This is a genomic window from Mesorhizobium sp. BHbdii (genome assembly GCF_053848045.1).
This window is the reverse complement of the sequence record NZ_JBSPKX010000002.1, coordinates 504444-615168: the sequence shown is the minus strand read 5'-3', so window position 1 is coordinate 615168 and position 110725 is coordinate 504444. Positions and strand designations below refer to the sequence as shown.

General features: G+C 63.0%; 111 protein-coding genes, 1 tRNA gene and 4 pseudogenes (1 of these 116 running past the window's edge). 53 read left to right on the top strand and 63 right to left on the bottom strand.

Going from position 1 to position 110725, the window contains the following annotated elements:
- Window positions 1-1234: the 5' portion of a tRNA uridine-5-carboxymethylaminomethyl(34) synthesis GTPase MnmE gene (gene mnmE, locus ACWTU8_RS15745; RefSeq protein WP_455848872.1), read on the bottom strand. The gene continues 101 nt to the left of window position 1, outside the view; 1234 of the gene's 1335 nt are visible here — the first part of the coding sequence; the start codon lies at window positions 1232-1234; its stop codon lies beyond the left edge, outside the window.
- Window positions 1235-1297: 63 nt separating this feature from the next.
- Between mnmE and ACWTU8_RS15740 the strand changes: the two genes are divergently transcribed.
- Window positions 1298-3316 (top strand): thioredoxin domain-containing protein, encoded by a 2019-nt coding sequence (locus ACWTU8_RS15740; protein ID WP_455848871.1) that lies wholly within the window; start codon window positions 1298-1300, stop codon window positions 3314-3316.
- A 25-nt stretch (window positions 3317-3341) separates the two neighbouring features.
- On the opposite strand, the gene rho is transcribed toward ACWTU8_RS15740, so the two are convergent.
- The 3 genes from rho to hemE all read right to left on the bottom strand — a co-directional run bounded on the left by rho (window position 3342) and on the right by hemE (window position 6438).
- Window positions 3342-4607, bottom strand: a complete 1266-nt coding sequence (gene rho, locus ACWTU8_RS15735) for a transcription termination factor Rho (RefSeq protein WP_027153631.1) — start codon at window positions 4605-4607, stop codon at window positions 3342-3344.
- A 263-nt stretch (window positions 4608-4870) separates the two neighbouring features.
- The gene (gene hemJ, locus ACWTU8_RS15730; RefSeq protein ID WP_029348031.1) at window positions 4871-5413 is read right to left on the bottom strand and encodes a protoporphyrinogen oxidase HemJ; all 543 of its coding nucleotides are present in this window, start codon (window positions 5411-5413) and stop codon (window positions 4871-4873) included.
- Window positions 5410-6438, bottom strand: coding sequence for a uroporphyrinogen decarboxylase (gene hemE, locus ACWTU8_RS15725; protein ID WP_455848870.1), 1029 nt, complete (start codon window positions 6436-6438; stop codon window positions 5410-5412). Before hemE ends, hemJ begins: the two co-directional genes overlap by 4 nt.
- 403 nt (window positions 6439-6841) lie before the next feature.
- On the opposite strand from hemE, the gene ACWTU8_RS15720 reads away from it, so the two are divergent.
- The 5 genes from ACWTU8_RS15720 to dnaQ all read left to right on the top strand — a co-directional run bounded on the left by ACWTU8_RS15720 (window position 6842) and on the right by dnaQ (window position 10692).
- Window positions 6842-7663 carry a pyruvate, water dikinase regulatory protein gene (locus ACWTU8_RS15720; RefSeq protein WP_455848869.1) on the top strand — a complete coding sequence of 274 codons (822 nt, stop codon included), beginning with the start codon at window positions 6842-6844 and terminating at the stop codon, window positions 7661-7663.
- 169 nt (window positions 7664-7832) lie between these two features.
- Window positions 7833-8432 (top strand): Maf-like protein, encoded by a 600-nt coding sequence (locus ACWTU8_RS15715; protein ID WP_029348037.1) that lies wholly within the window; start codon window positions 7833-7835, stop codon window positions 8430-8432.
- On the top strand, window positions 8425-9273 hold the full coding sequence (locus ACWTU8_RS15710; RefSeq protein WP_287331231.1) for a shikimate dehydrogenase: 849 nt from the start codon (window positions 8425-8427) through the stop codon (window positions 9271-9273). Before ACWTU8_RS15715 ends, ACWTU8_RS15710 begins: the two co-directional genes overlap by 8 nt.
- Window positions 9274-9284: 11 nt before the next feature.
- Complete coding sequence (gene coaE, locus ACWTU8_RS15705; RefSeq protein ID WP_455848868.1) at window positions 9285-9887, top strand: dephospho-CoA kinase; 603 nt, start codon at window positions 9285-9287, stop codon at window positions 9885-9887.
- An 85-nt stretch (window positions 9888-9972) separates the two neighbouring features.
- Window positions 9973-10692, top strand: a complete 720-nt coding sequence (dnaQ, locus tag ACWTU8_RS15700) for a DNA polymerase III subunit epsilon (RefSeq protein WP_455848867.1) — start codon at window positions 9973-9975, stop codon at window positions 10690-10692.
- Between the two features lie 198 nt (window positions 10693-10890).
- Here dnaQ and secB read toward each other — a convergent pair whose 3' ends face one another.
- Together secB and ACWTU8_RS15690 are read right to left on the bottom strand one after the other, a co-directional pair.
- Window positions 10891-11391, bottom strand: a complete 501-nt coding sequence (gene secB, locus ACWTU8_RS15695) for a protein-export chaperone SecB (protein WP_029348040.1) — start codon at window positions 11389-11391, stop codon at window positions 10891-10893.
- 170 nt (window positions 11392-11561) lie between these two features.
- Entirely contained in the window at window positions 11562-12062 is a 501-nt protein-coding gene (locus ACWTU8_RS15690) for an FxsA family protein (protein WP_455849075.1), read from the bottom strand.
- 199 nt (window positions 12063-12261) lie between these two features.
- Between ACWTU8_RS15690 and ACWTU8_RS15685 the strand changes: the two genes are divergently transcribed.
- Genes ACWTU8_RS15685 through ACWTU8_RS15670 form a run of 4 tightly spaced genes read left to right on the top strand, consistent with a single transcriptional unit; the run spans window position 12262 to window position 15032 of the window.
- A complete protein-coding gene (locus tag ACWTU8_RS15685) occupies window positions 12262-12963 on the top strand; it encodes a Tim44/TimA family putative adaptor protein (protein ID WP_065006492.1) in 702 nt (233 codons plus the stop codon).
- Window positions 12964-12986: 23 nt separating this feature from the next.
- Window positions 12987-14108: a murein transglycosylase A gene (mltA, locus tag ACWTU8_RS15680; RefSeq protein WP_455848866.1), complete on the top strand. Its 1122-nt coding sequence runs from the start codon at window positions 12987-12989 to the stop codon at window positions 14106-14108.
- Window positions 14105-14635 (top strand): Smr/MutS family protein, encoded by a 531-nt coding sequence (locus ACWTU8_RS15675; RefSeq protein ID WP_029348044.1) that lies wholly within the window; start codon window positions 14105-14107, stop codon window positions 14633-14635. The genes mltA and ACWTU8_RS15675 overlap by 4 nt, the downstream gene beginning before the upstream one ends.
- A gap of 28 nt (window positions 14636-14663) precedes the next feature.
- A complete protein-coding gene (locus ACWTU8_RS15670; RefSeq protein ID WP_455848865.1) occupies window positions 14664-15032 on the top strand; it encodes a helix-turn-helix domain-containing protein in 369 nt (122 codons plus the stop codon).
- 7 nt (window positions 15033-15039) lie between these two features.
- Here the strand turns inward: ACWTU8_RS15670 and ACWTU8_RS15665 are convergent, their stop codons facing one another.
- The 3 genes from ACWTU8_RS15665 to ACWTU8_RS15655 all read right to left on the bottom strand — a co-directional run bounded on the left by ACWTU8_RS15665 (window position 15040) and on the right by ACWTU8_RS15655 (window position 17695).
- A complete protein-coding gene (locus tag ACWTU8_RS15665) occupies window positions 15040-15654 on the bottom strand; it encodes a transglutaminase-like cysteine peptidase (RefSeq protein WP_127314014.1) in 615 nt (204 codons plus the stop codon).
- A gap of 172 nt (window positions 15655-15826) precedes the next feature.
- The gene (locus tag ACWTU8_RS15660) at window positions 15827-17104 is read right to left on the bottom strand and encodes a polyhydroxyalkanoate depolymerase (protein ID WP_455848864.1); all 1278 of its coding nucleotides are present in this window, start codon (window positions 17102-17104) and stop codon (window positions 15827-15829) included.
- 231 nt (window positions 17105-17335) lie between these two features.
- Window positions 17336-17695, bottom strand: a complete 360-nt coding sequence (locus tag ACWTU8_RS15655) for a septal ring lytic transglycosylase RlpA family protein (RefSeq protein ID WP_455848863.1) — start codon at window positions 17693-17695, stop codon at window positions 17336-17338.
- Window positions 17696-17979: 284 nt separating this feature from the next.
- Here ACWTU8_RS15655 and ACWTU8_RS15650 point away from each other — a divergent pair, with 284 nt between their 5' ends.
- The 10 genes from ACWTU8_RS15650 (at window position 17980) to ACWTU8_RS15605 (ending at window position 30114) form a co-directional block, all read left to right on the top strand.
- Entirely contained in the window at window positions 17980-18165 is a 186-nt protein-coding gene (locus ACWTU8_RS15650; RefSeq protein ID WP_455848862.1) for a hypothetical protein, read from the top strand.
- 445 nt (window positions 18166-18610) lie between these two features.
- Complete coding sequence (locus tag ACWTU8_RS15645) at window positions 18611-19063, top strand: RrF2 family transcriptional regulator (RefSeq protein ID WP_455848861.1); 453 nt, start codon at window positions 18611-18613, stop codon at window positions 19061-19063.
- Between the two features lie 37 nt (window positions 19064-19100).
- Window positions 19101-20450: an FAD/NAD(P)-binding protein gene (locus ACWTU8_RS15640; RefSeq protein WP_455848860.1), complete on the top strand. Its 1350-nt coding sequence runs from the start codon at window positions 19101-19103 to the stop codon at window positions 20448-20450.
- Between the two features lie 204 nt (window positions 20451-20654).
- Complete coding sequence (locus ACWTU8_RS15635) at window positions 20655-22130, top strand: pyridoxal-phosphate dependent enzyme (protein ID WP_455848859.1); 1476 nt, start codon at window positions 20655-20657, stop codon at window positions 22128-22130.
- A complete protein-coding gene (locus ACWTU8_RS15630) occupies window positions 22127-23308 on the top strand; it encodes a cystathionine gamma-synthase (RefSeq protein WP_455848858.1) in 1182 nt (393 codons plus the stop codon). Before ACWTU8_RS15635 ends, ACWTU8_RS15630 begins: the two co-directional genes overlap by 4 nt.
- Window positions 23309-23628: 320 nt before the next feature.
- Window positions 23629-24603, top strand: a complete 975-nt coding sequence (locus tag ACWTU8_RS15625; RefSeq protein ID WP_455848857.1) for a GlxA family transcriptional regulator — start codon at window positions 23629-23631, stop codon at window positions 24601-24603.
- Window positions 24604-24746: 143 nt separating this feature from the next.
- The gene (locus tag ACWTU8_RS15620; protein ID WP_065006482.1) at window positions 24747-26051 is read left to right on the top strand and encodes a M24 family metallopeptidase; all 1305 of its coding nucleotides are present in this window, start codon (window positions 24747-24749) and stop codon (window positions 26049-26051) included.
- A 355-nt stretch (window positions 26052-26406) separates the two neighbouring features.
- Entirely contained in the window at window positions 26407-27087 is a 681-nt protein-coding gene (locus ACWTU8_RS15615; protein WP_287331090.1) for an isochorismatase family protein, read from the top strand.
- A gap of 27 nt (window positions 27088-27114) precedes the next feature.
- Window positions 27115-28107, top strand: a complete 993-nt coding sequence (locus ACWTU8_RS15610) for an alpha/beta hydrolase (protein ID WP_455848856.1) — start codon at window positions 27115-27117, stop codon at window positions 28105-28107.
- A 363-nt stretch (window positions 28108-28470) separates the two neighbouring features.
- Window positions 28471-30114 (top strand): ABC transporter substrate-binding protein, encoded by a 1644-nt coding sequence (locus ACWTU8_RS15605; protein ID WP_455848855.1) that lies wholly within the window; start codon window positions 28471-28473, stop codon window positions 30112-30114.
- Window positions 30115-30398: 284 nt separating this feature from the next.
- Here the strand turns inward: ACWTU8_RS15605 and ACWTU8_RS15600 are convergent, their stop codons facing one another.
- Both ACWTU8_RS15600 and ACWTU8_RS15595 read right to left on the bottom strand, forming a co-directional pair.
- Window positions 30399-31886 carry a pyridoxal phosphate-dependent decarboxylase family protein gene (locus ACWTU8_RS15600; RefSeq protein ID WP_455848854.1) on the bottom strand — a complete coding sequence of 496 codons (1488 nt, stop codon included), beginning with the start codon at window positions 31884-31886 and terminating at the stop codon, window positions 30399-30401.
- Between the two features lie 25 nt (window positions 31887-31911).
- Window positions 31912-32997, bottom strand: a complete 1086-nt coding sequence (locus tag ACWTU8_RS15595) for a PLP-dependent cysteine synthase family protein (protein ID WP_455848853.1) — start codon at window positions 32995-32997, stop codon at window positions 31912-31914.
- A 226-nt stretch (window positions 32998-33223) separates the two neighbouring features.
- Here ACWTU8_RS15595 and ACWTU8_RS15590 point away from each other — a divergent pair, with 226 nt between their 5' ends.
- Window positions 33224-35284: a transcriptional regulator gene (locus ACWTU8_RS15590; RefSeq protein WP_455848852.1), complete on the top strand. Its 2061-nt coding sequence runs from the start codon at window positions 33224-33226 to the stop codon at window positions 35282-35284.
- Between the two features lie 98 nt (window positions 35285-35382).
- On the opposite strand, the gene ACWTU8_RS15585 is transcribed toward ACWTU8_RS15590, so the two are convergent.
- From ACWTU8_RS15585 to ACWTU8_RS15570, 4 genes are all read right to left on the bottom strand, one after another.
- On the bottom strand, window positions 35383-35622 hold the full coding sequence (locus ACWTU8_RS15585; RefSeq protein WP_127208630.1) for a hypothetical protein: 240 nt from the start codon (window positions 35620-35622) through the stop codon (window positions 35383-35385).
- A gap of 203 nt (window positions 35623-35825) precedes the next feature.
- Window positions 35826-36044 carry a hypothetical protein gene (locus ACWTU8_RS15580; RefSeq protein ID WP_455848851.1) on the bottom strand — a complete coding sequence of 73 codons (219 nt, stop codon included), beginning with the start codon at window positions 36042-36044 and terminating at the stop codon, window positions 35826-35828.
- A gap of 152 nt (window positions 36045-36196) precedes the next feature.
- Window positions 36197-36670 (bottom strand): L,D-transpeptidase, encoded by a 474-nt coding sequence (locus ACWTU8_RS15575; RefSeq protein ID WP_455849074.1) that lies wholly within the window; start codon window positions 36668-36670, stop codon window positions 36197-36199.
- A gap of 687 nt (window positions 36671-37357) precedes the next feature.
- Window positions 37358-37882, bottom strand: a complete 525-nt coding sequence (locus ACWTU8_RS15570; RefSeq protein WP_455848850.1) for a Zn-binding domain-containing protein — start codon at window positions 37880-37882, stop codon at window positions 37358-37360.
- A gap of 137 nt (window positions 37883-38019) precedes the next feature.
- Between ACWTU8_RS15570 and ACWTU8_RS15565 the strand changes: the two genes are divergently transcribed.
- Window positions 38020-38418, top strand: coding sequence for a hypothetical protein (locus ACWTU8_RS15565; RefSeq protein ID WP_455848849.1), 399 nt, complete (start codon window positions 38020-38022; stop codon window positions 38416-38418).
- Between the two features lie 640 nt (window positions 38419-39058).
- On the opposite strand, the gene ACWTU8_RS15560 is transcribed toward ACWTU8_RS15565, so the two are convergent.
- Together ACWTU8_RS15560 and ACWTU8_RS15555 are read right to left on the bottom strand one after the other, a co-directional pair.
- On the bottom strand, window positions 39059-39733 hold the full coding sequence (locus ACWTU8_RS15560) for a peroxiredoxin-like family protein (protein WP_455849073.1): 675 nt from the start codon (window positions 39731-39733) through the stop codon (window positions 39059-39061).
- A gap of 373 nt (window positions 39734-40106) precedes the next feature.
- Window positions 40107-40334: a GcrA family cell cycle regulator gene (locus ACWTU8_RS15555; protein ID WP_455848848.1), complete on the bottom strand. Its 228-nt coding sequence runs from the start codon at window positions 40332-40334 to the stop codon at window positions 40107-40109.
- A gap of 863 nt (window positions 40335-41197) precedes the next feature.
- Here ACWTU8_RS15555 and ACWTU8_RS15550 point away from each other — a divergent pair.
- The gene (locus ACWTU8_RS15550; protein WP_455848847.1) at window positions 41198-41539 is read left to right on the top strand and encodes a hypothetical protein; all 342 of its coding nucleotides are present in this window, start codon (window positions 41198-41200) and stop codon (window positions 41537-41539) included.
- A 144-nt stretch (window positions 41540-41683) separates the two neighbouring features.
- On the opposite strand, the gene ACWTU8_RS15545 is transcribed toward ACWTU8_RS15550, so the two are convergent.
- Both ACWTU8_RS15545 and ACWTU8_RS15540 read right to left on the bottom strand, forming a co-directional pair.
- The gene (locus tag ACWTU8_RS15545; protein ID WP_455848846.1) at window positions 41684-42094 is read right to left on the bottom strand and encodes an ATP-dependent nuclease; all 411 of its coding nucleotides are present in this window, start codon (window positions 42092-42094) and stop codon (window positions 41684-41686) included.
- Window positions 42095-42472: 378 nt separating this feature from the next.
- A complete protein-coding gene (locus tag ACWTU8_RS15540) occupies window positions 42473-42583 on the bottom strand; it encodes an AAA family ATPase (protein ID WP_455849072.1) in 111 nt (36 codons plus the stop codon).
- 1045 nt (window positions 42584-43628) lie between these two features.
- Between ACWTU8_RS15540 and ACWTU8_RS15535 the strand changes: the two genes are divergently transcribed.
- Complete coding sequence (locus ACWTU8_RS15535) at window positions 43629-44276, top strand: peroxiredoxin-like family protein (protein ID WP_455848845.1); 648 nt, start codon at window positions 43629-43631, stop codon at window positions 44274-44276.
- Between the two features lie 835 nt (window positions 44277-45111).
- Here the strand turns inward: ACWTU8_RS15535 and ACWTU8_RS15530 are convergent.
- The 7 genes from ACWTU8_RS15530 to ACWTU8_RS15500 form a co-directional block, all read right to left on the bottom strand.
- Window positions 45112-45816, bottom strand: coding sequence for a GntR family transcriptional regulator (locus ACWTU8_RS15530; protein WP_455849071.1), 705 nt, complete (start codon window positions 45814-45816; stop codon window positions 45112-45114).
- A 102-nt stretch (window positions 45817-45918) separates the two neighbouring features.
- Window positions 45919-46659, bottom strand: a complete 741-nt coding sequence (locus tag ACWTU8_RS15525; protein WP_455848844.1) for an aspartate/glutamate racemase family protein — start codon at window positions 46657-46659, stop codon at window positions 45919-45921.
- 8 nt (window positions 46660-46667) lie between these two features.
- On the bottom strand, window positions 46668-47390 hold the full coding sequence (locus tag ACWTU8_RS15520; protein WP_455848843.1) for an ABC transporter ATP-binding protein: 723 nt from the start codon (window positions 47388-47390) through the stop codon (window positions 46668-46670).
- Window positions 47391-47392: 2 nt separating this feature from the next.
- The gene (locus tag ACWTU8_RS15515) at window positions 47393-48172 is read right to left on the bottom strand and encodes an ABC transporter ATP-binding protein (protein WP_455848842.1); all 780 of its coding nucleotides are present in this window, start codon (window positions 48170-48172) and stop codon (window positions 47393-47395) included.
- Window positions 48173-48176: 4 nt separating this feature from the next.
- Window positions 48177-49151: a branched-chain amino acid ABC transporter permease gene (locus ACWTU8_RS15510; protein ID WP_455848841.1), complete on the bottom strand. Its 975-nt coding sequence runs from the start codon at window positions 49149-49151 to the stop codon at window positions 48177-48179.
- Between the two features lie 5 nt (window positions 49152-49156).
- A complete protein-coding gene (locus ACWTU8_RS15505; RefSeq protein WP_123145977.1) occupies window positions 49157-50023 on the bottom strand; it encodes a branched-chain amino acid ABC transporter permease in 867 nt (288 codons plus the stop codon).
- Between the two features lie 76 nt (window positions 50024-50099).
- Window positions 50100-51302: an ABC transporter substrate-binding protein gene (locus ACWTU8_RS15500; RefSeq protein ID WP_455848840.1), complete on the bottom strand. Its 1203-nt coding sequence runs from the start codon at window positions 51300-51302 to the stop codon at window positions 50100-50102.
- Window positions 51303-51472: 170 nt separating this feature from the next.
- Between ACWTU8_RS15500 and ACWTU8_RS15495 the strand changes: the two genes are divergently transcribed.
- Window positions 51473-51790: a DUF4143 domain-containing protein gene (locus ACWTU8_RS15495; protein ID WP_455848839.1), complete on the top strand. Its 318-nt coding sequence runs from the start codon at window positions 51473-51475 to the stop codon at window positions 51788-51790.
- A gap of 75 nt (window positions 51791-51865) precedes the next feature.
- Here ACWTU8_RS15495 and ACWTU8_RS15490 read toward each other — a convergent pair whose 3' ends face one another.
- The 11 genes from ACWTU8_RS15490 to ACWTU8_RS15440 form a co-directional block, all read right to left on the bottom strand.
- Entirely contained in the window at window positions 51866-52186 is a 321-nt protein-coding gene (locus ACWTU8_RS15490) for a hypothetical protein (protein ID WP_455848838.1), read from the bottom strand.
- 621 nt (window positions 52187-52807) lie between these two features.
- Window positions 52808-54316, bottom strand: a complete 1509-nt coding sequence (locus tag ACWTU8_RS15485; RefSeq protein WP_455849070.1) for a DUF6538 domain-containing protein — start codon at window positions 54314-54316, stop codon at window positions 52808-52810.
- A 118-nt stretch (window positions 54317-54434) separates the two neighbouring features.
- Window positions 54435-54519 (bottom strand) — tRNA-Leu (locus ACWTU8_RS15480).
- A 67-nt stretch (window positions 54520-54586) separates the two neighbouring features.
- Window positions 54587-55207 (bottom strand): 2,3-bisphosphoglycerate-dependent phosphoglycerate mutase, encoded by a 621-nt coding sequence (locus tag ACWTU8_RS15475; RefSeq protein ID WP_127208631.1) that lies wholly within the window; start codon window positions 55205-55207, stop codon window positions 54587-54589.
- Window positions 55208-55239: 32 nt separating this feature from the next.
- Window positions 55240-56082 (bottom strand): 4-hydroxy-tetrahydrodipicolinate reductase, encoded by an 843-nt coding sequence (gene dapB / locus ACWTU8_RS15470; RefSeq protein WP_455848837.1) that lies wholly within the window; start codon window positions 56080-56082, stop codon window positions 55240-55242.
- Window positions 56079-57932 carry an ABC transporter ATP-binding protein gene (locus tag ACWTU8_RS15465; RefSeq protein ID WP_455848836.1) on the bottom strand — a complete coding sequence of 618 codons (1854 nt, stop codon included), beginning with the start codon at window positions 57930-57932 and terminating at the stop codon, window positions 56079-56081. The genes dapB and ACWTU8_RS15465 overlap by 4 nt, the downstream gene beginning before the upstream one ends.
- A gap of 127 nt (window positions 57933-58059) precedes the next feature.
- On the bottom strand, window positions 58060-59076 hold the full coding sequence (locus tag ACWTU8_RS15460; RefSeq protein WP_455848835.1) for a glucokinase: 1017 nt from the start codon (window positions 59074-59076) through the stop codon (window positions 58060-58062).
- A 351-nt stretch (window positions 59077-59427) separates the two neighbouring features.
- The gene (mepA, locus tag ACWTU8_RS15455) at window positions 59428-60519 is read right to left on the bottom strand and encodes a penicillin-insensitive murein endopeptidase (protein ID WP_455848834.1); all 1092 of its coding nucleotides are present in this window, start codon (window positions 60517-60519) and stop codon (window positions 59428-59430) included.
- A gap of 59 nt (window positions 60520-60578) precedes the next feature.
- On the bottom strand, window positions 60579-61484 hold the full coding sequence (locus tag ACWTU8_RS15450; protein WP_455848833.1) for an SDR family oxidoreductase: 906 nt from the start codon (window positions 61482-61484) through the stop codon (window positions 60579-60581).
- On the bottom strand, window positions 61481-62641 hold the full coding sequence (gene queG, locus ACWTU8_RS15445; protein ID WP_455848832.1) for a tRNA epoxyqueuosine(34) reductase QueG: 1161 nt from the start codon (window positions 62639-62641) through the stop codon (window positions 61481-61483). The genes ACWTU8_RS15450 and queG overlap by 4 nt, the downstream gene beginning before the upstream one ends.
- The gene (locus tag ACWTU8_RS15440) at window positions 62622-63314 is read right to left on the bottom strand and encodes a glutathione S-transferase family protein (RefSeq protein ID WP_029347960.1); all 693 of its coding nucleotides are present in this window, start codon (window positions 63312-63314) and stop codon (window positions 62622-62624) included. The genes queG and ACWTU8_RS15440 overlap by 20 nt, the downstream gene beginning before the upstream one ends.
- 163 nt (window positions 63315-63477) lie before the next feature.
- Here ACWTU8_RS15440 and ACWTU8_RS15435 point away from each other — a divergent pair, with 163 nt between their 5' ends.
- A complete protein-coding gene (locus tag ACWTU8_RS15435; RefSeq protein WP_455848831.1) occupies window positions 63478-64284 on the top strand; it encodes an undecaprenyl-diphosphate phosphatase in 807 nt (268 codons plus the stop codon).
- Window positions 64285-64463: 179 nt separating this feature from the next.
- Complete coding sequence (locus ACWTU8_RS15430) at window positions 64464-65291, top strand: class I SAM-dependent methyltransferase (RefSeq protein ID WP_455848830.1); 828 nt, start codon at window positions 64464-64466, stop codon at window positions 65289-65291.
- Between the two features lie 105 nt (window positions 65292-65396).
- Here the strand turns inward: ACWTU8_RS15430 and ACWTU8_RS15425 are convergent, their stop codons facing one another.
- Window positions 65397-65774, bottom strand: a complete 378-nt coding sequence (locus ACWTU8_RS15425; RefSeq protein ID WP_455848829.1) for a YraN family protein — start codon at window positions 65772-65774, stop codon at window positions 65397-65399.
- The gene (rsmI, locus tag ACWTU8_RS15420) at window positions 65767-66714 is read right to left on the bottom strand and encodes a 16S rRNA (cytidine(1402)-2'-O)-methyltransferase (protein WP_455848828.1); all 948 of its coding nucleotides are present in this window, start codon (window positions 66712-66714) and stop codon (window positions 65767-65769) included. Before rsmI ends, ACWTU8_RS15425 begins: the two co-directional genes overlap by 8 nt.
- A gap of 166 nt (window positions 66715-66880) precedes the next feature.
- Here rsmI and ACWTU8_RS15415 point away from each other — a divergent pair, with 166 nt between their 5' ends.
- Together ACWTU8_RS15415 and ACWTU8_RS15410 are read left to right on the top strand one after the other, a co-directional pair.
- On the top strand, window positions 66881-67078 hold the full coding sequence (locus tag ACWTU8_RS15415) for a hypothetical protein (RefSeq protein ID WP_287160223.1): 198 nt from the start codon (window positions 66881-66883) through the stop codon (window positions 67076-67078).
- 7 nt (window positions 67079-67085) lie between these two features.
- Window positions 67086-67274, top strand: coding sequence for a hypothetical protein (locus tag ACWTU8_RS15410; protein WP_095517666.1), 189 nt, complete (start codon window positions 67086-67088; stop codon window positions 67272-67274).
- A 69-nt stretch (window positions 67275-67343) separates the two neighbouring features.
- Here ACWTU8_RS15410 and ACWTU8_RS15405 read toward each other — a convergent pair.
- Window positions 67344-67592 (bottom strand): annotated as a pseudogene (locus ACWTU8_RS15405) (low molecular weight protein tyrosine phosphatase family protein); the annotation flags it as partial.
- A gap of 56 nt (window positions 67593-67648) precedes the next feature.
- Here ACWTU8_RS15405 and ACWTU8_RS15400 point away from each other — a divergent pair.
- Window positions 67649-68554: an FHA domain-containing protein gene (locus ACWTU8_RS15400; protein WP_455848827.1), complete on the top strand. Its 906-nt coding sequence runs from the start codon at window positions 67649-67651 to the stop codon at window positions 68552-68554.
- 52 nt (window positions 68555-68606) lie between these two features.
- On the opposite strand, the gene hemW is transcribed toward ACWTU8_RS15400, so the two are convergent.
- From hemW to rph, 4 genes are read right to left on the bottom strand one after another with little or no spacing between them, the layout of a single operon-like run.
- On the bottom strand, window positions 68607-69770 hold the full coding sequence (gene hemW / locus ACWTU8_RS15395) for a radical SAM family heme chaperone HemW (RefSeq protein WP_455848826.1): 1164 nt from the start codon (window positions 69768-69770) through the stop codon (window positions 68607-68609).
- Window positions 69767-70429: an RdgB/HAM1 family non-canonical purine NTP pyrophosphatase gene (gene rdgB, locus ACWTU8_RS15390; RefSeq protein WP_455848825.1), complete on the bottom strand. Its 663-nt coding sequence runs from the start codon at window positions 70427-70429 to the stop codon at window positions 69767-69769. The genes hemW and rdgB overlap by 4 nt, the downstream gene beginning before the upstream one ends.
- Window positions 70429-70839, bottom strand: a complete 411-nt coding sequence (locus ACWTU8_RS15385; RefSeq protein WP_455848824.1) for a VOC family protein — start codon at window positions 70837-70839, stop codon at window positions 70429-70431. Before ACWTU8_RS15385 ends, rdgB begins: the two co-directional genes overlap by 1 nt.
- 7 nt (window positions 70840-70846) lie before the next feature.
- Window positions 70847-71563, bottom strand: coding sequence for a ribonuclease PH (rph, locus tag ACWTU8_RS15380; protein WP_029347945.1), 717 nt, complete (start codon window positions 71561-71563; stop codon window positions 70847-70849).
- Between the two features lie 134 nt (window positions 71564-71697).
- On the opposite strand from rph, the gene hrcA reads away from it, so the two are divergent.
- The 5 genes from hrcA to ACWTU8_RS15355 all read left to right on the top strand — a co-directional run bounded on the left by hrcA (window position 71698) and on the right by ACWTU8_RS15355 (window position 75928).
- Window positions 71698-72828: a heat-inducible transcriptional repressor HrcA gene (gene hrcA / locus ACWTU8_RS15375; protein ID WP_455848823.1), complete on the top strand. Its 1131-nt coding sequence runs from the start codon at window positions 71698-71700 to the stop codon at window positions 72826-72828.
- Between the two features lie 80 nt (window positions 72829-72908).
- Complete coding sequence (locus tag ACWTU8_RS15370; RefSeq protein WP_029347942.1) at window positions 72909-73106, top strand: hypothetical protein; 198 nt, start codon at window positions 72909-72911, stop codon at window positions 73104-73106.
- Window positions 73107-73320: 214 nt separating this feature from the next.
- Window positions 73321-73938 (top strand): LysE family translocator, encoded by a 618-nt coding sequence (locus ACWTU8_RS15365; RefSeq protein ID WP_455848822.1) that lies wholly within the window; start codon window positions 73321-73323, stop codon window positions 73936-73938.
- Between the two features lie 173 nt (window positions 73939-74111).
- On the top strand, window positions 74112-75092 hold the full coding sequence (cysK, locus tag ACWTU8_RS15360; RefSeq protein ID WP_455848821.1) for a cysteine synthase A: 981 nt from the start codon (window positions 74112-74114) through the stop codon (window positions 75090-75092).
- Between the two features lie 209 nt (window positions 75093-75301).
- Window positions 75302-75928 carry a glutathione S-transferase family protein gene (locus ACWTU8_RS15355; protein ID WP_455848820.1) on the top strand — a complete coding sequence of 209 codons (627 nt, stop codon included), beginning with the start codon at window positions 75302-75304 and terminating at the stop codon, window positions 75926-75928.
- A gap of 15 nt (window positions 75929-75943) precedes the next feature.
- On the opposite strand, the gene ACWTU8_RS15350 is transcribed toward ACWTU8_RS15355, so the two are convergent.
- Both ACWTU8_RS15350 and ACWTU8_RS15345 read right to left on the bottom strand, forming a co-directional pair.
- The gene (locus tag ACWTU8_RS15350) at window positions 75944-77200 is read right to left on the bottom strand and encodes an RNA polymerase sigma factor (RefSeq protein WP_455848819.1); all 1257 of its coding nucleotides are present in this window, start codon (window positions 77198-77200) and stop codon (window positions 75944-75946) included.
- 7 nt (window positions 77201-77207) lie between these two features.
- Entirely contained in the window at window positions 77208-77576 is a 369-nt protein-coding gene (locus ACWTU8_RS15345) for a YciI family protein (RefSeq protein WP_029347934.1), read from the bottom strand.
- Between the two features lie 241 nt (window positions 77577-77817).
- Here ACWTU8_RS15345 and ACWTU8_RS15340 point away from each other — a divergent pair, with 241 nt between their 5' ends.
- The 3 genes from ACWTU8_RS15340 (at window position 77818) to ACWTU8_RS15330 (ending at window position 81436) form a co-directional block, all read left to right on the top strand.
- Window positions 77818-78777 (top strand): TAXI family TRAP transporter solute-binding subunit, encoded by a 960-nt coding sequence (locus tag ACWTU8_RS15340; RefSeq protein ID WP_455848818.1) that lies wholly within the window; start codon window positions 77818-77820, stop codon window positions 78775-78777.
- A 194-nt stretch (window positions 78778-78971) separates the two neighbouring features.
- Entirely contained in the window at window positions 78972-81062 is a 2091-nt protein-coding gene (locus tag ACWTU8_RS15335; RefSeq protein ID WP_029347930.1) for a TRAP transporter permease, read from the top strand.
- The gene (locus tag ACWTU8_RS15330; protein WP_455848817.1) at window positions 81059-81436 is read left to right on the top strand and encodes a DUF1850 domain-containing protein; all 378 of its coding nucleotides are present in this window, start codon (window positions 81059-81061) and stop codon (window positions 81434-81436) included. Before ACWTU8_RS15335 ends, ACWTU8_RS15330 begins: the two co-directional genes overlap by 4 nt.
- A 74-nt stretch (window positions 81437-81510) precedes the next feature.
- Here the strand turns inward: ACWTU8_RS15330 and ACWTU8_RS15325 are convergent, their stop codons facing one another.
- Window positions 81511-81954, bottom strand: coding sequence for a thiol-disulfide oxidoreductase DCC family protein (locus ACWTU8_RS15325; RefSeq protein ID WP_065006453.1), 444 nt, complete (start codon window positions 81952-81954; stop codon window positions 81511-81513).
- A 212-nt stretch (window positions 81955-82166) separates the two neighbouring features.
- Window positions 82167-82313, bottom strand: a complete 147-nt coding sequence (locus tag ACWTU8_RS15320; RefSeq protein ID WP_023801394.1) for a hypothetical protein — start codon at window positions 82311-82313, stop codon at window positions 82167-82169.
- Between the two features lie 406 nt (window positions 82314-82719).
- Here ACWTU8_RS15320 and ACWTU8_RS15315 point away from each other — a divergent pair, with 406 nt between their 5' ends.
- Window positions 82720-83226 (top strand): YciE/YciF ferroxidase family protein, encoded by a 507-nt coding sequence (locus ACWTU8_RS15315; RefSeq protein ID WP_455848816.1) that lies wholly within the window; start codon window positions 82720-82722, stop codon window positions 83224-83226.
- 45 nt (window positions 83227-83271) lie between these two features.
- Window positions 83272-84303: pseudogene (gene ligD / locus ACWTU8_RS15310) on the top strand (DNA ligase D); the annotation flags it as partial.
- A gap of 7 nt (window positions 84304-84310) precedes the next feature.
- Here ligD and ACWTU8_RS15305 read toward each other — a convergent pair.
- A complete protein-coding gene (locus ACWTU8_RS15305) occupies window positions 84311-84985 on the bottom strand; it encodes an ArsR/SmtB family transcription factor (protein WP_455848815.1) in 675 nt (224 codons plus the stop codon).
- Between the two features lie 68 nt (window positions 84986-85053).
- Between ACWTU8_RS15305 and ACWTU8_RS15300 the strand changes: the two genes are divergently transcribed.
- The 3 genes from ACWTU8_RS15300 (at window position 85054) to ACWTU8_RS15290 (ending at window position 86104) form a co-directional block, all read left to right on the top strand.
- A complete protein-coding gene (locus ACWTU8_RS15300; protein WP_127208062.1) occupies window positions 85054-85281 on the top strand; it encodes a DUF1127 domain-containing protein in 228 nt (75 codons plus the stop codon).
- Window positions 85282-85376: 95 nt separating this feature from the next.
- Window positions 85377-85763 carry an NIPSNAP family protein gene (locus ACWTU8_RS15295; RefSeq protein ID WP_455848814.1) on the top strand — a complete coding sequence of 129 codons (387 nt, stop codon included), beginning with the start codon at window positions 85377-85379 and terminating at the stop codon, window positions 85761-85763.
- Entirely contained in the window at window positions 85760-86104 is a 345-nt protein-coding gene (locus ACWTU8_RS15290; protein WP_455848813.1) for an antibiotic biosynthesis monooxygenase family protein, read from the top strand. The genes ACWTU8_RS15295 and ACWTU8_RS15290 overlap by 4 nt, the downstream gene beginning before the upstream one ends.
- Window positions 86105-86110: 6 nt before the next feature.
- Here the strand turns inward: ACWTU8_RS15290 and mbfA are convergent, their stop codons facing one another.
- Entirely contained in the window at window positions 86111-87094 is a 984-nt protein-coding gene (gene mbfA, locus ACWTU8_RS15285) for an iron exporter MbfA (protein WP_455848812.1), read from the bottom strand.
- Window positions 87095-87271: 177 nt separating this feature from the next.
- Between mbfA and ACWTU8_RS15280 the strand changes: the two genes are divergently transcribed.
- The gene (locus ACWTU8_RS15280) at window positions 87272-87595 is read left to right on the top strand and encodes a hypothetical protein (protein ID WP_029347916.1); all 324 of its coding nucleotides are present in this window, start codon (window positions 87272-87274) and stop codon (window positions 87593-87595) included.
- A 304-nt stretch (window positions 87596-87899) separates the two neighbouring features.
- On the opposite strand, the gene ACWTU8_RS15275 is transcribed toward ACWTU8_RS15280, so the two are convergent.
- Together ACWTU8_RS15275 and ACWTU8_RS15270 are read right to left on the bottom strand one after the other, a co-directional pair.
- Window positions 87900-89249 carry an MBL fold metallo-hydrolase gene (locus ACWTU8_RS15275; RefSeq protein WP_455848811.1) on the bottom strand — a complete coding sequence of 450 codons (1350 nt, stop codon included), beginning with the start codon at window positions 89247-89249 and terminating at the stop codon, window positions 87900-87902.
- Window positions 89246-91330: a S8 family serine peptidase gene (locus ACWTU8_RS15270; protein ID WP_455848810.1), complete on the bottom strand. Its 2085-nt coding sequence runs from the start codon at window positions 91328-91330 to the stop codon at window positions 89246-89248. Before ACWTU8_RS15270 ends, ACWTU8_RS15275 begins: the two co-directional genes overlap by 4 nt.
- A 518-nt stretch (window positions 91331-91848) precedes the next feature.
- On the opposite strand from ACWTU8_RS15270, the gene ACWTU8_RS15265 reads away from it, so the two are divergent.
- Window positions 91849-92826, top strand: a complete 978-nt coding sequence (locus ACWTU8_RS15265) for a threonine ammonia-lyase (protein WP_455848809.1) — start codon at window positions 91849-91851, stop codon at window positions 92824-92826.
- A gap of 87 nt (window positions 92827-92913) precedes the next feature.
- Entirely contained in the window at window positions 92914-93552 is a 639-nt protein-coding gene (locus tag ACWTU8_RS15260) for a glutathione S-transferase family protein (RefSeq protein WP_455848808.1), read from the top strand.
- Between the two features lie 120 nt (window positions 93553-93672).
- Here ACWTU8_RS15260 and ACWTU8_RS15255 read toward each other — a convergent pair whose 3' ends face one another.
- Genes ACWTU8_RS15255 through ACWTU8_RS15240 form a run of 4 tightly spaced genes read right to left on the bottom strand, consistent with a single transcriptional unit; the run spans window position 93673 to window position 97383 of the window.
- Window positions 93673-94809, bottom strand: coding sequence for an ABC transporter permease (locus ACWTU8_RS15255; protein ID WP_065006548.1), 1137 nt, complete (start codon window positions 94807-94809; stop codon window positions 93673-93675).
- 8 nt (window positions 94810-94817) lie between these two features.
- Complete coding sequence (locus ACWTU8_RS15250) at window positions 94818-95738, bottom strand: ATP-binding cassette domain-containing protein (RefSeq protein WP_455848807.1); 921 nt, start codon at window positions 95736-95738, stop codon at window positions 94818-94820.
- Window positions 95735-96688, bottom strand: coding sequence for an HlyD family secretion protein (locus ACWTU8_RS15245; RefSeq protein WP_455848806.1), 954 nt, complete (start codon window positions 96686-96688; stop codon window positions 95735-95737). Before ACWTU8_RS15245 ends, ACWTU8_RS15250 begins: the two co-directional genes overlap by 4 nt.
- Entirely contained in the window at window positions 96685-97383 is a 699-nt protein-coding gene (locus tag ACWTU8_RS15240) for a CerR family C-terminal domain-containing protein (RefSeq protein ID WP_455848805.1), read from the bottom strand. Before ACWTU8_RS15240 ends, ACWTU8_RS15245 begins: the two co-directional genes overlap by 4 nt.
- Before the next feature lie 91 nt (window positions 97384-97474).
- On the opposite strand from ACWTU8_RS15240, the gene ACWTU8_RS15235 reads away from it, so the two are divergent.
- From ACWTU8_RS15235 to ACWTU8_RS15225, 3 genes and pseudogenes are all read left to right on the top strand, one after another.
- Window positions 97475-97948, top strand: coding sequence for a CYTH domain-containing protein (locus ACWTU8_RS15235; protein WP_455848804.1), 474 nt, complete (start codon window positions 97475-97477; stop codon window positions 97946-97948).
- Window positions 97945-98886: a CHAD domain-containing protein gene (locus ACWTU8_RS15230; protein WP_455848803.1), complete on the top strand. Its 942-nt coding sequence runs from the start codon at window positions 97945-97947 to the stop codon at window positions 98884-98886. The genes ACWTU8_RS15235 and ACWTU8_RS15230 overlap by 4 nt, the downstream gene beginning before the upstream one ends.
- An 81-nt stretch (window positions 98887-98967) precedes the next feature.
- Window positions 98968-99054: pseudogene (locus ACWTU8_RS15225) on the top strand (lipo-like protein); the annotation flags it as partial.
- Window positions 99055-99114: 60 nt separating this feature from the next.
- On the opposite strand, the gene ACWTU8_RS15220 reads toward ACWTU8_RS15225, so the two are convergent.
- The 5 genes and pseudogenes from ACWTU8_RS15220 to ACWTU8_RS15200 all read right to left on the bottom strand — a co-directional run bounded on the left by ACWTU8_RS15220 (window position 99115) and on the right by ACWTU8_RS15200 (window position 103825).
- Window positions 99115-101133, bottom strand: a complete 2019-nt coding sequence (locus ACWTU8_RS15220; protein ID WP_455849069.1) for an ABC transporter ATP-binding protein/permease — start codon at window positions 101131-101133, stop codon at window positions 99115-99117.
- A gap of 225 nt (window positions 101134-101358) precedes the next feature.
- Window positions 101359-102215: pseudogene (locus ACWTU8_RS15215) on the bottom strand (SulP family inorganic anion transporter); the annotation flags it as partial.
- Window positions 102216-102324: 109 nt separating this feature from the next.
- On the bottom strand, window positions 102325-102594 hold the full coding sequence (locus ACWTU8_RS15210; RefSeq protein ID WP_455848802.1) for a helix-turn-helix domain-containing protein: 270 nt from the start codon (window positions 102592-102594) through the stop codon (window positions 102325-102327).
- Between the two features lie 178 nt (window positions 102595-102772).
- Window positions 102773-103474, bottom strand: a complete 702-nt coding sequence (locus ACWTU8_RS15205) for a phosphatase PAP2 family protein (RefSeq protein WP_455848801.1) — start codon at window positions 103472-103474, stop codon at window positions 102773-102775.
- Window positions 103475-103486: 12 nt separating this feature from the next.
- Window positions 103487-103825, bottom strand: a complete 339-nt coding sequence (locus ACWTU8_RS15200; RefSeq protein WP_455839269.1) for a hypothetical protein — start codon at window positions 103823-103825, stop codon at window positions 103487-103489.
- A gap of 204 nt (window positions 103826-104029) precedes the next feature.
- Between ACWTU8_RS15200 and ACWTU8_RS15195 the strand changes: the two genes are divergently transcribed.
- Together ACWTU8_RS15195 and ACWTU8_RS15190 are read left to right on the top strand one after the other, a co-directional pair.
- Window positions 104030-106021 (top strand): PhoX family protein, encoded by a 1992-nt coding sequence (locus ACWTU8_RS15195; protein WP_455848800.1) that lies wholly within the window; start codon window positions 104030-104032, stop codon window positions 106019-106021.
- Between the two features lie 203 nt (window positions 106022-106224).
- Entirely contained in the window at window positions 106225-106452 is a 228-nt protein-coding gene (locus ACWTU8_RS15190) for a hypothetical protein (RefSeq protein ID WP_455839271.1), read from the top strand.
- On the opposite strand, the gene ACWTU8_RS15185 is transcribed toward ACWTU8_RS15190, so the two are convergent.
- Window positions 106424-107185: an ABC transporter permease gene (locus tag ACWTU8_RS15185; RefSeq protein ID WP_287337508.1), complete on the bottom strand. Its 762-nt coding sequence runs from the start codon at window positions 107183-107185 to the stop codon at window positions 106424-106426. The genes ACWTU8_RS15190 and ACWTU8_RS15185 overlap by 29 nt on opposite strands.
- Window positions 107182-108108: an ABC transporter ATP-binding protein gene (locus tag ACWTU8_RS15180; RefSeq protein ID WP_029347888.1), complete on the bottom strand. Its 927-nt coding sequence runs from the start codon at window positions 108106-108108 to the stop codon at window positions 107182-107184. Before ACWTU8_RS15180 ends, ACWTU8_RS15185 begins: the two co-directional genes overlap by 4 nt.
- Before the next feature lie 233 nt (window positions 108109-108341).
- Between ACWTU8_RS15180 and ACWTU8_RS15175 the strand changes: the two genes are divergently transcribed.
- Both ACWTU8_RS15175 and ACWTU8_RS15170 read left to right on the top strand, forming a co-directional pair.
- Entirely contained in the window at window positions 108342-109700 is a 1359-nt protein-coding gene (locus ACWTU8_RS15175; RefSeq protein WP_455848799.1) for a cytochrome ubiquinol oxidase subunit I, read from the top strand.
- An 11-nt stretch (window positions 109701-109711) separates the two neighbouring features.
- Window positions 109712-110716 (top strand): cytochrome d ubiquinol oxidase subunit II, encoded by a 1005-nt coding sequence (locus ACWTU8_RS15170; RefSeq protein WP_029347886.1) that lies wholly within the window; start codon window positions 109712-109714, stop codon window positions 110714-110716.
- Window positions 110717-110725: the final 9 nt, after the last annotated feature.

Here is a 110725-nt window from a genome sequence, read left to right as displayed (position 1 = left end):
CCTCGGCCCGCAGCTCCTGCCCGCGCTCATCGCTCCTCACTGCAGCAAGCAGGAAGCGTTTCGTCTCGTTGAGAAGCTCGACGTGCCGCAGCCGCGACGGCAGGATATCGCCTACCTGGCCAATTTGCGCCGCGGCGCGATGGCCGATCTCCGCCAGCAACTCCGCCAGCCCCGTACCGTCCCTGGTCGAGACAACCGCATCATAAGGTGTCCCAAGCAAGGACGCCCGCGGCTTGCCTTGCAACAGATCGACCTTCGTCCCGACCCTCAATGATGGAACACCGGCCGGCAGTGCGCCCGCTGCAATCGGCTCCGCCATATCCTCCAGCACGAGCAGCAGATCGGCGGTTCCGGCCTTGCTCCTTGCCCTTTCGATGCCAATCGCCTCGATCCTGCCAGGCTTCTCCCGAAGACCGGCAGTATCCGTCACTCTTATGCGCATCCCCTCCAGGTCCAGCACCACTTCGAGCAGATCGCGGGTCGTGCCGGGCTCTTCCGTGACGATCGCCGCCTCGCGCCGGGCCAGTGCGTTGAACAGGCTTGATTTGCCGGCATTCGGCGCCCCGAGGATGACGACCTCGAACCCATCGCGGATGATTTCGGCGGCCCGGAACCCCCGGACATGACGTTCGATCTCGTCGATCATCGCCCACACGTCCGACCAGACCGTCTCTGCAACGGAACCCAGCACATCATCTTCATCGGCAAAATCGATCTCGGCTTCGATCATCGCCCGCGCATGGATGAGCCGACGGCGCCAGCCCAAATAGAGCTCGCTCTGCACACCCTCGGCATTCTGAACGGCAAAGCGCCGCTGTGCCTCCGTCTCGGCGTTGACGAGATCGGCCAGCGCCTCGGTCTCGACCAGATCGACCTTGCCGTTGAGAAAGGCGCGCCGAGTGAATTCACCCGGCTCGGCATGCCTGACACCGTCAAAGCCGGCGATCGTCTCCAGCATCTTTGCCACAACGGCGCGCCCGCCATGGACATGGAATTCGGCGATATCTTCGCCAGTGAAGCTGTTGGGGCCGGCAAAGAGAACGACCAGGGCGCTGTCTAGCACCGATCCGTCGGGCGTCCTGAACTTCCGATAGGTCGCAACACGGTTCTCAACCATGGAACCGGCAATTGTTTCGATAACGAATCGACTTTGTGGGCCGGAAATGCGGATCACGGCAACGCCGGCGGGCAGGCGACCGCTCGACAGGGCAACAATGGAATCACCTGAAATCATTTGCCGACCCAGCACAACCGCCCTAGCTTCGCTTATTCATCGACAATTGCCGAGTTATCGACCGTGACATTGCCCGCGCAAAATCTGCTTGCCGAAGAGGCCAGCCCCTATCTGCAGCAGCATAGCGGCAACCCTGTGCATTGGCGGGCATGGTCGCCGGCGTCGCTCGCCGAAGCAAGAACGCTTGAGCGGCCAATCCTGCTCTCGGTCGGCTACGCCGCCTGCCATTGGTGCCATGTCATGGCCCATGAGAGCTTCGAGAACGACGACGTCGCCGCCGTCATGAACCGTCTCTTCGTCAATATCAAGGTGGATCGCGAAGAGCGGCCGGACATCGATCAGATCTATATGGCGGCGCTGTCCTCGATGGGCGAGCAGGGCGGTTGGCCGCTGACCATGTTCCTGACGCCGGATGGGAAGCCATTCTGGGGCGGCACCTATTTTCCGCGCGAGGCACGCTACGGCCGTCCGGGGTTCGTCCAGGTACTCGAGGCGGTCGACAAGGCGTGGCGGGAGAAGAAAGAAAGCGTTAACCAAAGCGCTGACGGGCTGACCACGCATGTCGAGGCGCGGCTGGCCGGCTCGCATGCCAGGGCCGTGCTCGACCGCGACACGCTGGCGACACTCGCCAACGGCATCGAAGGCATGATCGACAGGGATTTGGGCGGCCTGCGCGGCGCGCCCAAATTCCCCAATGCGCCGTTCATGCAGACGCTCTGGCTGTCCTGGCTGCGCGATCGCCACACAGCCCATCGCGACGCCGTCCTGCTCAGCCTCGAAAAGATGTTGGCGGGCGGCATCTACGATCATATCGGCGGCGGCTTAAGCCGCTACTCGACCGACGCCGAATGGCTGGTGCCGCATTTCGAAAAAATGCTTTACGACAACGCCCAGCTCATTCGGCTGTGCAATTGGGCCTATGCCGCGACCGGCAACGAATTGTTCCGGGTACGAATCGAAGAGACGATCGGCTGGCTCTTGCGCGAGATGCGCGTCGACGGCAGTGCATTCGCTGCCAGCCTCGACGCGGACAGCGAGCGCGAGGAGGGACTGTTCTACACCTGGAGCAAGGATGAGATAGAAACCGCTCTTGGCGACGAATCAGCTTTATTTTTCAAACACTTTACAATTGTCGCCCCGCACGGCTGGGAGGGCAAGCCGATCATCCACCAGACCGGAGCCCAGCAAACGCAAAGCGTGGCCGATCGCGACGGGCTCATTCCCTTAAAGGAAAAAATGCTAGCAGCCCGGGAGCAGCGCGTCAGACCCGGGCGTGACGGAAAAATCCTGACCGATTGGAACGGCCTGGTCATCGCGGCTCTCGCCGAAGCCGGTCGTTCCCTGAAACGGATCGACTGGATCGAGGCGGCGGAGCAGGCCTTCGCGGCCATTGCCAGCGCGGGTCGAGACAGTCGCTTGCCGCATTCGATGCTTGGCGCAAAGAGGCTTTTCCCGGCGCTGTCGAGCGACTACGCCGCCATGGTCAACGCCGCGATCTCCTTGTTTGAAGCTACCGGCACATCGAGTTACACCGAGCTGGCCGGCCAATTCATCGCGCAGCTCGATCAATGGCATAGCGATGAGAACAACACCGGCTACTACCTCACCGCGTCGGACAGTGCCGACGTGCCGATCCGTATCAGGGGCGATGTCGACGAGGCTATCCCGTCAGCCACCGGCCAGATCATCGAGGCCATGGTCCGGTTGTCCTCGCTTTCGGGCGATCTTGAATTACAGGAAAAGACCTGGAAGGTCGCCGAACACGCGGCCGGCCGTGCGGCGCATCAGGCATATGGCCAGGCAGGTATCGTCAACGCCTGCGCCTTGGCGATCGAGCCGTTGAAACTGGTGCTGGTGGACGACCAAGAGAACCCCGGGCTTGTTCCGGTTGCGAATCGAAATCCGGACCCCCGCCGGGTCGACACTATCGTGTCGGTCGGCTCGGCGACAAACCTGGCGACGCTGCCAGGCGGCGTTTTGCCGCCAACGATCGAGCCCGGCGCCTGGCTGTGCACCGGGCAGGTCTGCCTACCGGTGATAACGGACGCTGAGGAGCTCGAGCGGCAGTTGCGGCGCGGATAGGTGAGGGGCTGCCTCGCCTGATCCCTTACGTGTTCATCGAATCGAAGAAATCCGCATTCGTCTTGGTCTGCTTGAGCTTGTCGATCAGGAACTCGATGGCGTCGGTTGTGCCCATCGGCGCCAGGATGCGGCGCAGCACGAAGATCTTCTGCAAGTCCTGGCGCGCGACCAGAAGGTCTTCCTTGCGGGTGCCGGACTTGAGGATGTCCATGGCCGGGTAGATGCGCTTGTCCGCCACCTTGCGGTCGAGCACGATTTCCGAATTGCCGGTGCCCTTGAACTCTTCGAAGATGACCTCGTCCATGCGGCTGCCGGTGTCGATCAGAGCGGTGGCGATGATGGTCAGCGAGCCGCCTTCCTCGATGTTGCGGGCTGCGCCGAAGAAGCGCTTCGGCCGCTGCAAGGCATTGGCGTCGACGCCGCCGGTCAGCACCTTGCCGGATGACGGCACGACGGTGTTGTAGGCACGGCCGAGGCGGGTGATCGAATCCAGCAGGATGACGACGTCGCGCCCGTGCTCGACCAGGCGCTTCGCCTTCTCGATCACCATTTCGGCGACCTGGACGTGGCGCACCGCCGGCTCGTCGAAGGTCGAGGAGACGACCTCGCCCTTCACCGAGCGCTGCATATCGGTGACTTCCTCCGGCCGCTCGTCGATCAGCAGCACGATCAAATAGCATTCCGGATGATTGGTGGTGATCGAATGGGCGATGTTCTGCAACAGCACCGTCTTGCCGGTTCGCGGCTGCGCCACGATAAGGGCGCGCTGGCCTTTGCCGAGCGGCGCCACCAGGTCGATGACGCGCGCCGAGATGTCCTTCGAGGTCGGAACGTCCATTTCCATCTTCAGCCGCGAGGTCGGATAAAGCGGCGTCAGATTGTCGAAATGGATCTTGTGGCGGATCTTTTCGGGGTCGTCGAAATTGATCGTGTTGACCTTGAGCAGCGCGAAATAGCGCTCGCCTTCCTTCGGGCTGCGGATCGGGCCTTCGACGGTATCGCCGGTCTTTAGCGAGAACCGGCGGATCTGCGACGGCGAAATATAAATATCGTCGGGGCCCGGCAGGTAATTGGCATTGGCCGAGCGCAGGAAGCCAAAACCGTCCTGAAGCACTTCGACCACACCGTCGCCGATGATCTCGATATCCTGGGTCGCCAGCCGCTTCAGGATTGCGAACATCAGCTCCTGCTTGCGCATCACACTGGCGTTCTCGACCTCGAGCGATTCGGCATAAGCGATCAGCTCTGGCGGTTTCTTGTTCTTGAACTCGGTGAGTTTCATTTCTTGCATCATTAGACGGACTCTGAGTGACTAAGCATGGGGAAAATATCGGCGGGATGCGACAAATGCCGGGCGCGGCCGAAGCGATGAAATGGGGCGGCGCATGACGGGAAGGAAGACCCGTCTTTTATCGTCGGTCGACTAAAAGAGCAAGCCGCCTTTTGTGAGCGCCGCGCGTCTCTCTCGACGCGCAAAGGACGCTGTAAGACTTTTTGAGTTCCGCATCGTCCTTTCCGAAAATCGATCCCGATTTTCGGGTCGATGCGGTGGCGTCAAAACGGCTTCACGATGACCAGCACGACGATGACGATCATCAGTAATGTGGGGAACTCGTTGACGATCCGCCAGTGCCTCGCCGGTTTTTCATTGCGGTCCTCGGCGAATTTGCGCACCGCGCCGGCCAGATAGCCATGAACGGCCGAGAGCCCGAGCACCGCGGCGATCTTGGCATGCAGCCATCCGCCCTGAAAACCAAAGCCTTTCCAGGCCAGCCAGAGCCCGAATACCCAGGTGATGATCATGGCCGGATTGATGATGCCGCGCAGCAGCCGGCGCTCCATCACCTTGAAGGTTTCCGACTGGACGGAGCCTTTCTCCGCATCGGCATGATAAACCAGCAGCCGCGGCAGATAGAGCATGCCCGCCACCCAGGAGATGACGGCAATGACATGGATCGCCTTTGCCCAGGGATAGAAATCATCTGGCCCAAACAGGAACAGAAGCCCAGCCAACACGAGGAAAACCGCAATCGCTATCGCCGCGCGGCGCATTGCGCCAGCACCACCTTCCGCGGTGCCATTCCCCATCATCGTCATGATGCGCTCCGCACCAGTTTCACCATCGCCTCGACATGCGCAATCGGCGTTTCCGGCGTGATGCCGTGCCCGAGATTGAAGATCAGCGGTCCATCGCCCAGTGCTTTCAAGATAGCGTCGACGCCGTCGGCTAGAGCCTTGCCGCCGGCCACCAGCCGTAACGGATCGAGATTGCCCTGTACGGCGCCGTCGCGCTGCAGTTCCTTTGCCGTCGTCAACGGCACGGTCCAGTCGAGCCCCAGCCCCGTCACGCCGGTCTTCTGGCGATAGCTCCGGTAGTGGGCGCCGGCGCCCTTGGGAAACCCGATGATCGGAACGTTGGGATGCACGGCCCGTACCTGCCTGACGATCTCCGCCATCGGCCCGACACAAAAGGCCTCGAAAGACACTTCGTCGAGCACGCCGGACCACGAGTCAAAAACCTGCACCACATCGGCGCCTGCTTCGATCTGGCGGATGAGATAGGCGGCCGAGTGATCGACAAGTACGTTCAGCAGCTGCAGGAAAGCCGCCGGCTCGCGATAGGCGAACAGCCGCGCCGGCGCCTGGTCTGAGGTGCCGTGGCCGGCGATCATATAGGTCGCCACCGTCCACGGCGCGCCGCAGAAGCCGATCAGCGTCGTCTCATCAGGCAGTTTTGTCCGCAGCCGTCTAACCGTCTCGTAGACCGGTTCGAGATTCACGTGAAACGTTTCGCCGTCGAGAGCCGGAATCTCCGCCCCCGAGATCGGCGTCAACAGCGGCCCGCGTCCCTCCTCGAAACGCACGTCGCGGCCCAGCGCATGCGGCACGACCAGAATGTCGGAAAACAGGATCGATGCATCGAAGCCAAAGCGTTCTATCGGCTGCAGCGTTACCTCCACAGCAAGATCGGGATCGTAGCAAAGATCGAGGAACGATCCGGCCCGCCTGCGTGTCTCCCGATATTCCGGCAGATAGCGGCCGGCCTGGCGCATCATCCAGAGCGGCGGCGGAAACGCAGCCTTGCCCTTCAACACGTCCAGCATAATCCGGTTTTCGGGCATTCAGCGCTCGCCTCTCCAGGCTTCTCTATAATTAAATATTCTATTTCTAGGAATCTTATGATTCTAAGAGTCTGTTGGTATCGGTGGTTGTCTCCTGTCCCGCTTTACCCCGGAAAATGCCAGCCAGCATATTGTCGCGTGCTTCTTCTGCCGGATAGGAGGGGATTGGGGACAGTTGGAAATTTCGGATTTGAATCAACGCGTAATGGGCCGCGCAAAGAAAACTGGCCTGTGGATGAGGCAGAGTCAAAAAAGCCCGTCCCCGAACTTGTCCCCAGCCGCCCGACGAAGCCGACAGCGCATCGAATTGTGGACAAACTGGCATCTGATACAGTCGCCTCCGACCGGCCGATCTTTCCGACCAACCTTATCCACATCGGCCCACAGCTTGGAACGAACCCCTGTGAACAAACCCCAGAGCTTCTTTCACCTTCACCTGATTTCCGATGCCACCGGTGAAACGCTGCTGGCGGCCGGCCGCGCGGCCTCCGCGCAATATAAGGATGCGCGCGCCATCGAGCATATCTACCCGCTCATCCGCACCGAAAAGCAGGTGACGAAAGTGTTCGAGGACATCGAGGAGGAGCCGGGCATCGTCCTCTATACGGTCGTCGACCAAAAGCTCGCCCGCGGTATCGACGAACGCTGCGCCGCCATGGGCCTGCCTTGCGTCTCCGTGCTGGAACCGGTGCTGACTGTGTTCCAGTCCTATCTCGGCACGCCGGCCGGCCGCCGCGTCGGCGCCCAGCATGTTCTCGACGCCGAATATTTTCGCCGCATCGACGCGCTCAATTTCACCATGGAGCATGATGACGGCCAGCTGCCCGCCAATATGGACGACGCTGACATCGTGCTCGTTGGCATTTCGCGCACCTCGAAAACACCGACCAGCATCTATCTCGCCAATCGCGGCATCAAGACCGCCAACATCCCGATCGTGCTCGGCGTGCCGGTACCGGAAAGCTTGGTCAACGCCACGAAACCGCTGATCGTCGGGCTGATCGCCACCGCCGAGCGCATCTCTCAGGTCCGCCAGAACCGCATCCTCGGCAACACCAGCGCCTACGAGCCGACCGACTATGTCGACCGCGCCGCGATCGCCGAAGAGCTCGCCTATGCCCGCCAGATCTGCACCCGGCATGGCTGGCCGATGATCGACGTCAGCCGCCGCTCGATCGAGGAGACGGCGGCAGCGATCGTTGCCCTGCGCGGCAAGACGCGCTAGGGCGTGTGATATTTAGGTGATGCCGGCCTGCAAACGGCGGCTTCCAGCGCTTCCGGGGCTTACGTACGAAAAGTACGCTCCGCTCCGGTTCTCGGAAGCCACCATTTTCGGCTCGGCCTGACCTGAATCTCGACACACCCTAGTGAGCGTCAGGAATCGGGCGGTAAAAATGGCCGAAAAAATCATCCTTGCCTCGGGCAGTCCGTTCCGCAAGGCGCTGCTTGTCCATGCCGGCGTGCCGGTCGAGGCTGTTCCGGCGGAAGTCGACGAGCGCGCGCTTGAGGCGCCTCTAAACGACAGCGGTATCTCGCCTGAAGACGTCGCCTTGGTGCTTGCCGAGGCCAAGGCCACCGAGGTCAGCGAGCGAAAGCCCGGCGCCCTGGTGCTTGGCTGCGACCAGACACTGTCGCTCGGCGACGAACTGTTCCACAAGCCGGTCGACATGGAAGGCGCGCGCCGCCATCTCTTGGCGCTGTCGGGAAAGACCCATCAGCTCAACAGCGCCGTGGTGCTGGCCCGCAACAGTGCGGTTCTGTGGCGGCATGTCGGCATTGCCAGCCTGACCATGCGAAAGCTCGATCCGGCCTTCATCGGCCGCCATCTGGCGCGGGTCGGCGCCAAGGCGCTGTCCAGCGTCGGCGCCTACCAGATCGAAGGCGAAGGCATCCAGCTGTTCGAAAGAATAGAAGGCGACTACTTCACCATCGTCGGGCTGCCGCTTCTGCCCGCTCTGGCCAAGCTGCGTGACCTCGGCGCCATCGATGGCTGAGGCTGCGAAAAAGGCATTCGTCACCGGCCACCCGGTCGCGCATTCCCGGTCGCCGAAGATCCACTCCTATTGGCTGGCGAAATACGGTATCGACGGCAGCTACCGGGCCATCGACGTCGCGCCCGAGGCTTTTGCCGAATTCGTGAGAACGCTCGAGGCGACTGGCTACCGTGGCGGCAACGTCACCATCCCGCACAAGGAGGCCGCCTTCGCGCTGGCGACGCACCGCGACGATGCGGCCGAACAGATCGGTGCCGTCAACACGCTGTGGTTCGAGGGCGGAAGTCTGTGCGGCGGCAACACCGACGCCCATGGCTTTGCCGCCAATCTCGACGAGCATGCACCGGGCTGGGCCGCAAATAGCCCGGCCGTGGTGCTCGGTGCCGGCGGCGCCGCCCGCGCGGTTATCCATGCGTTGATGGAACGCGGCATCAGTGACATCCGCATCGTCAACCGAACGCTCGCCCGAGCCGAGGAATTGCGCCACCGCTTCGGCGCCGGCGTCTCGGCCCATGGCACGCACGCGACCGGCGAGCTGCTTGCCGATGCCGGCCTGCTGGTCAACACGTCAGCGCTCGGCATGCATGGCCATGAAGGCCTGTCCGCCGATCCCCGCAGGCTGCCGGACCATGCCATCGTCACCGACATTGTCTATGTGCCGCTGGAAACGCCATTGCTGGCCGCAGCCAAAGCGCGGGGCCTGAAGACCGTAGACGGCCTCGGCATGCTGCTGCACCAGGCGGTGCCCGGCTTCGAGCGCTGGTTCGGCATCAGGCCGGAGGTCACTGCCGAATTGCGGCAGATGATCGTCGCCGATCTCGGTGCCCAAGGAATGACTTAGGAGTGAAAGGCATGATCGTGCTCGGCCTCACCGGATCGATCGGCATGGGCAAGTCGACTACGGCCAGGATGTTTGCCGAAGCCGGCGTGCCCGTCCACGATTCGGACGAGACTGTGCATCGCCTCTACGCCGGCAAGGCGGCTCCGTTGGTGGAGGCGGCTTTTCCCGGAACCACAAAATCCGGGTCGGTCGATCGCACGAAGCTGGCCGAGCGGGTGCTCGGCGATGCCGCGGCCTTGAAACGGCTGGAAGCGATCATCCACCCGCTGGTCCGCGCCGACGCCGACGCCTTCCTGGCTCGGAACCGTGCCGCCAGCGCGCCGCTTGTCGTTCTCGATATCCCGCTGCTGTTCGAAACCGGTGGCCGCGACCGCGTCGACAAGGTCGTGGTCGTCACCGCCTCGGCCGAAATCCAGCGCGCCCGCGTGCTGGCGCGGCCGGGCATGAGCGAAAAGAAGCTGGCGTCGATCCTGGCCAGGCAGGTTCCCGACGCCGAAAAGCGCAAGCGCGCCGATTTCATCATCGACACTGGACAGGGCTTCGATGCGGCGCGCGCGGCAGTCAATGCGATCGTCGCCGAACTGGTGGGGGATAAGGCCGGCAAGCCTGCTTAACGCGCTTGCATCGGGCGGAATATGTTGCCAATTTGTTCCCATAATGATTCGGCTGTAATAACGCCGGACCCAACGGAATGATTCGATGCGCGAGATCATCCTCGACACGGAAACCACTGGTCTCGATTTCCGCGATGACCGCGTCATCGAGCTTGGCTGCATCGAGCTGGTCAATCGGTTCCCGACCGGCCGCACCTTCCACCATTACATCAATCCGCAAGGACGACCGATTCATGCGGAGGCGCAGGCCGTTCATGGCATCAGCGCCGCCGATCTCATGGGAAAGCCGACCTTCAGCGACATCGCCGATGATTTTCTTGCCTTCATCGACGGCGCCAAGCTGGTCGCCCACAATGCGACTTTCGATATCGCTTTTCTCAATGTCGAATTCGGCCGGCTTGGCCATCCGCTCGTTGACCCCGGACTTGTCGTCGACACCCTGGCGCTGGCGCGCCGCAAGCATCCGATGGGACCCAATTCGCTGGACGCGCTCTGCCGGCGCTACGGTATCGACAATGCCCGTCGCACCAAGCACGGCGCCTTGCTCGATTCGGAATTGCTGGCCGAGGTCTATATCGAGCTCATCGGCGGCAAACAGGCAGCCCTCATCCTCGACAGTGCCATGCCGCCGGTCGGCGGCAGGAGAAATGTCGACGATATCGACATCAGCATCGGCGCTCGGCCGATTGCACTGCCGTCTCGCCTGACCGCCGCAGAGCGTAGCGCGCACGCGAGGATGGTCGGCACATTAGGCGAAAACGCGCTCTGGCTGCGCGTCGCCGCGGAAGCAAGTTCCGCGGCATAGCGATTTTGACGGGTAGGAAGGCGATCGGCAGCGAACGTCGATTGTTTCGTTCCGTGGTAATCTCCAAGGTCTGCGACCCGCCACTGAAATTGGCCGCTGGAACGATCGGCTTCCGACCTGTCAGGATCGAGGAGCTCGTCTCAAAGCAAAAAAACCCGGCGCGAGGCCGGGTTCTTCAAAGGCTGCGCAACACCAGTTTCAGCTCACCTTGACCTTGCCGGCGGCCTGGTCCTCAGCCAGCTTCTGCTGGAACATCTGCGCGAAATCGATCGGATCGAGCATCAAGGGCGGGAAGCCGCCATTACGCGTCGCCTCGGCGATGATCTGCCTGGCGAACGGAAACAGCAGCCGCGGGCATTCGATGAACAGCAGCGGCAGCATGTGCTCCTGCGGGAAGCCGCTGATGGCGAAAACGCCGCCATAGACCAGCTCGACGTTGAACAGCACTTCCTTGTCGAAGGACGCCTTGGCGTTCAGCGTCAGATTGACGTCGAACTGCTTGTCCGAAAGCGGGTTGGCGTTGACATTGACGTTGATGGCGATGCCAGGGGCCTTGTCGCGGCCGCGCAGCGAGTTCGGCGCGCCGGGGCTTTCGAAGGAAAGGTCCTTCACATATTGGGCAAGCACATTGAGCGAGGGCTGCGTCGCGTCGCCGTTGCCACTGGCCGCGCCGGTCGGCGCGTCGTCTTTGCTGGCCATAAGCCTTTGTCCTTTTGCCTGGGCAGCGTTGCTGACCGGATTGAAATCGGGCGTTCGCTACCATGGCCGGCATGACAAGACAAGGTTTGCCGACCTACTCGTCCCGGAGGCGTTTCGCCGACCTACTCGTCCCAGAGGCGTTTGCCGACCCTACTCGTTCTCAAGGCGAGCTACTCGTCCTTGAGGCGGCGCCATGGAGAATCGTGATCCGGGCCGCGCTTGTAGTCGTCGCCGCGCGAATAGTCGCTGTCGTCAAGGTCGATGGTCTTGTCGCGTTGCCGGGCCCTGAACCCGCCGGTGCTGAAATTGGTCGCCAGCACGATGCGGCCTTTCAACAGGCGCCAGGTAAGGTCGCGAACCGGCGGCAGGAACAGCAGAATGCCGAAAATGTCAGTAATGAAGCCGGGAATGATGAGCAGGATCGCGGCCAGCACGATCATGGCGCCATGCGCGAGCTGGCGGCTTGGATCACGGCCGGCGTCCATCTCGGCCCGGACCCGGGTCATGACGCCGAAACCCTGGTATCGCAACAACAGCGCGCCGGCGATGCTCGAAGCCAGCACCAGGCCGACCGTCGCCAGGGCGCCGACCTGGCGGCCGACAACGACGAAACCAGCGATCTCCAGCAGCGGAAGCGCGAGGGTGAACAGGGGAAGCAGCGAAATGCGCAAATCTTGACCGATCGTTTCCATGTTTTGCCGGCCTGCGGGCAATCGCCGCTGGCACTGGCTCTTTTAGATAGGTATGCCTGCCTTTAATTTGAATGATTGCACCTTGCGTTCTATATGCTTTGGATGTTGAACGCTATGCGACCGCAGCCATTGCCTGGCCGGGCGGTCCGGCCGGAGTAGGGATTGATTGGCGGAAGATATGGGATTCTTCGACTTCGGCACGATTTTCTTTCTGGTTGCGGCGGTTGTGATCTTTTTCCAGCTGCGCAATGTGCTCGGCCGCCGCACCGGCAGTGAGCGCCCGCCCTTCGATCCCTATACGGCGGGCCGGACGCGCGACGACACCCAGAAGCCGGAGAATGTGGTCTCGCTGCCGCGCAAGCGAGCGCCGGGAGAGCCGGCAATCGACGCCTATGCGGCGATCGACGCCTTCGCCAAGCCTGACACCGATCTCAACAAGGGCCTGCGCGCGATCAAGGACAATGATCCGGCATTCGACCCGAAGACCTTCGTCGATGGCGCCAAGATGGCCTATGAAATGATCGTGATGGCCTATGCCGATGGCGACCGCAAGACGCTGAAGAACCTGTTGTCGCGCGAGGTCTATGATGGCTTTGTCGCGGCCATCGGCGACCGAGAGGCGAAATCGGAAAAGATCCAGTCCTCCTTCGTCGGCATCGACAAGGCCGACATCGTTTCCGCCGAGATGAAGGGCAGCGAGGCGCATATCACGCTGCGCATCGTCAGCGAGCTGATTTCGGCGACGCGCGACAAGGCCGGCGCCGTCATCGACGGCGATCCCGAAACCGTCGCCGAGGTCAAGGATGTCTGGACCTTCGCCCGCGATACGCGCTCGCGCGACCCGAACTGGAAGCTCGTCGCCACCGAAGAAGAAGACTGAGCCCGGACCACGGCGAGGCTCCGGTGTCGCTATCTCAGGCGTTCCGCGAAAAATCCTTTGACGATCTGCCCGGTTGGGACGAGGACGACCATCTGGCCGCGTTCGCGGCTTTCCGGCGCTCGGCTTTTCATGTCCTGACAAAACCCTATCGCTCCGGCGGGCTCGGCGTCGATTTCAATGCCTTCACCGAGGCCTACGCTGCAGCCCGCACCGTTTCGCCAACCGACCGGGCGCAAGCCCGCGCCTTCTTCGAGCATCATTTCATCCCGGCGCACATAGGGGGCGAAAGCGGCGGCACCGGCCTCGTCACCGGCTTCTATGAACCGGTGGTCGACGCTTCATCGGTGCGAACCGAACGATTTGCGGTGCCGCTGCTGTCGCGCCCGGCCGATCTCGTCGACATCGACGACGTCAACCGGCCGCCCGGCATGGATCCCTATCTCGCCTTCGGCCGCGCCACGCCGAACGGGCCGGTCGAGTATTTCGACCGCGGCGAGATCGAGCGCGGCGCGCTCGTCGGCAAGGGTTTGGCTGGCAAGGGTCTGGAAATCGCCTGGCTAGCCGACAAGATCGACGCCTTCTTCATTCACGTGCAAGGTGCAGCCAGGCTCACCATGACCGACGGCCGGTTTTGCCGCGTCACCTATGCCGCCAAATCCGGCCAGCGCTTTACCGGACCCGGCAAGATCCTGAGTGAATTAGGCGAAATCCCGCTCGAAGCGGTGACCATGCAGTCGGTCCGCGCCTGGTTCAAGGCGCATCCGGATCGCATCGACGAGATCCTGTGGCGCAACCGCTCCTACATTTTCTTCCGCGAGGCGGCTGTCGACGACCCGGAACTCGGGCCGATCGCTGGCGCAAAAGTGCCGCTGACGCCGGGCCGCTCCGTCGCTGTCGACCGTCTGCTGCATACATTCGGCACGCCGTTCTACATCGATGGGCCGTCGCTGACCGCTTTCGACGACAAGCCGTTCCGGCGACTGATGATCGCGCAGGATACCGGCTCGGCCATTACCGGGCCGGCCCGCGGCGACCTGTTCGCCGGAACGGGACATGCGGCCGGCGAGATCGCCGGCGTTGTCCGCAACCCTGCCGATTTCTACGCGCTGATACCGCGCCCGCTTGTACCGGGAGCGGGGCGATGACCCGGCGCATCGACAGGCTGAGCGAGGACGATCGGGTCCTTTGGAACCTGGTGGCGCGCACGGCCAAGCCGCTGAAGGGCAAGTCCGCCAGCGACATCCCGGCTATCGGCCCGGACGTCGGTGATGACACGAAGCCACCGCCGCGTGTCCAGGCGATGGCTCCTGCCGCGGCCACGAAAGCAAAGGCGCAGCATGTCTCGCATGTGATCGACGAACCGACGCTGGAAAAACTGTCGAAGGGCCGATTGCCGATCGAAGGCCGCGTCGACCTGCATGGCCTGAGCCAGGACGAAGCCTATTCGCTGCTGTTTTCCTTCCTGCACCGGGCGCATGCCGGGGGCATCCGTTATGTGCTGGTCATCACCGGCAAGGGTTCGTCGTCGGGCGGCGACGGCATCTTGCGGCGCGCCGTGCCCGCCTGGCTGTCGACACCCGCTTTCAGGCCGCTTGTCTCCAGTCACGACCATGCTGCCCGCAACCATGGCGGCTCGGGCGCGCTCTATGTCCGCCTGCGGCGTGGGCGCTAATGAGGATGCACCCCATGAGGATGCACTTGTGACCCCGTTCGGCGAAAAGCTTCGCGCCCTGCGAAGCCAACGCGGTGTCAGTCAGAAGGCCATGGCCGAGGCGATCGGCGTCAGCGCCGCCTATCTGTCGGCGCTGGAGCATGGCCGCCGTGGCGCGCCGACCTGGACGCTGGTCCAGAAGATCATCGGCTATTTCAATGTCATATGGGACGATGCCGAAGAACTCGAGCGGCTGGCGGACACCTCGCACCCACGGGTGAAGCTCGACACGTCGGGCCTCAGCCCCGCTGCCACCGAGCTTGCCAATGTTCTGGCCGAAAACATCGAAAAACTCGACGAAGCGGAGCTTCGCCGCATCACCGCATCGATCCGCGCCGCGCTGAGGCAGCCAAAGTGACGGCCTGCTACTGAACCGCGCCAACCAGAACCGGCTGGCCATCGCGGATCGAGACCCAGCGGCCGGTATTGTCGATCGCCTGCCGCTTGAGGAAGCGATAGCCGGTCCGGTCCCACGAGCGGACCTTTCCGTCCAGATTGTCGAGGACGTAGTCGCCCTTGCTTGTGCGCACGGTCAGCACGGCGTGGCCCTCACCGTCCGGCTTGCGCACGACGGTCATCAGAAGATTGGCGTAGGAAACGCCCAAGCGGTTCAATTCGCGGCGCTTTTCCAGGACATAGTCCTCACAGTCGCCAACGCCCTTGACGGGATAGGCCCAGACCTCGTCCTTGCCATAAATGTCGATGTCGCTTATCGGCTTGACGGCGGCGTTGACCCTGGCGTTGACGCTGAGCATCTTGCGCCAGAGCGCACCGCTCATGGTGGCCGGGGCGAGATTGCCCGGATGGATCGAGCATTCGGCCGGACTGGTCTTGCAGAAATCGTAATGGCCGATCGGCTGCGATGTCGGCCCGCCGGTTGCCATTGGTCCCGCCGAAGCCGCCGTAGACCAGCCTGCCGCAAGTGCCAGCCCTAACAGGGCGCACGCGCGCAGCCTTCTCGCCATTGGTGAGGAAATCATTGTCCCCCTCGTCCCTTGTTGTTAATGAAAGGTTAAGGGCGATCTACAGTCCCTGTCAATTATACCAACGGCCAGATTTGCGACATGGTTACCCGCGCGGCCGAAACAGCGGCTATTGTGCAACAGGTCGACTTGAACTGGGCTGCCATCCGGGACTCACAAGGCTACATCTTTACTTTTTGGCGGTGCGAACCAGCTTCGGCCTCACCGCAACGCGGGTCTGGCGGCCATAGCTGGTGATGAAGTCGACGATGCGCGGCACGATTTCGGAGCGGAAGCGCGAGCCGTTGAAGACGCCGTAATGGCCGACCGCCGGCTGCATGTAGTGAGCGTGCCTGTCCGCGGGGATGTTGATGCAGAGGTCGTGCGCGGCCTGGGTCTGGCCGAGACCGGAAATGTCGTCGTTCTCGCCCTCGACCGTGAACAGGGCGACATTGCGGATATCGGAGGGGTCGATGGCGACGCCGCGATGCATCATTTCGCCCTTGGGCAGAGCATGGCGGACAAACACCGTGTCGACCGTCTGCAGGTAGAACTCCGCCGTCAGATCCATCACCGCCATATATTCGTCATAGAAGTCGCGGTGCTTTTCAGCATTGTCGCCATCATGCTTGACCAGATGCATGAAGAAGTCCTTGTGGGCGATGATGTGGCGGTCGAGATTCATGCTCATGAATCCCGAAAGCTGCAGGAAGCCGGGATAGACCTCACGGCCGAAGCCGGGCACCGGCCACGGCGCCTGCATGATGACGTTGTCGCGGAACCAGTCGATGCCCTTTTCCTCGGCCAGAAGGTTGACCGCTGTCGGATTGCGGCGGGTATCGATCGGCCCGCCCATCAGCGTCATCGTCGAGGGGACGAACGGGTCGCCGCGCGTTTCCATCAGCGCCACCGCCGCCAGCACCGGCACCGAAGGCTGGCATACCGCCATGACATGGGTATCGGGTCCCAGCGCATGCAGCATGTCGATGATGTAGTCGATGTAGTCGTCGAGGTCGAAGCTGCCATCCGCCAGCGGCACCATGCGGGCATCGACCCAGTCGGTGATGTGCACATCGGCATGGGGCAGCATCGCCTCGACCGTGCCGCGCAGCAGCGTCGCATAGTGGCCGGACATCGGCGCCACGATCAGCAGCTTCGGATCAGGGCGGCGGCCGGCGGGGGTCGCCCGCTCGAAACGGAGGAGATTGCAAAACGGCCGCGACCACACCGTCTTTTCGGTGACATCGACGCTTTTCCAGTCGACCACCGTCTTGGTCAGGCCGAATTGCGGCTTGCTGTAGCGGCGCGTCGTGCGCTCGAACAATTCGGCCGTTGCCGCGATCGAGCGGCCCCAGGACGTATGCGTGAATGGATTGAGCGGATTGGTGTAGAACATACGCATCGCATCGGCATAGAGGCGGGCCGGTTGCACGGCGGCGTGGTTCAATTCGTAGAACTGGTAGAACATCGAGAACCCCGCTGCTGCGACCGAAGGGACGACAGCAGTGCCGAGCCTTGAATCTCGCGGGGAGGTTAACAACAAACTGCTGCGATGCAATACGTCAAGTGCCGTGATTTATGCTGATACTTTCGTCTAAGGTGTTGAAAACCGGCTTGAACGGCGGCAGCCGGCTTATTGTGCGGTTGCGAAGGCGTAACGAGGCAAGGCGTGTCCGGCTCAGGCCGGACACTACAAGCATCACACGCGGTCGGTGCACACGGAAGTATGGCCCGAACTGATGAAGCCGAGCCGCCTGGCGGCGCCTTTCGACAGATCGATCACGCGCCCCTTGATGAACGGGCCGCGGTCGTTGATGCGCACGACGACGCTGCGGCCGTTCTTGCGGTTGGTCACCTTCAGCTTTGTGCCAAAAGGCAAGGTACGGTGCGCGGCGGTCAACGCCGACGGGTTCATCCGCTCGCCGGAAGCGGTCTTCGAGTATAGCGCGTACCAGGAGGCGCGGCCGCATTGCGCGGCGGCAGGGGAGGTAGATGCGCCGACCATCAGGCCAGCTGCGATCGTCGCCGCGACAAGCGCGGTCTGGTTTGGTTTCGTCATCTGTGGCAAGTGGCTCCGTTTGACAGACCCGGCCGTTAAGGATCGAATGTGGTACGAAATGCGGCAGTCATCTGGCGGTTCCATGACTACAGTACACGTTTGGAGACGGTGGGAAACACTTTGTCAGAGGTTATTCGGCGTCGCCGCGTATCCCCGATGGTCTTTGTCCCGATATCCGATGTCGATATACAAGCAGAAGCGAATACGATCGGGTCGCCCTCCTTTCGCTTTGCCATCGCGGTCATGGCTGAATTGAGGATCGACTTGGAAAGGAAGTTCCGGCGATGAGATTGATCAAGAATCTGCTGGGGTTGGTCGTGCTCGCCCTCGGCGCGCTGTGGTCGCTGCAGGGCAGCGGCCTCGTCGGCGGCAGCTTCATGACCGGCCAATCGCAATGGCTCTATATCGGTATCATCACTGCGCTGGTCGGCCTGGGCGGCTTGGTGTGGGCGAACCGTTCGCGCCCCTGACACTCGAACCACCTCAGTGGTTGGCGGCGTTTCGGTTGACCGGCGAATGTGCGCCCGCCACAAACAAGCATTCCTGTTTTGCGCCCACCTAGGCAAATCAATCTGCGAATAGCCGAGGATTTGAAAACCGGTCCCTGTATTCGGGGTTAGTATAGTAGTCTTATCAACATTGCAGGAATTGAGAGAACGATTAGCGATGTCCATATCGCGGCGATCGCCTGCAGCATGAGTGTCGGCGCTGGCTGTCCAATTGGCGTGTCTCGCAGGAGGAAGAACGTCCGGCAAATAGTCTCAACGGCTGAAAACGAAGCAAAATCAACGGTGCCCGGCTTGTATATCATGTTGCTAGAATTTATGTGTCATACAGGCTTGGACGCGGGGGGCGCACTAGGCGCTTCGCAACCGGTGCCTCTGCGCCATCGCACGACAGGAAAACGTTCGGTCCATGCTCACGAAAAAGGGCAAGTACGGCCTCAAGGCGCTCGTCCATCTTGCGCGGCTGCCGGTTGGACAGCTCGCCTTTGTTGGCGATATCGCCACCGGAAACAACATCCCGAAAAAATTTCTCGATGCCATTCTGGTCGAGCTGCGCAACGCCGGTTTCGTCCAGAGCCGCAAGGGCAAGGAGGGCGGCTATCGCCTGGCGCGGCCGGCGGATGAAATCAAGATCGGCCACGTCGTGCGCGTGCTCGACGGGCCGCTTGCCCCCATTCCCTGCGCCAGCCGCACCCGGTATCAGCACTGTGAAGACTGCAACGAGGCGACATGCCAAGTCCGACATCTGATGCTCGAGGTCCGGCAAGCGATCGCCGAGGTGCTGGATCAGCGCAGCCTCTCCGAGATGCGCGATATCGCCGGCGACGACGACCTTTCGGCCGCATTGAAAATCCAGGCCTGAGCCGGAACCGACGGCTCCCGAGACAATTGGTGCGCGCATGACCGGCCGCGCGAATTCGACCGTCCCGAATTCTATCGTTATCGTTGGCGGCGGCGCCAGCGGCGTCGTCCTTGCCGCGCATCTGTTGAAATCGCCCAATCCGGATCTTCGTGTCACCCTGATCGAAAAGCGCCCGCATTTCGGCCAGGGCATCGCCTATTCCACGCTGCTGTCGGCGCATGTGCTGAATGTCAGCGCGGCCGGCATGAGCGCCTATGCCGACGATCCCGGCAATTTCTGGCGCTGGCTGCTTGAATGCGGCCTGGCAACCCCAGAGCAGGCGCCGGTCTACGCGCCGCGCAGCGTCTATGCCCGCTACCTGAAGGAGCTGCTGGACGAGCTCGAGGCTCGCGAGACGGGGCGTCTTCGACTGATCCGCGAAGAAAGCCTGACGATCTCGCCGACCGGGTCCGGGGCCGAGGTGACCCTGGCCAACGGCACCAGCGTCGTCGCCCACCTTGCCGTGCTGGCGACCGGGCACGACGAGGAGCCGGGCGCCGGCCAGGGCCATGCGATCAGGATGGGATCGGAAGCCGACACCGCGCTCGACCCGGAAGCCCGAGTCCTGGTGCTGGGCACCGGCTTGAGCATGGTCGATGCGTTCCTGTCGCTCGAACAGCGCGGCCATCGCGGTGAGATTATAGCGGTGTCACGGCGCGGCCTGCTGCCTTCGCCGCACCGCAAGGGCAATCCGATCAAGCTCGACGTCGCCGACATTCCGCTCGGCACCCAGCTTTCTTATTTTGTCGGCTGGTTTCGCGACCTGATCCGGGAAAACCAGAAGGCCGGCATCGACTGGCGCGACGTCGTCGATGGGCTCAGGCCATTCAACCAGAAGATCTGGCAGAACTGGCCGTCCTCGGCCAAGCGCCGCTTTGTCGAGCACACCAAGGCATGGTGGGACATCCACCGCCATCGCATGGCGCCACAGGTCTACGCCCGCGTCACCGAGGCGGTTCAATCGGGCCGCATCCGACTTGTCGCCGGGCGTGTCGTCGGCATCACGGCGGGTGACGAATTCACCGTGCAAATCCACTCACGCCACACGCAGCGTCGAGAAACGTTCGAAATCGCCCGCATCTACGACTGCACCGGCATCGCCAGGGACATCTCGACCACCTCGAACAGCGTGGTGCGGTCGCTGGTCGACCGCGGGCTGGCCCGGCCGGATCCGCTGCGCCTTGGCCTCGACGTATCAGACAATTGCGAGGTCATCGCCAGCGACGGCACCGTATCGGCCAAGATCCTGGCGGTCGGACCGCTGACGCGCGGCACCTTCTTCGAGATCGACGCCATTCCGGATATCCGCGTCCAGTGCGCGCGTCTGAGCAAGCGGTTGCTGGGGTGAGGCAGAATCTGTTGATGGCAGAGGGGGTGGGAAGGATTGCTGCAGAAGGTGTTTGGGTTGAGACCACCAGTAGCTGAAGACCGGATCCCATTCCCCGTCTGGCCAACGGATTGGCACGATCTATCTTCTTTCAGACTGCAAACGGCTGGAAAAAGAAGGCTGACAGCCTGCCCAAGGCGGTCGCTTGACCATGGAGCATCTGATATGAGCAAGCATAAGATCGCCGCACCCGACAGTTCCCCCTCGGGCAGTGCCCATTCGGACATGGCCCCATCCTCAGACAGGGCAATGTCCCGCCTGCGTCCGCCCTATGCATCGGTTCTCGACCTGATCGGGCAGACGCCGGTCGTCGAGCTGACCAAATTCGCCATCGGCAAGTGCCGGCTGTTCATCAAGCTCGAAAGCCAGAATCCCGGTGGCTCGATCAAGGACCGCATCGCGCTGTCGATGATTGCCGCCGCCGAAAAACAGGGCAAGCTGAAGCGCGGCGGCACCATCGTCGAGGCGACCGCCGGCAACACCGGTCTCGGCCTCGCCCAGGTCGGCATCCCCAAGGGCTACCGCATCATCCTGGTCGTGCCCGACAAGATGTCGCGCGAAAAAATCCAGCATTTGCGGGCGCTCGGCGCGGAAGTGCGTATGACCCGTTCCGATGTCGGCAAGGGTCACGCCGAATACTATCAGGACATGGCCGAAAAGATCGCCGCCGAGCTGCCCGGCGCCTTCTATGCCAACCAGTTCGCCAATCCGGCCAATCCGGACGCCCATGAAACCACGACCGGTCCCGAGATTTATTCGCAGCTCGACGGCGACGTCGACGCGGTGGTCGTCGGCGTCGGTTCGGGCGGCACGCTGACCGGGCTTGGCCGCTACTTCGCAAAGGTCTCGCCGAAGACCGAGATGATCCTCGCCGATCCGGTCGGCTCGGTGCTGGCGCCATTGATCAAGACCGGCAAGATGCAAGAGGCCGGAAGCTGGACCGTGGAAGGCATCGGCGAGGATTTTGTGCCGCCCAATGCCGATCTGTCGCTGGTCAAAAAGGCCTACTCGATCACCGACAAGCAGAGCATGCTGGCGGTGCGCGACCTGCTGTCCAAGGAGGGCATCCTCGCCGGCTCGTCGTCCGGCACCCTGCTTTCGACGGCGCTTCGCTATTGCCGCGAGCAAACCGTGCCGAAGCGGGTCGTCACCTTCGTCTGCGACAGCGGCAACAAATATCTGTCGAAAGTGTTCGACGACTTCTGGCTGATCGAGCAGGGCCTCGCCGAGCACGAGCAGCATGGCGACCTGCGCGATCTGGTGATGCGCACACACCGCACCGGCGACATCGTGTCTGTCGGCCCGGACGAAAGCCTGCTCAACGCCTATGGCCGCATGCGCCGCTCGGATGTCTCGCAATTGCCGGTGCTGGACGACGGCAGACTGGTCGGCATCGTCGACGAAAGCGATATCCTCGCCCACGTCGAAGGCCCCTATGACAGCCGCTGGGACCGCTTCAAGGCCCCGGTGCGCACGGCCATGACCGCCAATTTGCACACGCTGCAGGCCAGCCAGACGCTGGACGCGCTGCTGCCGGTGTTCGACCGCAACGAGGTCGCGATCGTCTTCGACGGCGACGAATTCATCGGCCTGATAACCCGCATCGACCTGATCAACCATCTGAGGCGCCGCGCAAGATGACCATCAAAGCCACCGTATCGGGCAGGAACCGTCTGGCCTTCTCGACGCGCACGATCCATGGCGGCCAGAGCCACGACCCGACGACGGGCGCGGTGATGGTGCCGATCTATGCGACCTCGACCTATGGCCAGCAGAGCCCGGGCGTGCACAAGGGTTTTGAATATGCCCGCAGCCAGAACCCGACCCGCTTCGCCTTCGAGCGCGCGGTGGCCGATCTCGAAAGCGGCGCAGCCGCCTTCGCTTTCGCCTCGGGTCTGGCGGCGATCGCCACCATTTTCGAACTGCTCGATTCCGGCGCCCATGTCGTCGCCACCGACGACATCTATGGCGGCACCTTCCGGCTGCTGGAGCGGGTGCGCAAACGCTCAGCCAACCTCCAGGTCGACTTCGTCGACTTCACCGATCTTGACGCGGTCGAAGCGGCGATCCGCCCGGAAACCAAACTGCTGTGGGTCGAGACGCCGACCAATCCACTGCTGCGCGTCGTCGATCTCGAAGCTGTCGCGGCACTGGCCAGGCGCAAAGGTGTGCTCTCGGTCGCCGACAACACCTTCTGCAGCCCCTATCTGCAGCGGCCGCTGGAGCTCGGCATCGACATATCAGTTCACTCGACGACGAAATACCTCAATGGCCATTCCGACATGGTCGGCGGCGTCGCCGTGGTCGGCGACAACAAGGATCTCGCCGACCGGCTGAAATTCCTGCAGAACGCCATCGGCGCCATTTCCGGGCCGTTCGACAGTTTTCTGGCGCTGCGCGGCCTCAAGACGCTGGCGCTGAGGATGGAGCGCCATTCGTCAAACGGCCAGAAGATCGCGCACTGGCTGGAAAGCCGCCCCGACATCCGCCGGGTCATCTATCCCGGCCTTCCCAGCCACCCGCAGCACGCAATTGCCAGGCGGCAGATGCATGCCTTCGGAGGTATGATCACAGTCGAGCTCGACCGCGACCTCGCCGGCACAAAACGCTTCCTCGAACACACGCAGCTGTTCACGCTCGCCGAAAGCCTCGGCGGCGTCGAAAGCCTGATCGAGCACCCGGCGCTGATGACGCACGGCTCGATCCCGGCGCAAAAACGCGCCGAGATTGGGATTTCTGATTCGCTGGTGCGGTTGTCGGCGGGGATCGAGGATGGCGATGATCTGATTGCGGATCTTGATCAGGCGTTGGCGAGTTGAGCGGAAGCAGTCGTGTCGGAGGACTTGTGCTGAGACGGGCAATTGTCGATGCGGCGCTGCCCCTCACCTGCCTCCCGGCATCCTCTCCCCGTATAGTGACGGGGAGAGGGACGACTTCGTTTATGATTTCGCTAATCTTCTACGCCACAGAACAAGCGCCGAGGCCGCAGCTGCCCCTATCTCCCCGTCACTATACGGGGAGAAATGCCCGGCAGGGCAATGAGGGGCGGCGCCAACGCTCCGGAATAGGTAATTGACCTGAGCCGCATCTGGGCGGAATTGTAGCGCCACGATGCCTCAGTTCGCCTGACTCCGAAGCAATGAACAACCGACAGCACCACCAACCGACGGCTGCCGACCCCCTGACCTTCGCCGTGCTGGTCTTCCCCGGCTTTCCGATGATGGCGTTCAGTTCGGTCATCGAGCCGCTGCGCGCGGCGAATGTGCTGGCGAAGCGGGAATGCTACCGCTGGATCATCGTCGGCGCCGCCGAGGGGCCGGTCGAGGCCTCGAACGGCGTCGTCATCCAGCCCGGCTTCTTCGCCGAAAATGCGCCGAAGGTCGACCGCGTCGTCGTCTGCTCGGGCGGCAATGCCGATCATCTCGTCGCCGACAATGCCGTGAGCTGGATCCGCAGGAGCCTGCGCGGCGGCGCCCATATCGGCGCGGTGGCGGATGCCGCGTTCTTCCTTGCCCGCGCGGGCCTGCTCGACGGCCATGCCTGCACCCTGCACTGGACCAGCCAGGCCGCCTTCACCGAGGCCTTTCCGGACATCGAGCTCAGGCGCGATCTCTACGTCATCGACCGCAAGCGCTTCACCTCGGCCGGCGGCGTCGGCAGCCTCGACATGATGCTGGAGATCATCACATCAGACTATGGCGCCGAACTTGCCGCCGGCGTCGCCGAATGGTTCGTGCACAGCCCGCTGCGCTCCAGCGTCGACCGCAAGCTGATGCCGCTGCGCTTACGCACCGGCGTCCAGAACGAACTGGTGCTGTCGGCCATCGCCATCATGGAGAATGCCGTGGAGGAGCGGCTCGGGATGGCGGAGCTGGCTGTGAAGCTGGGCGTCTCCTCCGACAAGCTCGAACGAAACTTCCGCTCAGAGCTCAGCATCTCGCCCAACGGCTATTACCGCCGCCTGCGGCTGAAGCGCGCCGCCGATCTCCTGGCGCATTCGACGCTGATGGTGCGTGACGTGGCGCTGGCCTGCGGCTTCGCCTCGATGTCGAGTTTTGCGCGGGCATTTCGGGAGGAGCATGGGCACGCGCCGAAGGTGGCGCGGAGGCATTAGGTCTTGCGAGACGTTGGCGCGACAGGGGCCTTCGTAGAGCGCTACGGAACGACTTCAAGCGGCATCCGGCACAACATCTGCGGCATCCCGCACAGCCTCTGCGCGGCGCATGGCTCATCTTCTCCACCTCCAGGAGGCACCCGATGAGCATCGTCGTTTTCGACCCCGACAGCACCGAGGACGTCGACTTTAGGGATCGCATGCGCCACCCGCCGGCGGCCGACCCGGCCGGCGGCATGTGGCTGTCCGACACCGAGCCGTCCTTCATCGATGCGGACGCGCTGCGCAAGGGGCGGCTGGCCAGGCTGCGCGCCTGGATGCGCGAGGCCGGCTATGGCGCCGTCGTGCTGTTCGATCCCTACAACCAGCGCTACGCCACCGGCTCGCGCAACATGTTCGGCTATTTCCTGCGTAACTCGACACGCTACTTCTTCATCCCTGCATCGGGGCCGATTGTGCTGTTCGAGTACCCGCAGAGCTACCATGTCTCGATGGTGCTCGACACGATCGACGAGGCGCGGCCGTCCAAGCTGGTGTGGTCTTCGGTGTCGGGCCGCGACGACGAAACCGCAGGTCCATTCGCCGACGAGATCGCCGAACTGCTCAAGGCGCATGGCGGCGGCTCGATGAAGCTCGGCCTCGACCGCTGCGGCCATCTGCAGGCGCTGGCACTGGAAAAGCGCGGCTGCGAGGTCAGGGATTGCCAAGGTGAAATTCTCGCCGTGCGGGCAGTGAAGACGCCGGAGGAAGTAAAATGCCTGCAGGTGTCGATGGCCGGCGCCGAGGCCGCCGTCTATGCAGTGCGTGAGGCGATCAAACCCGGCGTTTCCGAAAACGATCTGTTCGCCATCATGTATCACGAAGTGATCCGGCAAGGCGGCGAGTTCATCGAAACCCGCCTCTTGACCTCCGGCCAGCGCACCAACCCGTGGTTCAACGAAGCCAGCGGCCGCAAGATCAGGCCGGGCGAACTTTTGGCGCTGGATACCGATACGATCGGCTGTTACGGCTACTATTCGGACTTCTCGCGCACCTTCCGCTGCGGGCCGGGCAAGCCGACGGATTATCAGAAATCGCTCTATCGCATGGCCCACGACCAGGTTCAGCACAACATCTCGATCGTCAAGCCGGGCATGGCGTTTCGCGAGATTGCCGAAAAGGCCTGGAAGATACCGGACCGCTTCGTCGACCAGCGCTATACGTCGGTGATGCACGGCGTCGGCATGCATGGCGAGACGCCGTTCATCGCGCATGCCATGGACTACGAGACCTATGGCCGCGACGGCTTTGTCGTGCCTGGCATGGTGGTGAGCGTCGAAAGCTATATCGGCGAGAAAGGCGGCCGCGAGGGCGTCAAGCTCGAGGACGAGATCCTGGTCACCGAAACCGGCACCGAGCTACTGTCGCGCTTTCCCTATGAAGACGATTTCCTGGAGAAACAGGTTTGACGCTCATTCCCTCGCGCAGAAGTTTTGATAGCCGGACGCGTTTAACCGGTCGCAGACCTTGGCGACTGTCGGAAACACCCTTCGCTTCGTCGTCCTGGGGCGGAGCAAGGAGCGCAGCGGCGCGGCGCAGACCCCAGGATCCATGTCGTGACTTCAGAGCGCTGCTGCGGTGCGGAATTCTGTTCCGCCGCACTCCTCGACAGCCGTCACGGCATGGATCCCAGGGTCTCCGCGACGGAGCTTCGCTCCTGCTTCGCCCTGGGATGACGAAGCTGGCTAGGCGTCAGCCAATCTCCACGGCTTGCGGTAGCCCACCGAAAGGAACAGCGTTGGCCGGGAAGCCAGGCGCGGTCGCATGAAAACGCCCATTTCCATCGAACGCGGCACGGCGGCCGCGGTTTTCGTCGATCTCCAGGAGGAGCATCGGCAGGACAAGCGCTATCTGGTCGAGGGTTTTGGCGACATTCTCGCTAACGTCCAGCGCCTGCAGGCGACGGCGCGGGCCAATGATGTGCTGCTTTATCATTCGGCCTATATCGTCGATCTCACCAGGGAGGCGCGGCGGTTCCATCCAGTCGATGCGAATGGCAGGTCGGCTTTCTCCGACAAGGACGATCCGCTGACGGCGATCTGTCCGGAAGTGGCGCCGGTCGCCGGCGAGATGATGCTGGTCAAGACTGAGGCCAGCGCCTTCGGTGCGGGCCCTGCCGGCGGCCGGCTCAAGGCTAAAGGGATCGAGTGGCTGGTCGTTGCCGGCGTGTGGACCGAGGCCTGCATCGACGCCACCGTCAGGGATGCGGTATCGTCAGGCTTTCGCGTGCTTTTGGTCAAGGATGCCTGCGGCAGCGGCAGCACGGCGATGCACCAGACCGCGATCCTCAACCTTGCCAACCGGCTCTATGGCGGCGCCGTGACCACGACCGAAGGCGCTTGCCGATTGATGGCAGGCGAGACGGTCGATGCTTGGCAGGTCGTGGGCTCGGTGCCTTTGCGCTTTACCTATGAGAACGCGGCCCAGCTCTACGAAGAGCTCTGACGCTTCCAGCGGATTTGGTGGGACCGGATGGCGATCGTCAGCGATGCCGCAAAGCCCGAGACAGCAAAGCGCGGAAAATACGCGACGCTGCTCGACCCGGCGCTGTGGACCTATATCGACCGGGTTAATGCATGGTATCCGCCCGGCGTGGACCTGCCGGTCGACAAGCAGCGGTCGGTCTATGACGCGATGTGCCGGGCGTTCCACGCAGGCATTCCCGCAGGTGTCGAAGCCAGCGACGGCACGGTTGCCGCCGGCAGCCATGCGATCCCGATCCGGCGCTACCAGCTCGCGGGGAAGGCGCCGCAAGCGATGGTCGTCTATTATCACGGCGGCGGCTTCGTGCTTGGCGGGCTCGACAGCCATGACGACATCTGCGCCGAGATCTGCGCCGACACCGGCTTTGCCGTGCTGTCCGCCGACTACCGGCTGGCACCCGAACATCTGCATCCGGCCGCCTTCGACGATGCGATGGCGGTGTTCGAATGGGCGGCGGCGACAGCCGGCCTGCCGATCGTGCTGTGCGGCGAGAGCGCCGGCGGCAATCTTGCCGCTGGGGTGGCGCATGCGACGCGCCATGATCCTCGCCCCGCAATCAGCCAGGTGCTGATCTATCCCGATCTGGGCGGTCCGGAGCCAGGCGGCAAAGAGAGCGCCGGCTCCTATGTCGAGCACGCCGAGGCGCCGCTGCTGACGCTTAGCGACATCGAATTTTACAGACAGGTCCGCTCCGGCAAGACACAGTCACCAGCTGACCCGACCTTCCTGCCGCTGCGCGACAGCGATTTCTCCGGCCTGCCGCCGACGGTCGTCGTCACCGCGCAATGCGACCCGCTGTCGTCGGACGGCGAAGCCTATCGCGACCGCATCCTTGCCGCCGGCGGTCGCGCCTGGTGGTACGAAGAGCCGCGCCTCGTGCACAGCTTCCTGCGGGCCCGCAAAACCGTGCCGCGGGCCAGCGAGGCGTTCACCCGCATCGTCGCCGCCATCGCCACGCTTGGCAAGGGCGAGTGGTTGTAGTGACAAGACTGGTGTGACTTGCCCCTTCGCCCTTACCAGAGCGTTGGCGCTGCCCCTCACCCTCTCCCCGTGAACAACGGGGAGAGGGATCGCTAGCGTTGCGGCCAAGCCCCTTCTCCCCGCCCTTCACGGGGAGAAGGTCCCGGCAGGGGTTGAGGGGCAGCGCCGAGATCGACAGTTGATCATTTCCAATATGAGTCGGATGCCCACTTTTGTGTGACTCAGCTGCCTCATATTGACTCTCTCTGTTTCATTGCCCCTGCGGAACAGCGCACAACAACTGCGGAAACCCGAACACTTCCCCACTCAAGCCCACACTATCATTGCCCATGGCCAAAGGCGCGCCGGCAGGGAGGATCGACGATGAAATTCATGTTGACCGACAGAGCGTTGCATCCGCAGGCTGAGCCCGTCGCCGACGGCTTCAGGAAAGGCAGCATGAACCGGCGCGAGTATCTCGCCACCATGGCCGCACTTGGCGTCAGCGCCGCCGGTGCGCTGGCGCTCGGCGGGCTTGCACCCTCGCCGGCCAGGGCGGCCGAAGAGCCGAGGCGCGGCGGCGTCCTGCGCGTCGCCATGAACGTCAAGGGCTGGAAGGACCCGCGCACCTTCGACGGCGTCGAGATGTCCAACGTCGCCCGCCAGTGCAACGAATATCTGGTGCGCTGGAATCGCGATTTCACCTTCGAGCCGTGGCTGCTCGAGAGCTGGGAGACCAGCGACGACGCGCGTGTGCTCACGCTGCACATCCGCAAGGGCATCTCCTGGTCGAACGGCGACACCTTCAACGCCGACGATGTCGTCCACAACCTGACGCGCTGGTGCGATGCCGGCGTTGCCGGCAATTCGGTCGCCGAGCGCATGGGGGCGCTGATCGACGCCGCCACCAAGAAGCCGGTCGACGGCGGCATCGAACGTGTCGACGACTTTACCGTCCGGCTCAATCTGCCGAAGCCCGACATATCGCTGATTGCCGGCATGACCGACTATCCGGCGCTGATCATGCATCGCAGCTACGATGGCGAAGGCGATCCGCTGAAGGCGCTGGCGATCACCACTGGACCTTGCGAACTGGTGCAATGGGACGCCGAGGTCGGCGCCGAGGTTCGCCGCAAGGACAAGTCATGGTGGAAAGGCGACTTCTATCTCGACGGCATCCAATGGATCGACTACGGCTCCGATCCCAATGCCATGTTCTCGGCCTTTGAATCGGGCGAGATCGACACCAACCACGAAACCGCCGCCGACACTGTGTCGCAAACGGACGCCATGGATCTGAGCAATTCGGAACTTGCCACCGGCTCGACCATCGTCGCGCGTTTCAACGTCGGCAATCCGCCCTATGACGACATCAGGGTGCGGCGCGCCGCCCAGCTCGCGGTCGACAATAGCGCAATCCTGAAGATCGGCATGGACGACCGCGGCAAGCCGGCCGAGAACCACCATGTCGGGCCGATGCATGCCGAATACGCCGATATCGGCCCGGCCGTCCGCAATGTCGATCAAGCCAAGGAGTTGCTTGCCGAGGCCGGCAAGTCAGACCACGAATTCGAGCTCATCTCCGTCGATGTCGACTGGCAGAAGAACACCGGCGACGCCATCGCCGCGCAGATGCGCGACGCTGGGCTGAAGGTCAAACGCACCGTGCTGCCGGCGGCGACGTTCTGGAACGACTGGAGCAAATATCCCTTCTCCTGCACCGAGTGGCTCGGCCGGCCGCTGGGCGTCCAGGTGCTGGCGCTGGCCTACAGATCCGGCGCCGCGTGGAACGAGACCGCCTACGCCAATCCGGAGTTCGACATGCTGCTCGACAAGGCGCTGGCCACACCCGACGCCGGCGCCCGCAAGGAGATCATGGCCAAGCTTGAACAGAATTTGCGCGACTCCGGCGTCATCATCCAGCCCTACTGGCGCTCGGTCTACCGGACCTATCGCAAGGGTGTGCATGGCTGCGAGCAGCACCAGTCGCTCGAGCAGCATTTCGAGGAGGTCTGGCTCGAAGCGTGAGCCTCGTTGCGGGGCACAGAGTAGTCGTTTCAGGTTGCGCTGCCCTCATCCGCCTGCCGGCACCTTCTCCCCGTAAACGGGGAGAAGCCCGTTGGCCGCTACCTCGGCGCTCTTTCTGCAACGTTCGTGATGGGCGAGCGATCAATGACAGCGCTCCTCTCCCCGTTCTACGGGGAGAGGATGCCGGCAGGCAGGTGAGGGGCAGCGCCGACATCAACAGTCGATCATTCACACGAATTGGGCGCTGTGATTTGTCTGAAGCGATTCCCTTTGTTTGACGATCCTTAGCCGGCGACCCCAAGCCTCAGGATCTCGTTCCCAAGCCGCACTGTTTCCCGCACCAGCAGGTCCAAATCGTCGCGCCGGGTGCGGTGGTTGTTGATCGCCACCCGCAGGCAATGCTGGCCGTGCACCGTCGTATCCGAAAGGGCTGCGATGCCTTCTTCCTGCAGCCTCAGCATGATTTCGGTGTTGATCGCCTTTTGCCGCTCTCCCGTAATCCCGTCGCCACGATAGCGAAAACAGACGATGTTGATGTTCGGTGGCGCGACCAGTTCCAGCAGTGGCTCGGCCTCGATTAGCGTTCCGAGCGTGTGGCCCTGTGCGATGTTCTGGTCGATCAGGCGGCCGAACTTCTCGATGCCGTGCTCCTTCAGCCCCATCCACACTTTCAGCGCGCGAAAGCCACGTGACGTCTGCAGGCCGTAATCATGCAGCCAGTGTCCGGAGGCGAGGCCGCGCGGCGTCGATTCCAGATATTCCGGCGTGACCGCGAAGGTTTTGCGATGCGCTGAAGCATCCCTCACCAGCGCGCAGCCCACCTCGAACGGCGCATGCAGCCATTTGTGCGGATCGAGCGCGACCGAATCGGCCCATTCGATACCGGCGACGCGATGAGCATTCTCTGGCGCGATGGCGATCAACGCGCCGATGCAGCCGTCGACATGGAACCAGACGTCTTCCTCATGCGCCAGCTTGGCAAGCGCCTGCAGATTGTCGATCGCTCCGGTGTTCACCGTGCCGGCATTGCCGATGATGCACGCCGGCTTGAACCCGGCCGCACGATCTTCGGTGATCGCCGCCCGCAGGGCCTCGATGTCGATCCGCAATCCGGCGTCGGTCGGGATACGGCGCAGCGCATTGTTGCCAAGGCCGAGTGCTTCCACCGCCTTGCGGTGGCAGGAGTGAAGCTGATCCGAGCCATAGAAACGCAGCGGGTTCTCGATGGCGGCAACGCCATGCTCGCGCACGTCGATGCCCGCCTTGGTGTTGCGTGCCACCGTCAGGCCGATGATGTTGGCCATCGAGCCGCCGCTGACCAGCGTGCCGCTGGCCGATTGGGGAAAGCCCATCATCTGCTTGCACCAGTCGACGACCTGGCTGTCCATCAGGGCGGCGGCATGGTTGCCGCCGCCAAGATTGGAGCCCTGGATCGCCGCCAGGAAATCACCGAGCGCCCCGGTGAAATTGCTCGATCCCATATACCAGGACCAGAAGCGCGGATGGATGTTGCCCATCGGGTAAGGCATCACGCTCCTGGACACATCGCCATAGACTTCGGCCAGCGGGGTTGGTGATTGCGGCAACGGCGCCGTGAAGAAGTCCCTCACATCTCCAGGCATCTCCCGCCACACCGGCCGCTCTCTGACATCGCGCAGGTAAGCGATGGCATCGTCGACGATCCGATACGACAGGACCTGCACATCGGCCCAGTCCGAGGGGTCAAGCGTTTCCTCAATGGCCGTGGCGGCGAATCCAGGCGGCGTGTCCATGCAGGTCGCTCCCGATATGCCGCCGTCACGCCGGAAACTGGCAGCCGGGCGTCGACTGCGACAGCGCGATCTCCTCCGCGTCCATCTCGGCTTCGATGCCGTCGAACAATGGCGTCGTCATGTAGCGTTCGCCGGTGTCGGGAAGCATGCACAGGATCACCGAGCCGGGTGCAGCTTTTTCCGCGATCTGGCGTGCCACCGCAAAAGTCGCCCCGCCGGAGATGCCGGTGAAAATCCCTTCCTTTTGCGCCAGCGCCTTGGCCCATTTGATGCCCTCGGGCCCGGGAACAGGCATCACCTCGTCATAGAGGCTGGCATTGACCGCCTCCTGCAACACGTTGGGAATGAAATCCGGCGTCCAGCCCTGGATCGGGTGCGGCTCGAACGCCGGATGGCTGGCGGCCGGCGCGCCGTCGGCGCCGCGCTCCTGCGCCTTGCCGCTGCCGATGAGCTGGGCGTTGGCGGGTTCGGCCAGCACGATCCGGGTTTCGGGACGCTCACGGCGCAGCACGCGCCCGACACCGACGACGGTGCCGCCGGTTCCGTAGCCGGTGACGAAGCAGTCGAGCCGCGATCCGGCGAAGTCGTTGATGATCTCTCGCGCCGTCGTCGCCTCGTGAATGGCGGCATTGGCCTTGGTCTCGAACTGGCGGGCCAGGAACCAGCCATTGGCCTCGGCGAGTTCCACCGCCTTGTTGTACATTCCAAAACCCTTCTGGGCGCGCGGCGTCAGCACCACCTTGGCTCCCAGCATGCGCATCAGCTTGCGGCGCTCGATGGAGAAACTGTCGGCCATCGTCACCACCAGCGGATAGCCTTTTTGCGCACAGACCATCGCCAGCCCGATGCCGGTGTTGCCACTGGTCGCCTCGACGACCGTCTGGCCCGGCTTCAGGGCGCCGCTGCGCTCGCCCTCCTCGATGATGTTGAGCGCCAGCCGGTCCTTCACCGACGCCGCCGGATTGAAGAACTCGGCCTTCACATAGATCGTCACATGATCGGGGCCGAGATTGTTGACCCTGATCACCGGCGTATCGCCGACCGTGTCGATAACGCTGTCGAACAGGCGGCCGCGCCCCGCCGTGGTTCTGATTTTCCGTTGCTGCAACATGTCTGCTCTCCTCTTTTTTTTGTCGTCACGAGCCGGTTACAAACCGGCGGCTTGGGTGGCGAGGTTTCGAGACCTTGCCGCGGTAAGGTGCCTGTGTCGGCAATGCGGCCCGGAAAATGGCAATGCCGACGTCCGGCGCGGAAATTCGTTGCCGGATGCACTCTATCGCTTTCGATGGTAGAACAGAGGACAACTGGCCAGCGTGGGAGCAAGCGTGGAAACGCACGTGGAATCCGCTCGATCGAGCCTTGACGGCGCAACGGCCGGGCTGTCCGTGCGGCTGCTCGGACCGCTGACGGTCATCCGCGACGGCGCCACCGTGCAACTGCCGGCGTCGCGCAAGTTGCGCGCGCTCTTCGCCTATCTGGCGCTTGCGCCGCATGCCGTCGGCCGCAGCCGTCTGTGCGAGCTGCTGTGGGATGTGCCGAACGATCCGAGGGGAGAGCTTCGCTGGTGCCTCAGCAAGCTCAGGGGCATTCTCGACGAACCGGATCGCCGCAGGATCGAAACGCCTGGCGACACGATCGAGCTTGATCTGAAAGGGGTTTCCGTCGATGCCGTCGACATCGCTTCGGCCGCCGCTGGAGGAATCGAGACGCTCGATCTGCAGCGGCTGCAGGCCCTGTCCGGACTATTCGTCGGCGATTTCCTCGACGGGCTGGAGATCGACCGCAACCCGCATTTCAACGGCTGGCTAATCGCGCAACGCCGCCGCTTCCGCTCGTGGCATGCCGCCATTCTGGAACATCTCGTCAACAAGCTTCCGGCGGATGCCGACGAAATGTCAGCGCATCTGGAAAAGTGGGTGGAACTCGCTCCGTTCGACGGGCGTCCGCATGTGGCTCTTCTGGCAAGGTTGGCGCAGCGCGGCCAGATCGCCGCATGCGAGGAACATCTCGATTCCGCGGCGAAGCTGTTTGCTTCGGAGGATCTGGATTTTGGACCCGTTCGTGAGGCATGGCGGACGATCCGCAGCGAGCGACCTGCCGCGACGCTCCGGGCGCGACCGGCACTTGTGCCCGCGGCCCCGCAAGCGTCAATTGTGCTGCCCGATCCCGATGTTGCCGCATCGTGCAAGGCCTCACTCGCGATAATGCCGTTTGTCGAGGAGGCGGCTGTCGGCGACCCTCGCGGCGGCCTCTCTCGCGGCGGCCCCTCTCGCGGCGGGTTGGCCGACGGCCTGACCCACGACATCATCACCCGTTTGGCCAAGCTCAGGGATTTCTTCGTCATCGCCCGCGGCTCGGTCTTTGCGCTGTCGGAAAAAAACATCGCGCCAGAAGATGCCGGCCGGCGGCTCAACGTCGATTATGTGACCACCGGTACGGTGCGCAGCCAGGCAGGCCGCGTCGTGGTCAGCGTCGAACTTGTCGAGGTGCGCACGGCCAGGATCGTTTGGGCCGAGACGTTCGAACGCAGGCCCGACGACATCTTTGCCATCCTCGACGATATCGGCAACAGCATCGTCTCGTCGATCTCGGCCGAGATCGAGATGGTCGAGCGCAACCGCGCCATGCTGAAAGCCCCCAACTCGCTGAACGCCTGGGAGGCCTACCATCGCGGCCTCTGGCATATGTATCGCTTCACCCGCACGGAAAACGAACAGGCCCGGCATTTCTTCGACATGGCCCTGAGGCTGGATCCGACCTTCGCCCGTGCCTATGCCGGCCTGTCGTTCACCCATTGGCAGAACGCCTTTCAGCGCTGGGGAGACCGCGACAGGGAAAGCGCGCTCGCGTTCGAGGCGGCCGGCCAAAGTCTTCTGGTCGACGATCACAATCCGGCCGCCCACTGGGCCATGGGCCGGGCGCTGTGGCTGCGCGGCGAGCAGGATGGATCCCTGGTCGAGCTGGAACGGGCCGTCGACCTCAGCCCGAATTTTGCGCTCGGCCACTACGCGCTTTCGTTTGTACACTCGCAGTCGGGCGATCCGAACGCCGCGATCGGTTCATCCGATCACTCGCGCCATCTGAGCCCGTTCGATCCGCTGCTGTTCGGCATGCTTGGCGCCAGGGCGATGGCGCATGTCCGCCTCGGCCAGTTCGACGAGGCTGCCGAATGGGCGCTGAAGGCAGCCGCCCGACCCAACGCCCATGCCATCATCCTGGCGATCGCCGCCCACTGCCTTGCGCTGGCGGGGCGGATCGACGAGGCGCGAAACTTTTCCGCCGCGCTGCGCAAGACGCTGCCGAACTACTGCGCCGACGATTTCATCGGCACCTTCCGCTTCGAGCCGGACGCCGAGGCCATGTTCCGTCAAGGCGCCAAGCGCATCGGGCTGGGCTGATCCAACCGGTCAAGGCCGCGATCCTCAGCGGCCGACAACCGAACAAAAGCCCGGCAATCGGCCAAGAAAATCGGCCAGGAAAGCCGCGTTGATCGCAGCTATATGCCGAGCATCGTCTTGGCTTGGTTGAGGGCAGCCTCTGATCCTGCGTGATCGCCGGCGGCGTGCAATTTCTCGCCCTGGGCGCGCAGTTCCTTGACTTTGGTCTTATCGGCCTCGGCTAGCGTCGCGGTCGGCAACGCCGCGTCGATCGCGGCCATAGTGGTCGGGCATGAATTTGCAAAGGCTGTCGCAGGAACGACCGCCAGGAAAACTGCAAGCGAAATTGATTGCAACATGGACGTTTCTCCCTCGCCGGAACACGCCACGTCGACGACCGGCGTAGGAATGGTACAGCTAACACCCGAATGTGCCAATCACGATGATGGCGTTGGTTGAGGCAAGCTGCGGTCGGCCGGACTTTCCTCGGAGCTTCTGAATCAGGCTGATCACCATGTCGTCCCTTCCGACACCAGTCTCGCGGCAATTCGACCAGAGCGGATCAGATAGGCTGAACGGATCTGACGTTGCCTTCCGTATCGACAAGGCCGCTTGTCTTCTTGCCGCTGGCATCGAGTCCGACCTGATAGGTGTTGGAATCGAGCTTGCTCGATGAAACCGGAAGTATCTTCGTGCTGTCGACGCCGCTAGCCTTGGCGGCTGCGTCGGCGCAAAGAAGCTGAAGGTCCGCCGGGGCCGTTTCGACTTTGGTCCTGGACATCCGGTCCTGAGGCGGTGGTGGCGGCGCGCTGACGCAAGCGCTAAGGGCCCCCGCCAAGTATCCAATTGCCGTTGCCCGGATCGAAGTTCTCACCGCACGTTTTGCCGACATTGCTTGGTCCCTCTCCGAATGCCGCTTCACACCCCCGGGCTTCACACACCCCTGTAAAGTGCCGCCCCTGCATGAGAATGATGACCTCGGCCCCAAGCTTGACGCGCGATGCCAAATCGGTGATGTCGTCGTTCCGCATCCGGATGCACACCTGATGACACGTCGAGCCCGATCGTCCAGGGCTCCGGCGTGCCGTGTATCCGGTAGATCGTGTCCTGGTCGCGCTCATACAGATAGAGCGCCCTGGCGCCGAGCGGATTGTCAGGCTCTCCCGGCATGCCTCCCGCATGTTTGACCGCATTCGGATCACGAACGATCATTTCGGCCGGAGGCGTCCAGGTCGGCCATTCTGCCATGCGGCCGACGCGCACGATTCCGGCCCAAACCCCTCCCGGCCAACGCCGATACCGTAACGCATGGCCCGCTGACCCGGCTGTACAAGGTAGAGAAAATGCTGGTTGCCATCGATGATAATCGTACCGGGCACTTCCGCGGTGCGGAACCTGACGCTTCAGGCTGACCTTGAGAATGTTGCCGTCGCCTAGCCCGACGGCCAGTTCGGCATTGCAATGACGAGATCAGCCGCGTGCACCGGGACTGCCAGCATCGTCAATGCCGCCAGCGACATTTTCCGCAGGCACTGCCGAAATCGGTTGTGCATTTTCTTCCCCCGCGATTGGGTGCCGAAATGAACCGGGACGGGAACAATCTGTCACGGCAAGCACCGGGTTGAGACAATGCATTCGCCAAAGAGAGCGCCGTCACATGCCGCCCCCGCACGCTACTCGATGACATTCCGTATGGGAGATGCTCATAACGCGGGCCGCCGCGCCCAACTTTGAGGATGTTCGCAGGCACACGCCTTACGAACTGTAGGGCGTATTAGGACGTCTTGTTGGGTGAGGTTATTCGCAAGGCAATGTACAACCGACATCCCGGAAACCGTAGTTTCCGGGAAATCAAGAACTTACAAAGGGATTTGGTGCCCAGAAGAGGACTCGCGCCTCACACACTGGTTCCACCGTAACTTACTGAGTTCGCTAACCAACTCAGCCACAGTCAAAGACTCGACTAGCACATTACCTCGTACAGTTCAACGCAGAGCATGCGAGTCCGCAGGATGCGGCGCAGCTACCGCACCTGTAGGGCATATGTGCTTTTGGAGGTGATGGTGTGGTGAGGCTGGTCAGTATCACCGTCAGTCAGCCACCAGGGGAGAAGAAGGGCGCAGAGCCTGCAATAATCCCGATCAACAAGCTCCGGTCGAGATACACATTGCGTTGCTCGCAACTTGTTTCAGCGATTAGTAAGCAGCCGTGACAGGCCGCACCATGGAGCGCGCGGTCTTCGGATGCCCTGGTTGGGTCGTGGTCAGCACAGATTGGGTCACCAGAACATAGTCCGAGACGGCCCAAAGCGGACGCCATGACGTTCGGAAAGCGGCGCGTGACCTCAACGAGACCGCCGAGCGTTCCCTGATTGCCAGCACTGGCGGTATAGATCAGGATACCGCATTCCTTGGGCTGGCCCGGAGGACTTGGAAGAAGATACAGACGCTCTTTCAGCGAGCTCGCCGGATAGCCGCAGTCGATCGCGACCTCGTTGATCAGCGCGTGGGAGAGGCTGTGCGCCATCGTGTATTCGATGTGCTCGCCTTCCCAAGCCATCTTGTCCGAAGCAGCTCGGTCACGGCGTGATTTCTTCCAAGCTCGCAGGCCGCCGTCCAACACGGACCTTCGCTCATCCTCTCCGGCAGGCGCCGCCTTCGCCCCGTGTCTCGCCGAAGCGCCCTGCATGCACGCCGCCACTCGATGTCCTGCAGGTGCCCCTTCTCGCAGCCGCAGACGAAGCGGAGCGGCGAAGCATGACGCTTCTTGCCGTCGTCACCTTGCCAGTCGAGCCGCTTGGGCGCCTCGAGTTCGCTGAAGCGCACGATCCGGCGTCGGTTCGGTGGATCGCCGGCGATGGAATCGCAAGCGAACCACTCCGGAGACACCTTCGCTTTGATGGCCGGCGACGGCAGGCGTGGATTGCCAGGATCGATCGGCGGCGTGCGGAAGCTAAGCGGCTTGTCGGAGGAAATGCGCTTGTCGTCGCCACCCGCAAGCCTCCGCTCCAGCAATTGCGCGAGCCGAGGTTCCTCGATCGGCTCGAATGCCTGAGGGCCGAAGGATTGCTGCGAAGAGTGTCGGGTCTCCTTGCCACGTCAGGTAGCCACAGTAGAAGCATCGCCAATTTTGCTGGTTGGCGTGTAGGGTTTTGAGTTTTGCCAGGTTGTTCGATTTGCTCATATTGCACATCCTTTGCTTCATCAGGATGAAGCGGATGTGCAGCAACCCGTAAGAGATTGCCCCTCATTCGGAAGGGATAAGCCCTCGCACGAGACAGCACCCTCAAGAGCGCCACTCCGCAGTACTTCAGCGGCAGACGCTGACCAGCGTCAGCATCCATACAGTCGCCGATAAACGGCTCCCAGACGACTTAAGGTCGTCTCCACCATTCTTCGATTACTTCAAAATTTGGCGGCGCTCAAGCCGTTGCTCGCCGCCTGGCAGGTGACGGAGAAGCAGCAGCGTCAATCACTGGCAGGAGCGGCGGGAACAAGGGCGACTGGTTGCGAATGGCGCGCATGAGGTTGTGGATCTCTTTAAGGAAGTCGTTGCGCCTCTGAGAACCGTCGAAAGAAATCTACTGGGGCGGTGAGCCCGCACATCGCCGCAGAGCTGCAACAAAGAAGCCGCTAGCCCGCACGCGGACGCCACTCGGCTCGCGCTGGTAGCAAGGCGGCTGGACGACCCCCCGGCCCTCCGGGGTTCATCGACAGGCGGTGGGGGCCCCTATCAGGCAACGGCCGCTAACTTCGCGTAATCCTGCTCCTCCCCCTACCTCCCGAAGCTGCGCCTTTACCTTCCGATTTGTGACGCTGCCGACATCAGCTCCTGAGTGTTCGGGGCGCCGAATAGGCCGCCATCGAGTACCTCGTTGGAAGTCCAGCGAACGACGCCATCGCGGTCCAGCAAGAACTGACCGACGAGCTGCCCAACGCCGGTGGCCATCATCTGTTGATCCGCTTCCGTAATATCGTAGCTGTCCTTCTTGTTCAGATATTCGAGCGCGGCAAACGGGTCCATCGGTTCCGGCATCTCGCCCGGCAAGTCGACCCGCATCGACTTCACATCGCTCATCGAAACCTTTTGCGGCCATACGCTCTCGTCTTCGGTGATCTGCATATTCGGCAATCCAAAGGCGCGGTGTGAAGTCCGCTCCGGATCGGATGCCGCGAGCAGGCCGAGCATCGGATGGTACCGCAGATAGAGGCGCGCCCGCTCGATGGGGGTGTTGACCACTGTAAGGCTTTCGATGCCCTTCTCGTTGAGGGCTGGGGTGAGTTGCGAAAGCATGGCGATATGGCGCCTGCAAAAAGGACAATGGAGACCTCGATACAGCCCAACCAGCACTGGTTTCTCGCCTCGGAAATCGTCGATCGCGATCTTGCCCTCGCGGGTAATCGCGTCGAGCACGACATTGGGCGCCGTTTCGCCAAGTTGCAGCGGGCCTATGTTGAGACGTTCTGACATGCTGATCCCTCCTCGCGGGTCAATCCACAACGGATGTGCGGGCGGGTGGCTTGGGCCCATGTGCGGCACATACGTCCTTGGGCATGCTGAAATGGTCCATTTATACCACGGAGAGGGCGGACGCTAGTTTCTTATATAGGGCAACGCTTTTACTAGATGGCGCCCCACGGGCCGAGCAGGCTCTTGATACCCAGGTGCGCCAAGGTCTGGAAGTGCCCGACTTCGCAGAGGCTGTCCTCAAGTCTGACAGGTCGGGCTTCGTTGACCGAAATTGGGTCGCCGAATTGCAAAAGAGATTTGTGGGCCGACATGATAGACGGCGGAGCGACGCCCGCCGCCAGGGCGCGGACGGCTCATCCCACCAAAACGTAACCTAAGCGGCGCGTCGTTGAGGGAAATAGAGACCCGAACGGGCTCGACGAGGGTCCACGGCGGTCACAATGTTGTGGTGGTGATCGCAGTAGACGCGATCCGGCGAAGTTGGCCCAGCACAAAAGCGGTAACCGCCGGGTACTGACGGGTCTTCGCTCACCGGGAAGCGGCACTGATAGACCCCTAGCTGAATGAGGGGGAGGTCTCTCGAAGTTGTATTTTCAGGCATGATGAGTTTTCAGGTCCTAGTTCATAGCCTTTGGCGGCCGCAGTGCGGCCCCCCGGGCAAGCTTCTCTCGTTTTGGAGGGCTATAGACCAGCATATGGTGTTGGTCGCAGCGTCAATGAAGCCCGAGGCCTGCTTCTGAAGCCAATAGTTTGCGACTTAAGGCCACACCTAGGCGCGTAGGAACTCACAAGCAATGCGCCATCGTAGGTTGCCTCGGGCCCCGGCCCCGCCGGGGTTTGTCGGTGACGGGGGCGGGGGGTGACTTGTGGGGCCCTGTGAGGTGTGCACCCGGCCAACGCCCATACTCACAGTTCAGCATAGGGCCCGCCGCTCTCGCCCAAAACAAAAATTGCGCCGAAGACGGAGTGCGACCCCAACGGTGACCGCATTGTCCGCATTGCGAATGGCAGCAATGCGCCGCATTTCGCGCCATTCAGAGCACGAATCACTGATCCCGAAACCGGTCATCCGTTGATCTTCGCTCGAAACAGAGGCTTGGCGCCCACCAGCTTGATCTCCTCCTCTGCGAGCAACAGCACCATCAATGAAATCAGTTGTCCAACCGGTCGCCTGATTTTGGCAGAGCTCACCAGCTTCCCGGATTTAGATCCCCCCGGCACCTGCCTGCGGTGACGCAAGACAAGCCTCGAGCAGCACACGGAGATCACCGGCGACTTCATGGGAATTCGAGATGCGGTAGGTGTTCAGCAGCTTGTCGTCATGTCCGTCGGACTTGACGACCCCTGAGCGCCGCAAGCAACCGCTTTCCCTTCACAGTGTCCGCGCCTGCTCCGCCAGCAGCAGTCCAGAGGGTTTCCGAGTTTGGCGATCGGCCGTCCGGATACAATTCGCGGTTCACCAGTTTGCGCTTTGAGAAGAAGGTGTCCTTCGCCTGTCCGACCTTAGCCGCTGCGGCGGTCCTCCAGCGTTCTGCGACATCCATCGTCACGCCGTATAGGGCTGCAAGATGCGACGCGGTGCAGGAAATACGCCTCCACGTCGCATCCCGATGTCACCCATGGGAACGTGCCATCGGTGTTAAAGCGATCACACCACTTCTGCGCTTCATCGGCACTCATAAAGTCGCCGTCGCGGTGGATGATGGCCTTTATCTTGAGCTACCCATCGACGAGCAATCCGCTCAGGAGTTTGTCCTTTGGAAGATTATCAATCCCGAAGCAGCGACAAACGGCGAGCTGCCTTGACAGCTCCGGCCACTGACGGAGGATCGCGCGAAGCGCCGTATCGTCCTCGTCTCGACAAAGAACAACGCGGACTTGTCGAGACCGCGCCCCAGCCTAACAGACGGCGGATTGCCTCCCCGTCGTCGGTTTCGACCTTCCCTTCGTTCATCCACACCAACTTCGCGGATGGACTATTGCCCCACGGGTAATGTGGGGGCTGTGGGTCGTCAGGATGATCTGAGTCTCGGACTCCGCCGCCGCCAGTTCCAAGGTCTCGATCAACCGCTCCTGCTTGTCGGGATGCAGATGAGCATCAGGCTCATCGATCAGCATGATCTTCGGCTCGAAGAGGATTAGGTACGCGAAAATCTGGATTACCTGCAGCAACCCAGTGGCCGCGGTTTCCAGCGGCCGATCCTGGTTGCCAAGGCCGGGCGAGGAGTAAGTAGCGGAGATGTGATAGTCCTCGCGTTCATCGAACGACACGTTCACACTGATCCCAGGATGAACCGTGCCAACATACTCGTTGAGCCGCTTAAGGCGCGCGATGCCCCCGGATTCGTCGGTCTCGTTCACACGACGGCTGCGAAGGTTCAGAAGGATGTTCCGCATAACGCCGCCAGCGTCTCCGCTCGCTGCCTGCCTGCGAAGAGACGGTTGGGCGAGGATGCTTTTCCGTTCGGAGAGACCCGCAAGCCCCGGAATGTAAGCGGTGATGAACTGGAAGCGCTGCTTGTAAGGCGTGACTGTGCTCCCCCTCCATGTACGCCGTGATACCCCCGCGATTTCGGGCCGCGCGAATCTTGACCGTGGCATGGGCCCGTTCCTCCCCGACCGGAACATGCGCGAACGCGACCTCAACTGGCGTAGATGTCGAATCTGTCTTTAGTTCGCTCTTGAGCGCCGTGCGCAACTGTTCACTTGAGGGAGCGTAGTCGGGGCGCTCGAAGGAGGTCATTTCCTTTGTGTTCTTTGGCGCGACGTAGCTCGCTGCCGCGCGGCCCAATGCACAGCCTGAAGAACTGAGGATTTACCCGAGCCATTGGGACCGACCAGGATCGTCACCTGGGCCAAGCGGGATTACGGCCTCCTGCGTAGCCTTAAAGTTACGGACCGTAATCGAGTCGAGCCGGGTCCAACGGCGCGCACGGTTGGAGCGGTGTCGGTGACGCCTAGCGCAGGCTGTCCATCACGGATCGCCGTCTCATCGTCCACCTCAGGAATGTCACTGACAAACGCAACAGCGCTTGAGGATTTGAACGTCGCTCGGTGACGCCTGTGGCGCGCCGGCCTCAACGCCATCAATCGCTACAACTTTCGTCACAGAAAAAGTTTTCGCGTCATGTCCGGATTCTGTGTCGCTCAAGCAGCCTTCCCCCAATGACAAAAGGCATAAACTAGACGCGACATCTCGCCAATGGGGGCCGACGACTTAGTCTCGCTCAATTGCAGCTTTCACCCATGTGTTCCGAAACGCTGCCAGTCTGCAACCGGCCAAAGGCTGCGGGGAGGAAATGCGCCTCCATGTCGACCAAGAGCCAAACTTTGTCTCCGCCCGGAAGCAGACATCCCGGGCGACGTGCTGCAAGTCGTAGTCGCGCTATTTCGAGGCGTTCGGATTGGCGATTGGCATGGACGCGTTTCGACCCGTTGACGACCTTGGTCGTTGCAGATTTGAACGTCCAAACCAGGTTGGGAACCTGACCTTTCAGCGCAAGAGCATTCGGGAGTGCTCTAGTGTGGGTCATTCACGACATTTGGCGTCCGATCACATCGAGGCCCGCCCAAGTTTCAAGACGTTGAACACCGCAAGGACGCGTGCATCTGAAGATCCAATCGGTCTCGCCGCTGTATCATGCCATGGCACGGATGAGACGACCCATTGTTTACTGCGGCGCTTGAGACGGCTCGCGAAAAGGGGCGACCCGCAGATGCTTTTTCGTGTTATGATGGGTTTGCAACACGCGTAATCTCGACCTCGGCAATATGGCAGAGGCCGAAAGCTAATTTGCCCTGGCGCAGGAAGTTTTTGCGCCCCCCAGCACGGGCTCAACTCCGAAGAGTGGGTGTGCTGCCTTTTCTTGACTGATCCGGGGCGAGGAGGTTGTCCATGTCCACGAGTAATGTCGACTGCCCGCTGCAGCCGGGCAACCGGGCACCGAATGTTGTACTCGATGCGATCTCGCGCGAAGGCAAGATCGCGCTCGATGATTTTCGAGGCCGCAGTCCGTTACTGATCGGTTTGTTTCGAGGCCTGCACTGTCCGTTCTGCCGGCGCCATGTCGCGACGATGGCGCAACTCAAGCCGGCCCTGCGTGAGAAAGGCGTCGAATGCCTGGCGGTGGTCAACACGCCGGTCGAGCGGGCGCGGCTCTATTTCCGTTACCACCCGGCACCTGATCTTCTCGCCGCATCCGACCCGGAGCGGGCCTCGCACCGTGCTTTCGGCCTGCGCGAGGTCGGGATGGACACTGTCATGGCGATACGGATCCATCTCCCGGGCGAGTTGCCCGAGCCTATGGGCCTCATGGCAATGAACGAGTTTCTCAACAAGAAGGAAGGATATGAGATTACGGAAGCCGATCAGCAGGCGATGGTGGCTTCCGGCCAGGGGCAGCTTGTCGGTCAGTTCCTAATCGACCGGGGGGGCATCGTACGCTGGAGCTTCACTGAAGTTCTGGAGGATGGCCTCAATACGTTCAGGGCGCCGAATCCCGAGGAATTGATGTCGGCAGCTTCCCAAGTTGCACATTCATAGGCTGCGGAACTAGGCTGCTGAAAACTCGCTCGACGATCACCGTCCTGTGGTGATTCTGTGGATTTAACCATGATCGACGGAGGGCTAAGGTCGGCCCGTAGGTTTCTTCGATTTCCATTCAACGGCCCTCGGAGCGACCCAACGCTAGAGTGAGCAAGCCTCAGCGCATGGGCTGGGCGACGTCCGCTCCTTGCCGCAATCACGTCATTCCGACAGGCGCGCCATACGGCAAGTTTCCACCCTTTCACGACCTTCTTCTCAGGAAACGGGAAAGTCATGTTTGGGCCAGGTCACGACGAGCCCACGCCGATAAGTGAAACACACAGGGCCTACCTCGCATATCATCGGGAACGCGTTCTTCGCCCGGCTTGAATTGTATTGGCGCCCAGTCTAGCCGCGCGGCTCAGATGCAGAAAGTTGGTGCGCGTCCCTTTTTTGGCGGGTTCGCTCATACGGCAGCGTCTTGTACGGGATGACTCGTCGCAATGACGGGCTCATGGGGCCGAACGCCATAAATATGCAGTCTGGAACTGGCCTCTCGCGAGGGCCATCGACCGATCGCATCAGGTCGTATCTAAAGGCCATAAGAAAAACCGGCAGTTTGCCCAATCCTTGCTGCGACTGCGCTGCGTCAAGCTCTGATCGGGCGCGTTGCCCGACCGTTGTGCGGGAGGGGCTCTATGGCCCAGCAGGAGCAGGTGCAGCTGGAGGGCAGCGCCGCGGACTCAACGAGCGCTACTGTTATGACAGCAGGAACGAAGAAGCAGTCCTCATGGGATGCTATGCACGCCCAGCATGGTGCGGACATAGGCGAACTCCGGCGTGACAGCGGAGATCAGCGCAAGATGTCCGACAGGCTCTCGGGCTTCTTCTCGCCAAGCGACAGATCAAGGCCCGACAGAAGGTCGATGAGATGACTTCGCATCAGGTCGGACGCGTTTTTTGCGTCGTGCTTTTCGATGGCATAGACGAGGGCGTGATGGGCGTGGCTTTCGCAGGTGGTGTCGCGGCGGCGCCAGTAGAGCGCGATGATCAGCGACGACCGCGACAACAGGTCTTTGACGAAGCCGGTCAGGATCGAATGGCCGGCGATTTCGGCGATGCCGACATGGAATTTCGCCGACAGCATTATGGCGTCGCTGTCGCGGCCGGCACGCAGGGCCTCGTGCTCTTTTTCGAGATGAAGCCGCAGTTGCGCGATCTCGGCCGGCTTTGCCACTTCGGCGGCAAGCGCCGCGACCTTGGGCTCGATCAGCGCCCGCGCTTCGAACACCTCGCGCGCTTCCTGCTTGGTCGGCTGGGCGACGAACGCGCCGCGGTTCGGCTCGAGCCGAGCCAAGCGGTCATGCGACAGCGCCTGCAGCGCCGCGCGTATCACCGCGCGGCTCACCGAATAGATCGAGGCGAGTTCGTCCTCGGGCAGCTTTGTGCCCGGTGCGAGGCGGTGGCTGACGATGGCGTCGCGCAGGCCGGCATAGACCGGAAACCAGCGCATCGTCGGCTTGTCGCCATCCCGTGTCTTTGGTCCAAGCAGGTCCATCGTCTCATTGTCCCGGCGGCCGGATCGCATAGCGGCGCGAACATCGCGTTTCCGGCCGGACATCGAACATCCTGTGTGGGAATGTCAACAATTTTGCACGCATCAGGATACACGGCCGGAGGGCGAAAAGGGCGCAAAGATTCCGGCGAAGGATTTTTCGAGTGGAACCTGGTAGCCGCCGCGCTTCGAGGTCGACAGGCCAAGGCTGACGAGGCTCTCGCAGAGTTTTACCGCGCAGGCGACGCCGTCGAGCACAGGAAGGCCATGTTCGCGGCTAAGCGCGGCGGCGAGGTCGGCCATGCCGGCGCATCCCAGTACAATCGCTTCGGCCCGGTCGTCGCGGATGGCGCGCTCGATCTCCTCCGAAATTCGATGGCGGGCGTTGGAGCCGGGCACTTCGAGCTCCAGAACGGGAACGTCGCTTGCCCGCACCCTGGCGCAGCGGCTGGCGAGGCCGTAGCGCACCAGATTGTGCTCGATCGCCGGCACCGAACGCGACAGCGTCGTCACCACGCTGAACTTGCCGGCAATCAGGCTCGCCATGTGAAACGCCGCTTCGCCGATGCCGACCACCGGCATCTCGCCGACGCAGCGTACTGCGTCGAGGCCGGTGTCGTCGAAGCAGGCGATGACGCAGGCGCTCGCCGCCGGATGTCTCTGGATCTCGCCGATCATTCCCGGGATGGCGAAGACCTCGTCGAAATAGCCTTCGACGCTCGGCGGCCCGTCCTTCGGATTGACGGCGATGATCCTGGTGCCGGCCGAAGCCGCGCCGCGCGCCGCCTCGCCGATCTTTTCGGTCATGGACGCGGTGGTGTTGGGATTGACGACGAGTATGTCCATTTGCGCTTTCATATTTCGCCGCCGAGATAGAGTTTCTTGACCCGGTCGTCGCCAAGCAGCTCAGCCGAATGTCCGGCCAGCGCGATCTTTCCGGTCGTCAGTGCGTAGGCGCGCTGCGAGATGCGCAGCGCCATGCGCGAATTCTGCTCGACCAAGAGAACGCTGACCTTTTCGTCGCGATTGATCGCCACGATGGAGCGGGCGATGTCCTGGACGAGCTTCGGCGCGACGCCGAGCGAGGGTTCATCGAGCAGCAGAAGCTTCGGTTTGGCCATCAGCGCCCGCCCGATCACCAGCATCTGCTGTTCGCCGCCGCTCATCGTGCCCGCCGTCTGGGAATAGCGTTCCTTCAGCCGCGGAAAGCGCCCGAGCACCATGTCCAGCGTCCTGGCGATTTCGGCCTTGTCGGTGCGGGTGAAGGCGCCCATCATCAGATTGTCGCGCACCGTCATGTAGGAAAAGACGCGCCGACCCTCCGGCACCATGGCGATGCCCATCCTGACCAGGTCGTCCGGGCGCGTCCCGTCGATGCGGTGGCCCCGGAAATGAATCTCGCCGCTGCGGACTTTCTTCAGGCCGGTGATGGCGCGCAGGATCGAGGATTTGCCCGCGCCGTTCGCGCCGATCAGCGCGACGGTCTCGCCCTCGTTGACGTTGAGCGACACGCCCTTCAGTGCATAGACATGGTCGTAGTAGAGTTCGACGTCGGAGACTTTCAGCAGCTCGCTCATGGCTAAAATCCGATCGTCTCGTCTTCGGCGCCGAGATAAGCCTCGATGACCTTTTCGTTCTCCTGGATTTCCTTCGGCGTTCCCTCGGCGATTTTCACACCGAAGTTCAGGACGACGATGCGATCGGAAATGTTCATGACGGCGGGCATATCGTGCTCGACCAGCAGGACAGTCACGCCGCGCGTCCGCACGCCGCGCACCATCTCCACCGCGCGCACGGTTTCGTCATGATTCATGCCGGCGAAGGGCTCGTCGAGCAGAAGCACGGTCGGGTTGGTGGCGAGCCCGATGGCAATCCCAAGCGCGCGCAGATGGCCGTGCGGCAGCGTGCTGGCGATCTCATGCCGTTGCGCGCCGAGATCGAGGAAGTCGATGATCTCGTCGGCCGAGCGGCCGAATTCATCCTCGTCGCGCCGTGCGGTATTCGTGCCGAGATAGAAGCCGGCAAGGCTGGCATTGGAACGCAGGTGATGCGCGATGATGACATTGTCGCGCACCGTCATGCCCTTGAAGATCGTCGTCTCCTGGAACGTGCGCACCACGCCCTTCCGGGCGACCATATGCGGCGCCAGGCCTGAAATCCGCTCTCCCCGGAACAGCACTTCGCCCGAGGTCGGATTGAGGAAAGAGGAAATCAGCTTGAACAGCGTCGACTTGCCGGCGCCGTTGGGGCCGATGACGGAGAGGATTTCGCGTTCGCGGACCGCGAAGGAAACATTGTTGACCGCGACCAGCCCGCCGAAGCGTTTGGTCACTGCCTTGATCTGGAGAAGCTCACTCATGGTCCTAGCCCTGCTTCTTGCCGAACAGCCTGAGGCTGAGCAGGCCGTTGGGAAGGAACAGCATCAGCGCGATCAGCACCGAAGAGAAGATCAGCAACTGGAACTCGCCGGTCTCGAACAGGAAATCCCAGCCGAAATAGAGCACGAAGGTGCCGATCATCGGCCCGAAGACGTGGCCGAGCCCGCCGAGGAAGCAGTTCAGCATGAAGTTCACCGAGTCAGTGACGGTGAAGCTCGACGGATAGATCGACTGCGAGATGGCGACGAACATCGCACCGCCGAGACCGCCGAGGAATGAGGAGATGGCGTAGGCGATAACGCGCAGATAGGCGATGTTGACGCCGATCGAGGAGGCCAGTTCCTCGTTCTGCTGCAACGACTGGCAGAGTTTGCCGATGCGCGAATGGACTAGGCGGTAGAGCGCCGCAAAGCACAGCACCATCAGCACAACCGACACCAGATAGAACGCCGGGCGCGGATTGGCGAGCGTCGCGAAATCTGGAAGGATGGTCAGCCCGAAGATCGAGATGCCGCCGGGGAGCGGAATGCTGACCATGCCCTTGGCTCCGTTGGTGATCGGCAGCGCCAGCGCGAGCAGCCGCGCCACTTCGGTCAAAACCAGCGTGACCATGGCGAAATAGACGCCGCGAAGCCTGAGGATGGGTAGTCCGATCAGCACGCTTGCAGCGGCGCAGAATAGCCCAGCCAGCGGCAGTGTCAGCCAGAACGACACACCGTACTGGACGACAAGAATGGCCGAAACATAGCCGCCCATAAGCGCGAAGGCGCCCTGGCCGATATTGATGCGGCCGATGTAGAAAGTCACCCACACCCCGGCGCTGGCGATGCTGAGCAGCGCGACCGAGGTCAGCGTGTAGTAGAGGTCGAGCCGACCGGTCGCCTCGATCAGCCAGGGCACGCCGATGAGTACGACCAGCAGGAAGACACCGACGGCGAGAATGTTGCGTGTACGCTTCATGTCCATCACCCCCACGGCTTGCCCATGAGCCCGTTCGGGCGGATGCTCAGGAACACCATCAGCGCGGCGAAGATGACGAGATAAGTGACGTCGCCATATTGGCGTAGCACCGTCAGGCCGACCGATTCCATCATGCCGAGGATGAAGCCGCCGGCGATCGCTCCGCTGACCACGCCGGCCCCGCCGATCATCACCATCAAGAACGCCTTGATCGAGATCGGCCCGCCGATGCCCGAATTGACGCCGGTGATGGCGACCAGCAGCCCGCCGACTATGCCGGCAAGCATGGCGCCAAGCGCAAAGCCGATCATGGAATAGCGGTCGACCTCGACGCCCATAAGCTGCGCCGCGACCCGGTCCTGCGCCAGCGCCCGCATGGCGCGTCCCGGCTTGCTGTACTGCATGAAAAGCACGAAGGATGCGATGAACAGTATGGCGAGAGCGCCGACCAGCAGCCGGTCGTAAGGCATTATGAGGCTGTCGGAGACGAAGACGCCGTTGACGATCTTCGGCACGCCGCGCTGCTTCTCACCGAACAGGAGGAGGATCACAGCGTCGAGGAAGAATGCGACCGCCGCCGCGAGAAGCATCGTACTTTCCTCCCGCACGCTTCGCTTAATCACCGTTCTGAAAAGGAATTTCTCGACCAGCGCTCCAATGACCAGCAGCGTGATCCCGGACGCGACGAGCGCGACGACGAAAGGCATGCCGAGCTGGCCATAGACGGTGTAGGTGACGAAGCCGCCGAGAACGTACATCTGCCCATGGGCAAAGTTAAGCACGTTCATCAGCGCGAAGATCAGGGTCAGACCGAGCGCGATCAAGGCGTATTGCGCGCCAAGATAGAGCCCGTTGGCGATGACTTGTTCCATCAGGATGGTTCCGGCCGTTCAGAGGCTGAAGACGAATGCTCGAGCCTCCGCGGCAATCCGCTTCGGTGCAGTTGCGTCAATCGACTTCAGCGACGAAGAGCGTCTCGAACTTGCCGTCGCGGTATTCCGTGACCACCATCGGGACCGAAAGCTGGCGCTTCTGGCCGAACGACGTCATTCCGACATAGGACAGCTTGGCATCGTCCTTCAGGTAGGGATTGGGCGCCGAGAAAGTGTCGATTGTCTTCTTGAACTCCTCGACATTGTCGATCGCGGCCGGGTTCGCCTTCAGCGTCTCGATGATGTATTCGAGCGCGTAGACCTTGGTGTTGGACTCGTCATTGTATTCGCCGAACATTTTCGTATAGCGGTCGACAAATTCCTTCATCGTGTCGGACGCGATGTCGGGCGTCGATGCACCGCCGACCGAGATGAAGCCGTTGGCCAACTCGCCCGCGCCCTCTTCCAGCACCTTGGCATCCTGCGCCGTTTCGGTGGAAATCAGGCCTTCGTAGCCGAGCTCGCGCGCGGCGCGGATCAGCAGCGGCGCATTGCCGGGCGCGACACCCGAAAGCACCAATAGGTCCGGTTTTTGCAAAACGATCGGCGTCAGTACCGGCGTGAAATCGCGGGTATCGTTTTGGTAGACATCCGTGGCAGCCACAACCTCGAGCCCGAGCGCCTTTGCCGCGGCAACACCGCCATCCCGCTGGCTCAGCGGATCGGATTCGTTGGCGGCGACAAAGGCAACTTTCTTCACGCCCCTGTTTTCCATGAGATATTTGTAGATCGCCGGAGCGGACTGGTAGTTGGCGATCATGCCGAGCACGGCGTTGGACGCCGGCGGGGTGTAGAGTTCCTTCGGGAATGCGTAGGGAAAATAGATGATGCCCTTGGATTCTGCCACGGGACGCACCGCCGCCGCGCCGTCGTCGACATTCGGACCGACGACATAGTGGATGCCCTCCTGGGCCATCTTCTCCATGCCGGCGATCGCCCGCTTCGGGTCCTTCTGGTCGTCGAAGGTGACGATTTTGATGTCATAGGTCTCGTCGCCAATCTTCACACCGCCGGTTTCGTTGATCCAGGTGGCGCGTGTCTGCATCGAGCGGACGTTGGATGTGCCCCACGCAGCGGCCGCGCCACTCGTCACGCCGACAAAGCCGATCTTGAGTTCCTTGTTGGCGGCGTGCACCGTGATTATGCCGCCGGCCATGATTGCCAGCGCGGAGACGGCGCCGAGCGCGGCGAATGTGATTATTGAACGTCTGTTGATCATTGTTCTTCCCCTTGGAGGCCGCGCATTGTTGCGACAGAACTCGACCGATACGCGGACTTTTGTGAGTGAAGTCTCAAATCAATCACCTGTCAACAAAACTTTTAAAGATTGTTGACAATCTTGTGAGCGTCCGTAGATGAAGGACGTAGGACCGATCGCGGTTCGGTGCTTTGCTCGAGAGCTTCGTGGTGTCGGGATCCCTGAAGCTCGCATCGTGGTCAGAGCGACGGGTGTCTTTCTCACACTACCGGACTAAGGATCAGGACGAGGTCGACGTCGTGATCGCGGATCGACGCGGTCGGGTCGTCGGTATCGAGGTGAAGGCCTCCGCAACGGTGCGTCCGCAGGATTTTCGGGGATTGCGTCAGTTGCAGGAAGGAGTCCGCGATCGTTTTGGGCGCGGGCTGGTGCTGCACGACCATCACCGTGTGACGCCATTCGGCGAAAAATTGCAAGCAGCACCGCTGTCGGTTCTGTGGTCAATGTAAAGTTGCATAAAATGCGGTGTGGAACTTGGGTCGCGAGGTGGTCTAAATGTTCCCGAATCGAAACGAGCCGAGCCTTCATTGGTCGCGGTGATTTCTGGCAACCTCGCCACCTCCCGCAAGCCATCTTGCATCGAACCAGCGGGCGTAGGCGTCCCACACCGGCGGACCGCCGCCGATGAAAACGACACTGCCGGCAAAGCGTTGGAGCGTGTCCTCGGGATCCATGCTGGAGCGAACAACGACAAGTTGGAGCGAACAACGACAAGTTCCCGATCCACGCGAGCAAAATCCGGAACGCTCGCGATCGACGCGGTCCTTTTCAGCATTACGGAAACAGACGGCGATAATGGCGGCTAAGCCGCCCAGGCGTTCCTGCTTCGGCACCATCGCCCGCATGTGACCGGGTAACGGCGCGCCAGTATGGTTCGGTACTTTATAGCCCCTTTAGGACGGCTAGCCACGCCTTCAGGCGATTTGGTGTTTCTCGCCGTGATTCGGTGCAGGAGACCAGGAGTTGGCGAGGTCGCGCCGGTCTGAGACCTCGGTCCTCCCGATCTGAACGTCCACTATTGTCATTTCGGACACCGGAAAGCTGCCAGTCCGCTATCGTGAAGAGTTTCGGGCGCCGGCAGGCGTACGAAAGTCCCCGAGGAAGGCCGGGCCACAGGCGGTGGGCTCGCGACCGCGAGCAGTTCGCGGGCGAGCGCGAGCCCTAACCGCGCGCCCATCCCGCGCAGCGGGTTCGTTTGTAGACCCCCAAATGCGACGTCTGAATAGTGGTTCGGCGATAACCGCTCTTGGCGCAACCAGGAGTTACGAGCTTGCTCCAGCAGCTCTACGCGTCTAAGGACACGCCGCGGCGCGGCGGCAGTTCGATCTTCTCGAGCGATGATGCCACCAGGGCCAAGCCGATATGCCTGTAGACACCCGAGGAACTGCTGTCTGTGTGGCCCTGAATGGCGTCGGCCACGCTGTCAGATATGCCAACCCTTGACGCTTCGGTCTTGAACCAGTGCCTCAGCGCATGATTCGGCGCCTTGCGTCGATCGGAAAACCCGTTCGCTCGAACCATACGGCCAGCCGGTTAGCAACGCCTTTCGAGGCATGCTTTCGCTTCGGATCGCCTGACGAGCGGCAATAGAAGAGTGGCCCTTGGCCTTTTGCGCTTACGAACTCCAGGAATCCTGCAGCCAGCAGAGCGGGATGGATCGGCACAGTCCTTTCGCTTTCGGCATTCTTGAGGCTGCCGGCATCGCTTGCGGGCATGATCTTGACAACCTGGTATCCGTCTTCCTCAAATACGTGACTGCCGTGGAGCTGTGCCATCTCCCCGATCCGCGAGCCTGTCGCGGCTGCCAGCCAGGGGAGCCACTTCTTCCCGGGGTCAGAAGCATCGCTGGCCAGTTCCAGCAGACGAGCCACCTCCTCGCCGCTATAGCCGAGCATCTTCTTGCCCGCCTTCGTCTTGCGCGCGACCTTGATGCCCTGGGAGGGATCGGAGGCCGCGAGCCTGTTCGCTACGGCAAACCTGAACAGCGCACGGGCCCAGCCGAGATAGCCTCGCGAGATGGTTGCCGCCGCCTTATTGGCTTTGACGAGCTTGTCTTTCCAGCCGATGATATCCTCGGCGGCGATGCGAGTAATGTCGTCCGCCTTGTCCTCGACGAACGATTTGAGGTCGCGCATGATGCCGCGCCAGCTGGACAGCGTGCTGGCACTCGGATCGGTTTCCGCCTCCCAGCGCTCGAACAGTTCGTCGAGCGAAATCGGCTTGGCTGCCGGTGCCATCGGCAGAGAGCTGTGCAAGGCAGGCGCTTCAGGCTTTTTCGCCTGCCGAAGATTGCCTGCATGAAGATCGCCCAGCGATGGATCAGGCTGGCCCTCGGCGATTGCCCGAAGGGCGTCGAGTTCATGTTCGATCAGTAACCGGGCAAGAGCGATGGAATCAGGACCGCTCATTCCAGGGATCCGGCCCTTCGCAATGGTTATGAACTCGGCAAAGTTCCCAGTTGCGCGCATGCTCTGAAGGCTTTTGATGCGCTTGCCGAGACGAAAGCGGTTGACGAAGGCGATGACTTTTTCGAGATCACCTTCGGCAACGAGGTGGTCGAAACAGGTATAGGCATCCTGTTCGCCGTGCCCAAAGTCCGTCGGCACCGGCAGGGGTCCGAACTCGCCGCGCCAGAACCGAGCGGGAGCCGCGGTCGCCTGGCTGAAGAGCTCCGCACGGCGGGAGAACTCCTGTTCGCTCGCCGCGATGGCGTGTTCACGGGCGATCTCGCGGAAGCCGGCACGGATAGTTCGGGAGTCCGGCGACGCAGCAGCGCCGTGATTGTCGCCGGCGATCTTATCGGCACGAATTTCGTCGAACCGGTTTTCCAGTTCGACGCTTTTGCGAGCGAGACGCGACTTGGCTGTTTTCAGATCTTTTGTGCGCAAGGACCGGACCACGATTTGACGCCCGTATATAGGGGCAATGTCCCCAGGAACCCAAATTCGGCAGTAAAAAATGCCGCTGCGCGTCATCATCCGTTCGGGCAGTGTCGCCATCGATTCGAGCCCGACTATAACAGTCACTGTTACAACTGGGCCGAACTGGAAAAGCGAATCAGAACCTGAATGAAATCAGGTGCTTACAAGATGATGGTGCCCAGAAGAGGACTCGAACCTCCACTCCTTGCGGAACACGGACCTGAACCGTGCGCGTCTACCAATTCCGCCATCTGGGCTGGTGCGGGCTCTTTAGGCGGGCAAGGGGTGAGAGTCAACGCGCTTTTTTGAAACCCGCTCGCCGACTCAGTCCTCCAGCACTTCCTTCGAAGCCACCGTGGAATCGGCGTTGAGCTTATAGATGACCGGGACGCCGGTGCCGAGCTCCAGTCTGACGATCTCCTCGCCCGACTTGCCGTCCAGCGCCATGATCAGCGCGCGCAGCGAATTGCCGTGCGCCGCCACCAGCACGGTGCCGCCGCGCAGCACATGCGGCTGCAGGTCGTGCAGATAATAGGGCCAGACGCGCGCGCCGGTGTCCTTCAGGCTTTCGCCGCCGGGCGGCGGCACGTCGTAGGAGCGGCGCCAGACATGCACCTGCTCCTCGCCCCATTTCTTGCGCGCGTCGTCCTTGTTGAGGCCGGAGAGGTCGCCATAGTCGCGCTCGTTCAGCGCCTGGTCGCGGATGGTCTCGAGATCGCTCTGGCCGACCGCGTCGAGAATATGCTGGCAGGTCTTCTGCGCCCGGATCAGCGACGACGTGAAGGCGATGTCGAATTCCATGCCGCGCGCCTTCAGCTTGGCGCCCGCCGCCTTAGCCTCGGCGTGGCCCAGTTCGGTCAGGTCGACGTCGCGCCAGCCGGTGAAAAGGTTCTTCAGGTTCCATTCGCTCTGGCCATGGCGCACGAGCACGAGAGTTCCCGACATTTTTGCTCCTTCAATTTGTGGATCAGATCGTCTCAGGCGAGTCCGAGCACGTCGCGCATCGAATACAGTCCCGGCTTCCTGCTGCGCGCCCAAAGTGCGGCCTTGATCGCACCGCGGGCGAAGATCGCCCGGTCCTCGGCGTGGTGGGCGAGCGTGATGCGCTCGCCGGTGCCGGCCAGCACCACGGAGTGGTCGCCGACCACCGAGCCGCCGCGCAGCGTGGCGAAGCCGATCGAGCCTGTCTTTCGCACGCCGGTGTGGCCATCGCGCGACCGCACGCTGTTCCCGTCAAGGTCGATGCCGCGCCCGGTGGCGGCGGCTTCGCCGAGCAGCAGCGCCGTGCCCGAGGGTGCGTCGACCTTGTGCCGATGATGCATTTCCAGGATCTCGACATCGAAATCGTCGGCATCAAGCGCGCGCGCCGCCTGCTCGACCAGTACCGCCAGCAGATTCACGCCGAGGCTCATATTACCTGACTTGACCACCGTCGCGTGGCGCGCCGCCGCCGCGATCTTGGCATTGTCGTCCGCCGAGCAGCCGGTGGTGCCAATGACATGGGTGATGCGCGCCTGCGCCGCATAGCCGGCGAATTCGACCGTCGCTGCCGGGCTCGTGAAATCGAGCACGCCGTCGGCCTTGGCGAAGGCCGGCAGCGGATCGTCGCCGATCGTCACGCCGATATTGCCGATGCCGGCAAGCTCGCCGGCATCCTTGCCGAGATGCGGCGAGCCGGCCCGCTCGATCGCGCCGGCGACGCGGGCGCCCGGGATGGTGTGGATGGCGCGGATCAGCGCCTGGCCCATCCGGCCGGCCGCGCCGACCACCACCAGGCCCATTTCATTGACGTGGGGGTCGTTTGTGGCCGTACCGCTCATAAATTTCTCCCAACCGCTTTCTTCGCGCGCCGCAGCGGAGTTTGGATTGGCTTGCCGTCGTCGACAAGCCCCAGCCCATTGTTGCCCTGCACCCGGTGGAACCGGGCATATACGCTGTGCGGGTCGGCCATCAGCGAGGCATGCGTGCCTTGTTCGACCAGCCGGCCCTGTTCCAGTACGATGATGTGGTCGGCATTGACCACGGTCGACAGCCGGTGCGCGATGACGATGGTCGTGCGCCCTTGCATCACCTGGGTCAGCGCCTGCTGGACGCGCGCTTCCGCCTCGTTGTCGAGCGCCGAGGTCGCCTCGTCTAGCAGAAGGATCGGCGCCTGCCGCACGATGGCTCGGGCGATCGACAGGCGCTGGCGCTGGCCGCCCGACAGCGTCAGGCCGCCTTCACCGACAGGGGTGTCATAGGCTAGCGGCTGCTGGCGGATGAAGCCGTCGGCCTCGGCCTGTTGTGCGGCCAGCTCGATCTCGGCGTCGCTGGCGCTCAGCCGCCCGTAGCGGATATTGTCACGAATGCTGCCTTCGAACAGATAGGGCTGCTGCGAGACATAGGCGATAGAGCGGCGCAGCGACTGCTTGGTCACCTCTAAAATGTCCTGGCCGTCGACCTCGATGCTGCCCGCCTCGACATCGTGGAAACGCTGCAGAAGCGCCACCAGCGTCGACTTGCCGGCCCCCGAGGCGCCGACGATGGCGGTCATCTTGCCGGCGGCGGCGACGAAGCTGAGATCCTGCAGCACCCGAGCGCCGGCGACATAGCCGAACGACACATTGTTGAAGCGCACCTCGCCCCTGCTGATCTTCGCTTCCGCCGCTCCTGGAGCGTCGCCCTGCTGCGGCTCGAGGTCGAGCAGTTCGTAGATCATGCGGGCATTGACTAGCGCCCGTTCCATGCCGACCTGCATGCGTGCCAGCCGCCGGGCCGGATCGTAGGCGAACATCAGTGCGGTGATGAAGGAAAAGACCGCGCCAGGCGGCTGGCCGCCGACGGCTGCCCGGTAGCCGGAATAGGCGATGACGCCGGCGACGGCGAAGCCGGCCAGCATTTCGGAGATCGGCGTCAATCGTTCCGAGACGCGGGCGATGCGGTTTGCCCGCTGCTCGGCACCGTCGACAAGGCCGCTGATGCGGCGCGACAGCTCGTCCTCCAGCGTAAAGGCCTTGACGATGGCGATGCCTTGCGTCGCTTCCTGCATGGCGCCGATAAGCCGCGAGTTGATCTGCACCGCTTCGCGCGTGGCGCGCCTTATTCTGCGGGTCAGATAGACAACCGTGTAGATCAGCGGCGGCCCGATCAGCAGCGACATCAGGGACAGCATCGGATCCTGCCAGATCATGACGCCGATCAGCGCGATCAGCGATACGGCGTCGCGTGCCACGGATGTCAGCGTCATCGACAGCAGGTCGCGGATGCCGTTGACGTTCTCGTTGATTTGGGCGGCCAGCCGTCCCGAGCGCGTGTCGTTGAAGAAACCGATGCCGAGCTTCATCAGATGAGCGAAGATGCGGCGCTGGTAGCGCGCCACCAGATTGTTGCCGATTCTGGCCAGTGTCACGGCCTGTCCGTAGGTGGCCAGCCCGCGCAGCATGAAGGCGCCCAGGATCGACACGCAGATCAGCGCGATGAGATCGCCGCGCTGCTTGTAGAAGATCTGGTCGACGACATCCTTCATGATCCAGGCGGTGAAGGCGGTCGTGGCGGCAACCGTCACCAGGCACAGAACGGCCAGAACATAGTACCAGCGATAGTCGCGGCTGTTCTCGGCGATGATGCGGCGGATCACCGCCACGATCTCGCCGGGCCGGGCTTTGGCTTGGTGGTTTGGCGACTGGTTCAAGTCGGGATCGTTCCGTGATGTCGGTTCGGCTCCGCGGCCGGGCTAATTCGGCAATCCTCTTAGCGCCCTAGTGGCGGCTTGCCTATGGCAGAGGCCGGCAAAACTTCGCCGCGGCTTCGGTCGTCATCTAAGCCCGCCAGCGCCGCCCTGCCGTCTGGACGCCGAACAGGGACGGGTTCCTGGCATAGGCGGCAAGGCCGGAAAGCGCTGCCAGCGGATGGGTGATCACATAGACGGGCATGGTGCGCATCAGCTCGCTGTGCGGCGCCTTGTCCTCGAAGGCGGCGCGGAAATTGCCGGTTTTCAGCGCCGGCAGGATTTTCTGCGCAATACCGCCGGTCAGGAAGACGCCGCCGCGGCTCATGAACACCAGCGCAAGGTCGCCGGCGGTGCGTCCGAGGCAGGTGACGAACATCGACAGCGCTTCCTCGGCCACTGGATCTGACTTCGCCAATGCCGCGGCGGTGACCTCGGCCGGCGTGGTGAAGGGGGCCGGCTTGCCGTCCGCCTTGGCGACCGCCCGATAGGCATTGACCAGGCCACGGCCGGACAGGATCTGTTCCCCGGAGATGCGGCCGTCGAGTTTCTCGATATGCACAAAGACCTCGAAATCGCGCGGCGAGCGCGGCCCGATATCCATGTGTCCCCCCTCCCCGGGCACCGGTATCCAGTGGTTCAGCGCGTGGACCAAGCCGGCGACGCCAAGCCCGGTTCCGGGACCGAGCACAACCCGTCCGGCATTGGGCTCCGGCGCATCGCCGCCGATCTTTTCCATATGCTCTTCGCCGAGCGCCACCACGGCCAGCGCCTGCGCCTCGAAATCATTGAGCACCACGACGTCGCTGAGGCCGAGGTTGGCAAACATCTTTCTCGGCTTGACGATCCACGGGCAGTTGGTGAGCGGGATCTCGTCGCTGTCGACCGGGCCGGCCACCGCCAGTACAGCGGAGTTGGGCCGGACCGACGAGCGGTCGAGAACCGCCGCCTGGATCGCCTCGTCGATCGTGTTGAAATTGGCGGTCTGGACGATCTGTGGTTCGGTTGGTTCCGAGTTCGCGTCGAGCACGATTGAAAAGCGCGCGTTGGTGCCGCCAATGTCGCCGATCAGGACCGGAAACTGCGCTGTGTCGTCGTCGCCTGGCATGCTCTCGTCCGTCCCGGTTCCCAGTGGCGTTCCGCCGTTCTTTCGTTGACTAGCGCATGACCCGGGAAAGGGAAATCGGTTTTCGAAATAAGGCGGCCAGGATTCGGAGCAGGATGGGGTCGGATGTGGCCTCAGGTCAGGCCGAACCGGGGACGAAGGCATGCCTGCGGGCAACCCGGATCGCTGCACTCCTCGACCACTGTATCGGCATGGATCCTAGGGCGGAGCAGGAGCGAAGCGACGTCGCGGAGGCCCTAGTATCCATGCCGCGATCTTCGAGCGCTGCTGCGTTGAACGCCTTCGCAGAGCAGGATTCCAGACGATCGATCAAGCGCCTTTCCCTAATATCGGTCAGTTCCCCGGTCGCGGCCGCGGCAGCGGAATGCCGATCTCGGGCGTTGCCGCGAAGGCGCTGACCGAGGCCGGGAGCGCTGCCGCGCCGCTTGCGGATGCCCGCGCCGGCGACGGAGCCTTTGTGAGAACTGGTGCAGCCGCGACCGGCACGCCGTCGCCATAATAGGTAACCGCCTCCGCCGAAGCCGGATCTGGCCCATCGAGCACCGCCTGACATGCTGCGGGCAGGCTCGCCATGGTCATCACGTCGCGCGCTTTCGGTCTATCCGGGTTCTTGTTGGGACGCCACGGTTCCTCGGTGAACCACCATGCCAGCGACTGGTCGCAGCCGTCGCCGGGCGCCGTGTTTTCCTGCGCTTTGCAATTGGGCGAGCCGGGCTGGCAGCCGATGCGGATGTGGAAGTGATAGTCGTGGCCCCAGAACGGCCTGACCTTGCGCAGCCATGCGCGGTCGCCTTTCACCGTGTCGCAGAGCTTCTTCTTGATGCCCGGATTGACCAGGATGCGCTCGACTTCCGCATAGCTTGCCGCGCGCTTCAGGAGCCGCATATGCGCCGGAACCCAGAGCGCATCTTTCACCAGATGGGTCTTTTCGTCGACAAGCAAGGTGGCGCTCATGTTCTCGCGCTGCTCGATCGAAAGCTTGCGGTCGGGCATTGGCGTCAGCCAGATGTCGGCGTCGAGGCCGATCTGGTGCGAGGCGTGGCCGGTCAGCATCGGGCCGCCGCGCGGCTGTGAAATGTCGCCGACCAGCAGGCCGGGCCAGCCATCGGCCGCGGCGTCGCGCGACAGTTTCTTGATCAGCGCGATCATTGTCGGATGGCCCCAGCGGCGGTTGCGCGAAGGCCGCATAACCTCCCATTTCGGGCCGTCCAGGGGAATGGCGACGCCGCCGGCAAAGCAGCCCTTGGAATAGAAGCCGATCGACTGCGGCGCAGCCACGGCCGGCAGTTTTTTGGCGCCGAACAGGTTCTTTGCCAGTTCCTCGGCCGCTGCAGGTCGCACTGCAAGCCCCGCTATGGCGAGAACGGCGAGTGCTGCGGTCAGCAGCAGCGTTCTACCGGGCAATGGTCGCTTCAACGTTTTCATGAGGCAGAACCCCTCTGCGAATTAAGTCGAATCATATCACGCCCGGCGCGACGTTTCGATCACGACCGCTTCATCGGACTGCGCGCCTCGCCGTCGCGCCAGCTACCCTCAGCCCACATATGGTCGAACGCCGTCCAGTAGTCGGGAAAGCGGAAGCGATAGCCGGCCGCCTTGATCGCTGTGTTGGCGACACGTTTGTTCTCGCCATAGAAGGACCGCGCCATGGGCGAAAGTTGGGCGCTCTCGAACGGAATCTCGGGCGGCGGTGTGACGCCCATCAGCCCGGCGGCATAGGCGACGACGTCCTGCGGCGGCGCCGGCAGATCGTCGGTGACGTTGAAGATGCCGCCGCGATTGCCTTCGGCGAGATGCCAGAGCGCGCCGGCAATATCATCGCAATGGATGCGGTTGAACACCTGCCCCGGCTTGACCAGCCGCCGCGCGGTGCCGTTTTCCAGATTGACCAGGGCATTGCGGCCCGGCCCGTAAATGCCGGAAAGCCGCAGGATCGCCACCGGCCGGCCGATGTCCTGACCCAGTTTCAGCCAGTCCCGCTCGGCGGCGACACGCAGCATCGAGCGCTTCGACAGCGGCCGGCACTCGGCGGTCTCGTCCACCCAGCCGCCGCCATGGTCGCCGTAGACGCCGACGGTGGAGAGATAGGCGATCCATTCGAGCGCCGGCATCTCTGCCGCGATTGTCCCGCGCGCCGCATTCAGCACCGGGTCGCCGGCCTCTTCCGGCGCCACCGAGACGACGAGATGGGTTGTTTTCTTCAGCGCGTCGCCGATTTCGGGTGTCAGCGCGCCATCGAAAAGCAGCGGCTGGATTCCGGCTTGCCGCAGCGCTTCGAATTTCTCCGCTGCGCGTGTCGTCCCAAGGATTGTGCCGGCATCCTTGTTGGCTCGGGCTAATGCCTTGCCTGAATAGCCGGCGCCGAAAATAAAGATCTGCTTCTCGCTCATGCATGCGCCTCGATTTGATTTGCCAGCGCCAGGCGCCATTCGCGTTGCACGGCCTCGTCGCTTTCTGCTTTCATTGCAGCGGTGGCACGTTTGGCAAATTCGGTCTCGGGCACAAGCCGTGACAGCGCCCATACCGCCGCCCCGCGCACCAGGGGCGAGGCATCGCCGAGCAGTGCACGCACCGCGTTGCGGAGCGAGGAATCGCCTGAATTGCCGGCAGCGATCAGCACATTGCGGACAAAGCGGTCGCGACCGATGCGCTTGATTGGCGAACCGACAAAGAGTGCACGGAAGGCAGCGTCGTCGAGCGTCAAGAGATCGGCGAGCGGCGGCTCGCGCAAATCCGCGCGGGCGACGAGCTTCGCCTCCGAGGCAACCTGGGCAAACTTGTTCCATGGGCAGGCGGCCAGGCAGTCGTCGCAGCCATAGATGCGGTTGCCGATTTTTTCCCGGAACTCATGCGGGATCGGTCCCTTGTTCTCGATGGTGAGGTAGGAGATGCAGCGTCGCGCATCGAGCCGGTAGGGCGCCGGAAAGGCGTCGGTCGGGCAAACGTCGAGACAGGCGCGGCACGAGCCGCAATGATCGTCCTCGGGCGTATCGGGCGCAAGCTCGGCCGTCGTGAAGATGGTGCCGAGGAACAGCCAGGAGCCATGCGCGCGGCTGACCAGGTTGGTGTGCTTGCCTTGCCAGCCAAGGCCGGCGGCTTCAGCCAGCGGCTTTTCCATCACCGGGGCGGTATCGACGAACACCTTTACGTCGCTCCCCGAGCGCGCCACGATCTTGCCGGCGATCTCTTTCAGCCGGCCTTTCATCACGTCGTGATAATCGCGGTTCTGCGCATAGACGGAGATCGCACCACAACCGGGCTTCGCCAGCACCGCGCGCGGATCATGGTCCGGGCCGTAGTTCATGGCCAGCACGATGATCGAGCGAACCTCAGGCCAAAGTGCTGTCGGCTCGCCGCGGCGCTCGAGCGTCTCGGCGATCCAGCCCATTGAGCCTTGAAAGCCGTCGGCGACGAACTCGGCCAGCCGGGCCGGCGCCAGCGGGATGGCATTTGGCGTGGTGACGGCAACAGCATCGAAACCGGCGCGCCGTGCCTCGCGGTCGATCAGCGCGCGCAGGTTTTGCGCTCTAGAAATCGAGGTCCGCATAATGTGACACCGGCGACAGGCCGCGCACCCGGTCGGACAAAAGCGGCCGGAACGACGGCCGTGATTTCACCCGTGCGTACCATTCGCGCGCGGCAGCGTGTTCGCGCCAGTCGATCTCGCCGAGATAGTCGAGCACGGACAGCGCAGCCGCAGCCGCGAGGTCGGCATAGGTGACCTTGTTGCCGGCCAGCCAATGGCGGGTGCCGGCCAGCCAGTTGGTGTATTTCATGTGCTGGCGGATATTGGCGCGCGCGGCGCGGATCGCCGCCGAATCGGGCGAACCGCCGCCCGCCGTTTCCGGCATAACCGGCTTCAGCACGCGCTCGCGCACCAGATGCCGGGTAACCTCGCCCTCGGCCTTATTGAGATACCAGTCGGTCAGCCGGCGGATTTCGGCGCGCTCCATCGGGTCTTCGGCGAACAGCCGCTTGTCACGCTTCAAGACGCCGCGCGTCTCGTCGAGATATTCCGCGATGACGACCGCGCCGACAATCGGCACGTCGCCCTCCGCAAGCAGGATCGGCAGCGTGCCGGCGGGGTTCAGCGCCAGGAATTCCTTGCGCCGCATCCACGGCTTTTCCTCGATCAGCGCCAGCTCCTCGCCATACTCGCCGAAAGCGAGGCGAACGAAGCGGCAGGTGGCGAACATCGGGTGGTGGAAAAGCGTCAGCATGGTCCCGCGATAATAGAGCGCACTGGCAAATCGCCGGCTGCGCCGGTAAGTCTTGGCCGCCCCGATTCAGGTGGGCGTCAGGGTGCTGCGAGCTATAGGAGGAGTTCCGCGCCATGACAAGCAAGCCGTTCTTCAAAGCCCTCACTCGAACGCCGAGGTTTCCATGGAAAGCCAGACCATCGTCGAAGCGTTGCTGCTCGGCATGATCGAGGGCATGACCGAGTTCATTCCGGTCTCGTCGACTGGCCATATCCTGCTTGCCGGCCATTTTCTCGGCTTCCATTCGACCGGCAAGGCCTTCGAGATCCTGATCCAGCTCGGCGCCATACTGGCTATCCTCAGCGTCTATTTCCATCGTCTATGGCAGATGCTGGTCGATCTGCCGCGTGATCGGCTGACGCGGCATTTCGTCCTCGGCATCCTCGTCGCCTTCCTGCCGGCGGCCGTCATCGGCGCCCTGGGGCATGGCTTCATCAAGACGGTGCTGTTTGAATCGCCGAGGCTGATCTGCGTCATGCTGATCATCGGCGGCGTGGTCCTGCTGTGGGTGGATCGCTTCAAGCCGAAGCCGCTCTACCATGACGTCGAGCGGTTTCCGCTCAGGCTCTATCTGCAGATCGGACTGTTCCAGTGCCTTTCGCTGATCCCCGGCACGTCGCGCTCCGGCTCGACGATCGTCGGCGCGCTGCTTCTGGGCGTCGACAAACGCGCGGCTGCAGAATTCTCCTTCTTCCTCGCCATGCCGACGATGGTCGGCGCCTTCGCCTTCGACCTCTTCAAGAACCGCAACGTGCTGACCAGCGCAGATCTGCCGGTCATCGCCGCCGGTTTCATCGCCGCCTTCGTCGCGGCGCTTATCGTCGTGCGCTTCCTGCTCAACTACGTCTCGCGCCACGGCTATTCGCTGTTCGGCTGGTGGCGGCTGGTCATCGGCACCGTCGGGCTGGCGGCGCTGTTCGTCTGGGGGTAAGGCGGCACAGTTAATTTGGAACGGTCGCCCTAGGGTCGGACCAATCACTCTGAACGACCGAGCTCAACCCTTCCTGGACGTTCACCCCACCACAATTCCGGAGGGAACGTCGCATCTGAGCAGACACCGGTGGTGTGGCATGGTACCGTTGCTAACAGGCGATATCTTGCAGGTGCGCAATGTCAGGGCACGAGCATTGGCAACTCGATGGCAGCGCGCCCGAGCTTTACCAGCGCTACCTGGTACCGGCGATCACTTCGATATGGGCAGCCGATCTTATCGATCGCGTGCAGCCAAAGCGCGGAGAAGCGGTACTCGATGTTGCTTGCGGAACTGGCGTGGTGACGCGCCTGGCTGCCGAACGGGTCACGACGGGACGTGTCATCGGGCTTGATTTGAATGAGGGTATGCTCACCGTCGCGCGGTCCGTGTCGCACACAGGTATGCCAATTGAATGGCTGCAAGGCAGTGCGCTCGCACTCCCGGTTAATGACGGCGCGATCGACCTCGTTCTTTGCCAACTCGGTCTCCAGTTCTTCCCGGATCGAGCCTGCGCTGTCCGCGAGATGAAGCGGGTGCTGGTACCTTCGGGCAGGGTTGCGCTCAGCGTCTATAGCGCCATCGAACGCACACCCGGCGCAGAGGCGTTTGCAAGTGCTCTCGATGAGCGGCTAGGACCGGACGCGTCGAAGATCAAACGTGCCGAGCATATTTTTGCTGACGCGAATGAGGTCGGCGATCTGTTGAGGAAAGAGGGGCTGGGTGACGTCGAACTCTACACCGTCACGAAAACGATTAGCTTTCCATCTGTTCTCGACTATGTACGTTTTCAGCTGATCGCTACACCCATGGCTGGCCTCTTGGCCGGTTACCAGGCGTCCGAGCGCGACAGCGTGATAGAGGCGGTCGCCTCCGCCACTCGGTTGCGCCTTGATCCGAGCATGATGGTCGATGGGCGCTTCTCGTTCCCACAGGAGGCGCATATCGCGATCGCAAGCAAACTCTGACGTAGATTTAGCTGCAGTTTCGGCTATTGGCACTGCTTGCCCGTTCCCGATGGACGAGACGATGATAACATCCACCTATCTCGGCCATTTGCGGCAGGGCATGGTCTAGTTTCGCCCGTAGAAAACATTCTCGACATGCACCGGCCAGCGCCACGGCAGCACCGCGACCATGTCGAAACGCACCGACAATCGTCCATAGTCGGACTGTCGCGACAGCCAGAGATCGGCGGCGCTTTCGATGCGACGCTCCGATTCGTAGCGAACAGCCTCCATGGCTTCCATCAGAGTGCGGCGCGCCTTCACCTCGACGATCAGCACTAGGTCGCCGCGGCGCGCGATCAGGTCGATCTCGCCGAACCGCGTGCGGTGGCGGCACGCCAGGATCCGGTAGCCCTTCACCATCAATGCCGCAGCCGCCAGCCACTCGCTGCGGTGGCCGCGCCGATAGGCCCGTTGGCGGCTGGCGACCGGGCGTTCAGCCAACGTCGTCTTTCCCTGTGTCGCCCTCTTTGCCAGTATCGCCCTTCTTCCCAGTATCCTTGAGTTCAAGCAATCGCCGGTAAAGCGCCTGCTTCTGGCCGCCGGTCATCTTGGCGGCTTCCGCCGCCGCCTTGGAGGCCGGCATCTCGGCGGCAAGCGAAAGCAGCAGCCGGTCGATGTCTTCAGGTTCGTCGGCCGTTGCTTCCGACGGGCCGACGCAGATGACGATCTCACCCTTCGGCGTGTCGGCCGCCTCATAGTGATCGGCGAGCGACTCTAAGGTGCCGGTCCGCATCTCCTCGAAGGTCTTGGTCAGCTCGCGGCCGATCGCGGCCTTGCGGGCGCCGCCCAGCGCCTCGACCATGGCACTGAGCGTCTCGGCCAGCCGACGCGGCGATTCGAAGAAGATCAGCGTCGCCGGCACGGCTTTCAGCGCTTCCAGCCGCGCCAGCCGCTGCCCAGCCTTCACCGGCAGGAAACCGGCGAACAGGAAGGCGTCGGAAGGCAGGCCTGACGCCGTCAGTGCCGCAAGCGGCGCCGACGGGCCGGGGATCGGCACCACGCGAATGCCTTGGTCGAGAGCCTCGCCGACCAGCCGGTAGCCGGGATCGGAGATCAGCGGCGTGCCGGCGTCCGAGATCAGCGCCACGCTCTGCCCGGCCAGCAAGGCCGCGATCAGCTTCGGCCCGGCCTCGCCGGCATTGTGCTCGTGATAGGCTGACGTGCGGCGGCGGATGCCGTAGCGGTCGAGCAGCACGCGGCTGACCCGCGTGTCCTCGCAGGCGACGATGTCGGCGGCGGCGAGCGTTTCAAGCGCGCGTAATGTGATGTCGGCGAGATTGCCGATCGGCGTCGCAACGAGGTAGAGCGCCGGCTCGAGCGGCCGGGCCGGTATCTCGGTCTGGCCGATCACATAGCTGCGTCTTGCCAACTCGCCGGTCACCGGTGTCCCCCGTCAGGCTCTGACCATGAATGCATTCTACCCTGTTTGGCACGGCTCACGCCCGGTGGCAAAACCCATGCCGAAGTGAGGCGGCGGCCATGCCTTTGCCACAGTACGGAACGAAACCGTGCCCGGCGGATTTATGCCTGATCTCGGGAGGAGCAGGATGGACAGCCTCAAGATACAGGACGTTTTCGAACCCTACTATGCAGGCCGCAAGCGCTTTGCTGCGCGAACGGACAAGAGCCTGCCTGCCAAAGCCGGCGCCGGCTTGGCTAAAAAGCCGCGAAAGCGTCGTCCGTCAAAGGCAACCAAGCTGAAAATCGAGCCCTCGACCGGCACCGGCAGCACGATGGAGCACTGACCAGACGATGCCCAATCGCTTCGACATTTTCATCACCCGCCTTGAAACGAAAAGCTCCCGCAACGGAGCGCCCCCACATCCGACAAGCGATCGATACCGCGCCCGCCCCGACAAGGGCGACGCCAAGCCGGCTCGCGACGGTGAGGCGGACGCCGAGAAAGGCCACGCCAAGCGCCGCCCCAAGCACGACGCCTGACTACCGCAACCTTCGCGATTGGCCGAGACACTTCTCTCTAAAGCGCAGGGGAACGCTCGGCCAGATCATTCAACCCAGATACTTCGAGACGCGCGCTTCCAGCAGACGCACCAGACCTGGGTCCATGGACTCATTAGTCGTCCGGAATGTCGAGGCAGATCACGCGGGCCTTCTTCAGGCTGGCCTTGAATTTCTTCTGCAGTTTGGCGCGGTGCGCCTTTCCATCACGAAGATGATGTCGGCCTAGGAGACGAGGTCGTGCGTCAACGGGGTGTCGGCATCGTAGTTGGTGCCGGCCGATGCGACTTCGATATCCCTAACGCTCCGTGTTAAGATTGTACCTGCGTGGGCGCTTGAGCGTACGGGAGAGGATTATGTCGGCAACCTTAACCGCACTGAGCAACAGAGAGGCCTATAGGCTGGGAGATTTCAACCTGATTGGTCGTGGCGAACATGCCACCATAAGCTTGGCAGACGGGGAAGTTTCGCGCCAGCATGCAACGATCCGGCGCGACGGCGCGAACTACTGGGTTGTTGATGTCGGCAGTGCCAATGGCAGTTACGTGAATGACGTGGCGCTCACAACCGCGCGTATGCTGCACACCGGCGATCGCGTCCAGTTCGGCAGATCGATTTTTCTTTTCGACCAGGGCACGACTGCCCCCGATCTAGATTCGCAAGTGGCGAACACAAAAACTCAATGGGGCAAGCCGGCAACCCCTACGAGCCGGGCTGCCACCCTGTTCGTTGCTGATTTGAAGGAGTTTACCGGAATTAGCGCAAGGCTATCCCCGGAACAGGTGGCGGCCCTCTTGGCCGAGTGGTATATGGACTGCAATGTGATTTTGAAGCACTACGGTGCCTCGATCGACAAATTCATCGGTGATTGTGTATTTGCTTATTGGCACGGGACCGCAGCGGATGTCTGTGTCTCTGCGGTTCAGGCTGCCCAGGCGCTCCGCGCTGCGGAAGACGCGGCTACGTCGCCAACCCGAGTATTGGTCAGGGAACAACAAGACATCGTGCTCGACTGCCGCATTGGCCTTCATGTGGGTGAAGTTGCTATCGGCGCTATGGGCAAAGGCATCAACACCGCGCTGGGCGATGCCGTGAATTTGGCCTTTCGTATTGAGGGATTGACGCGAAAACTGGACAAGCCGCTGTTGGTCAGCGCCCAATTCGTCGAGCACTGGCCTGAAGGTAGACAATATTTCAAGTCCTGCGGCTATCACGAGGTCAAAGGGCGCGCCGAGATGATAGAGGTATTCAGCCTAAAATAGGCGCGCCCGCAGTAGGATTTTCGAACGCAGCTCATACGCCCAAAACTATGCCTTACCGCGCCAGATCCGCCACCACCGCGTCGAGCACGATCATGCCGGCCGGCGTGGCGCGCAGGCGGGCATTGCCGATCGGCGCCACCAGCCCCTCGCCCTGCAGCATCGACAGCCGCGCCGTCGACAGGCCGCGCCCGGAAAACGCTTCGTAGCGCGAGAGATCGATGCCCTCGGCCAGCCTCAGCCCCATCAAGAGGAACTCGTCGGCCTCTTCCGAGCGCGTCAGGGTCTCGCCGCCGGTGACGCCATGGCCCTTGGCCTCGACCAGATTGGCCCAGGTTTCCGGCATTCTTTCGGCGATCGTCACCACGCGGCGGCCATTCTCGACGAAGCGGCCATGCGCACCGGGACCGACGCCGACATATTCGCCATAGCGCCAATAGGTGAGATTGTGCCGGCTTTCGGCACCTGATCTGGCGTGGTTGGAAATCTCGTAGGCCGGCAGCCCATGTGCGGCGGTGATCTCCTGCGTCAGCGCATAGAGATCGGCGGCATGGTCATTGTCGGGAATAGCGAATTTCTTGGCCGCATGCAGCGCATGGAACGGCGTGCCTTCCTCGATGGTCAGCTGGTAGAGCGACAGATGGTCGGCGGCGTGGCCGATAGCCTGTTCGAGCTCCGCCTGCCACGCCTCAGGTGTCTGGCCGGGCCGTGCGTAGATCATGTCGAAGGACAGCCGCGGAAAGATCTCACGCGCCAGGCCGATCGCATGCAGCGCTTCATGGACATTGTGCAAGCGGCCGAGGAAGCGCAGATCCTTGTCGTTCAGCGCCTGCACGCCGAGCGACACGCGGTTGACGCCTGCCGCCCGGTAGCCGCGAAAGCGCTCGGACTCGACCGAGGAGGGGTTGGCTTCCAGCGTCACCTCGATACCGGCGGGCACCGTCCAGTTCTTCGCCACCGCGTCCAGCACCGTCGCCACAGTTTCCGGCTTCATCAGCGATGGCGTGCCGCCGCCGAGGAAAATGCTGGTCACCTCGCGCGGTCCGGTGCGGTGGCGCATCGTCGCAAGCTCGGTCTCGAAGGCGCGCGCAAAACGCTCCTGGTCGACCGGCTGGTGGCGGACATGGCTGTTGAAGTCGCAATAGGGGCATTTGGCCGCGCAGAACGGCCAGTGGATGTAGACGCCGAAGCCGGGGCTGCGGTCGAGCAGCATGGTCATTTCACGCCCGATCGTGCCAAATCCAGTCTGGCGTGCGCGAATTTCTGAAAGGCGCGGGCGCGGTGCGACAATGCCGTCGGCTGGCCGGGCTTCCAGCCATGTTTTTCCTCTGCGGTCATCTCGCCGAAGGTCTTTTCGAAACCGTCCGGCACGAACACCGGGTCGTAGCCGAAGCCGAGTTCGCCGCGCGGCGGCCATACCAGCGTGCCCTCGACCTCGCCTCGGAAATATTCGGCCGCGCCGTCGGGAAAGGCCAGGCAGATGACGGCGACGAAGCGACCCTTGCGCTGCGCAGGCGCGGCCGCGCCGACTTCCTGCAACGCCACTTCCGCCCGCTGCATCGCCATGCCGAAATCGCGGGACCCGTCCGGCGCCTCGGCCCAATTGGCGGTATAGACGCCGGGCGCTCCGCCTAGCGCATCGACACACAGGCCAGAATCGTCCGACAATGCCGGCAGGCCTGTCGCCTTGGCGGCGGCAAAAGCCTTGAGATAGGCGTTCTCCTCGAAGGTGGTGCCGGTCTCGTCCGGCTCCGGCAGGCCGTATTCCTTGGCCGACTTCGCTTCTATGCCGAATGGCGCCATCAGATCGGCGAACTCGCGCAGTTTGCCGGCATTGTGGCTGGCTACGACAATTCTGTGCCCATAAAGCGAATGCATCAGAGGCCCCAGATTCTTGGCTCGGCGAATTCGATCGAATTGCCGGAAGGGTCGCGAATATAAATCGAGCGGCCGCCTTGCGGCCATTCGAACTCGCTTTCGATGGCAATCTTCTTCGCTTCCAGATGCGCTCTCCAGCTCACGATCTCGTCCGCGTTTGCTGCAAAGCAGAGATGGCCGTCGCCGACAGCGCCGTGCGGCGGCACTTTCAGCCTGGCATCGGGCGCCGGCGGCACCTTGGTCGCCTCGGCGTTGAAGACGAGCAGCACGCCGTCGCCGCAACGGAAGAAAAGATGCCTGCCGTCGACCTTGCCCAGCAGATCGAGCCCAAGCACGCCGGAATAGAACTCTTCCGCGGCATTGAGGTCGGTCACGTAGAGGGCTGATTCGAGGATGGCGGAAGGAGTCATGACAGGGTTAAGCTACAGCCATCTGTTGCAGGCTGACCAGTCGCTGGATGCCTTTCTTGGCCAATTCCATTAGCGCAGTGAACTGCTCTTCTGAGAAAGGCTCGCCCTCGGCCGTGCCCTGGATCTCGACGATGCCGCCCTTGCCGGTCATGACGAAGTTGGCGTCGGTGCCGGCCGAGGAATCCTCGAGATAGTCGAGATCGATGACCGGCTGGCCGTCATGGATGCCGCAGGAGATAGCCGCGACATGATCCTTCAGCACCTTGGCGACGCTGGCCATCTGCCGGGCTTCCATCCAGCGCAGGCAATCGTAAAGCGCCACCCAACCGCCGGTGATCGAGGCTGTGCGCGTGCCGCCATCGGCCTGAATCACGTCGCAGTCGACGGTGATCTGCTGCTCGCCGAGCGCCTGCAGATCGACCACGGCGCGCAGCGAACGGCCGATCAGCCGCTGGATTTCCAGCGTTCGGCCGCCTTGCTTGCCGGCCGAAGCTTCGCGGCGCATGCGCTCGCCGGTCGATCGCGGCAGCATGCCGTACTCCGCCGTCACCCAGCCCTTGCCGGAATTGCGCATCCAGCCCGGTACCTTTTCCTCGAGGCTGGCCGTGCACAGCACATGCGTGTCGCCGAACTTCACCAGGCACGAACCTTCCGCGTGCTTGGAGACGCCGCGTTCGAAGGAGATGGCGCGCATTTCGTCGAATTGGCGTTTGGAAGGGCGCATTCAGGCTTTTATCCTAATTTTCGGCATCGTGGCCGGCTTGTAGCCGCACGCGACGAGAGGCGCAAAGGAAAATGGACCAGTTGCGCCGGCGTGGCCGAAGTCTATATCTTTGGGCCGGAGGTGTTTGGCTCGAAATGACCAAGGCAGTCGATCCCAATTCCCAGTCGGCGGCAGTGCTCCAGTCCCCTGCGCTTCAATCGCCCGCACTCCAGTCGCCCGCACTCCAGTCGCTCGACATGCGCTCGCGCGACATCTTTCGGCGCATTGTCGATTCCTATCTGAAGGACGGCGAGCCGGTCGGCTCACGCAGCCTGTCGCGTATCCTGCCGTCTTCGCTGTCGCCCGCCACCATCCGCAACGTAATGAGTGATCTCGAGCATCTCGGCCTGATCTATGCGCCGCATATCTCGGCCGGCCGGCTGCCGACCCAGGTCGGCCTGCGCTTCTTCGTCGATGCTTTCATGGAGCTTGGCGATCTCTCCGACGAGGAGCGCCGCACCATCGAGGCGCAGGTGCGCGCCTCCGGCTCTGGCGCGACGCTGGAGCACATGCTCACCGAGGCCAGCCAGATGCTGTCCGGCATGTCGCGCGGCGCCGGCCTCGTGCTTGCCGCCAAGAACGAGGTGGCGCTCAAGCACATCGAATTCATCCAACTCGAGCCGACCAAGGCGCTGGCCGTGCTGGTGTCGCAGAACGGCGACGTCGAAAATCGCGTCGTCGACCTGCCGGCCGGCATCACCGTCTCGCAATTGCATGAAGCCTCGAACTTCCTCAATGCCCACATCCGTGGCCGCACGCTGGCCGAGGCACGGATCGAGATCGCCCGCATCAAGGAAGAGACCAAAGCCGCCCTCGACACGCTGTCGCAGGATCTGGTGGAGAAGGGCCTTGCGGTCTGGGCGGGCGCCGAGAGCGGCCTGCCGGCGCGTCTCATCGTGCGCGGCCGCGCCAACCTGCTGGAAAATGTCACCGCGCAGGCCGACATCGAGCTGCTGCGGCATTTGTTCGAGGATCTGGAGACGCAGAACGGGCTGATCCAGCTTCTCGACCTCGCCGAGGAAGGCTCCGGCGTGCGCATCTTCATCGGCTCGGAAAACAAGCTGTTTTCGCTGTCGGGCTCGTCGCTGGTCGTGGCGCCCTATCGCGACAAGGACGCCCGCGTCATCGGCGCGCTCGGCGTCATCGGCCCGACCCGGCTGAACTACGCACGCATCGTGCCGATGGTCGACTATACCGCGCAGCTTATTTCGCGCATGCTGCGGTAATACATGTCGCCCAAAACCAAAGCGCGTCGCACGAATCCCTTCAAACGCGACACGCTTTCGGGGACCTCAAGGAGAAAAAAATGGCGCTGGAATCATTCAAAGCCCAGATCAGCCTATTGCTCGAGCAGATGATCAACCAGCCCGAGGATCAGCATGAAGTGCAGGAACAACTGCGCGAAAAGCTGAGGGAGATGCGCGCCATGGGCCTGCCGCTGCCGGCCGATCTCGTCGCGCTGGAAAAGCGCCTCGACGACGATTTCTACGCAGCCGGAAACTGAGCCCGAAAAACCATACGGTCGATTTGCCGGCGCGTCACTTACGGCAAAGCCCGTCTTGATCGGCGCGTTCGCCTGGCCGGCGGCGCTGGTGCAATCGAAACCGTCCCTGAGGGAGTACACGCCTGCCCACCTTTGTGCGACAAGGCCCAGTCTTAAAAGGCTCAGTCTAAAAGGTCGATCCCGTTTTTTGGGGTCATGCGCTAAGGCCGAAACCATGACCCTCACCGGATTCCTCGCTTATAGCGCGGCCCTCGGCATCGCCGCTGCCATCCCCGGCCCGGGGCTCACCGCGCTTATTGCGCGTGCGCTTGGGTCCGGGTTTCGCTCGGCGCTCGCCATGTCCTTCGGGCTGATGCTCGGCGATCTCACCTACCTCACCGCCGTGGTGCTCGGCCTCGCGCTCGTCGCGCAGACCTTCGGCATGGCCTTCCTGGCGATCAAATGGCTGGGCGTCGCCTATCTCGCTTTCCTGGGCTGGCGCTTTTGGACGAGCGGCATCGCGCCCGAAACGGTGGCGGCGAAGAAAGGCAGGGGCGGGCTGGTGTCGAGCTTTATTGCCGGCCTCGCCGTCACGCTCGGCAATCCGAAGACGATGATCTTCTATCTCGCCATCACGCCGACCATCGTCGATCTGAAGACCATTACGCTCGCCGACTACGGCATCCTCGTCGCGCTGACGCTCGTCGTGTTGCTGGTGGTGCTGGTGCCCTATCTGGCGCTGGCGGCCAAGGCGCGCGGGCTTCTGAAGTCCCCGCGCGCGCTGAGGGCGCTGAACCGCACCGCCGCCGCCTTCATGGTCGGGGCGGCGGCTGCGATCGCCGCCCGGCAATAGGCCAGTTTTGCCCACGCCTGAATGCTTTTCCCGGGCGAGGGTGTTTTCAGAATGCGTTCCAGTCGGATATTTTCAAACGGCAGACTATCTTGCGCGGCCGAAGGCTTTATCCTGCCTTGTCGAGACTTATGCCTATCTGACTCTTGCCCGCCTAACTCTTGGGAGCGAAACCAATGAACAAGCCCGCCACCACCCAGCACGCGCCGGGCCGCGGCCGCATCTACAATTCGATCACCGAGACGATCGGCGACACGCCGCTGGTACGGCTCGACAAATTCGCCAACGAAAAGGGCGTCGTTGCCAATCTGCTGGCCAAGCTCGAATTCTTCAACCCGATCGCCTCAGTCAAGGACCGCATCGGCGTCTCGATGATCGAGGCGCTGGAGGCATCGGGCAGGATTGCACCCGGCAGGACGACGCTGATCGAGCCGACCTCGGGCAACACCGGCATCGCGCTCGCCTTTGCCGCTGCCGCCAAGGGCTACAAACTGATCCTGACGATGCCGGAAACCATGTCGGTCGAGCGCCGCAAGATGCTGGCGCTGCTCGGCGCCGAACTGGTGCTGACCGAAGGACCGAAAGGCATGAAGGGCGCCATCGCCAAGGCCGACGAGCTGGCCGCGACGCTGCCCGACGCCATTATTCCGCAGCAGTTCGAAAATCCGGCCAACCCGGAGATCCACCGCCGCACCACGGCCGAGGAAATCTGGAACGACACCCATGGCGAGGTCGACATCTTCGTGGCCGGCATCGGCACCGGTGGCACCATCACCGGCGTCGGCCAGGTGCTGAAGCAGCGCAAGCCCTCCGTGCATGTCGTCGCCGTCGAGCCGGAAGCCTCGCCGGTGCTGTCGGGCGGCCAGCCCGGTCCGCACAAGATCCAGGGCATCGGCGCCGGCTTCGCGCCGAAGATACTCGACACGACGATCTATGACGAGATCGTCAAGGTCTCCAACGAGGATTCGGTCGCCAATGCGCGGCTCGTCGCGCGCCTCGAAGGCGTGCCGGTCGGCATCTCGTCGGGCGCTGCCCTGCAGGCGGCGATCGTCGTCGGCTCGCGGCCGGAGAACAATGGCAAGAACCTCGTGGTGGTCATCCCGTCCTTCGCCGAGCGCTATCTGTCGACGATCCTGTTCGAAGGGCTGGGGGCTTAGGTCCCTCGACGAAGGTAGGTGGGCTTCAGCTAATCTCGAAAATTGCGCTAGTCCACCTAAGGAGCGACAGGCTCCAGCCGTGCGCCGAGGACCCAGATGGCAGCGCTGGACCGCTGAAAAAACACCTGTGGCGGCCGTTGCTCGCTTGAGTGGAGCGGCGCTTCCGGTTCAGATCGTCGCCGGCCTTGCAACGGCTGGCGGAGGATTTCATGTACAAGCTCTACACCCGTGCCAATACCGGCGGCGTTGTCGTCGAGGCGGCGCTGATACTGGCGGGTGCGCCTTTCGACCAGATCGATGTTCCGAAGTCGAACCCGCCCGACCAGGCCTTCCTCGATATCAGCCCCTTGAACCAGGTGCCAGTCCTGATCTTGCCGGACGGAAGTTCGATGACCGAATCGGCGGCGATCTGCATCCTGCTTGCCGAGCGCCACCCGGAAGCGAACTTGGCGCCGGCAGCGAACTCGCCTGACCGCGCCGACTTCCTGCGCTGGATGACGTTCATGTCGTCGGTCATCTATCCGGCTGACCTGCGGTTCTTCTACGCTCATCGCTACACAGCCGATCCCGGCGGCGTGAACGCGGTCAAGCAGGCGGCGATCTCGGAATTGGATCGCGGCTTGGCCATTCTCGATGCTGCCCTCGAAGGCCGCGACTGGCTGGTCGGCGACCAGCTCTCGCTGGCCGACATCTATCTCGTCATGCTGGTGGCCTGGCATCCCGAGGTCGGAAAAGTCCGCACCGCCTGGCCGAACATCGAACGCCTGTGGGCCAAATTGCGGGAGCATCAGGTGATGAGGAAGCTGAACGCCTCCCACGCCATGTGGCCGGCCTGAACCGATCGCCTTGTCTCAGTCTGCTTCCGCGCGGCCGAGCCCCGCCCGTCGTTCCTGCAGGAACCGGCGCACAGCCGGGTCGCGTTCGAGGCCGATCGCCCGGTCATAGGCTGCGGCCGCTTCCCGGGTTTTGTCGAGCCTGGCCAGAAGGCCCGCGCGGGCGGCCCAATAAGGCTGATAATCATGCAGCCGTTTGTCGTCGCCAAGCTCATCAAGTGCACTCAATCCCGCCGCGGCGCCGTCGGCCTCGGCAATGGCCACCGCGCGGTTGATCGAAATCACCGGCGAGCCGGCAACCATCGACAGCGCGTCGTAGAGATGTTTGATCGCAATCCAGTCGGTCCGGCCGGTCAGCCGCCGCGTCGTATGGGCGGATTGCACGGCCGCCTCGAGCTGGTAGCGACCGACAACGCCCTTGGCCGCGGCGCGCCTGAGCAGTGTCTCCGCTTCGTCGATCAAGGCGCCGTCCCACAGCGCAAGCTCCTGCTCGGCCAATGGCACATAGTCTCCGGCGGCGTTGCGCCGCGCCGCACGCCGCGCCTCGGCAAACAGCATCAGCGCCAGCAGGCCGAGCGCTTCCGGCTCATCCGGCATCAACGACGCCACCAGCCGGCCGAGCCAGATGCCTTCGGTCGCGAGATTGCGGCGCCGGGTTTCGGTGCCGGCCGGGTCGGACCAGCCTTCGGCGAACGCGGCGTAGATCGCTTCCAGCACCGCATCCAGCCGCTCGCCGAGCTCGGCCCGCTCCGGCACACGGAACGGAATGCCGGTCTCGCGGATGCGGTTTTTGGCGCGCACCAGGCGCTGGCCCATCGTTGCCGGCGACACCAGGAAGGCAGAGGCGATGGTCGCGGCGTCGAAGCCCAGAATGGCTTGCAGAATCAGCGGCGCACGCACGCCGGCCTCGATCGCCGGATGGGCGCAGGCAAACATCAGCCGCAGCCGTTCGTCGGGCAGGTCTTCATCGGCCATGCGGGCCTCGATCTCCTCGGCGATCAACCTGAGATGGTCGCGGCCCGCCTCGCTGGTCAGCCGCCGCCGGATCGCGTCGACGCTACGTTTTTGTGCCACCGCCAGCAGCCAGGCTTCCGGCTTCTCAGGCACGCCGGTTTGCGGCCAGCGTTCGAGCGCCGCCGCAAAGGCGTCGGCCAGCGCGTCCTCGGCGCCGGCCACGTCGCGGATGCGCGCGGCCAGATAGGCGACCAGCTTGCCGTAGCTTTGGCGGGCGGCTGCATCCGCCGCCGCCCGTGCGATCTCCGGACGACTGTCCATCACATGGTCATTTCTCAGATAAGTACTCCGTCATTTCCCAGATCGGTCGCACCTCGACCGTGCCAGTGCTGGCTGCTGGACAGCGCGCAGCCCATTCGATGGCCGTGTCGATGTCCGCCGCCTCGATCATGTAGAAGCCGGCAAGTTGCTCCTTGGTATCGGCATACGGGCCGTCGAGCACGTTGGTCTTGCCGTTAGCCATCCGTACAGAGGTGGCCGCCTGGGTCGGTCTCAGCCGGTCGCCGGCCAGCCATACGCCTGATTTCTTCAACGCTTCGGTATAAGCGCCATAGGCCGCGAGGGTCTGCTCGGTGCTCTCGCGTGGCGCATTCGCCATTGCGGCTTCGTTTCCGTAGATCAAAAGCATGTATCGCATGGTCTTCTCCCGTGGTTTCGAAGGCCGCGTCGTTGCCGGCCGAACCAATGTCGCGCGTCCTCGCCCGAATTCGACAGGCGCTGCAAAAATCTTTCGGCCCGGATGGCATCTCGCGCAAGCCTGCATGTCCAGCGGCATCGACCGTTGGTCTAATCGGCGCAATTGCGGGTTGGCATTTCCCGCCCGCTGTCTAAACTCGCGTCGGGTCGTGCGGTGGCAAATATTTCAGGGAGGAAATCACATGCTCAATTTCAGGACGAAGTTTGTTGCCGCCGGCGCGCTGGCGCTGTCGCTGGGCATTGGCGCGGTTTCGGCCAAGGCGCAGGAATTCATCAACGTGCTGACCGGCGGCACCTCGGGCGTCTATTATCCGCTCGGTGTCGCGCTGTCGGAAATCTACGGGAAGGGCATCGAAGGCGCCCGCACCCAGGTGCAGGCGACGAAAGCTTCGGTCGAGAATCTCAACCTGCTGCAGCAGGGCAAAGGCGAGCTCGCCTTCGCGCTCGGCGATGCCGTCAAACTGGCCGCCGAGGGCAATACCGAAGCCGGCTATCCGGGCAAGCTCGACAAGCTGCGCGGCATCGCCGCCATCTATCCCAACTACATCCAGATCGTTGCCAGCAAGGAGTCCGGCATCAAGACGCTTGCCGACCTCAAAGGCAAGAGCCTGTCTGTCGGCGCGCCGGCCTCCGGCACCGAGCTCAACGCCCGCGCCATCTTCGCGGCCGCCGGGCTGAAATACGAAGACCTTGGACGGGTCGAGTATCTGCCCTTCGCCGAATCGGTCGAGCTCATCAAGAACCGCCAGCTCGACGCCACGCTGCAATCGGCCGGCCTCGGCGTCGCATCGATCCGCGACCTCGCCACCTCGGTGCCGATCAACGTCGTTGCAGTACCGGCGGAGGACGTCGCAAAGATCGGCTCGCCCTATCTTGCGGTAGCCATTCCCAAGGGCACCTATGAAGGCCAGACCGAGGATGTCGCGACCGCCGCCGTCGGTAATTTCCTCATCAGCCATGCCGACGTCTCCGATGAGACCGCCTATCAGATGACCAAGCTGCTGTTCGAAAATCTCGACCAGCTCGCCGCCGCCCACGCCGCCGCCAAGGCGATCGACATGGCCAAGGCGCTCGACGGCATGCCGGTGCCGCTGCATCCCGGCGCCGAGCGGTACTACAAGGAAAAGGGGCTGGTGAAGTAGGGCACTCCCTCCCCCTCGAGGGGCCCTTGAGGGGGAGGGTGGCCCGCAGGGCCGGGAGGGGTCCTCGGCGACGCACTCCGTCTTTCAGTCAAAGGTCGAGGCAGTTGAGGTTACCCCACCCGTCCATCCGCCTTCGGCGGCTGTCCAACCCTCCCCTCAAGGGGGAGGGGAACGCCTCGCCAGGAACCCCGCCAATGACCGACGCCCCGACCGTTCTTTCCCCCACCGCCGAAGCCCCGGTCGAAGGCCTGCCGTCGGGTTTCGGCGAAGGCATCGCCGGCAAGGCCGCCTTTCTCATCGCCATCGCCTTTTCTATCTTCCAGATCTACATCGCCGCCTATGGCAGCCTTCCGAGCCAGGTGGTGCGCGCCATGCATGTCGGCTTCTTGCTGTTGCTCGGCTTTGCCCTGATCGCCAATCTGCGCGCCACAAGCACACCGGCGAAAGCAGCGTTCTGGACGCTCGGCGTGCTCGGCTTTGCCACCGGCCTCTATAATTGGGTGTTCTATACCGACCTCATCCGCCGCTCCGGCTTCCTCACCACGCCGGACCTGATCATCGGCACGGTGCTGGTCGTGCTGGTCTTCGAGGCGGCGCGGCGGCTGATGGGGCTGCCGCTTGCCCTGATCGCTCTGATCTTTCTCGCCTACGCTTTCTTCGGCAATCACCTGCCGCCGCCCTTCATCCATCGCGGCTATGATTTCGCCCAGCTCATCGACACCTTCGCCTTTGGCACCGAAGGCATATACGGCACGCCGGTCTACGTCTCGGCCGCCTATATCTTCATCTTCGTCGTCTTCGCTGCCTTTCTCGAACGCGCCGGCATGATCGCACTGTTCAACGATTTCGCCCTTGGCCTGGTCGGCTCGTGGCGCGGCGGCCCGGCCCAGGTCTGCGTTCTGTCCTCGGCGTTGATGGGCACCATTTCCGGCTCTGGCGTCGCCAATGTGGTGGCCTCCGGCCAGTTCACCATCCCGCTGATGAAGCGCTTCGGCTTCCGTTCGGCTTTCGCCGGCGCCGTCGAGGCAACCTCGTCAATGGGCGGCCAGATCATGCCGCCGGTGATGGGCGCGGTCGCCTTCATCATGGCCGAGACGCTGAACATTCCCTATGCCGAGGTGGTCAAGGCGGCGATCATCCCGGCGCTGCTCTATTTCGGCGCCTGCTTCTGGCAGGTGTACCTGGAAGCCGGCAAGGCCGGCCTACAGGGCATGGCCAAGGCGGACCTGCCCAATCCGTGGGACGCGGTGAGAAGACATTGGCCGCTGGTGCTGCCGCTGGCCGCGCTTATCTATCTGCTGTTTGCCGGCTATACGCCGATCTTCGCCGGCACCATGGGTCTGGCGCTGACCATCGTGCTCATCCTCGGCACGCCGCTGGCGGCGTTGATCGGGCCGCTTGCCTTCCGCATCGTCTTCTGGCTGGCGTTGGGACTTGCCGCCGCCTCTTTCATGAAATTCGGCGTCAATATCCTCAGTCTTGTGATCGCCGGGCTAATTGTCGCCTGCGTCACCTTCAAGGGCGGTCGCGAGACGCTGCAGATATGCGTAGATTCGCTTGCCGAGGGAGCAAAGAACGCGCTGCCGGTCGGCATCGCCTGCGCCATAGTCGGCGTCGTCATCGGCACTTTGACGCTCACCGGCATCGCCTCGACTTTCATCGGCTGGATCATCTCCATCGGCGAGAACAATCTGTTCCTGTCACTGGTGCTGACCATGCTGACCTGCCTGGTGCTCGGCATGGGCATACCGACGATCCCCAACTACATCATCACCTCGTCGCTGGCCGGACCGGCATTGCTGTCGCTCGGCGTGCCGCTGGTGGTCAGCCATATGTTCGTCTTCTATTTCGGCATCATGGCCGATCTCACACCGCCGGTGGCGCTGGCCGCCTTCGCCGCCGCGCCCATGGCCAAGGAGAGCGGCCTCAAGATCGGCATCCAGGCCACCAAGCTTGCCGTCGCCGGCTTCGTCGTGCCGTTCATGGCGGTCTACACCCCGGCGCTGATGTTGCAGGACCCCGGCCCGATCGCCGCCCAGTTCGGCTATCCCGTCGAGGTCGCCTATGTCGTCGCCAAGGCTTGCGTGGGCATTGCCCTGTGGGGGGCAGCCGCCGTCGGGTTCCTCGCCCGGCGCATGGCCTGGTGGGAACGTCTCGTCGCCTTCGCCGCCGGCGTGCTGCTGGTTGCGGCGCTGCCAGTCACCGACGAAGCCGGCTGGGCGCTCTCTGTCGCCTGGATCGGCTGGCATTGCTGGCGTGCGCGGCAGGCCACCGGCACCGCATGAGCCTCTGTATCCTCGCCGCCGGCAAGACGGTGACGCTCACTGTGGCTGCGTTCACGCTCGCCTGGACGCATTCGGTGGAAAAGACGCGTTGGCAGGAAGACTGGAAAGTGATGCCTTCCGGCTTGCAGATCGCCGAGGCGCGGATCAAGGGCTCGGGCGCCGGCATGGAGCCGCCGGAAGGCTCGGTGCTGCGGGACGGTTGGTGGGTCTATAAACCCAAGATGGCGCCGCAGGGGCGCCTTGTGCTCGCGGCCTCTGGCGCGACGGGTGAAGGCTGGACGCTGTGCACGATTCAGGGCTGCCGCGAACTCGCCAGGGCGGCAGGCGACGCGATCTTGCTGGGGCCTTGCGAAGGTTCGAGCCAGCCGCGATAACGGATGATTCCGGCAAAGGGGGGTGCCGATCCGCCCGCGGTATCGTGCAGGATAGAACCCTTGCAGTGGCCGGCCTAGCCAATCAGCCGCCCTTTCAACTCGGCGGACGGGATCTCGCAGCTCTCTTTCCTGCCGAACAGCGCGTAACGATTCTTCGCAACGCGATCGTAGAGCCAGTCGCGAAGCGGGCGCGGCAGCAGGAGTAAAGATCTCGCCGCCCGCCACGGCCAGCCCAGTTCCGCCATCACGGCAATGAAACTGTCCAGCCGCGTGAAGGCGGCACCGTCGATGAGGGCCAGATTGGTCTCGTAGCTGTCCGTCCGCAGCCCGTATTTTCGGAACAGCGCTTCGCCGAGCGGCGACTGCGCCGTGGCGAAACGGAAGCGGCTTTTGCGGTCGAGCCTGACCACCATGCGCACAAAGCCAGAGCACAGCACGCAGACGCCGTCGAACACGATCAGCGGCTGGCTTGCATCGAAGGCTGGCTTTTCGGGAGGATGGTCTGGCTGGGCGGTCACGCGAGTCCCGGCTGCTTGGTGTCAAACGACACTAAGCTTGCCGGCGGCGAGATCAAAGCCCCTGAATCTCAAAGCCCTAGAATCTCAGAACCTTGGCGTTGTCGCACGCCGCCTGTCGGCGAGCCCAGGACGTTCCGCGCGATAGGTCGTCGCACGGTGATCGGCGGCCGGCCTGCAGATCCGGCTGTCGTGACGGCCTTCCATGGTCGTCATCAGTGCGCGCTGATGCCGAGCGTGTGGCCGCGGCGTGCGCAAGCGGGGCCGGGGCCGCGCATGTAATAGCGCTCCGGCCGGTAGGTCGGCGCGACGAATTCGCGGATGGCGGCAGCGTAGCCGATGAGGTGCGTCAAGAAGTTCATTGTCCCTGTCCCTGTCCCGATTTCGGATGTCCCTTCCGAATTGCGGGGATCATAGCGTCAAGGCGTGAATAGTCGGTGAACACGATGTTAATCTTTGGTCAAAAAGGCCTTGGTTCGTGGCTGGAATGCGGCTGATTCGCGGTCTTTCCATGCAGTTCGTCGGCATTCCAGCTAATGTGACTTTTGCATCACATATGTTTCGTTTGGATGTCGCTGCGGCGCGCTTGTGTTTCAACTTTGGCCGGCGCCGCGAAATTTCCGTGCGTGCTCGGGGAAAGCCAGGAACCCGTCCGATAGCCGCACGTTGACGCTAAAAGCCGGGACCAACCCGGCCCAGCAGGCAGCGGCTTCCGTGCGGAACCGCCGCCAGGACCCCGCACAGCAAGAACAATGGAAAGGCAAAGCCATGGGTTTCTTTTCGAAAGACATCAAGACGCTGGACGACCTCTTCGTCCACACGCTTCGCGACATCTATTACGCCGAAAAACAGATCGAGAAGTCGCTGCCGAAGATGATCGACAAGGCGACCGATCCGCAGCTGAAAGCCGGCCTGGAGAAGCACCTCGGCCAGACCAAAGGCCATATCGAGCGGGTCGAGAAGGTGTTCGAACTGCATAGCGTGAAGGCCAAGACGGTCAACTGTCCGGCTATCGACGGCATTCTCGAGGAAGCCGATGAAGTCAGCGGCGACATCGACGACAAGGACGTTCTCGACGCCGCCCTGATCGCATCCGCGCAAGCGGTCGAGCACTACGAGATAACCCGTTACGGCACCCTGATCGCCTGGGCCAAGCAGCTTGGCCGCACCGACTGTGCCAATGTCCTGGCCAACAACATCAAGGAAGAGCAGGCGACCGACCGCAAGCTTACCGAGATTGCGGAAGCCAAGGTCAACCTTCACGCCGCGGAATAGCACTCGCGATCGAGGCAAGGCCGGACAACCCGGCTTTGCCTCACTTTCCGTACCTGGACGTCGACCGTATAATGCGCCACGCCTCGTTCCAGATTGCGCGAGGACAAACCGGCGGAGGAAGTCGTGCAGGAAAAGCCGAAGGCACCCGCAGGCAAGGCCGACACCAAGGCAAAGCCTGCCGGGGGCAAGGGCGAGACCCCTGTCAAATCCGCCGGGAGGGCAAAAACCGTCGTAAAACTTTCTCATCCCGACAAGCTTCTGTGGCCGCAGGAGAAGGTCTCTAAGCAGGGTCTGCTCGATCATTACGCTTTGGTCTGGCCGCGCATGCAACAATACGTCGTCAATCGGCCGCTCAGCCTTGTACGGGCGCCGGACGGCGTCGGCGGCCAACGCTTCTTCCAAAAGCATGCGTCCGCAGGCATGCACGAAAAAATCGCCAGGATGAAGGATCCGGTGGACGGCGAGGAGATATTGTTCATTCGCGATTTCCATGGTGTCGCTGCCTTAGTCCAGTTCGGCGTGGTCGAGATCCATATCTGGGGCTGCACTATCGACGAACTCGACAAGCCGGACCAGATCATCTTCGATCTCGATCCCGACGAAGGCGTCGACGTGAAATTGGTGCGCGCGGCGGTGCTCCAAATCCGAGGCCAGCTCGATGAGCTGTCATTGCCGCATTTCGTCAAGACCTCGGGCGGCAAGGGCTATCATGTCGTCGTGCCGCTGAAACCGTCGGCGGATTGGGATGAGGTGAAGGACTTCGCTCACGATTTCGCCCGCGCCCTCGAGCAGGCCGCCCCTGATCGGTATACAGCAACGCTGTCGAAGAAGGCGCGCACTGGCAAGATCTTCGTGGACTATCTGCGCAATGGCCGCGGCTCGACCACGGTGGCACCCTATTCGTCGCGGGCCAAGAAAGGCGCTACGGTCTCGATGCCGGCGACCTGGGCGGAGATCGAGGCCGGGTTGGCGCCGAACGCCTTTCCGGTCGGCGACAAGACGACGCTGAAGCAGTTGGCGAAAGCCGATCCCTGGGCGGATTTTTTCAAGCAGGGCAAGCCGCTCAAGCGCGGCTGATCATCTTTCAGCCGAGAAAAACCGTCTCGAAGGCCTGCTTGCCCATCGGCGAAAAGATCACCGCGCGGCTGTCCTTTTCGCGCCGCGCCCATTTTTCCAAAAGGATTTTGTCGAGAATGGCCGCGCCCAGCGTGCCGGCCAGATGCGAGCGCCGCACGCTCCAGTCGAGGCAGGCCCGGCACACGGGTCGCCGCGCCTTGCTCTCGACATCGATGCCGATCTCGGCGAAATGCGCGGCGGCTGACGGCCCAAGCCTGATCTCCTTATCGTCGCGGATGAGGACTTTTTTGCCGACAAGACGATCCAGCATCGCCACTGCCTGTTCTCCGGCGAGGTGGTCGTAGCAAACCCGCGCCGCGCGCATGGCCGTATCACGCGGACCCGGCCGCACCCGTTGCGGCCCGACCGCAGCGGCGACACCGGTGATCGCCTCGATCATGCCCGCCACCTGCGGCCCGGCGAGGCCGTAGTAGCGATGCCGCCCCTGGCTTGCCAGCGTCAGCAGCCCGCCCTCCATCAGTTTCGACAGATGCGAGCTGGCAGTCGGCAGCGAAACGCCCGCCTCGAGCGCCAGTTCGCTCGCCGTCAGTGCCGTGCCGCCCATCAGCGCGGTCAGCATGTTTGCTCGCGCCGGATCGCCGACCAGGCTGGCGATGCGGGCTATATCTGGTCCTTCACGCATTGTTCGTTCCTTATCGAAGCATTGTCGTCAGATAACCACTATCCTCTGCTGAGATCAAGGAGACAACGATGACCGCAAGAACCGTTCCCCACACCGTGCTTGTCAGGCGCTTCGGCCGTCGGCCGTTTCCGTTCATTATCCTGCGCAGGTTGCATCTGCGGCTCCTGGCGCGGTGGTACGACCGCCATCTGCAGCGCCTCGACCTCGCCGAGATTGACGAGCACCTTTTGCGCGATGTTGGCCTGACGCCAGAAGACGTTCGCCGCGAATGCGCGAAGTGCTTCTGGCAAGCGTGACCACCAGAGAAATTGCCTAGCACATCGGTCCGCCGAACGTTTCGACCCCACTCGAACTGTCGCTGCAACAAACAAATCCAGCAAGGAGACAAAAGATGACCATCACCTGCTTCATCCGTTACGAGATCGACCCGTTCGGCAAGGCGGCATTCGAGGAATATGCCCGCAACTGGGGCGAGGCCATCCCGCGCTGCGGCGCCGATCTGATCGGCTATTTTGCGCCGCATGAGGGCTCGGCCACCACCGCCTACGCCGCTTACAATATCGACAGCCTGGCGGCTTACGAAGCCTACCGCATCAGGCTCGCCGCCGATCCGGTCGGCCGGGCGAATTACGAATTCGCCCGGCGTGAAAGATTCATCCTGAAGGAGGATCGGACGTTTCTGAAACTCGCGTCCGGGCCGCACGCACCGAAGCATGATCCCCAGAAGTTGCAGACTTTTCAGACCGAGATGATGCCTGAAGGAAAGGTGAAACTATGATCGCCGTCATCTTCGAAGTCGAGCCGGCAGCGGGCAAGCGCGACGCCTATCTCGGACTCGCAGCCGACCTGCGTCCGCTGCTCGACGGCATAGACGGGTTTCTCACCATCGAGCGCTTTCAGAGCCTCACCGACCCGAACCGCATCCTGTCGCTGTCGTTCTGGCGCGACGAGGAGGCGGTCAAGGCCTGGCGCAACACGGAGGAACATAGGGAGGCGCAGAAGGCCGGCCGTGGCGGCATCTTTGCCGGCTATCGTCTGCGCATCGCCCATGTCGTGCGCGACTACGGCCTGACCGAACGCGCCGAGGCGCCTGAGGACAGCCGGGCGGTGAATGGGTAGCGCTCTCTAGGCATTCCCGATCAGCACTCCAGCCGCAAACACCAGCGCGCCGCCCAGCACCACCTGGAAGGCGGCGCGCCAGAATGGCGTCTGCATGTAACGGTTCTGCACAAAGGCGATCGCCCACAGCTCGAAGAACACCACCACGACCGCGAGAATTGTCGCGGTCCAGAAATACGGAATGAGGTAGGGCAAGGCGTGACCGAGACCGCCCAGCGCCGTCATGAGGCCTGTGGTGATGCCGCGTTTAACCGGCGAGCCGCGCCCCGACAGCCGTCCGTCGTCGGAGGCGACCTCGGTGAAGCCCATCGAGATGCCGGCGCCGATCGAGGCGGCAAGCCCGACCAGGAAGGTCTGGAACGTGTCGTGCGTGGCGAAGGCGGCGGCGAAGATCGGCGCCAGCGTCGACACCGATCCGTCCATCAGCCCGGCCAGTCCCGGCTGCACATAGGTCAGGATGAACTGGCGCTGCTCGGCCGCAGCTTCCTCATCCTTCACCGCACCCGGCACATGCTTTTTCTCCAGCCGCTGCGCCAACGTCTCGTGGCCCTGTTCGGCGACCGCCAGATCGTCGAGCAGCTTTCGCGTCGAGGCATCGCTGGTGCGTTTCGCCGCCTCGACATAAAACAGATAGGCTTGCCGCTCCATCGTTTCAGCCTGTTGGCGCACATGCTCGATGCCCAGCGGCCTGACCAGCCAGTCGGGCCTGCGCTCGTAATAGCCCTTCACATGCTCGCGCCGGATCAGCGGAATGCGTTCGCCGAAACGTTCGCGGTGAAGCTCGATTAGCGAGTCGCGATGGCCGTCCTCTTCCTCGGCCATCTCCTCGAACACTTTGGCCGAATGCGGAAAGCTACCCGCCAGCCCGTCGGCATAGGCGCGGTAGATGCGCCCGTCATCCTCCTCGGAAGAGATGGCGAGCGCCAGGATCTCTTGCTCCGAGAGCGACTCGAAAGGACGGCGGCCAAAACCGAAAACACGAGAAAGCATGAGAAATTCACCCCAGTTTAGAATAATTCTAAACTAGGGTTTTTGCGCTCTTGGTCAATCGCGCCCGTCGGCCGGACGTTCAAAATTAGCGACTCCGGGATTCTTCCACCACCTCTTCTTCATTGGCGAATGTTCACCTATATAGCCGAACTTAAGCCAAGAGAAAGGAAACCGTAAATGCCGGCAAAATTGCCCACCCATGCATTTGACCCGAAACCCGTTCTCGACCTCATCGCCAGCATCGAGGGGGACCTGCAGCGCCTTAAAGGCTTGGTCGAGCAGCAGGTCGAAAAATTCGATCCGGCCAATCCGCACAACAAAGCGCCCGACGGCAAGCTGACAGAGGAGGGCGTCGAGTGCTGCTACCGCATGTTCGACGAGGGCAAATCGCGCTATTCGGTTGCCCAGCAGATGAAGATCTCCTTCGCCGCCGCCACCCATCGCTTCAACACTTGGCGCAAGATGGGCGGCGCCAAACGGAAAAGGACGCTTTTGGGGTGAGAACCCGGTTCGTCGCAGGCGAATTGAAAAGGTCCAGGGGACCTTTCAAAGGATTCGAACCCAGGGAGCTGCCGCCGGCAGCGGCCTCCGGCTGAGGCAATCAGCTATCAGACCGGGGCAATTGACAGCCATTCGTCAATTGAAGAACGCCCGAAGCCATAGCGGAGGGCCGGAGCGGCCAGTTCGCCGCAGGCCGCAGGCCCCATGGCGGTCGCCATATTTTGGAGCGTCCCAAGCAGTCCATGCAGGCGCGACGGCGTGGTGGCGCTGATGATGCGCGGACTGACTTCGACGCGTTATCGGTTCAGACCTCGAGTTCGAGCGGCGAGGCTTTGAGGGATTTGAGCTTCAGCCTGCCAGGGTTGTGCTGTTTGGCCTCGGCGAGGAGAGCCTCGACCGCCTTCATATGAGCGATGTTCTTGTCGAGCTCGGTGGAGCGCGTGCCCTTCTTCGCAATGTAGGCGGCCTGCTGCTTGTCGAGATAGTGGGTGCTGCAGTTGAGCCATATGGTGAAGGGCTGGCCGGCTTCCGCGTTCGGCGAGAGCTTGTCGGCAACGCCCAGCCGGGAATCGAGCAGCACCTCGAGGACACGCAGGTCGGGGTTTTTGTCCTTGCCGTTGGCGCAGATCAGGTAGTGATCGGCGGTGATGCGCCTGGCGAAGGCGCGGTGCAGATTGTGCTCGGAACCGTGGTGCTGGAGCTTCAGCACGTCGACATGCAGCCCGGCGCCATCGGCGAGGCGGCCGTGATGGGTGAGGCCGGCGAGGATATCGTCGGCATGGCCATCGCCGGTCATGATGACGCGGGTGACACCGCCGCTAGCCTTCGGCTCCTCGAGCAGCAGCATGAGCGAGGCGAGGTTGGGCTCGGTGACGTCCTTGCGGTGGCCCAGTTCGTCGTCGATGGACACGCCGAAGCCGGGCGGGATCGGACCGTCGTTTTCTTCCAGCCACTCCTCGAGGTCCTGCAGCGAGCCCGCCTTCTTAGGGCTGTTGAGCCAGTTCTTCCAGTATTTGCGGAGGACTTCGAGATCCTTCTCGAACGGGCCGATGACGCGGATGGCGAGGGAGCTGTTGGCCGCGAGGCTGATCACCTCGTGGCCGCGGACCATGGCGAGGAGCTTGCCGAACTCGCCATTGAGAGGGATGTTCAACTGGTCGGCGGCGATGCGGCGGGACACCTTGATCGCCTCGGGGATCGAGTTGGCGATGCTGCGGAAGGCGTCGGCGAGCCGAAGCAGTGACGGGTTGGCCGAACTGGACAGCGTGTTAGCGCGGGCGGCGAGGACAGTGCCGATCGCCTCGGACTCATCCACCATGAGCTTGAAGGCGTTGTGCCAGATACGCTTGACCTTGGGCGGTCTCCTGAACGGTGGCTTGCCGGAGGACTGGCCGTTGGCGTGCTTGTGGTCGAAAACGCGCCATTGCACTGTGTCCTCGAGCAGCTGCAGCACGCCGGCGATGTGATCCTGATCGACGTGCGAGACATAGACGAGGTCTAGTTGCTTGCCGGTGTCCTCGGCCCATTTGCCGAGATAGCCGCGCACCTCGGAGGCATAGGAGCCGGGCATACCGCCATCGGCGAGGATGGTGACGGAACCGGCCTCGATCAGCAGGCAATCGCCCTTGTCGGAGGGCAGCAGGGTGATTTTCATGATGCGGCCTCGGGCGGCGGGCGTCGGGTTGCAGGCTTGGCGGCACGGCGACTGGCGGGACGGCCCGGCGGGGCCGCGGCGGTGACGGTGGGAGCGGTGGCGGGCGGCGTGGTTTTCTTCAGCTCGGTACGGGTCAGCGCGTGGGAGGCTTCGGCGACGCAGGAGGCAGGAGAGATGACACCGAAGCCGAGGTCGTTCGTCCACTGATAGGTGGCGCCGGGGAGGGGCCGGGCGGTGGCCTTAATGATGCCGAGGATCTGGGCAGCGGTGAGCGTCGGCTCGGCCGCCAGCATCAGGCCGATGACGCCGGCCACATAGGGGCTCGCCATGCTGGTGCCGGTCATTTCGATCCACGGGTCATCCGGACCGCCGAAGCCGTTGGCCGCGACGATGCCGGTGCCGGGCGCAGTAATGTCGGGCTTCAGCCGGCCGTCACGGGTCGGACCCTGGCTCGAGGTGATGTGAGCGCGGCGCTTCAGTTCATCGAGATTGGCGACGGAGACGATGCGTTGGCCGCAGGCGAGGGCGCTGACCGAGGAGGTGTCGACATGCGAGGCCTCGGTGAAGAACGACGGCCAGAAGTAGCTGCCGTCGCCCAAGTCGGCCGGGTCGTCCCGCTCGATCCAAGCGTGGAAGGCGCCGTCGCGGATGACGAGGCCGTGCAGCCGGACCTGCCAGACGCCGGCGGGGATGCCGATGATCAGGTTGCTGCCGAAGAACGGCGTCAGGTAAGTGGCGATGTAGTTGGCGCCGTTGGTCGGGTGGTGCAACTCGTTGTAGACGCTGATCAGTGTGCGGTCGGGCAACTGGTGGTTCTCGAGAAACTCACCGGGCTGGATCGGGCCGATCCAGTCGCCATCTGGCGGGCGGATGCTGATGGCGAGGCGATCCTGCGGCTCGTACCAGATCTCGAGCTCGTTCTCCGATGCATCCTTGATCTTGTCGCCGACGACCTGCCACTCGAGGATGTGGTCGAGGCCCTGGGCATCGATTTTGCCGCTCGCATGAATGCGGCCCATCATGTAGCCGAGATCGTCCGGAGCCTCGGGTCGTTCCTGGCCGGCGTTGCCGGCAGCAATGCAGATCGAACGGCCGGGCTCCGATAGCAACGCGTCGATCCAGCGGTCGAGGATGCTTGAGCCGTCATGGGCGTGGCCGTTGGTCCCGAGGCTGATGTTGATCGAGATGGGGCGCTCACCGGCGAGATCGAGCAGGTAGTAGACGGCGTCGAGCAGGCAGGTGGAATCGTAGAACGAGGTGCGCCGGTCGATTTCGTCTTCGGGCAGCGCGATCAGCACCGCGGCGATTTCGGCTGCGCTGCAGAGACCGCTATTGCCGGCGGCGATGGAGGCGACATGGGTGCCGTGCGAGCCCACCACCATCTGCGATTGCGGCTCGAGATCGTGCGGCGAGACGTGAATCTTGGCGGCATCCGTCAGTGCGGTTTGCATGTCGGCGGCGGAGATCACCCGACCGCGCTTGAGGCCCTTGCGATTGCGGCCGACCTTGGCACCCTGATCCCAGATGCTGACAAACCGCGATTTGCCGCCGACGAGGAAATCGGTATGGGCCCAGTCGAAGCCTTCGACATCGATGATGCCGATCAGCATGCCCTTGCCGTCGCCGAGTTGGGCCGGAGCGACGCCCGGGACCCGGCGGGCTGGAGCGGTGCCGCCGGCGCTGCCCTTGATCGGACGCGGCAGCTTCAGGGCATCGGCCGGTTCGATAAAGATGGTGCCGGCGTCGCGCGCGAGATCGTACACTTCATCGAGGGTCATCCGGCGGGTCGCCATACCGCGCAAGGTCTGCTGGCCAGCCACCGGTGGCAGTGAATCGGTGGAGCGGACGAAAACGCTGACCTCGACGGCCGCCCGCTGCGCCTGCACGTCGACCCCGTGCTTCTTGGCGGTGCCGCTGACCGGGGCGTCCTCGGGTGCGATAGCGGTAGCGAGCGGTGGAGTGGAGGCCGCAAGCTCCTCGGTGGTCACACGCAGCGCCGGCTGCACTTCAGATTTCGCGGAACTGACGTCTGCGTCACAATTTGCGAACATCCGCAATTTCGGATGCTGGTTCCGCAGCACAACGTTCTGCCAACTGTCACTCATCGCATCCGCCCTGTCGAATATTTTGAGGACGACAGACTCTTCTGAGGCGGAGGATGTCAGTTAATATTGTCACAAGCAACAGAGTGGCGTGTATTTATCGTTGTAGTTGCAAATCGCGCACAGAACAGCGGGTTACTGGTAGGCGCCGATCTATAACATCGATCATGAACGACAAGTGAGGTTCATGATGGCGCCGCTGACTGCGCGTGCGCGATTGGAGGTGGCGAAGGCGGCGGCCTTGGCGCGTTCGGCGTACGGCCGGGTAGGCACTGGACCCGGGCGTCTTGACGCGCTTCAACCACATTGCGCGCCAAGCACTTCTTGCCCCGCCACAAAACCATGTGCGCCGCCACGATGTTGTCAAAGTGGCCGGCTGCTGATGGGCCCGCCCCCCTTTCCTGCCCAAAGGCGAATTGTAACGGTCACATTTTTACAGTGGTGCGCGGCCTGGTTTTCCGTGCACCATGGGCGATCTCATTCTGCAGGACCTCCCCATGACCACCCCTCCCGGCATCGCCGATATCCGCGCCGCAGCATTGCGATTGTCCGGCTTGATAGTCGAAACGCCGCTGATCGAATCGCCGGAGCTGAACAAGCGCTTCGGTGCCAGGATCCTGTTCAAGCCGGAGACGCTGCAGCGCACCGGCTCTTTCAAGTTCCGCGGCGCCTATAACAAACTGTCGTCGCTGAGCGACGAGGAGCGCAGCCGTGGCGTCGTCGCCTTTTCGTCGGGCAATCACGCGCAAGGCGTCGCCGCGTCGGCGGCGATGTTCGGCGTCAAGGCGGTCATCGCCATGCCCACCGATGCGCCGGCGATGAAGGTCGGCAATGTCAGGAAAATGGGTGCGGTAGTGGTGCCGTTCGATCGTTTCCGCGATGACCGCATGACGGTGGTTCGCCCGTACGTGCAGAGGGGCATGGTCCTGGTCCCGCCATTCGACGATCCCGCCATCATCGCCGGCCAGGGCACGATCGGCCTCGAACTGATGGCGCAGGCGAAAGCGCTCGGCGTGAGCCTCGACGCCATTGTCATTCCCTGCGGCGGCGGCGGCCTGAGCAGCGGCATCTCGATTGCGGTCAAGGAGGCATCGCCGGCCACCGCCATCTGGGCGGCGGAGCCCGAGCATTTCGACGACACCTGTCGCTCACTGGCCAAAGGTGCCCGGGTTTCGATCGAACCCGGCCACACTTCGATCTGCGACGCGCTCCTCACCACCGAGCCGGGCGCGATCACCTTCGAGATCAACCGCAGGAATCTCGCCGGCGGCATTGCCGTTTCCGACAGTGCCGCGGCACAGGCCATGCGCGACGCCATGGCCCATCTCAAGCTGGTGGTCGAGCCCGGCGGCAGCGTCGGGCTGGCCGCGCTGTCATCGGGCGAGATCGAGCTATCAGGCAAATGCGTCGCCGTGGTGCTGTCCGGCGGCAATGTCGATTTCAGCACCTATGCTGAGATCATGGCGGCGGCATAGGGTGGCAAGCGGTTCCGGCTTCGCTCCGATGCCAAGCGTCATAGCGCTCCTGCGCGTCCAGTCGAACCATTCAAGGACTGACATGCAATGAAGCTGTACTTCAGCCGCAATCCCAATCCCCGCCTCGCGGTCGCGGTAGCGCGCTATCTCAATGCGAAGGTCGAGTTTGAATTCGCCTCCCCCTTCGCTCCCGGGCAGGCTGAGCGGTATCGCCCGCTAAATCCAAATCTTTCACTGCCCATACTCGTAGGCTCGGGAAAAAGCCTCTGGGAGGCCGATGCCATAGCCTGCCGGCTTTCACGCGACGCGCATTCGGATCTCTGGCGCACCGGCGACGATGAACCCGAGATGATCCGATGGCTCAGTTGGGGTAAGGAGAACTTCGCGAGAGCTTGCGACGTCGTGCATTTCGAACGCGGGACCAAACAGCGGTTTGGGCTCGGCCGGATTGATCAGCACCGGGTTGAAGAGGGGCTGAGAGACTTCCGCACGGCCGCTGCAACACTTGAGGCCGAGCTTTCCGAGCGAGAATGGCTGGTCGAAAATTCGGTTTCCTATGCCGACTTTCGAATGGCGACGTTTCTGCCCTTTAACGATGTCGCCAGATTGCCGCTCGGCGATTATCCTTCTGTCAGCCGCTGGTATCGTCAGTTTGAAGGAATCGACGCCTGGCGCAACCCTTTCCAAGGACTGGACGCGCCTGAATTGCCGCCGGTCCCGGGTTAGGCCAGACCCGCATAAATCTCGACCCGAATGATCATGCATCCAAGTGAGCTGAGCTGCTGTTCGCGTTGGAACTCCGCACTCCACCCATCTCGGCCATTTGCGTAGGCTGCTTGAGCTGGACTAGTCCAGCGTGCGGCGGAACCGCACCAGCGCCACGCCGGCAAACAGCGCCACGAACACGACGAGCCAGCCGATTTCGGTTGCGACCGCCGGCAGGTCGGCGCCTTTCAGCATCACCGCGCGGATAATGCGAAGGAAATGCGTCAGCGGCAGAATCTCGCCGAAGATCTGCGCCCAGCCAGGCATGCCGCGATAGGGGAACATGAAGCCCGACAACAGGATCGACGGCAGGAAGAAGAAGAAGGTGAGCTGGAGTGCCTGCATCTGTGTGCGCGCCATCGTCGAGATGGTGTAGCCGAGCAGCACCAGCGCCAGCACGAAGACCAGAACCGCCGATAGCAGCAGTGACAACGACCCGGTGAAGGGAACGCCAAACAGCAGCTTGGCCGCCGCCAGCACCACCACCACTTGAACGGCGCCGACCACCAGATAGGGCAGCACCTTGCCCAGCATGATCTCGAGCGGGCTGGAGGGCATCGCCAGAAGATTCTCCATCGTGCCGCGCTCGGTCTCGCGTGTCAGCGCGATCGAGGTCATCATCACCATCGTCATCTGCAGGATGACGCCGAGCAGGCCGGGCACGATGTTGTATTGCGAAATGCCTTCCGGATTGTAGCGTCGGTGGACAACGACCTCGAGCTGGCCTCGGGCGGTCTCGGCGGCCGTTTCCTGCATGCCGCGTGCCCGGAGCAACGCCTGGTTGGCCACGGTGCCGAGCGTCGAGATGGCGCCGCTGGCGACCGCCGGGTCGGTCGCATCAGCCTCGATCAGGATTTGCGGCTGGTCGCCGCGCTCGACTCGCCGGGCAAAATCGGCGGGAATGGTGACGACGAAGGCGACGTCGCCACGCGCCATCAGGAATTCGGCCTCGGCGGCACTTTGCACGACATGGTCGAACCTGTAATAGCCGGTGGTCTGCAGCGCCGAGACCATGGCCCGCGTGTAGGGATCGCTGCTCATCGCCACCAAGGCTGCCGGCAGGCTCTTCGGATCGTTGTTTATGGCGTAGCCGAACAGCACGAGCTGCATCAGCGGCACCCCCAGCATCATGGCGAAGGTGATGCGGTCGCGCCGCATCTGGATGAACTCCTTGATCAGCAGCGCGCCGAGCCTGGCGAAGGAAAAGACGCTGTTTATCCCGTTTCTCATCCCATGTTGTCCTTCGAGTCGGACATGAACTGGATGAACACATCCTCAAGGCTGGTTTCGCCCGGCGAAACCGTGACGCCTTTGTGATGTTTCTCGACATCGGCAAGTGCTGCCTTAAGCGCCTTCCTGTCGGAGCCGACGACATGCAGCGTCGCGCCGAACGGCGCCACCTGGTCGACGCCGGGGCGGCCGCTGAGTGCGGCAGCAACCCGATCGAGCTGCGGGCCCTGCACGACGAAGGTCGTCAGGCCGGCATTCCTGACCACCTCGTCGACCGTGCCGGTGGCCAGCATCTTGCCGTAGGAGATATAGCTGATGCGGTGGCAGCGCTCGGCCTCGTCCATGTAATGCGTGGAGACCAGAACGGTCAGTCCGCCGCTGGCCAGCCCATGGATCTCGTCCCAGAATTCGCGCCGCGCCTTCGGGTCGACGCCCGCCGTCGGCTCATCGAGCAACAGCAATCTGGGCTTGTGCATGATGCATGCGGCCAGTGCCAGCCGCTGCTTCCAGCCACCGGACAGCGTACCGGCCAACTGGTCCTTGCGCGAGGTGAGGCCAAGATCTTCCAGCGTCCTGCCGACATGCTCGTTAAGCGGCTTCAACCCATAGAGCCTCGCCACGAATTCAAGGTTCTCGGCGATGGTCAGATCCTCGTAGAACGAGAATTTCTGCGTCATATAGCCGACTTCACGCTTGATCCTCAGACTGTCGCTGCGGATGTCGAAGCCGAGCACCGTGCCTTCGCCCTCGTCCGGCGTCAGCAGGCCGCACATGATGCGGATGGTCGTCGTCTTGCCCGAGCCGTTCGGGCCGAGGAAGCCGACGATCTCGCCTTCGGCCACCGTCATCGTCACATGGTCTACGACGGTCTTGTCACCAAAACGCTTGACCAGGCCATGGACATCGATGGCGTTCATTTGCCGATATCCGCCAGATCGACATCGACGATCTGCCCCGGTTGCAGCGCGCTGGAGTCGCCCTCCGGCCGCGCCTCGACCAGATAGACCAGCTTCTGCCGGGTCTCGAGCGAGTAGATCACCGGCGGCGTGAATTCCGGGTCCGGCGACACATAGCTGATGCGCGCCTTCACGTCCGGCCCGCAGCCGTCGCAATGAACATTTAGCAGCGTGCCGACTTTCACCGACGAGAACGCACTTTCCGGCACATAGACGCTGAGCTTCACAGCGCCGTCCGGCAGCATCGAAATGACCGGCGCGGTCGGGCCGGCCGTGTCGCCCGGATTGCGGATCACATCGTTGACGCGGCCGGGCGACGGCGCCGCCAGTACGCGCTTCGACAGCCGCCAGCGCGCTTGCTCCAGCGTCGATTGCGCTTGGCTGACCTGATTCTCGGCCGCCTTGATCGTTTCGGGCCGTGCCGGCAGGCCGCCGACGGCGAGATTGGCTTCCGCCTGGCCGACCTGCGCATTGGCTGTCTCCAGCGTGGCCGAGGCGGTGTCAAAATCGGCCTGCGTGCCGGTGCCGCGTTTGAACAGGTCGCTGGCGCGGGTGTATTTGCGTTTGGCGTCGGCGGCCTGCGCCTTGGCCATGTCGACCTGCGCCTTGAGCACTTCAATCTCTTCCGGCCGCTTGCCGACCTGCAGGTCGGCGAGTTGCGCCTGCGCCTGGGCAAGGGCCGCCTCGGCTTGCGCGACGTCTATTCTTGCATCGGCGCTTTCCAGCGTCACCACCGGCGTGCCCGGCACGACGCGGTCGCCGCGCTTGATCGAAATCGTCTCGACCTGCGCCACCTCGATCGGCGCGAGCAGCACATAGTCGCCCTCGACATAGCCGACGGCGAGTGGTGCCGCTGGTGCGCAGGCACTGAAAAGCAGAGCGGCGAGCGGTAAAGAGCAGAGGAAACTCATGACCTTCGATCCTTCCGGGCGGCCAATATGGCCCCAAGGTTGTCCGTCACCGTCGCCGCAATCTTGACAGCCTCGGCGTCGCCGATCGCGCGCCAGCCCATGCGGCGCATCACCGCCTCGCGACCGATGCGGAAATAGACGACCTGGCCGATCAGCGTGAACACGGTGAGTCGGGTAGCCTCGCTTTCGGCCGGCTCGCCCGTCGCCTGCTCCCAGACCAGGCAGAGCCGGCGATGCGTCGGCTCAAACACCCCGTCATAGATGCGGTCGAGTGCCGCCGTCGGATGCGAAAGTTCACGCAGGACGAACTGCACGACCTCACCGGCCTCCGGCCTAGCCACGACGAAGGCCACCATCCGCTCCAATGCGGTGAACAGTTGTGCCCGCGCCGCTTCGGGGTCGCCCGCTTCTGAATCGCTCGGCGCCCGCAGATTGCCGATCGCCTGGCCAGCAATGGTCTGGATGGTGTCGACGATATAATCGGCCGCTGCCGCGCGAAGCCCTTCCTTGCCGCCGAAATGATAGGCGATCGAGCCGATATTGGCCTTGGCTTCAGCCGCGATCTCTCGCGTCGAGGTCCCGTCGAAACCTTGTCGTCCGAACAGCTTCAGCGCCGCGCGGACAAGTGCCGCGCGCGTCATGTCGGCGGGAGACGTCTCGCGACGTGGAATTTTGGCGTTCGTTAGCTTGGCCATGATCAGCAATTTAATCAATCGAATGATTAAAGTCAACCCTACGCCGTCTCCACCTTGCCATCTCCAGCCGCAGGCGCTTTAGTGCGAAGCCATGGTCAAGGAAATCGAGCGCAAGTTCCTGGTCTCCGGCAATGGGTGGCGGGATTTGGTCGAAGCGGACATCCGCATTCGCCAGTTCTATCTCGCCGCCACACCGGACCGCTCGGTGCGCGTGCGCGTCAGCAACGGCGCCTCGGCAAAGCTGACGCTCAAATTCGGCAGCAAGGTCCGCGAACGCGACGAATTCGAATATCCGATCCCTCTGGCGGAGGCGGAAGAGATGCAGGCCTTCGCGATCGGACATGTCATCGAGAAGACACGCCACCATGTTAGGCATCGCGGCCATCTCTATGAAGTCGATGTCTTCGGTGGGATGCTTGCGGGGCTGGTGGTTGCCGAGATCGAGACGCCCGAGGACGTGCCGGACGAAATGCTGCCAGACTGGCTCGGCCGCGAAGTTACCGGCGAGCAGAGGTTCTACAACGCGTCGCTCGCCCTCGGGGGGATTCCGGAGATCGCCGCATGAGTTATCGCATCGATCCGCGCCTGCCGTTGACCGGCGAGGTCAGGCGCATCCTCGCCGAGGAGATCGGCAAGGCGCTGGTCCACCTAGACGCGGCGCATGACAGGCCGGAGCAGGCGCTGCACAAATGCCGCAAGCGGCTGAAGAACGTGCGTGCCTTGCTGCGCTTGGTCCGTTCCGGCGCCGAAACGTTCTGCCTGACCGAGAACCAGTGCTACCGACAGGTGGCAGCCCTGCTTGCCGGTCCGCGCGAGGCGACCGCGCTGGTTGAAACCATCGACCGGCTGGCAGCAAGCTTTCCCGAACAGAGCGCTGGCGGCGGTCTCGATGCGGTGCGCGAGACGCTCGTCGCGCGTCAGCACGAATTGCATGGCGGTGTCGGCCTCGACGCTGCAATAACTGCCGCGATTGCCGCTTGCGAGGAGGGCATCAGCCGGATCGATATGCTGGCCTTGCCCGACCAGCCCGAACAGGCCGCCGATGTGCTTGCCGAAGGCGCCCGCATCACTCTGCGTCGCGCCAGAAAGGCGCTGGACAAGGCAAGCTCCCGCGGCGGGGCCGACGATTTCCACGATCTGCGCAAGGCGGCAAAGACCCACGGCATGCATCTGTCGTTGCTCGGAAGGCTGTGGCCGATGCCGATCAAGGCCCGGCGCAAGGCGGTTGACGAACTCGGCGAAAAGCTGGGCGAACTGCATGATGTGTTCGTCCTGCGTACGCTTCTCGATGCCGACGACCGGCCGCTCGGCTCTCCGCAGGAAACGCGACTCCTTGGCAAGCTGTTGAAGCGCTGGGAGAAAAGCCTGAAGAAGACCTGTCTCGCCGCCGCCGCCGATCTGTTCGGCGACAGCCCCAGGCGCTCGACAAGGAAACTCGCGCGCAAGGCGCGCGACGATCTGGCCGCTGCGTCGCAGGAGGACGCTGCCGCGCCCGGCGGCTGATTGGCCCTATTGCATTTAGCGAATAGCCTCTCACCCGGATTGCCAACCGAATTGCGAAGGGCAATTCGGGACAGTCAGACCGACCTGCCGCCCTTTTTCCGCATCGTCAAGCCAACGCTGGAATACGGGTTCGACCACTGGGCCGTGACGTGGGGCGGCAAGGCCGCCGAAAGCGGGGTTTTGCCTGGCCGCAGACCGGGTGGATTTCAGTTTTGGGATGGCGCCGCCTTACTCCAGCTCATGTGGCTTTTCGATCGGAGCGCCGGTGCCCCACAAGGCGCGCGCGAGCAAGTTCCGTCTGCCCTTGCGCGAAACAAGGTCGATGTCGCTGACAAGAATCGCGCCGCCGTCGCGCCGCTCCAGGGTGATCTTGCGGCTGTGGTAGGCTTCCAGCTCGGCGCGGTGCGCCACGCTGATGATGGTGACATCAGGCAATTCGTGGATCACCGTCTCCATCATCTTGTCCTGGCTCTTCTCGTCGAGCGCCGACGTCGCTTCGTCCAGCACGATGATATCGGGACTGTGCAAAAGCAGACGTGCGAAGGCGAGCCGCTGTTTTTCGCCGCCCGACAAGATCTGGTCCCAGGGCGCGTCTTCCTCGATCTTGCCCTTCAGATAATCGAGGCCCACCTTGTCGAGGGCGACGTTGATCTCGGCAATCGTCCAGTTGTCGGCGGGGGCGGGATAGGCGACCGCGCGGCGAAGCGTCCCTATCGGGACATAGGGGCCTTGTGGCAACATGAACAGCCGGCTGTCGGCATGGAAATCGACGCTGCCGCCGCCCCAAGGCCACAGACCCGCGACGGCCCGCACCAGCGTGCTCTTGCCTGTCCCGGATTCGCCTGAAACCAGCACCCGCTCGCCCGGTTCGATCTCGACCTCGGTCTCCTTGACCACGCCGGTGCCGTCGTCGAGCGACACGGAGAGATTGTTCAGGCTGAGCATCGCACCGTCTTCGGTTTCGCCGTGCTGGATGCGGCCCAGGGTGTCGCTCTGTTCCGCGCGCTCGAGCCCGTCGAGCGACATCATCAGCGAGGCTATGCGCCGCGCGGAGGCGTTCCAACCGGCGAGACGGGGGTAGTTGTCGACCAGCCATCCGAACGCGCCCTGCACGATGGCGAAGGCGGAGGCAGCCTGCATGACCTGCCCAAGGGTCATGCTGCCTTCGAGAAATTTTGGCGCGCAAAGCAAGATCGGCACGACCGGCGCAAACAGGCTCGACCCCTGCGACACCAGCGCCGTGCGCATGTGCTGGCCAGTAAGCAGCGCCCATTGCCCGAGCACATAGGCGAACGTTTTGTCGATGCCGCTGCGCTCCTCCTCCTCGCCGCCGAGCAATGCGATGCTCTCGCCGTTTTCCCGCACGCGCGTTAGCGTGTAGCGGAACTCGGCTTCCGCCTGATTTTTCTCCTCGGAGAGATGGACGAAATGGCGGCCAATGACCACCATCGAGGTGGAGGTGATGGCGGCATAGATCACCGCGGTGATGACGAGAAAGCCGGGAATGGTGACGCTCGAACCTCCGATCGGCAGGGTCAGCGCGCCGCCGATCGTCCACAGCACCACGATGAAGGTCGAGGCCGACAGAAACGCGTTGAGGACACCGGCGATGAAATCGACGGGCGATTCGGTAGCAATCCGCAGATCCTCGGAGATGCGGGCTTCGGGGTTCGTGTGGTCGCCGGCGACGAGGTTCAGCTGATAATACCGGCCGTTGGCGAGCCAGCGCGCGATGACTGATGTGGTGAGCCACGAACGCCAGCGGCGCTGGATCGTCATGCGAAGATAGACCTGTGCTACGACAAGGCTTCCGCTTCCGAGTACGAGCGGCACGAACACGGCGCTCAGGAAATAAATGGTGCGGGCGTTGCGTTGCTCGATGGCGTCGAAAATCGCGCGGTTCCAGACATTGATCCCATACTGGAAACCGACATTGACGCATATCAGGATCAACAGCCCGATCGTGAGCGGCCAGGCGAAACTGTCGCCGCGCCGGCTCCAGTAACCGCGCGCGCTGATCCAGAAACGCCTTAGCAGATATTTCTTGCGCGCCCGCTCGGCCTCTTCGGGGGTCAGCTGTGGATCGGGTTCGACGACTTCCGGCGGGGGCGCGGCTTCGCCGACGACCTCGGACGCGGCTTCGGCAGTCGATGCCTTCTCTTCGCTCGATTTCTCCTGACGCGGTGTCTGGGCATCGCGCGATCTGGCGCCGTCGACCGATCTCGGTTTGGATTTCGCCTCGGACATACGGCCGACAACGGCCCAAAAATCAAAAGGTTTCATGATGCCCGCTCGATCCAGCAGCCAGCAGCGCCAAGGCTCCCGGTGTTCCAATACTCGCAACAGTCGCGCCTATGGTCGTTCTCGAATGACAGCCTTTGACCTGTCGAGTGTCGGCCATGGATCAAAGTGACATTCAGCAATGGGATAGCTTGTGCCAACAGGTGGCCACCGGCCGGCAAATCCTGGTTGCTAATCCGTCTCTGGTTTGCCCTTCAGTTGCGCCCGCGCATCCCTGATCGAGGCGGCGTATGTCACCAGCGGCCGCTTGACGCCGTGGTTGATCAGCATGCGACGTGTCTGCGGCGAAGCGCCTGATATAATGAAGCGCACGCCGGCGCGCCTGGCCTTGTGCGCGGCGCCCTCGATGACATTGGCCGCCGTCGAATCAAAGAACGGCACCGCCGAGCAGTCGAGGATGAAGTTCCGGCGCTGGTCGGCGATGCGGTCGAGTACCGCACCGACAGTCGAGGCGGCGCCGAAGAAGAAGGCGCCCGAAATCCTGTAAACGACGGTGTCGGCATCGCTAGCCTCGCTGGCATCGTAGGCGCTGGCCTGGTCGGCGACATCCTCCTGCACAAGTGACGACGGCCTCGACGGCGATGCTCTTGGCCATGCGGTCGATGAACAGGATCGAGCCCGGGGCGAAACCGACGACGATGCCTTCGGGGTGAGGTCACGGAAGATGACGATCAGGAAGGTCGCCAGCAGCACCAGCGCGTCGCCACGCGAAGCCCGCAGCATGTGAGGAAGGCCTGCTTTTCGAACATTTTGCAGCACACCACTGCCAGCACGCCGGCCAGTGCCGCCAGCGGGATGTAGCTGGCCAGCAGTGCCGCCACCAGTATCAGAGAAAGCAGGATGGCCGAGTGGATCATGCCCGAAACCGGTCCATGCGCGCCGGCCCGCACATTGATCGCCGTGCGTGCGATGGTGCCAGTGGTGCAGATGCCGCCGAACAGGGCGGACGCGATGTTGGCAAAGCCCTGCGCCACGAGTTCGCAATTGGAGCGGTGCCGCCTTCCTGTCATGCCGTCGGCGACAACGCATGTCGCCCAAAAGTGCACAGCGGTTTTGGGACAATGACATGCATAAAAACCAAGGAGGCGGCGGGATCGTCGGCAGGACTGTCGGCGGTCGCCGTCGCGACTTTGCGGCTCAGCCTGGCGGCTTCTTCGGCACGATCGGCTTGAGGCGCACTCCCCTGCCGCCGCGCTCGCTGGCCTGGTTCTCGCCGATCAGTTCCACGCCGGCCTCATCGAGAGCCTGGATGACCTTCATCAGCGTGTCGACCACGCCCCTGACGACGCCGTCGCTCGCTTCCATATGCTGAATGGTGGGAAGCGAAACCCCGGCGCGCTGGGCGAGCGTCTTCTGATCGATGCCGGCCAGCGCCCTCGCGGCGCGCATCTGCGCGGCAGTGATCATCGGCTAACCCCCGTCTGAGTCTACAGGTCCATGTATAAAACCAAGCATCATGATGCACATGTCACACATGCACACCGGACCATTTGCGTCCTGCAGAGCCTGCGCGCCAGCTGGGACAGCAGGCCCCAGCGCCGCAACTTCGAGGAGAATTAGCGCAGCGTCGTTCTGAACGGCCGGTTCAGCCGCCGTCGCTCTGCCCGCGCCATCGCTGTAGCGCCCATGCGGCCAGCCAGCACAGCATCGCCCAGGCGAAGCCGGCGCACCAGCCGGCCAGCACGTCGGATGGCCAATGAACGCCGAGATAGACGCGGCTGATGCCGACCAGCAGGGTCGTCAGCACCGCCAGCGACAGCACGTAAATCTTCGTCGTTCGCCCAGGCAGGAAGCGCGACGCCATGCTGCCCAGCGTCAAATATGTCACCGCCGACAGCATCGCATGGCCGCTCGGAAACGAAAGCGATGCCACGTCGGCGAGATGCGAGACCAGATCGGGGCGCGGCCGGTCGATTCCGAGCTTCAGCGTGCTCGACAGGGCCTGCCCGCCCGCCACCGCGACGAGGACAAGAAACGCTGGTCCCGGCTTGTGGATCAGCAGCAGATAGACGATCACGGCGGCCGTGATCAGCACGAGCACGCTGGCGCTGCCGAGGCTGGTGATGTCGCGCATCGCCCCTTCCAGCCATAGCGGTCCGATCGGATTGTCGGGCTGGCCCGCTTCACGGAAGGCGAGCAGGATTTCCGTATCGAAGGCGTGCGGCGTGGTGTCTCGCGCCACCTCCATCAGTTCCTCGAACCCCCACAGTCCGCCGGCGATGATCAGTCCGGCCAGCAGCACCGGGAATTCGATCCAGTTGAGCAGCTTGCTTGCGGTATTCTTCATCGGCCCTCGCAGTTACGGCCTTTGCAGATAGGGACCGAGCGTGATCAGCGCCACCGCTGCGACGGCGAGCACGATGCCAGTGGCCTGCAACGTATTGACGCGCTCGCCGAAGAACACCAGTGCCACCACGTTCACCGACACCAGCTGGATCACCGCCGACAGGCTGAACGACACCGACATGCCGAATTCACGGATCAGCCTCAGCATGATCAAATTGCCCGCCGAATACAGCGCCAAAGTCAAAACTATCTTGCCGAAGCTCGGCGCCAGTCCCCATTGCTTGGCCGCCGTCGCTGCCAGCAGGAAGATCACCGTCGAAATGCCGAGCTGCCCCAGTCCCCAGAAACTCACTTTTGTCCCTCTCGACGCGGTCCTTCTGCGCCTGCCGCTGATCTTGTTTCCGAAGCGCCGGTCGCGGTCAAGCGAGGCTGATCATGGACACGAAATCGGGGCTGGAAATTGGCCGGCAGCGTCATCAAACTGTGACCTGCCGGCGATACGCGGTCAGTCAAGCAGCACGCTCAAGCCATCCAAAAGAAAGCCAGAGGCAAGCCCATGACAGGACATCGCTCCCCCGACACCCATTTCCGCACCAGCCTGCTCGAGGAAAACGATGGGCCAGGAACCAATCCCACCGACAACCAGACAATGGGCGAGATCATCGCCGCACGTTTCTCGCGCCGTGGTTTCCTGCAGGGATCGCTCGCGGCAACCGCCATCGCCGCCACCGTCAGCCCGCTGGCGCTGATCCTCGCCGACGATGCCCGCGCAGCCGGCGGCTCGGCCTTCAGCTTCGACGAGGTCGAGGCGGGCGTCGATGACAAGCATCATGTCGCCGCCGGCTACGACGCCGACGTGCTGCTGCGCTGGGGCGATCCGCTGTTCCCCGATTCGCCGGACTTCGATCCGGCAAAACAGTCGGCCCAGGCCCAGGAAAGACAGTTCGGCTACAATAATGACTATGTCGGCTATATCCCGATCGACGGCTCGGCCGAGCATGGCCTGCTGGTGGTCAACCACGAATACACCAATCCGCATCTGATGTTCCCGGGCCTCGTCACCATCGTCGAGGGCGAGGCCAAGCAGGCGCCGCTGAGCAAGGAACAGGTCGATATCGAGATGGCCGCGCATGGCGGCACCATCGTCGAGATCCGCAAGATATCAGGCAAATGGCAGGTGGTGCGCGACGGCAAGCTCAACCGCCGCATCACCTCCAACACCGAGATGGCACTGTCCGGCCCCGCCGCCGGCCACGACCGCGTCAAGACCAGTGCCGATCCGACCGGCGCGAAGGTCTTCGGCACCGTCAACAACTGTGCCGGCGGCGTCACTCCCTGGGGCACCTACGTCATGGCCGAGGAAAACATACACGGCTATTTCTCGGGCGAGCTGCAGGAAGGCCACAAGGAAGCCGCCAACTACAAGCGCCTGGGGATTCCCGAAGGCGCCTATGAATGGGCTACGCATTACGACCGCTTCGACATCGGCAAGGAGCCGAACGAGCCGAATCGCTTCGGCTGGATCGTTGAGGTCGACGTCAACGATCCGACCTCGGTGCCGCGGAAGCGCACTGCCATGGGCCGCTTCAAGCATGAGGGCGCTGAATCGATCGTCGCCAAGGATGGCCGTGTCGTCTTCTATCTCGGCGACGACGAACGCTTCGACTATGTCTACAAATTCGTCACGGCCGGCAAATTCAACGCCGAGGACCGCGCCGCCAACATGGATCTCCTCGACGCCGGCACGCTCTATGTCGCCAAATTCGCCGAGGACGGGTCGATCGAATGGCTGCCCATCGTCTTCGGCCAGGGCCCGCTGACGGCGGAGAACGGCTTTGCCAGCCAGGCCGACGTGCTCATCGAGACGCGCCGTGCCGCCGATCTGCTCGGGGCCACCAAGATGGACCGCCCCGAGGATATCCAGCCGAATCCGACGACTGGCAAAGTCTACGTCATGTTGACCAACAATTCTAAACGCAAGACGGACCAGGTCGATGCCGCCAATCCACGCGCCGAAAACGCTTTCGGCCACATTATCGAGATCGTCGAGGACGGTGGCGATTTCACTGCCACCAAGGGCAAATGGGAAGTGCTGTTGAAATGCGGCGATCCCTCGGTAGCCGAAGTCGGCGCCACCTTCTCGACCGCAACCACCGCCAATGGCTGGTTCGGCATGCCGGATAATTGCGCCTTCGATTCAGCCGGCCGGCTTTGGGTCGCCACCGATGGCCAGGGCCCGAAGGCGACCGGCCGCACCGATGGCCTGTGGGCGGTCGACACCGAAGGCGAGGCGCGGGCGACATCAAAGCTGTTCTTCCGCGTGCCGATCGGCGCCGAACTGTGCGGCCCGCTATTCACGCCCGACGACCAGACCGCCTTCGTCGCGGTTCAGCATCCGGCCGATGGCGGCGAAGACTGGGCGGCTTTTGGCCGTCCCTCTTACTACGAGGACCCGTCGACCCGCTGGCCTGACTTCAAGCCCGATATGCCGGTGCGGCCGTCGGTCGTCGCCATCACCAAACAGGGCGGTGGCAAGATCGCGGTCTAGAGATCATCGCGCTCCCAGGTCCATGCTGGTAATCGTTGGGGAGGGGTTTTGGCTCGACCGAAGCCCCTCCTTTTTTATGCCCGCTTGCCAATTTATTCCCAATTGCCAACGGCTTCCGTTCAATTCTCGCTGCCACCAATGATTCGAAGCCCGCGGGCTTGCGGGTATCCCAATTCCGAAGCGCGGCACGCGGAATCTCGACCATGCCCTCCTTGCGCAATCATTTCGACCGCCTGCTCGAGGGCGCCGCGCCCAAGGTCACCCGGCAGGAGCTGACCCATGCCGAGCGCCTGGCGCTGGTCCGCCGGCATGGCGATTTCTCGCTCGCCTATTCGACCGCCGTCCAGGGCAATCTTTCAGGGGATGCCGGCCTAGCCCACGGCTCAGCCTGCTGTAAGCCGGTCAGTTCCGCAGCCGGTAGCCGGTCCTGAAGATCCACGCGACGATCGCTATGCAGATAAGCAGGAAAACGACGGTCATGCCGAGGCTGATGCCGATCGAGACGTCGGATTTGCCGTAGAAACTCCAGCGAAAACCGCTGACCAGATAGAGGACGGGGTTGAACAGCGTCACCGTGCGCCAGATGCCGGGCAGCATGTCGATCGAATAGAAGCTGCCGCCAAGGAAGGTAAGCGGCGTGATGATCAGCAACGGCACCAGCTGCAGCTGCTCGAAGCTTCTCGCCCAGATGCCGATGATGAAACCGAACAGGCTGAAGGTCACCGACGTCAGCACCAGGAAGGAGAGCATCCAGAACGGATGCTCGATAGTCAGCGGCACGAACAGCGACGCCGTCGCCAGGATGATCAGGCCGAGTATGATCGACTTGGTCGCCGCACCGCCGACATAGGCAATGATGATCTCCAGATAGGACACGGGCGCCGACAGCAATTCGTAGATCGAGCCGACGAATTTCGGGAAATAGATGGCGAAGGAGGCGTTGGAGATCGACTGCGTCAGCAGCGACAGCATGATCAGCCCCGGCACGATGAAGGCGCCGTAGCTGATGCCGTCGATCTCGGTGATGCGCGAGCCGATGGCCGAGCCGAAGACGACGAAATAGAGCGATGTCGAGATGACCGGCGAGACGATGCTCTGCAGGACGGTCCGAAAGGCGCGCGCCATCTCCATCTTGTAGATCGCCCAGACTGCTCGCAGGTTCATGCGTCCTTCCTCACCAGGTTGACGAAGATCTCCTCGAGCGAGCTGTTTTGCGTGTCGATATCGCGGAACTGGATGCCGGCCGTCTCAAGGTCGCGGAGCAGCGAGGCGACGCCCGGCCGTTCGCTCTGGTTGTCATAGGTGTACGTCAATCGATCACCGTCCGGCGAAAGCTCCAGCGCGTAGCGCGAAAACGTCTCGGGTATGGTGGCGAGCGGACTGCGCAATTCCAGCAACAGCCTTTTGCGGCCGAGCGTGCGCATCAGTTCGGCCTTGTCCTCGACCAGCACGATTTCGCCGCGATTGATGACGCCGACGCGGTCGGCCATCGCTTCGGCCTCCTCGATATAGTGTGTGGTCAGGATGATGGTGACGCCATCCTCGCGCAGCCGGCGCACCATCGCCCACATGTCCTGGCGCAGCTCGACGTCGACCCCGGCTGTCGGCTCGTCGAGGAACAGCACTCTCGGTTCGTGCGACAACGCCTTGGCGATCATCAGCCGCCGCTTCATGCCGCCGGACAGGGTGATCGCCTTGGCGTCCTTCTTGTCCCACAACGACAGGTCGCGCAGCACTTTCTCGACGAAGGCGGGGTTGGCTGGCTTGCCGAATAGGCCGCGGCTGTAACTGACAGTCGCCCATACGGTCTCGAACGCGTCGATGGTCAGTTCCTGCGGCACCAGCCCGATGAGGCTGCGCGCGGCGCGATAATCCCGGCCGATATCGTAGCCGTCCACGGTGACCGTGCCCGACGAGCGGTTGACGATACCGCAGACGATCGAGATCAGCGTCGTCTTGCCGGCGCCGTTCGGCCCGAGCAGCGCAAAGATCTCGCCACGCTCGATGTCGAGGTTGATCTCCTTCAGCGCCTTGAAACCGGTGGCGTACGTCTTGGTGACCCCGGAAATGGAAATGATCGATGGCATGGCTGAAAAAAACGGCTGCTTGAAAGGAGAACTGTTGATTTTAGTCCGCTGAATGTCGGTGCGCGCAGCCGGAAGTCAATGGCACTCCTGACAGTTCTGGACATCGGCATGCGAAGACGCATCCAGCGCTGCCGCAGTCCTGCGGCGTTCCGCCTCGCGTGACGCCACGCCGCTTTGACCGTTTAGCGCATCCGGCCTATCTTCTGCGACATAAGCAGCAGCCGGAGCCCACTATGGACCCGCTCATCCTTTCGCGCATTCAATTCGGCGCGAACATCTCGTTCCATATACTGTTTCCGGCTATCACCATCGCGCTTGGCTGGATGCTGCTGTTCTTCAAGCTTCGCTACAACGCCACAGGCGATACCGCCTGGATGCGCGCCTATTTCACCTGGGTGAAAGTGTTCGCGCTGTCCTTTGCCATGGGCGTGGTTTCGGGCGTCACCATGAGCTTCCAGTTCGGCACCAACTGGCCGGGTTACATGGAGACCGTCGGCAACATAGCCGGCCCGCTGCTCGCCTATGAGATACTCACCGCCTTCTTCCTCGAGGCGGCGTTCCTCGGCATCATGCTGTTCGGCTTCCGCCGCGTCTCCAACCGCACCCACACGCTGGCAACCGTGCTGGTGGCCGGCGGCACCACCCTGTCGGCCTTCTGGATCATCGCGCTCAATTCCTGGATGCAGACGCCGGTCGGCTTTGAGATGCGCAACGGCGTAGCGCACGCAACCGACTGGTGGGCGATCGTCTTCAACCCGTCGATGCCCTACCGGCTCGTCCACATGCTGCTTGCCTCCGGCCTGACGGTTTCGTTCCTGATCGCTGGCCTGTCGGCGCTGCGCTATCTCTATGGCGACCGCTCGGAATCGATGTGGAAGGCCTTGCGCACCGGTGTCTTCACCGCGGCGATCCTGATCCCCATCCAGATCTTCGCCGGCGACCAGCATGGCCTCAACACGCTCGAGCATCAGCCGCAGAAGATCGCCGCCATGGAGGCCAACTGGAACACCGGCCCCAATGTGCCGCTGGTCCTTTTCGCGCTTCCCGACGAGGCGGTAAGGGAGAACAAATTCGAAGTCGCCATCCCCGACGGCGCCAGCCTCATCCTCAGGCACAGCGCCAGTGGCGTCGTGCCGGGGCTGAACGACTATGCCGGCAACCATCCGCCGGTCTTCCCGGTGTTCTGGGCTTTTCGCATCATGGTCGGCACCGGCGTCCTGATGCTCGTCGTCTCCTGGTCGGCCGCCTTTTTCCTTAAGCGCCGCCACACCCTGCCGAAACCGCTGGCGCTGGTTATGGTGCCGATGGCGCTGTCCGGCTGGCTGGCGACGCTGGCCGGCTGGTACACCACCGAGATCGGTCGCCAGCCCTGGCTGGTCACCGGTGTGCTCAAGACCGTCGATGCGGTCGGCCCGGTCGCCGGCAGCCAGGTCGCGCTCTCGCTTGCGGTCTATCTCATCCTCTACGCGCTGCTTCTGATCGCCTATCTCGGCGTGCTGGTCTATCTGGCGCTGAAGGCGGCGAAGGACGGCGATACCTCGCCGCTGCCGGGCGTTCTCGATGCGGCGCTGTCGCAACCGGCGGCAAAATAGGGAGAACGGTGATGACCCTCGACTGGCCGACATTGCTCCCCCTCATCTTCGCCGGCCTGATGGGCCTTGCCATCCTGATCTACGTTATCCTCGACGGCTTCGATCTCGGCATCGGCATCCTGTTCGCGACGGCCGAGGACGCCGAGCAGGACACGATGATTGCGGCAATAGGCCCGTTCTGGGACGCCAACGAGACCTGGCTGGTGCTGGCGGTCGGCCTGCTGCTGGTTGCCTTCCCGCTGGCGCACGGCACCATTCTCACCGCGCTCTACATTCCGGTCTTCCTGCTCCTTGTCGGCCTGATCCTGCGCGGCGTTGCCTTCGATTTCCGTGCCAAGGTACCGGCCGGCCGGAAGCATCGCTGGAACCGCATCTTCTTCCTGGGCTCGGTCATCGCCTCGCTGGCGCAGGGCTACATGCTGGGGATTTATGTGCTGGGCCTGGATGTCGGCCTCAGCGGCATGGCCTTCGGCGCTCTGGTGGCGCTCTGCCTTGCCGCCGCCTATGCGGCGATGGGCGCGGCCTGGGTCATCTACAAGACGGAAGGCGAATTGCAGAAGAAGGCGGTGCTATGGCTGCGCCGGGCGCTGGTGCTGACCGCGCTCGGTATGGTCGCCGTCTCGCTGGCCACGCCGCTCGCCAGTCCGCGCATCTTCGACAAATGGTTCGTCTGGCCCGCCATGCTCTATTTGTCGCCGCTGCCGATCCTGTCGGCGGTGCTGTTCGCCTGGCTGTGGCGGCAGACCTTCCACCTGCCTAAAGCAGACGACCGCCACGCGCTGACGCCGTTCTTGACACTGGCCGCCATCTTCACGCTGGGCTTTGCCGGGCTCGCCTGGTCGTTCTATCCCTTCGTCGTGCCCGACAGGCTGACCATCTGGCAGGCGGCGTCCGCGCCTGAAAGCCTCGCCATCATCCTGGCCGGCACGGTGGTCGTGCTGCCGGTCATCATTTTCTATTCGTTTTATGCTTACCGCGTCTTCGGCGGCAAGGCGACGGATCTGACCTACGACTGACAGGCAACC

What these genes read in the sequence shown, in the direction of transcription:
- ACWTU8_RS15460 (WP_455848835.1), bottom strand. Translation starts at nt 59,076, where the DNA reads ATGCCAGGCGACGACGACACAGCGCAGTTTCCGGTCCTGATCGGCGAC.
- ACWTU8_RS15350 (WP_455848819.1), bottom strand. Translation starts at nt 77,200, where the DNA reads ATGGACAGTCGTCCGGAGATCGCACGGGCGGCGGCGGATGCAGCCGCC.
- ACWTU8_RS15365 (WP_455848822.1), top strand. Translation starts at nt 73,321, where the DNA reads ATGACCCTCACCGGATTCCTCGCTTATAGCGCGGCCCTCGGCATCGCC.
- ACWTU8_RS15175 (WP_455848799.1), top strand. Translation starts at nt 108,342, where the DNA reads ATGGACCCGCTCATCCTTTCGCGCATTCAATTCGGCGCGAACATCTCG.
- rho (WP_027153631.1), bottom strand. Translation starts at nt 4,607, where the DNA reads ATGCAAGAAATGAAACTCACCGAGTTCAAGAACAAGAAACCGCCAGAG.
- rdgB (WP_455848825.1), bottom strand. Translation starts at nt 70,429, where the DNA reads ATGCATTCGCTTTATGGGCACAGAATTGTCGTAGCCAGCCACAATGCC.
- ACWTU8_RS15430 (WP_455848830.1), top strand. Translation starts at nt 64,464, where the DNA reads ATGTCAGGGCACGAGCATTGGCAACTCGATGGCAGCGCGCCCGAGCTT.
- ACWTU8_RS15440 (WP_029347960.1), bottom strand. Translation starts at nt 63,314, where the DNA reads ATGCTGACGCTTTTCCACCACCCGATGTTCGCCACCTGCCGCTTCGTT.
- ACWTU8_RS15555 (WP_455848848.1), bottom strand. Translation starts at nt 40,334, where the DNA reads ATGCCTGAAAATACAACTTCGAGAGACCTCCCCCTCATTCAGCTAGGG.
- ACWTU8_RS15530 (WP_455849071.1), bottom strand. Translation starts at nt 45,816, where the DNA reads ATGGACCTGCTTGGACCAAAGACACGGGATGGCGACAAGCCGACGATG.
- ACWTU8_RS15615 (WP_287331090.1), top strand. Translation starts at nt 26,407, where the DNA reads ATGAAAACGCCCATTTCCATCGAACGCGGCACGGCGGCCGCGGTTTTC.
- ACWTU8_RS15190 (WP_455839271.1), top strand. Translation starts at nt 106,225, where the DNA reads ATGCCCTCCTTGCGCAATCATTTCGACCGCCTGCTCGAGGGCGCCGCG.
- ACWTU8_RS15280 (WP_029347916.1), top strand. Translation starts at nt 87,272, where the DNA reads ATGCCGGCAAAATTGCCCACCCATGCATTTGACCCGAAACCCGTTCTC.
- ACWTU8_RS15220 (WP_455849069.1), bottom strand. Translation starts at nt 101,133, where the DNA reads ATGTCCGAGGCGAAATCCAAACCGAGATCGGTCGACGGCGCCAGATCG.
- ACWTU8_RS15245 (WP_455848806.1), bottom strand. Translation starts at nt 96,688, where the DNA reads ATGAGTTTCCTCTGCTCTTTACCGCTCGCCGCTCTGCTTTTCAGTGCC.
- ACWTU8_RS15505 (WP_123145977.1), bottom strand. Translation starts at nt 50,023, where the DNA reads ATGGAACAAGTCATCGCCAACGGGCTCTATCTTGGCGCGCAATACGCC.
- ACWTU8_RS15180 (WP_029347888.1), bottom strand. Translation starts at nt 108,108, where the DNA reads ATGCCATCGATCATTTCCATTTCCGGGGTCACCAAGACGTACGCCACC.
- hemW (WP_455848826.1), bottom strand. Translation starts at nt 69,770, where the DNA reads ATGACCATGCTGCTCGACCGCAGCCCCGGCTTCGGCGTCTACATCCAC.
- ACWTU8_RS15655 (WP_455848863.1), bottom strand. Translation starts at nt 17,695, where the DNA reads ATGACGAAACCAAACCAGACCGCGCTTGTCGCGGCGACGATCGCAGCT.
- ACWTU8_RS15630 (WP_455848858.1), top strand. Translation starts at nt 22,127, where the DNA reads ATGACCATCAAAGCCACCGTATCGGGCAGGAACCGTCTGGCCTTCTCG.
- ACWTU8_RS15675 (WP_029348044.1), top strand. Translation starts at nt 14,105, where the DNA reads ATGACCCGGCGCATCGACAGGCTGAGCGAGGACGATCGGGTCCTTTGG.
- ACWTU8_RS15600 (WP_455848854.1), bottom strand. Translation starts at nt 31,886, where the DNA reads ATGGACACGCCGCCTGGATTCGCCGCCACGGCCATTGAGGAAACGCTT.
- ACWTU8_RS15595 (WP_455848853.1), bottom strand. Translation starts at nt 32,997, where the DNA reads ATGTTGCAGCAACGGAAAATCAGAACCACGGCGGGGCGCGGCCGCCTG.
- ACWTU8_RS15525 (WP_455848844.1), bottom strand. Translation starts at nt 46,659, where the DNA reads ATGGACATACTCGTCGTCAATCCCAACACCACCGCGTCCATGACCGAA.
- ACWTU8_RS15305 (WP_455848815.1), bottom strand. Translation starts at nt 84,985, where the DNA reads ATGCGTGAAGGACCAGATATAGCCCGCATCGCCAGCCTGGTCGGCGAT.
- ACWTU8_RS15515 (WP_455848842.1), bottom strand. Translation starts at nt 48,172, where the DNA reads ATGAGTGAGCTTCTCCAGATCAAGGCAGTGACCAAACGCTTCGGCGGG.
- ACWTU8_RS15345 (WP_029347934.1), bottom strand. Translation starts at nt 77,576, where the DNA reads ATGCGATACATGCTTTTGATCTACGGAAACGAAGCCGCAATGGCGAAT.
- cysK (WP_455848821.1), top strand. Translation starts at nt 74,112, where the DNA reads ATGAACAAGCCCGCCACCACCCAGCACGCGCCGGGCCGCGGCCGCATC.
- ACWTU8_RS15195 (WP_455848800.1), top strand. Translation starts at nt 104,030, where the DNA reads ATGACAGGACATCGCTCCCCCGACACCCATTTCCGCACCAGCCTGCTC.
- ACWTU8_RS15685 (WP_065006492.1), top strand. Translation starts at nt 12,262, where the DNA reads ATGGGATTCTTCGACTTCGGCACGATTTTCTTTCTGGTTGCGGCGGTT.
- ACWTU8_RS15370 (WP_029347942.1), top strand. Translation starts at nt 72,909, where the DNA reads ATGGCGCTGGAATCATTCAAAGCCCAGATCAGCCTATTGCTCGAGCAG.
- ACWTU8_RS15605 (WP_455848855.1), top strand. Translation starts at nt 28,471, where the DNA reads ATGAAATTCATGTTGACCGACAGAGCGTTGCATCCGCAGGCTGAGCCC.
- ACWTU8_RS15275 (WP_455848811.1), bottom strand. Translation starts at nt 89,249, where the DNA reads ATGAAAATCACCCTGCTGCCCTCCGACAAGGGCGATTGCCTGCTGATC.
- ACWTU8_RS15205 (WP_455848801.1), bottom strand. Translation starts at nt 103,474, where the DNA reads ATGAAGAATACCGCAAGCAAGCTGCTCAACTGGATCGAATTCCCGGTG.
- ACWTU8_RS15565 (WP_455848849.1), top strand. Translation starts at nt 38,020, where the DNA reads ATGACGCTTCTTGCCGTCGTCACCTTGCCAGTCGAGCCGCTTGGGCGC.
- ACWTU8_RS15320 (WP_023801394.1), bottom strand. Translation starts at nt 82,313, where the DNA reads ATGAACTTCTTGACGCACCTCATCGGCTACGCTGCCGCCATCCGCGAA.
- ACWTU8_RS15385 (WP_455848824.1), bottom strand. Translation starts at nt 70,839, where the DNA reads ATGACTCCTTCCGCCATCCTCGAATCAGCCCTCTACGTGACCGACCTC.
- ACWTU8_RS15640 (WP_455848860.1), top strand. Translation starts at nt 19,101, where the DNA reads ATGACCGGCCGCGCGAATTCGACCGTCCCGAATTCTATCGTTATCGTT.
- ACWTU8_RS15645 (WP_455848861.1), top strand. Translation starts at nt 18,611, where the DNA reads ATGCTCACGAAAAAGGGCAAGTACGGCCTCAAGGCGCTCGTCCATCTT.
- ACWTU8_RS15560 (WP_455849073.1), bottom strand. Translation starts at nt 39,733, where the DNA reads ATGTCAGAACGTCTCAACATAGGCCCGCTGCAACTTGGCGAAACGGCG.
- ACWTU8_RS15415 (WP_287160223.1), top strand. Translation starts at nt 66,881, where the DNA reads ATGGACAGCCTCAAGATACAGGACGTTTTCGAACCCTACTATGCAGGC.
- hemJ (WP_029348031.1), bottom strand. Translation starts at nt 5,413, where the DNA reads ATGACGATGATGGGGAATGGCACCGCGGAAGGTGGTGCTGGCGCAATG.
- ACWTU8_RS15250 (WP_455848807.1), bottom strand. Translation starts at nt 95,738, where the DNA reads ATGAACGCCATCGATGTCCATGGCCTGGTCAAGCGTTTTGGTGACAAG.
- dnaQ (WP_455848867.1), top strand. Translation starts at nt 9,973, where the DNA reads ATGCGCGAGATCATCCTCGACACGGAAACCACTGGTCTCGATTTCCGC.
- ACWTU8_RS15265 (WP_455848809.1), top strand. Translation starts at nt 91,849, where the DNA reads ATGACCACCCCTCCCGGCATCGCCGATATCCGCGCCGCAGCATTGCGA.
- ACWTU8_RS15335 (WP_029347930.1), top strand. Translation starts at nt 78,972, where the DNA reads ATGACCGACGCCCCGACCGTTCTTTCCCCCACCGCCGAAGCCCCGGTC.
- ACWTU8_RS15650 (WP_455848862.1), top strand. Translation starts at nt 17,980, where the DNA reads ATGAGATTGATCAAGAATCTGCTGGGGTTGGTCGTGCTCGCCCTCGGC.
- ACWTU8_RS15240 (WP_455848805.1), bottom strand. Translation starts at nt 97,383, where the DNA reads ATGGCCAAGCTAACGAACGCCAAAATTCCACGTCGCGAGACGTCTCCC.
- ACWTU8_RS15170 (WP_029347886.1), top strand. Translation starts at nt 109,712, where the DNA reads ATGACCCTCGACTGGCCGACATTGCTCCCCCTCATCTTCGCCGGCCTG.
- ACWTU8_RS15635 (WP_455848859.1), top strand. Translation starts at nt 20,655, where the DNA reads ATGAGCAAGCATAAGATCGCCGCACCCGACAGTTCCCCCTCGGGCAGT.
- ACWTU8_RS15490 (WP_455848838.1), bottom strand. Translation starts at nt 52,186, where the DNA reads ATGCGGGCGATGGTGCCGAAGCAGGAACGCCTGGGCGGCTTAGCCGCC.
- queG (WP_455848832.1), bottom strand. Translation starts at nt 62,641, where the DNA reads ATGCGGACCTCGATTTCTAGAGCGCAAAACCTGCGCGCGCTGATCGAC.
- ACWTU8_RS15295 (WP_455848814.1), top strand. Translation starts at nt 85,377, where the DNA reads ATGACCATCACCTGCTTCATCCGTTACGAGATCGACCCGTTCGGCAAG.
- ACWTU8_RS15665 (WP_127314014.1), bottom strand. Translation starts at nt 15,654, where the DNA reads ATGATTTCCTCACCAATGGCGAGAAGGCTGCGCGCGTGCGCCCTGTTA.
- ACWTU8_RS15210 (WP_455848802.1), bottom strand. Translation starts at nt 102,594, where the DNA reads ATGATCACTGCCGCGCAGATGCGCGCCGCGAGGGCGCTGGCCGGCATC.
- ACWTU8_RS15300 (WP_127208062.1), top strand. Translation starts at nt 85,054, where the DNA reads ATGACCGCAAGAACCGTTCCCCACACCGTGCTTGTCAGGCGCTTCGGC.
- rph (WP_029347945.1), bottom strand. Translation starts at nt 71,563, where the DNA reads ATGCGCCCTTCCAAACGCCAATTCGACGAAATGCGCGCCATCTCCTTC.
- ACWTU8_RS15185 (WP_287337508.1), bottom strand. Translation starts at nt 107,185, where the DNA reads ATGAACCTGCGAGCAGTCTGGGCGATCTACAAGATGGAGATGGCGCGC.
- ACWTU8_RS15610 (WP_455848856.1), top strand. Translation starts at nt 27,115, where the DNA reads ATGGCGATCGTCAGCGATGCCGCAAAGCCCGAGACAGCAAAGCGCGGA.
- ACWTU8_RS15625 (WP_455848857.1), top strand. Translation starts at nt 23,629, where the DNA reads ATGAACAACCGACAGCACCACCAACCGACGGCTGCCGACCCCCTGACC.
- ACWTU8_RS15235 (WP_455848804.1), top strand. Translation starts at nt 97,475, where the DNA reads ATGGTCAAGGAAATCGAGCGCAAGTTCCTGGTCTCCGGCAATGGGTGG.
- ACWTU8_RS15475 (WP_127208631.1), bottom strand. Translation starts at nt 55,207, where the DNA reads ATGTCGGGAACTCTCGTGCTCGTGCGCCATGGCCAGAGCGAATGGAAC.
- ACWTU8_RS15315 (WP_455848816.1), top strand. Translation starts at nt 82,720, where the DNA reads ATGGGTTTCTTTTCGAAAGACATCAAGACGCTGGACGACCTCTTCGTC.
- hemE (WP_455848870.1), bottom strand. Translation starts at nt 6,438, where the DNA reads ATGCCCGAAAACCGGATTATGCTGGACGTGTTGAAGGGCAAGGCTGCG.
- ACWTU8_RS15585 (WP_127208630.1), bottom strand. Translation starts at nt 35,622, where the DNA reads ATGTTGCAATCAATTTCGCTTGCAGTTTTCCTGGCGGTCGTTCCTGCG.
- ACWTU8_RS15620 (WP_065006482.1), top strand. Translation starts at nt 24,747, where the DNA reads ATGAGCATCGTCGTTTTCGACCCCGACAGCACCGAGGACGTCGACTTT.
- ACWTU8_RS15580 (WP_455848851.1), bottom strand. Translation starts at nt 36,044, where the DNA reads ATGTCCAGGACCAAAGTCGAAACGGCCCCGGCGGACCTTCAGCTTCTT.
- ACWTU8_RS15330 (WP_455848817.1), top strand. Translation starts at nt 81,059, where the DNA reads ATGAGCCTCTGTATCCTCGCCGCCGGCAAGACGGTGACGCTCACTGTG.
- ACWTU8_RS15510 (WP_455848841.1), bottom strand. Translation starts at nt 49,151, where the DNA reads ATGAAGCGTACACGCAACATTCTCGCCGTCGGTGTCTTCCTGCTGGTC.
- ACWTU8_RS15535 (WP_455848845.1), top strand. Translation starts at nt 43,629, where the DNA reads ATGTCCACGAGTAATGTCGACTGCCCGCTGCAGCCGGGCAACCGGGCA.
- ACWTU8_RS15400 (WP_455848827.1), top strand. Translation starts at nt 67,649, where the DNA reads ATGTCGGCAACCTTAACCGCACTGAGCAACAGAGAGGCCTATAGGCTG.
- ACWTU8_RS15500 (WP_455848840.1), bottom strand. Translation starts at nt 51,302, where the DNA reads ATGATCAACAGACGTTCAATAATCACATTCGCCGCGCTCGGCGCCGTC.
- ACWTU8_RS15715 (WP_029348037.1), top strand. Translation starts at nt 7,833, where the DNA reads ATGGCCGAAAAAATCATCCTTGCCTCGGGCAGTCCGTTCCGCAAGGCG.
- hrcA (WP_455848823.1), top strand. Translation starts at nt 71,698, where the DNA reads ATGACCAAGGCAGTCGATCCCAATTCCCAGTCGGCGGCAGTGCTCCAG.
- mbfA (WP_455848812.1), bottom strand. Translation starts at nt 87,094, where the DNA reads ATGCTTTCTCGTGTTTTCGGTTTTGGCCGCCGTCCTTTCGAGTCGCTC.
- ACWTU8_RS15520 (WP_455848843.1), bottom strand. Translation starts at nt 47,390, where the DNA reads ATGAGCGAGCTGCTGAAAGTCTCCGACGTCGAACTCTACTACGACCAT.
- ACWTU8_RS15230 (WP_455848803.1), top strand. Translation starts at nt 97,945, where the DNA reads ATGAGTTATCGCATCGATCCGCGCCTGCCGTTGACCGGCGAGGTCAGG.
- ACWTU8_RS15340 (WP_455848818.1), top strand. Translation starts at nt 77,818, where the DNA reads ATGCTCAATTTCAGGACGAAGTTTGTTGCCGCCGGCGCGCTGGCGCTG.
- ACWTU8_RS15660 (WP_455848864.1), bottom strand. Translation starts at nt 17,104, where the DNA reads ATGTTCTACCAGTTCTACGAATTGAACCACGCCGCCGTGCAACCGGCC.
- ACWTU8_RS15485 (WP_455849070.1), bottom strand. Translation starts at nt 54,316, where the DNA reads ATGACGCGCAGCGGCATTTTTTACTGCCGAATTTGGGTTCCTGGGGAC.
- dapB (WP_455848837.1), bottom strand. Translation starts at nt 56,082, where the DNA reads ATGAGCGGTACGGCCACAAACGACCCCCACGTCAATGAAATGGGCCTG.
- ACWTU8_RS15435 (WP_455848831.1), top strand. Translation starts at nt 63,478, where the DNA reads ATGGAAAGCCAGACCATCGTCGAAGCGTTGCTGCTCGGCATGATCGAG.
- secB (WP_029348040.1), bottom strand. Translation starts at nt 11,391, where the DNA reads ATGGCCAGCAAAGACGACGCGCCGACCGGCGCGGCCAGTGGCAACGGC.
- ACWTU8_RS15450 (WP_455848833.1), bottom strand. Translation starts at nt 61,484, where the DNA reads ATGAGCGAGAAGCAGATCTTTATTTTCGGCGCCGGCTATTCAGGCAAG.
- ACWTU8_RS15290 (WP_455848813.1), top strand. Translation starts at nt 85,760, where the DNA reads ATGATCGCCGTCATCTTCGAAGTCGAGCCGGCAGCGGGCAAGCGCGAC.
- ACWTU8_RS15710 (WP_287331231.1), top strand. Translation starts at nt 8,425, where the DNA reads ATGGCTGAGGCTGCGAAAAAGGCATTCGTCACCGGCCACCCGGTCGCG.
- ACWTU8_RS15410 (WP_095517666.1), top strand. Translation starts at nt 67,086, where the DNA reads ATGCCCAATCGCTTCGACATTTTCATCACCCGCCTTGAAACGAAAAGC.
- ACWTU8_RS15355 (WP_455848820.1), top strand. Translation starts at nt 75,302, where the DNA reads ATGTACAAGCTCTACACCCGTGCCAATACCGGCGGCGTTGTCGTCGAG.
- mepA (WP_455848834.1), bottom strand. Translation starts at nt 60,519, where the DNA reads ATGAAAACGTTGAAGCGACCATTGCCCGGTAGAACGCTGCTGCTGACC.
- ACWTU8_RS15260 (WP_455848808.1), top strand. Translation starts at nt 92,914, where the DNA reads ATGAAGCTGTACTTCAGCCGCAATCCCAATCCCCGCCTCGCGGTCGCG.
- coaE (WP_455848868.1), top strand. Translation starts at nt 9,285, where the DNA reads ATGATCGTGCTCGGCCTCACCGGATCGATCGGCATGGGCAAGTCGACT.